Below are 115,343 nucleotides of genomic sequence, written 5' to 3'. Positions count from 1 at the left end.
TTCTAATTGTTCTGGTGTGATTTTGAAATCACTTTCGATAGAAGTAGGAACTTCTACAGGAATTCCTCCAGAAAGTTTTACGATTTCGAAATAAGAAACCCAGTATGGTGCAGGTAAAATTACTTCATCACCATCATTTAGCATTACTTGCGCAATGTTGTATAATGATTGTTTTGCTCCAGTTGAAACCACGATTTGCGATGGTTTGTAGTCTAGATTATTGTCTCTTTTAAATTTTCGGCAAATTGCATCTTTTAATTCACCATATCCTTCTACAGGAGAATAGGTGCTATAGTTTTCGTCAATCGCCTTTTTTGCTGCCTCTTTGATGAAGTCAGGTGTATTAAAGTCAGGTTCCCCTAAACTTAAACTGATGATGTCTTTTCCTTGTGCTTTTAATTCTCTAGCCAAAGCAGCCATTGCTAATGTTTGTGAAGTCGCTAGATTGTTAATTCTGTCTGAAAGTGGATTCATTAAAGTAGTGTTGATGCCCTAAATTTGAATAGTTAGGGTAGTTATTGATTAGTTTTTTTGCAGAGACGCACAGCAGTGCGTCTTTACAGTCAATGTGTTTTATGTTTATGTCAGTTCCGGTTTCATTCCCAATTCTTTCAAATGTTTGAAATGGGCGATAACAGCGCTTCGCATCGTTTTGTATTCATAATACGGCAAATTGCATTCTTGTGCTGTTTCTTTTACGATTTTCGCGATTTTTCCGTAATGTACATGACTGATGTTAGGGAAAATATGGTGTTCGATTTGGTGGTTTAATCCTCCTGTGTACCAGTTTACAATAGCATTTTTTGGAGCAAAATTAGTAGTTGTAAATAATTGGTGAATTGCCCAAGTATTATCCATTTCTCCTAATTCATTTGGTGATGGATTAGTTGTTTCTTCAACAACATGTGCTAATTGGAATACGATGCTCAAAATCAATCCGGCTGTATAGTGCATGATAAAGAACCCGATTAATACTTTCCACCAAGTGATACCAATAACAATTGGCAATACAATCCAGATTGCTACATAGATAATTTTTGTGATTATTAATGTTGTCCAAAGAATCTTAGGGCTTTTAGCTTCTCCATAAGACAGTTTTCGTTTTAGATAACTTTTCATTTGCTTAAAATCAGTTGTTAATGCCCAATTAAAAGTAAGTAATCCATATAAAAATACAGAGTAATATTGTTGAAAACGGTGAAAATTATGCCATTTTGCATCTTTTGTAAAGCGAATGATTCTTCCTGCATCAAGATCTTCGTCATGACCTGGTATATTAGTATAGGTATGGTGTAACACATTATGTTGTACTTGCCAGTTATGTACATTTCCTGCCAAAACGTAAATCGTTCCTCCCATGAATTTATTTACCCAGCTTTTGTTTGAGTATGAACCATGATTTCCGTCATGCATCACATTCATTCCTACTCCAGCCATTCCTATACCCATAACAATGGTCAATAAGATATGTGCCCAAAAAGGCATGTCAAGAGTTAAAATTAAAAAATAGGGAGCTAGAAAAACGGTTATAAGGATAATCGTTTTTAAATAAAGCCTCCAGTTTCCTGTTTTTTGAATGTTATTTTCTTTGAAGTAGTTGTTTACCCGTGAGTTAAGTGTTCTGAAAAACTTCAGTTTATCTTGCCTTGCAAATGTAGGTGCCGTATTATTCATATGTAATTGTAATAAGTTCCAAAGATAATTATTATAAATTTTAACTCTGCTAAATTGAGTTAAATATTTAAGAGTTAAAAATAGTACTTTTGTTAAAAAAATAGAACGATGGACGAGATTATTAAGCATTTTCCTTATTTAACCGATATTCAAAAAGAGCAGTTCGTAAAATTGGACGCTTTGTACCACGATTGGAATGAAAAAATTAATGTCATTTCTAGAAAAGATATTGACGCCTTATATACAAAGCATATTTTACATTCATTAGGAATTGCTAAAATAATAAAATTTGAACCTGGGACTTTTGTCTTGGATGTAGGTACTGGTGGTGGATTTCCTGGAATCCCATTGGCGATTCTTTTTCCCGAGACTCGTTTTTTTCTGATAGATATAATTGGTAAGAAAATAAAAGTAGTTCAGGCTGTCGCCGAAGCCTTAGAGCTGAAAAACGTCAAAGCAGAACAATTACGTGCCGAAAACGTAAAAGGGGATTTTGATTTCATCGTGAGTCGTGCGGTGACCAATATGCCTGATTTCGTTTCTTGGGTTAAAACAAAAATCAAGAAAAATAACAAGCACCAACTTAAAAACGGAATTCTGTATCTTAAAGGTGGAGATTTGACGGAAGAATTGAAGGATTTCCCAAAAGCAACAGAATACAATCTAGCTGATTTCTTCGAAGACGAATTCTTTGAAACTAAGAAAGTAGTGCATTTGCCGTTGAAGTTTATACAATAGTCAACTAGTTGAATTCAAAAGAAAAAGCCGAATCTAAATTTTAGATTCGGCTTTTTTATGGTTTCATAAGTACTAAAGCTTTGCATCTTTGTTACTCAGAGACTTTGTTACTTAGAAAATTACTCTCCCAAAAATGGGTATCTGTAATCTGTTGGAGTTACAAAAGTTTCTTTGATTGTTCTAGGAGAAGCCCAACGCAATAAGTTCAATGGAGAACCCGCTTTGTCATTCGTTCCTGAAGCTCTTGCTCCACCAAATGGTTGTTGTCCTACGACAGCACCTGTTGGTTTATCATTGATATAGAAGTTACCTGCAGCGTTTTGTAATTTTACTGTAGCTACTTCAATAGCATAACGATCTTGGCTAAATACAGCTCCTGTTAATGCATATTCAGATGTAGTATCTACTAACTCAAGAGTTTCTTCCCATTTAGCATCTTCGTAAACGAAAATAGTCATAACTGGTCCGAACAATTCAGTTGCCATAGTTGAGTAATGAGGGTTAGTCGTTACAATAACTGTAGGCTCAATAAAGTATCCTACTGATTTGTCGTAGTTTCCTCCAACGATGATTTCAGCGTCAGTGTCTTTTTTAGCTTGGTCAATAAAACTAGCTAATTTGTCAAATGAACCTTCATGAATAACGGCAGTAATAAAATTACCGAAATCTTCTGGTGAACCCATTTTCATTGATTTTACATCAGTAATAATTTGCTCTTTTACAGCTGGCCACATACTTTGTGGTACGTAAGCTCTTGAAGCTGCTGAACATTTTTGACCTTGAAATTCGAAAGCACCACGAACTATTCCTGTAGAAACTTGTTTTGGGTTAGCACTTGAATGCGCTATAATAAAATCTTTTCCACCTGTTTCCCCTACGATTCTTGGGTAGGTTTTGTAGTGGTGAATGTTAGTTCCAATTTTTGCCCAGATATCTTTAAATACATGAGTTGATCCTGTAAAGTGCAATCCAGCAAAATCACGACTTGCAAGAACAGTATCGGTAATCATTTGCGCATCTCCAAAAACTACATTGATAACTCCATCAGGAACTCCTGCTTCTTTGAACACTTCGATAATGATTTGTGCCGAGAATACTTGGCTGTCACTTGGTTTCCAAACAACAACGTTACCCATCATTGCAGCACTAGCAGGTAGATTAGCAGCGATAGCTGTAAAGTTAAACGGCGTGATCGCATATACAAATCCTTCAAGAGGTCTGTACTCTAAACGGTTCCACATATCTGAAGTAGATGTTGGTTGGTCTCCATATATTTGAGTCATGAATTCTACGTTGAAACGTAAAAAGTCAATTAGCTCACATGAAGCGTCAATTTCTGCTTGATGAACATTTTTAGATTGCGCAATCATTGTTGCGGCATTTATTCTTGCTCTGTATGGTCCTGCGATTAATTCAGCTGCTTTAAGAAAAATAGCTGCCCGTTGTTCCCAAGCCATGTTAGCCCATGCAGTTCTAGATTCTAATGCATTTGCAATAGCTTTCTCAACATGTGATTTCTCAGCAAGATGGTATGTTCCTACGACATGTTTATGGTCGTGAGGAGCCGACATTGTTTTTGTATTTCCAGTTCTAATTTCTTCGCTTCCGATATATAGAGGTACGTCAATTTTAGAATTCCACATTTTAGTATAAGCTGCTTGTACGGCTGCTTTTTCAGGTGAATTTGGTGCATACCCTTTTACTGGTTCGTTTACCGCTTTTGGTACGTGAAAAAATCCTTTTAGCATGATATTGTAATTTGTTAATCTGTGAACACAGATAAGATTAGACAATTAAAAATAAATAAATTACTGTAATTGTTGCGAATAATTTATTGCAGCACAAAAGTACAAAGGATAATTTAAAATTTTGATAAATTTAGTATAAGAAAAAGGAATATCTTCAGTAGTAAACGTTAATTCAACGCAAATGGGGCACATAATTTAAAAGTAGGTACGAAAACTTTGAAGTTTTTTGTACTCGTGAAATTAATCATGTTAAAATAGCCCTTCATGGCACCATAAGGAGATGATAATAAGCAGCCTGAACTATAAGTATGAAGTTCTCCTGGTTTTAAAACTGGTTTTTTTCCGATTATTCCTTCGCCATCAACAATCTCTATGTTGTTTAGAGAGTCGAAAATTTCCCAATGCCTAGAAGTCAATTGAACGGAATCCTTACTGTGGTTTTCTATGGTGATCTGGTAACTAAAGGCAAAGTGAATCTTATAGTTCTTGAAGTAAGTACCTTCAAAACTAGTCAACACCGAAATTTTTATGCCTCTTGTTATTTGAGAAACCATAATAAAGTATTAAATATGTGTGTAATAACAACAAAATTACAATTTTTTGATTTTGTTTTGCCGTTTTTCCGAATGTTTTTTTAATTAATGATATTTAAAGAGTTGGCAGTTCCTTTGCCTATAACCCTATAATAGCGATCTGTATTTTCACGATAGTAAACCAAAACGGAATAGTCATTTTCCGTTTGATAAAAATTTCCGTCAATCGCATTTTCATTATCGATGATTCCCTTACTGTCAGAAATGACATATTCGAAATTCGTAAATCCTTGTTTTATCAAAAGGGCCTTTTCATAAATCCCTTTTTTAGAATTGTAGTCCATTTTGAATTCAGGTTCTCGGCTATAATTATTAAACATTCCGTTAATATAGAGTTCTTTGTTCTCTCTATAAGTGGGTGCTGAAAGACTAAAGTATACCCAAGCATAATCGGCTTCGATCTCACTGTTGTCAGCGTTTAAATTGCGTACTACAAAGTTGCCGTTAACGTCTTCAAAAACGGAGTATGGGAAATTGGCGCGGGCATTGTTGGTGAACAAATAACAGTTGTATATTTCCGTACTAGCATCCACTTTTGACACATTATTGTTGGCAGCTCTAATGTCTTTGTTTTCAAAATATAAAAATTCATTTCCAGCCCAAAATTGGGTTTCGGTGTCGTATTTGTAAATTAAATCATTCCCTATTGTGTATTGTGGCAACACATTTTTGATGGCGTTATTGAACTTTCCGTTTTGAAAAAGTAACACTTTTAGGTTTTTATTTGGGTTTTGAAAAGTAATCGTACTTGATTGGACGGTAAATTCTAGGTTTTGCTTGGTTTCTAAATTACTTACCGTTCGGGCTCGCTTTACTTGTATTGGTACTGTTACCAAATCTTCGTACAAGATGAATTTTCTAGAGAAAACTACCTCTTTGCTGTCATTTAAAATTTTAAGCATGTAGTTTCCGCTAATCAGCAATTGTTGTGTGAACTGATTGGGAAAAGACAAGGTGTAATGAGAGTAGATTTGTAAGGTGTTGAAAGAGTTGTTGTAATTTTGAATTCTTTGGTTGTCAAAACCCAAAAGGTATTCACTTTTAGGAATTTCTGATGGAATCCAATTGTAATCACAATGTATGATTTCGTAATAGTAATCCGCTTCATTGCCAAATAAGTCGTCAAATTGCAATTGGAATCCGCTACCCAATTGGAATATTGGAATCACATTTTGATTGTTCTGAATAAAGGAAATGGTTTTGATGTTAAATGGTGGAGCCAATTCGTTTTCTACTTGGGAAAATAAAATATGGAAGGTAGACAGAAGTAGTATTGTAAGTAATTTTTTCATTTAAATGAAGTGCTTAAAAGCGTTAAATATAGTAATTAATAGTTAAAATTAATAGATCTATATTGAAATTGCAATCGTTATTTATTGTAAGGAAAATGTTAAATTATTCTTAGTTATAATCTGATTTTCTGTTTTTTATGACTAGTTTTATTTAAAAATAAACCAACGTATATGAAACAATTTTCTAAAGTAACCATTGGCTTACTATTTTGTTCTTCAGCAATCTTTGCTCAAGACATTGACCTTTCTAAAAAAATTCCTGTAGATCCCTCTGTAAAAACAGGTGTTCTTGAAAATGGATTAACCTATTACATCAAGAAAAATGCCAAACCTGAAAACAAAGTCGACTTACGATTAGTTGTTAATGCAGGATCTATTCTAGAAAATGACGATCAAAGAGGATTGGCGCATTTTATGGAGCACATGAATTTTAATGGTACGAAACGTTTCCCGAAAAATAAATTAGTCGATTATTTGCAAAGTATAGGTGTGAAGTTTGGACAACATCTTAATGCGTACACTAGTTTTGACGAAACCGTTTACTTCCTTCCTATACCTTCTGATAGTCCAGAGAAATTAGAGAACGGCTTTAATATTATTGAAGATTGGGCTTTTAATGCTGATTTAACTCCTGAAGAAATAGAAAAAGAAAGAGGAGTTGTTCTTGAAGAGTATCGATTGGGTCTTGGAGCAGACAAAAGGATGCTTAGTCGCTATTTGCCAAAAATGATGTACAACTCTCATTATGCAGATCGTTTGCCAATAGGAGAAAAAGAAATTTTAGAGAAATTTAAATACGATAAAATTGTAAGCTTCTATAAAGACTGGTACAGACCAGATTTGATTAGTGTTATTGTGGTAGGTGATATAGATGTTGCTGCAATGGAGAAAAAAGTGAAAGAACATTTCTATAAGTATAAAAATCCAGCAAATGAGAAGGAACGAAAAATATTTGAAGTGCCTAATCATAAAGAAACTTTTGTAGCCGTTGAAAGTGACAAAGAAGCACCTTATACAATGGTTCGATTACTATACAAGGATTATGGATCTCCAAAAAAAATGAAAACTATTGGGGATTATAAGAATAATATAACTGAAGGTTTATTTGCTACGATGATTAATAATAGATTAAGTGAGTTAGTCAATTCAGCAACGCCACCTTTTACTTATGGCTATTCTTATCACGGAGGGACTTATGCAAGAACTAAAGAGGCTTATCAATCCTTTGCAGTTGTTCAAGAGGACAAACAACTTTCAGCTCTTAAAGTTTTAACAGTTGAAAATGAACGTGCTAAAAAGTACGGATTTACTGAAGGGGAGTTAGCAAGAGCTAAATCTGAGGTTTTGGCGCAATATGAGAAACAATATAATGATCGTGATAAAACAGATTCTGATAAATTTGTAGCGCAATTTCAATCAGAGTTTTTAGAGCAAGAACCTGCTCCTGGTATTGAATGGGAATTTAAAACAACAAAAGAGTTATTGCCATCAATTTCACTGGCTGATGTTGCCACATATATGAAGGACCTAGTAAAAGAGGATAATAGAGTTGTTATTATTACTGGTCCTGAAAAGGAAGGATTAGTTAAGGTTACAGAGCAGCAAGTGTTAGAGGCTTTAAAAATAAATGCTAATGAAATTACAGCCTACGAAGACTCTAAAGCGGTAAATAGTTTACTTCGAAATGAAGTGAAGCCAGGGTCAATTTTAAAGAAGGAAACGGATGCTAAACTAGGATTAACTACATTGTTTCTTTCTAATGGAGCAAAAGTGAAGTACAAAAAAACGGACTTCAAAAATGACGAAATCCTTATGGACGCAGTAAGTTTTGGAGGAACCAATACCTACTCTAATGACGAAATAATCAAAACTCAATTTGCTAATGGAGCATTGGCTGAAGCCGGTTTCTCTGGTTTGTCACTAAATGACATTAATAAATTCATGTCGGGTAAGATCGCTTCGGTAAATCCTTATATCAGTAGTATTACTGAAGGATTAAGAGGTAGATCTACTCCTAAAGATTTAGAATATTTGTTCCAAAGCACCTATGCTTATTTTACAGATTTGAATTTAGATCCAGAAGCTTATGAAGGGTTCAAACAAAAGCAATCTGCATTTTATAAAAACATGGCTTCACAACCTTCGTTCTTTTTCCAACAAGAATTGTATGCTTATTTGATGAAGGAAGATCCAAGGTTTAACGGAATTGTTCCTACAGATAAAACCTGGGCACAAACGGATTATCCATTGGCTTATAAAAAATACAAAGAGCGTTTTGCTAATGCTGGAGACTTTGAATTCTTCTTTGTTGGGAACGTAGATGATAAAGTTATGGAGGCTTTTTCGGCTAAATATATTGCATCATTACCATCAACTAAGAAAAAGGATGTTGTAACTGATTTAGGGTACAGAATGCTAAAAGGAGATTTGAAAAAAGTAATCAATAAGGGGACTGATCCTAAAAGTACAGTTTCTATTATGTATTATGGAGACGCTGTTTACTCAGACAAAGATGCATTAACTATGCAAGCATTAGGCGAAGTATTAACCATTAAATTAATTGAAGAATTAAGAGAAAATGAAGCTGGTGTATATGGTGTAAGCGCTCGTGGAAGCATGACTAAGGTGCCAAACGGTTCTTTTAATTTTAGAATAGGTTTTCCTTGTGGCCCAGAAAATGCTGAAAAATTAACGGCCTCTGCTTTAAAAGAATTGCAAAAAATAATTGATAACGGTCCTGATGAAAAGGATGTGGCTAAATTTAAAGAAGCCGAGTTACTTGACTATAAAAAGGATATTAAGGAAAATAAATTCTGGTTGAGTAATTTTACTCAGTCTTATATTGACGGAAAAAGTCCTAATAGAGTTTTTCAAGTGGAAGAAGCAATCAATAACGTTACTGCTAAGGATATTCAAGCTATTGCTAAAAAATATCTAACTAAAGATAAAGTAGTTGCAATGCTATTGCCAGAAGTTCAGAAATAACAAATTGTTTTTAAAATGTAAATGCCCGCTAAAATTTGATTTTAGCGGGCATTTTTTTTATTTATTTAAAGCAAACAGGGATGATTTCTCCTTTTGCCAAACAATATTTTTCTACTAATTCAGGGGCGATTTTATTAGTGTAGTCTTCTTCGATTACTTTAAAACCAATGCCTCTTAATTTATCAAAATAGTCACGGCCATAAATACGGACATGATCGTATTGTCCAAAAATTTCAGCACGCTTTTTTTGGTCTGTTATGGTGTTATCGGCAAAAGTTACTGCTCGAGATAAATCTTGCGGAATTTGCAAAATGGCCATTCCGCCTGGTTTTAATACACGATACAATTCTTGCATGGCTTTAGTGTCATCCGGAATGTGCTCTAAAACGTGATTACACAAAATAACATCATACTGATTGTCTTCAAAAGGCAAGTCACAAATATCAGCTTTTACATCTGCCAAAGGCGAAAATAAATCCGTTGTTGTGTAATCAAGATTCTTCTGATTTCTAAACAATTTATAAAATGCTTGTTCAGGAGCAAAATGCAATACTTTTAGTGCTGAATTCATTTCAGCATCTCTTAATTTTATTCTTTTAGTATTGGAAACTGTTGAATCTGAAACGAGTTCAGATTGAAAAAAATCAGTTTTTTCGTTGAGGTACAACCATAATAAACGATGTCTTTCTAACGAAAGTGTACTTGGCGAAAGCACATTGTTACGTTGTGTTCCGTAACCATAAGGCAAGAATGATTTAAAGCTTTTTCCGTCTATAGGATCGGTAAATTTATCCCCTTTTAAAGCATAAGCCAAGACGGGTCTAGCCACATAACTTAAACGAATAAGTAATGGACGAGGGATTGTATTGAGTACGAGTTTAAAAAGTTTTTTCATTACAATACTAATGGTATTTTTCTGAACTCATCCTCTTCGTTACTTACAATTCCCAATGCTTTGTATACATACGCGAAAGTAGAAAGTATCTCTGGTCTACCATCAATTAAAGCGACATCGTGTTCAAAGTGAGCACTTGGTTTATTGTCAGCAGTAGTTATTGTCCAGCCATCTTTGTGCTGTTTGATGTTTCTAGTTCCTAGATTAATCATCGGCTCGATTGCAACAACCATTCCTTCAACGAAAAGTTTTCCGCGACCACGTTTTCCGTAGTTTGGCATTTCAGGGTCTTCGTGCATTTTTTGACCAAGACCATGTCCTACTAATTCGCGAACGACTCCGTAACCATGAGATTCTGTGTATTTTTGGATCGCATTACCAACATCTTCCACGCGGTTTCCGGCTTTAAATTCACGGATTCCAACATAAAGAGACTCTTTGGTTACCTGCAATAATTTTTTTGTTTCTGGTGCGACTTCTCCAATTTCAAAAGAATAGGCGTGATCTCCATGGTAGCCATTTTTAAATGCACCACAATCAACAGAGATTACGTCACCACTTTCAAGAGGAGTATTATTAGGGATTCCGTGTACAACTTGTGCATTAGGACTCATACATAATGAGTTTGGAAAACCGTATAAACCAAGGAAACTAGGAACAGCTCCATGGTCACGAATGAATTCTTCAGCTAATTTATCTAAATATAGAGTGGTGACACCTTCTTTTATTTCAGAGGCAATCATTCCTAATGTTTTCGATACGATTAAGGCACTTTCGCGCATTAATTCTATTTCTTCACGGGATTTTACTATAATCATATTTGTTATTTTCAGTTTGCAAAAGTACGATTTTAAAATTATTTAATCAGGATTGGCCATAATTTTAAAAAGTTCAGAATTGGAAATGAAATATCTGTTTTCTAAAGCAATTGATGCTAGTTGCGCACTGATCAAACTAGTCTCTCTGCTGTTTATCAAAAATAGGGAGCTTTCACCAAAAGAAAACAGTCGCTCCTCTGATTTTAGCATCATGGCATAGTCTTTTGCTAATGTTTTTATAATTTCATTTTGTTTTTCGAGGGAAATAATCTCCGTTTTTTGAGCACTTATTTTATTCGACAGTTGAACTTTTTCTAAATTTAAAAGGTATTCTGTTTCTTGGATTTTATATTGGGCTAATTTCAAACCTCCTCGTTCTTTTCTTAAAAACAGAGGGAAGTAAAAGTTTAAGCCTATTTTATAATCTTCAAATTGATAGTTATCAATATAACTCGGTTCAGCTAAATAGCTGTATCCAATATCGATTTTGGGTAAAAGCATGTTTGCTTTCAATTTTTTTTCAACAGTCAAAATTTCAATCTTATTTTCTAAACTATTAATTTTCGGATGACTTTCTAAAGTAAATTCGCTGTTTAATAAATCATTAGTTTTTAATGTTTCCTGAATCGTTCCCTCTAAATCTGACTCTGGACTGAGTGCGTCAGCAAGCTCAAGCGGAATGGAGTTGTCTAACCAGAGAAAATTAGACAATTCTAATTTAGCTTTGTTTAACTTTAGTTTAGAATCTTCAAGACTTAGCTGTCTGCTTTTTACACTTATTCCAGCTTCAATACTGTCAATTGCACGTTTGTCTCCCGCTTTTATTAAGGATTTGATGCCGTTAAACCTATTTTGTGCATTAGTATTATAGGTTTCATATAATTTCACTTCATTGAAGGTTTTCTTCCAATTAAAGTAAGCTATTGATGCATCATATAGAACGGCTATTGCTTGGAGCTTTCTCTCAGCCTGACTTAGTTTCATTTGGATTTTTGCCTTGCGCACATCAGCCATTCTTTGATTAATGAATAAACCTTGCCCTAAAGGAACTGTTATTCCTAATGAGGTTAAGCCTTTGTTAGGAACTGTGTTTTCGGGATTCAAATAGATTCCTTCATTGTTGTCGAATCCCGCTTTTATTTCGATTCCGTACCAAGTTGGGATTTTAAAACTACTGTTTAAAATCGAATAATATTCTTTGTCTTTGAATTGTTTTTCTTTAAAATCGACTTCAATTTTTGGGTCAAAACCACCACGAGCCATCATTAGATTAGCCTGTGCTTTGTTGATTTCCAGATTTGCATTCTTAACTAAGGGATGGTATTTTTTTACATATCCCAGAAACTCATTATAAGTAAACTCTTTAGATAGACTTTCGCTTGGCGCTTGACCAAAAGCAAGAGAGCCGAACAACAGTAAAATGATAAGAAGTGGTTTCATTATTTTTTCTCTTTAGCTGTTTTTGTGTCTGTTTTATAGTAATTTGGTGGAAACCCATTTAAAACTCGCCATACTTCAAACCAAATTGGTACGGTGTCAAGTAGGGCAATAGTTTCGGCACCCGAGCCAATACTGATTTTTTTCGGCCAAGCATCTTCCTCTTCATCTGGAGCAATCAATATTCTGTATTTTCCGTTGTCACTGATGAAATTTTCGATAGCAACAATTTTACCTCCAAAAGTCCCGTAAGAAGCATTTGGCCATCCCGAGAAAACAATAGTGGGCCATCCGTCAAACCAAACCCTTACTTTTTCGCCCCTGTTGATCAACGGCAAATCTATGGGGTCAACATAGGTTTCCACAGCAATATCATATTGTGCCGGCATGATGCTCACAATAGGAGTTCCTTCTTTTACAGTTTGGCCTATTCCGGCTTGTAAAATTCTGTTGACATAACCGCTTTGTGGTGCTTTGATATAGTACATTCCGTTTCTAATGCTATAATTAGCATATTGATTCTCTAGTTTGTTTACTTGTGCTTCGGTATCATATTGATTACTCAAAGCAGTGTATTGGTCACTTTGTGCTTTTGATGTTTTTTCGGAGTATTCAGCAGTAATTCGGTTTGTTTCTACTTTAGCATTGATATATTCATTTTTGCTACCTAAGAATTTATTTTCCTGAGTGATGATTTTAGCTTCAACTTCTTGTAATTTTAATCTTTTGTCTTCAACATCAGTCAAAGGTTTCAGTCCTTCATTATTCAATTGAACCGCACGATCATATTGAGTGTTCGCAATCTTAAGTTGTGTTTTTACGGCAACAAGATCTATGCTGTCGCTTTTTATTTTTAAAAGCGATTGTTTTATTTTGTTCTGTGCTTGTTCTAGTTTTAGCCTTTTTTCGCTTTCTATTGATTGAATTTGACTAGATAATGCAGTTACTTTTGAACCATACGATTCTAATGATGACTTTTTTGCACTGACTTGTCTCTTAGTGTTGGCTACTAAATTGGGATCCATATAGTCCTCTTTTATTTCTGAAATGAAAAGAATGGTGTCCCCTTTATTTACAAAATCACCTTCTTGAACATACCAGTTTTCTATTCGCCCAGAAATAACACTTTGTATCGATTGTGGTCTTTGATTGGGTTTTAAAGTAGTCACAGAGCCGGAACCAGAGATGTTTTGAGTCCAAGGAAGAAATAATATTAGTACGCCTAAAATACAAACAGATACGATAATTCTATTTAGGATCTTCGAATTTGAATTTACATTCAGATTTTTTATCGTTTCAAATTTCTCTAAACTTGGAGAATTCGTTTTATTGTTGTCAGATATGTTTAGCATAACCTAAAGGTTTTTTGAGTCTTGTTGAATACGTCCACTTTGCATGATAATTTCCCTATTGCATTTTGTTTTCCAATATGGATTTTTTGAAGAAACGATAATAGTCCATTTGTGTTCTTTGGCGGTAATGAAATCAATAATTTCGTTAGCCACTTTTTCATCCATCGTATCTGTTGGATCTTCGTAGAAAAGAATTTTTGGCTTATGAATTATGCTTCGTGCCAATAAAATTTTCTGCGCATTCGAAGAGGATAATTGTCTTCCTTCAGGGAATATGTGAGTGTCTAGACTTTTTGGTAAAGATTTAATAAAGTAAGTAAGTTGTACGCCGTCAAGCGCCCATTTCAAATCCTCTTGGCTAATGTTTTTATCGTTAAATGTTATGTTTTCCAAGTAAGTTCCCTCAAAAGGGGATTCTCCGTAAATGATGCTTCCTATTTGCGAACGGTACTGTTTTAAATCAATTTTTTTGAAAGTGTCGTCATTTATATAGAAACTTCCGGAGGTAGGTTTTAATAGTCCTGACAATACTCGAATCAGTGTTGTTTTACCAGAACCATTTTCGCCATTAATAAAAATTCGTTCGCCTTGATCAATTTTCAATGAGATGTCACTTAGAATGGTGTTTTTTGAATCCGGAAATTTGAATTGTATCTTTTCTGTTTCTAAGGTGATATCAGCGTAGCAATAGTTGGTACTTTCGTTATCGAATTCTTCTTCCAAACTTAAATCTGCTACTTGGCCAATTTTTTCTACAGATGTCAATACATCATAGAAAGTTTCCAAGCCAAGAATAATTTTCTCTACCGAATTGATTACTAATAAAATGATAATTTCAGCGGCGACAAACTGCCCAATATTCATTTGTTGTGAAACAACTAAAAAACCTCCAATTGAAAGTAAACTAGCTGTGATAATTACTTTAAAAATAATTAATTGGGTAAATTGTCTTTTTATAACGTTAAAATGTTTCTCTCGGTAATTTAGATATTCTGTAACTAAGTGGTCATTCTTTTGAAGACCAAAATCAAAATTGAGTTGATTTCTAAAACTGAAATTATTTCGAGCCATTTCTTGTAGCCATCCTGCTACTTTGTATTTGTTTTTTGACTCTTTTAAACTGGTTTCTAAACCCGTTTTATAAGATAGTTTAAAGATGAAGTAAAGTAAAATAATTAGCATTATACCAAATACAATAAAATAAGGATGGTATAGTGATAACAATATCACACCAAAAACAATCTGTAATAAGGCTGCAGAAAAGTCTATTAATAACTTAGAAGTTCCCTTTTGAATAGTGATTGTGTCAAAAAATCGATTGGCTAATTCTGGCGGGTACGTATTGTATAATTCTTCAAATTTAATTTTGGGTAGTCGTACTGCGAATTCAAATGAGGAGCGTACAAATATCTTTTGTTGTAAACTCTCTGTTATTCTTAGCTGCATTAAGGATAAAATTCCCACTAGTGCAACTCCCATTACCACTAGAAATATCAACACAATCCATGATACACTGACACGTCCTGATTGAATGAAATTGATAATGGCTTGAATACCTAAAGGGAGGGATAAACTTACTAATCCAGCAAATATGGCGTAAAAGAATAGCTGCGAGATGTCTTTTTTGTCGAGTTCTAATAAATTGTAAAATCTTTTTAATGGAGTCATTGTCTATTTATTTTTTAAAACTGTTGTAATGAGATTGATGTAAAAATCAGTTGGACTAATGTTTTCGTTGCAATTGGTAATCGTAGTTAAATGGTCTCTTAAAAAATGTTGATGCAGTGCACCCTCAATTATATTAGAAGCAAGGCTTTTTGCAAAAGGATAATCAGGATCTACTTCAATAATTAAATTGACAATTCTATTGATTACACTTTTATATATCAAAAAGAAACCTTCTTTGTTTTCTTCATCTACTTCTTTTGTTTGAAGTGTTTTTGTAAACTCGGATATTATTATTTTATTTAAAATTGATTCGTTGATATGTTTTGTTGCCTCATCATCTTCGATTTTTTCAGTAACAATTGTAATCGCTTTTTTTAGCTTTTCGAATGGATCTTCAATGTTGTTAGTAGCAAAAAATAGCTTATATTCCATCCAGCTCCAATACCACGAAGAAAGGTATAACATTAATTTATGCTTATTTTCAAAATAGCGATAAATTGAACTTTCGTTAGAACTAATTTTTTCTCCTAGTTTTTTGAATGTAAAATGATCAAACCCAATCGCGTCCATTAAAAGGATGCTTTCTTCAATTATTTTTTTTCCTAATATCGAAGTTTCAGGATCTTTTAAATAGATCTTTTCGTTGACTTGGATTTTAATATTTGTAAATAGGTCTCGCATATTTAATACTTATTTGTGCAAAGATAATAGTAATACTATCAATAAAAGCAGGTTTTTAGTATTTTTTTTTAAATTTATGCTTTCAGAAGAGTTCTAGTAGTGATAGATTAATAGGAACTAATCTGTAAATTAGCCTAAAATTTAAAAAGTAAACACCATGGCTGTGACTAATGAATCGGCTCTAGACAAAGTAGGTCAGTTAGCTAAAATGAAACGTATTGCATTGATAGTTTTGGGTCTTGCGGTACTTTGCTTTTTTGTAGGGCATTATTATAAAATAGCTTGGCTGAAGGCTTTTAGCGAGGCAGCTATGGTAGGTGGTATTGCTGATTGGTTTGCAGTAGTTGCGTTATTCAGGCATCCGTTAGGAATTCCTATACCACACACAGCATTAATACCGCAAAATAAAGATGCTATTGGTCAAAATTTAGGTGCTTTTGTTTCGGATGAGTTTTTGATTAAAGAAAAATTAGAAATAAAAATTGACGAGTTTAATTTTGCTGTCAAAGCAACTACCTGGCTTTCGGCTGAAGAGAATGCTACTAAAATAGCTGGTTTAGTGGTTGAAAATCTAATTCCAGGGATTCTTAAAACAGTAGATGATGAGGATGTACGACAATTTATTCAAACGCAATTTCAAGCTAAACTGCATGAAATGAATTTTGGAGAATGGGTTGCAATGGGGCTGGAATCTTTATCAAACAGCAAAAAGCAAGAAGAATTAATAAGTAATTTGCTTAGCATTTTGTCAGAGGAATTGCAAGTCAATAAGGAAGTTATTCGCGAAAAAGTAAAGTCATCTACACCATGGTATACCATGGGAATTGCGGATAAAAAGTTGGCTGATGGTATTTTTAATGGACTTTATGAATTCATCGACGAAGCTAGGGAACCGGATAGCTTAATACGAAAACGCATTGATTTATATGTAGTGAATTTTATTGATGAATTAAAGAACTCAGCTGAAATGCAACAAAAAGTAAATTCTTTAGTAATTGAATTTACGCAGAAGAAAGAAGTGCAAGATTACATAAGTTCTATTTGGGAGAACTTAAAAACTGCCGTTACAACTGATTTAGATAGGGGAGTTGACTCGAAAATAAAAGTAAGTTTGACTACTATGATTCGCAATTTTGGAAAAAATATTCAAGATGACCCTACTATGATTGCTAAAATTAATGATTTTGTAAAAATTGATTTATTAGGGGTTTTGATTCGGAATAAAAAAGCAATTGGTGATTTAATTGCCAATTCAGTTAAAAGTTGGGACAAAGAAGAAATCTCAAATAAACTCGAATTAGAAATAGGGAAGGACCTGCAGTACATTCGAATCAACGGAACAGTAGTAGGTGGTTTAGTAGGACTTTTGATATATGCTATAGAACAGTTTCTTTAAATAAAAAAAAGGCTACTCTTTTGAGGGAGTAGCCTTTGAATAAAATATATTTCGTTGTTCTTATAACAATGAATGTTGTGTCATAACTGCTGGTTTTTCAATGCCCATCAAATCTAGAATTGTAGGTGCAATATCACCCAGAACTCCATCGTGAACTTCTTTAAGATCTTTGTCAACCAGAATAAAAGGAACTGGGTTTGTAGTGTGTGCCGTGTTTGGGCTTCCGTCAGGATTCATCATCGTTTCACAGTTACCATGATCTGCAATTACAAGTACAGTATAGTCGTGTGCTAAGGCTGTCGTGATTACTTTCTCAACACATTTGTCTACCGCTTCACATGCTTTTATAGCTGCAGCCATAATTCCTGTATGTCCTACCATGTCACCATTGGCAAAATTAAGGCATACAAAATCAACATCTCCTTTTTCAAGCTCGGGAACCAAGGCGTCTGTTAGTTCAAACGCACTCATTTCAGGCTGCATGTCATAAGTAGCCACTTTAGGCGAATTTTTTAATATTCGTCTTTCTCCTCTAAAAGGGATTTCTCTACCTCCAGAAAAGAAAAAAGTAACGTGAGGGTACTTTTCTGTTTCTGCTATTCTGATTTGGGTTTTATTGTGTTTTTCTAAAACTTCACCCAGTGTTTCAGTGATATTGTCTTTGTTATACACCACTTTGACATTTTTGTATGTTTCATCATAATTAGTCAATGTAACGTAATACAAATTGAGTTTGTGCATGTTTTGTTCGTGAAAATCTTCTTGCGAAAGCGCTTCAGTCAATTCTCTTCCTCGATCCGTTCTGAAATTGAAGAATATAACAACATCTTCATCTTCGATTGTCGCAATTGGTTTTTCGTTATCATCTACTATTACGATAGGGTTGATGAATTCGTCAGTTATATTCTCGTTATAACTATTTTCGATTGTCGCAACCGCATTTTTAGAAGGTGTTCCTTTTCCGTTTACCAATAAATCATAGGCAAGTTTTACTCTTTCCCAACGTCTGTCACGGTCCATTGCATAATATCTCCCAATAACAGAAGCTATTTTTACAGTAGTATTTGAAATGTAGTTTTCTAAATTCTGAATGTAATTTTTTCCTGATTTCGGATCTACGTCTCTTCCATCTGTGAAAGCATGAACAAAAACATCTTTTAATCCATACTCTTGGGTTGCATCAATTAATCCGCGTAAGTGGGAAGTATGGGAGTGAACACCACCATCCGACACTAATCCTAAGAAGTGTACTTTTTTATTGTTGTCTTTAGCATATTGAAATGCGTCTTTCAGAACTTGTTCTTTAGCTAAAGTTTTATTGGCTACAGCCAAATTTATTTTAGCTAAATCTTGGTATACAATTCTACCAGCACCTAAATTCATGTGGCCCACTTCGCTATTTCCCATTTGTCCTTCTGGTAATCCTACATTAAGACCATCAGTTCTAAGTTGTGCGCTAGGGTAATTTTTATAAAGACTGTTTATAAACGGAATATGTGCATTGTCGATTGCGGATACTTTTGGGTCTGGAGATTTTCCCCATCCGTCTAATATCATTAGTATAACTTTCTTGTTCATTTTAAAATATTTTAAACAAAGATAAAGTATTTATAAAATCTTCTTAGTCAACAAAGTTACTATTATACATTCAGGAGAGAACCCATTAAAATAATATTAATTTTATGATGGATGAGGTCTTTTTTTAAAATTAATGCACCTTAGGATTTGCTTTTTAAGCTATTGTAGTCAATAAAATATTTTACACTTATAGAAAAAGCATGGCTTAAAGCGTCATTATTCAATAAATTGGTAACGTTCTTTTCAAAGTTTTTGTTAATAGTATTTTCGAAATTTGCGGCGTTATTTCGATATAGAATAGAAACTTGGCTACCTGGAGCAAACCACCAAGAGTACGATAAATCAAAATTCCAAGAATAAAAACTAGAGTTTTTGTTAGTGTTATAGTTTGTAAAATCAGTCAGTCTTCCGTTTTGTTCTAAAGATAAAAAGTTTTTGTTTTCTGCGTAAGACCAATATTGTCGCACAGCCAGATTGAAATTCATTTTGCTGCTGATCGAATATTTTCCTGAAATACTGTTGGAGTATGTAATTACGTTCCTATTAGCAAAAATAATGGATTCCGGTGTACTGCTGTTTAAATCATCATCGATGCTGTCTACAAAACCCTTATTGTTATTTCTTCTTTGGAATTCAAAATTATAGTGCAAGGAAAATTTATCGTTAAAACGGTATCTTGGTCCTAATGAGAATTCATAGGTACTTCTATCAGTTTCATTAAAAATAGAGTAGGAAGGGTTGAAATCAATTGCGAATTTATTATTGTAATTTGAGGAAATATATAACCATGCATTGTATTTTTCAGGAAGGATTACATATCTATTTTCTGCCCTTGCTTCGTAAAAATCGTACGACTCAAAAGGGTTTATGTTAACCCCAAATCCTACATAATGATTTTTTTTAGTGTCAAGGTTTAGATTTATGTTGATATTATTCGCTTGAATTTTCCCCGTTTCTTTATGAAACTGGGTATACATATTGTAATTTAATTTAAAGCTGTTGAAAAGGGTTGTTGGATTTAGGATTCTATAATTTGCATTTCCGTAAATCGAATAATAATTAGTTTCAAAATTAATACCTAAGTCATTGTTATCATACTCTTTAGAGACTAGGTCTGCGCCAAAACTATATCTATACTTTCCACTAGTTTCTGCAAAATTTAAAGTAGTGTAAATTCCTTTTTTGTCCTCCAGAGCATTGATGTAGCTGTATTTTAAATTTCCTGAAAGGTTATAGGTGTTCTTTTTAGTGTTCAAATCCCATACCAATGCAGAAACATTAGCATCGTTAAACGCTCCGTTTCTTGTAACATTAGTATTAATAAAGGAAATGGAAGAGTTTTTTCTGAAACGTTGATCTAATACCAGAACATTGTAATTTGATAAGGGTTCAACCTCTTGTCTTCGGGTTTCTTGTGTGTCTTTGTTTTGAATAGTAGCGTATGTTTTTTCAGTAACAGCATTTAGGATCCCAATTCCTAAACCTCCTTTTGTTCTTCCTGAAACTTTTAAAGCATTAATCAGGTTTACGCTTGACGGATTTTCAATAACTTCCTCATTGGCTGCTTTTGTAGGTTGTGAGGAAGGTCTTCCGCCTATTCTTCGAGAATATACTAAATCTCCTTTGCTAAAAAGGTCAGTTCCTTCGGTAAAAAAAGATCTATTCTCATTAAATTGCTGTTCAAAAGGACCTAAGTTTAAAATCTGGTCGTCGTATTTAGTTTGTCCAAAATCTGGTATTAAAATAGCGTCAAGAGTAAATGCATCGTTAATTCCGTATTTAATGTCTAAACCACCTTTAAGTGTTCCGTAGGTTTTTTGATTAGAATTAGCATTTACATAAAATGAAGAGTAGGGTAAAAGGAATAGTCTAGTAGGAGGTTTGATATTTTCAATTCCTTCAAGGACTCCAGATTGTTGTGTGAATGTCCCCACTTTTGAATCAATATAATTCCAAGTAAACTTTTGACGATCTCGTCTTATTTCCCTAAAAAAATTAAGACCCCAAGTTTGTTTCTTTTCTCCTGAGAAACGCAGTGCGGCGTATGGAATTCGCATTTCCACAACCCATCCAAAATCAGTTATTACTGCCTTACTTTTCCAAACAGCATCCCATGAATAGTCTTCGCCATTTGCATCTGTGGTGATACAATCTGCTTGTCCATCTGATGCGCAAACATAAAATTGAAAATCCTGCTGTCCATCATTAAATCCATTGATGAAAACGCCAAATAGATCAGAGGTTCCAAATTCGTCTCTTTTTGATATTTCTTTTAGGATTTTATTAGGCTCGTCATCATACATTGTTGCAGCTATATAAACAGCATCGTTGTCATAAATTACCTTAACGGTAGTTTTTTTATTCTCCGTAATGGGCTTTCCGTTGTCAGGGTGAAACATGATAAAGTTATCAGCTATAGGAGTTGTTTCCCAGATGCTCTCGTCAAGTTTTCCATCAATGGTAATGTTGCTTGCTGTAAACGTTGTTTTTAAGACTTTTTTTTGGCTATAGCCAAGGGCAGAAAAAAAGAGAATGACTATAAGAAATAATTTTCTCATGTAATTTTGATTGATGTGATGATTGATGAAATGTGATTCAATGTAGTAATAGACTATGCTTTTATGTATTTGTTACAGTTTTTTTTTGCAAAAAAATCCAATCGTAGTTTATTGGTAAAAAAAATGAGATTGATTACAAAACGTAATCAATCTCATTATAATAGCATGATGCAGTTATTAAAATTTGTTTTTTACTACGTTATAGTCAATAAAATAACGGAAACTAACGGATAAGATATTAGTCATATCTGCGTCAAAAACGTTTTTAAGATTAGCGTGGAAGTTCTTTTCTACATTATTAGACCCTATCTGTGTGTAATTACGATATAGTACTGAAAGTTCGCTTCCTGGAGCAAACCACCAAGAGTACGATAGGTCAAAGTTCCAAGAATTGAAATTTCTATTTTTATTCAAAGAATAATCATTGTTTGGATTAAGATATCCATTGTCCTGTAAAGTAAAAAAAGCATCGTTGTCAGAGTATGACCAATAATAGCGACCACTAAGATTTAAAGTCATCTTGGTGTTAATCGCATATTTACCGGTTATGTTATTTTGTAGAATTTCTCTATCTCTTTCGCCAAAAATAATGTCGGTATTATCAAATCCTACCCAGCCCCGGTCACTTATTTTCTTTGTGTACTGTACATCAAGAGCTAAAGAAAACTTATCGTTGAATCTATATTTGATGCCTCCATTTAGTAAATAAGTAACTCTTTGGTCTTCGTTAAATTTAGTTATTGCAGATTCAACCTCATAGGTGAAAGGCTTGTTTTGATTGGTCACAAAAGCAGCATAAACGGTAGCGCTTTTTGGGATGTATACAAATCGTCCATCTACACGAGGTTCGAAAAAATCAAAGCGGTCCAAAGGGTTTAATTGAAAAAGGAATTCAACGTAATTATTTTGTAAAGTAGTTGCCTTTATGGAAGTCTTGTACCAACCTTCTTGAGTTTTACCTGTTGTATTTTGTACTTCTAAATTTAATTCCTGCTCAATTTTAAATGTATTAAAGAATTTTGTTGGGTTTACAATTCTATAACTCCCATTTGCAAAAGCACTATGGTAATTAGTGTAAAAGATGATTCCAAGGTCATTTACATCGTAATTTTTAGAAATGTATTTTCCAGAAAGGAAGTACCTGTATTTTCCACTTGTTTTTGCGAAATTCAGCGATGTTTTGATACCGTCATAATCCTCGATGTCATTTACGGTGCTGTATTTTAGATCACCATATAAATTGTATGAATTTGCTTTGGTGCTCAAGTCAAACAAGGCTGCAGAAACATTTGCATCTCTAAAACCTCCATTACGAGTTGTGTTGGTATTCACAAAAGAGACCGATGAGTTTTGGTTGAACCGTTGGTCAAAAACCACGACATTATAGTTAGTCAATGGCTCTATCACTTCTCTACGTGTTTCTGTTATGACTTTATTTTCGTCATTGATTGTTGTTTTTTCAATTGTGGCGTATGTTTTTTCAGTGATGGCGTTCAGGAAGCCAATTCCCAATCCACCTTCTGTTCGTCCAGATATTTTTATCGCATTGATTAAATCAACGGTGCTTGGGTAGTTTGTGATTTCTTCATTAGCCGCAATTTCAGGTACAGAACTCGGTGAACCACCTATTCGCCTAGAATAAAATAGATTCCCAATATTAAATAAATTAGTTCCTTCGGTAAAGAAAGGCCTGTTCTCTTCCAGTTGTTGTTCAAAAGGGTCTAGGTATAAAATGGCGTTATCGAATTTTGTTTGGCCAAAATCAGGGACTAAAATGGCATCTAGGGTAAACGAATCATTAATTCCGTATTTAATATCAAGTCCAGCTTTGAAAGTTTTACCGGAGTCCAACTCGTTTTTTTGATAATAGAAAGAAGTGTAAGGGATAAAGAAAAGACGGGTTGGTGGTTTTATATTTTCTATTCCTTCAAGGATTCCTGCTTGGTTAGTTACGGAGCCAATTTTTGTATCAACATGATTCCAAGTGTATTTTTGAACATCTCGTTTGACTTCTCTCATAAAGTTTAGTCCCCAAGTTTGTTTTTGTAAGTTAGAGAATCGCAAAGCGGCATAAGGAATTCTCATTTCTACCACCCATCCGAAATCAGTTAGTGAAACGTTACTATCCCATATCGCATCCCAGGAATAATCTTCACCGTCCTTGGTCGCTACGCAGTCCATTTGACCTCCAGCGGCGCTTACATAAAACGTGTAATCTTGTTGGCCGTCATTGAATCCATTAATGGAAACGGAGAAATGATCAGAAATTCCAAAAACATCTCTATTGGTGATTTCTTTCTGTATTTTATCGGGTTCATTATCGTATAGTAGTGCCGAAATATAAATGGCATCGTTATCATATAAAACCTTTACTTCTGTTTTTTTATCTTCACTTATGGGTTTCCCGTTATCAGGTTCAAACATGACAAAACTAGTAGCTGTTTCTGGGTTAGCAACCCAGGCTCCTTCATTTATTTTACCGTCGATAGTAATGTTAGTTGTTGTAGATTTTGCAAAAAGGACTTTTTTCTGAGAATAGCTGGTTAAACTAAATAAAACGAAAAAAGGTAAAAGAAAATGGTTAAATTTCATTGGTTATTGTGATTTGGCGAATACAAAAATAGCATAATTAACATTAAATCAAAGTTTTGTTAGTTTTTAATATGGGTGAAATTAGAAGGGAAATGGTTAAAAATACCTTAAAACATCCAATTTTGTTCTTGGATTAAGTATTTTTTTGGTACTTTTGCAATTCATAATATAATAAAAATCAATGATATACAAAATTTGCCCTGCTGTATTGTTATTAATTCTTTCGTTCTCTCCAAGCAAATACATATTCTCTGAGACTAAAAATGTAAAAGAAATTGCAAAAGTTGTAAAGACGAATTCCGAAACGAATGAAGAAACCATTTATAATAGTTTAAATTCAAATCAATTTGCCCTACCTAAATTGGAAAGCTTCACAGAGGCTTTGAAAGGTTTTTATATTTTAAAAGAAAAAGGCTTAGTAACTAAAAATATTTTGACGCTGATTGATTTTAGCATGTCATCTAATTCTAAAAGACTTTGGGTAATCGACTTGACTACAAATACAATTTTGTACAATTCTTTAGTTGCTCATGGAAGAAACACAGGGAATGAATTTGCAACTAGTTTTTCAAATTCGGCCGAATCTTTCAAAAGTAGTCTTGGATTTTATGCTACAGGAGAAATCTATAGTGGGAAACATGGAAAGTCTCTAAAACTAGATGGCTTAGAAAAAGGCATAAATAGTAATGCTAGGGAAAGAGCAGTTGTTATTCATGGAGCTGATTATGTTTCAAATTCATTTATTCAAAACAATAAAAGACTAGGAAGAAGTTTAGGTTGCCCAGCCCTTCCTTTAGAGTTGACAGATAAGATAATTCAAACAATAAAAGATAAGTCTTGTTTGTTTATATATTTTCCTTCTGACACTTACAAGGTGGCTTCTAAATTTGTTTCTTGATTTTTAAAATAGGGTAAGCTTTTAAAGCTTCCTCATATTACAATAGTTATTACAGAAGAGTCTTTAGTTAAAATTGTTAATCAGCGATTTTAATTAAAGGCTTTTTTCATTAGACAAAATAGACTATTCGTTTAGTATGGTTCTGAATACTGTACTGTATGTGTTTTATCAAATGCTTTCTATTTCGAATGTGTAATCAGTGCTTTGCTAAATCTTTATTGTTTTCAAGAACTGTTATTGGTCATCTTTGATATTTTTTTTTAAAATAGGAGTGTTTTTGTATATATCGAAGACACAGCAGCTAATTTTTTGTTGATTTTTCGAATAAAACTAGCTGTAGTCGTCAAATTAAGAACGTCAAAGTGTCAATTGATGCTTAGTTCTCCTTGTTGAAGGAGTTCATTTTTGAATAAATAGGTGGTAGAAGCTGTTGTTTTTGTAATAATATAAAGATTGATGAAAAATAATTAGACTGTAACAATTTAATTTTAAAATGATTAGAATTAAAGGTAGTTTTTCTTTAAAAATTTAGGTTAAAAAACTTGTTTCAAAGCTAACTTATTCTCTATATTTGCACTCAGTAATGCGAAAGTAGCTCAGTTGGTAGAGCTCCAGCCTTCCAAGCTGGTTGTCGCGAGTTCGAGCCTCGTCTTTCGCTCTATAAAGAAATCCGAAACGATTGTGTTTCGGATTTCTTATTTAAGTTTTTGAAGCCTCACTTTTTAAAAACTTTAAAAAAAATTTGCATGAGATAGATTATTTTGTATCTTTGCAGCCTGTTAATGCGAAAGTAGCTCAGTTGGTAGAGCTCCAGCCTTCCAAGCTGGTTGTCGCGAGTTCGAGCCTCGTCTTTCGCTCTTTAAAGCCGAAACATTTATGTTTCGGCTTTTTTATTTGATATAACTCACATCAGTTTCGCTTTCAATTTCCTCTGCAACTTGATTTTGTCTAAAAAGACGAGCCGATAAATTTCCTTTTAAAAGTATTTTCGAACCTTTTACATCAAGCCAACTTCCTTCTCTTAATCCTAAAACAGGGATTGTGTTATAAGCATGGAATTCTTTGATTCTAGTTTCTCGAGTCTCTCCCATGTGTTTTGATTGAGTGTCAGGATCTAGGTAATGTGCGTTTATATTAAAAGGTATTACTCCTGTAGTTTGAAAACTTGGAGGGTATACAATAGGCATGTCATTCGTGTTTTGCATGCTTAGTCCACAAATTACACTTCCTGCACTTGTCCCTAAATAAGGAGTTCCTTTTTTAATGGTTTGACTAAGTACAGTCATGATGTTGTTTCTGTATAATTCATTGACTAGTACAAAAGTGCTACCGCCTCCTGTAAAAATGCCTTCAGCATTTTCAATTGCTGAGGTAGCATTTTCAAATTCATGAATTCCTTTTACGGCAATGTTTATTTTGGCGAAAGCCAAAGATGCTTTGGCAGTGTATTCCTCATGGGTTATTCCGCTAGGTCTTGCGTAAGGGATGAAGAGGATGGTTTTGCAGTTCTTGAAATGCTTGCTTAATTCAGGTAATAGGTATTCTAAATATTCGCCCCCATGTATAGTTGAGGTACTTGCTATAATTATGTTTTTCATTTTATATTGAATTTAATACGTTAAAGATATAAAATCAGGCTACTTATTTGGCTTATTTTTTATTAACATTTTTTTACCATGTCCTTAGTAATTAATTTGGAAAGGCTTAGGATACTTTTACAGCTAATGAATATTTGAATGTAATCACTATGCAAATCGGTAAATTTAGTTGTGTCTTTTTCGTTTTATTTGCCACTGCAGCTTTAGCACAAACAGCGATTCTGAGGAAATTAAGGGGAAAGGTCAGGACTGATTATGCAACTCCGGAAGGTTTCTACGTAATAAACTTAAAAACGGAACAAGCGGTGATTACTGATGACGGTGGTTATTTTTCAATACCGGCTATTGTTGGAGATACGCTGTTGTTCTCGGCAGCACAATTTAAGGGAATGCGAGTTGTCGTGAATTCTGATGATTTTGGAGAAGAATTATTTTTGGTAAAAATGGAACCTATAATGAACCAATTGAACGAGGTTGTAATCAAACGATATAACAATATCAATGCGGTTTCCTTGGGGATTATCCCTGCAAATCAAAAATCCTATACCGCGGCAGAGCGTAAATTAAAAACGGCAACTCGTCTTAATCCAACTGCTAGCGCTGGAAGTATGGCGGGAGGTTCGATCTCCGCAGACCCTTTGTTTAATTTAATTTCTGGGAGAACGGCTATGCTCAAAAAAGAGCTTATAGTTGAAAAGAAAGAAACCTATCTAGCAATGTTAGATGAGATGTTTGATATGGACCATTATATTAATAAATTTAAAATACCTTTAGATTACGTAAAAGGTTTTAAATATTATGCGGTTGATAATGATAAATTTACAAAGATTTTAAATCAAAAGAATATAACCACTACAGAGTTTTTGTTAGGAGAGCTAGCAACAAAATATAAAGAAATAATTGCCCGTGAGAACAAATAATACTTTCCTCTTTTTTCTTTGTTTACTTTCTCAGGTTATTTTTGGTCAAATTGTTGACGAAATAAAAATTCGTGGAATAATTGAAGTTGATTCAATTTCTGCAGAAGGAGTGAATATTGTTAATCTAAGAACAGATCAGTCTACTTCTTCTAATAAGGAAGGGGTGTTTTACCTTTTTGTAAAAGAAGGTGATCTTTTAGCGTTTTCTGCTGTAAATCTCGTAACTTTACGTAGAAGGCTAACCAAAGATGAAATCTTGAAAAATAGTATTATAGTAAAAATGGTAGCAAACAGTATTCCATTGAAAGAAGTAATCGTCAATGGTGATTCTAGAATCAGTGCTGAAAATTTAGGGATTATCCCTTACAATCAAAAAAAATATACCCCTGCCGAAAGAAAATTATATACTGCAAGGTCTGGATTGTTAGATCGACCTTTGAATTGGATGTCTGGAAGAACTGCGATGCTTAAAAAAGAAGTTGCAGCAGAAAAGAACGAGCGATTGATGTATAGACTCGAATATTTTTTTGGTGATAGATACTACATTGAGACGCTTAAAATCCCAGAAGATTATATAAGAGGGTTTCAATATTATTGCATTGAAGATATTGATTTTGTTGAAGCTTTAAATGCTAAGAACAAAACATTGTCCATGTTTCTGATTATTACTTTAGCTGAGAAATATAATAAAATCATAGCAAATGAAAACTAAAATACTATTAATACTCGTGAGCCTGTTCAGTCAATTTTGCTTTAGCCAAGTTAATTCTCGAATACCGCTAAAAGGTCAAGTAAGAAACGATTTAGTGGCTGTGGAAAATGTGATTGTATTTAATGTCAATTCTCAAACTGGTACAGTTGTCAATAATTATGGTTTCTTTTCTATTATGGCTAAGGTTAACGATACCTTAGTTTTTTCAAGTTTGGCGTTTAAATCTAAAAGAATTGTTCTTTCAGAAAAAGAATTTATTGTTCCTCAGCTTGTGGTAAAAATGGATATTTTTACTAATGAATTAGCCGAGGTGCTTATTTTGGCTAAAAAAGATGTGAACCCAATATCAGGAGGGACTCAAAAATATGTGGACATGAAGTATTTTGATGATGAACGATCGTCACCTAAAAACATGGTTATGCCTCGTGACGGAAGTATTGAAATGGGGATGGACTTCGTGCGTATTTATAAAGATGTTTTAAAAATATTAAGAAAAAACAACCCTGAAAAATCTGATTTCTATAAGGATACTAGTTTTTCAGAGCTTGCTTTGAATAGAGTGAATTATTCTTTCTTTGCCAATACCTTAAAATTAAAAGATGATGAAATCAAGCTCTTTCTAGTTTTTTGCGAGAATGACCCCAGATCGAGAACGTTGATGGCTCCGAGTGACGAATTTCAATTAATTGATTTCCTTGTTTCAAAAAACAAGGAATACAAAAGAATCACTACTTTTGAAAAATGAAAAAAACAATCTTCTATTTATTTTTCGCTGTCTTTTTTGTGACATTAACCTCATTTAGTGTCCATAAATTCTACATGGGTATTTACCAAGTTAATTATGCGCCTGAAAAAAAAATGCTTCAAATTACAACTAGGATTTTTGTGGATGACCTAGATAAAGCACTTGAAAAAAAATACAATAAAAAACTACATCTAGCAACGGATTCAGAATCGTCTGCAGAAGTGGTTTTGCTTAAAAAATACCTAGCGGAGAAATTTTCGATTAAGATAAATGGAAAACCCAGTCCTATGAAATTTTTGAGTAAGGAAATGGAGGGAGATGTTCTTGTTTGTTATTTAAGTATAAACGGGGTCTCTAAAATCAATTCTCTAGAAACCTATAATTCAGTGTTAATTGACTGGAATACAGAGCAACAGAACATTACGCATTTTACTATATTAGGTGAGAAGCAAAGTTTTCTTTTTACGGAATCTGTGACCAAACAGATGTTAAAATTCTGATAAAATAATGCTAATTTGGTAAAAAATAGTATTTTCACGGACTAATTAGTTAATCCTACCCATGAAAAAAATCATTTTATTTTTTATTCTTCCAGTAGCTTTATTTGCGCAAGAAAAAACATCAACCGTAACTCCTAAACAAACAGGTAAGTACGATACTAATAAATTTAGTCAGATGTATGATTTACTGGCTACACCCAATATGTTTCGTACAGCATCTGGTGCGCCAGGACCAGCTTACTACCAACAGCAAGCTGACTATAAAATTGATATCGAGTTAGACGATAAAAAAGCAAAACTAAGCGGTTCTGAAACCATTACTTACTACAATAACTCACCTGATAATCTAGAGTATCTGTGGATACAATTGGATCAAAACCAAGCGGCCAAAGATTCTGAATCTCCATTGTCAGAAAGTGAAAGAATGGATCAGACCTTTCCAGCTGCAAATTTTGCGAATAAGTTTTTGAAAAAAGATTCAGAGCGCGGTTTTAATATAGAGTATGTAAAAGATGCTAAGGGTAATGCAATGTCTTATACTATAAACCAAACTATGATGAGAATCAATTTGGCTACACCAATGAAGCCAAACTCGACTATCTCATTCTCTATAAAATGGTGGTATAACATCAATAATTATCAGCAAGAAGGAGGCCGTTCTGGTTACGAATTGTTTGAAAAAGAAGGAAATAGATTGTATGTGATTGCTCAATTCTATCCTAGAATGGCAGTGTACAATGATGTGGAAGGATGGCAAAATATGCAATTCTGGGGAAGTGGAGAATTTGCTTTGCCTTTTGGAGATTTTGACGTAAATATTACTGTTCCTGCTGATCATGTTATGGAAGCGACAGGAGAGTTAATGAATAGAAGTGAAGTTTTCACTCCAGCACAGGTTAAAAGATATGAATTGGCACAAAAATCTTTTGATAAGCCAGTAGTTATTGTAACTCAAGCGGAAGCAGAAGCAGCTGAAAAAGGTTTTTCTGACAAGAAAAAAACATGGAGATTTAGCGCTAAAAATGTTAGAGATTTTGGAATTGCTACCTCAAGAAAATTCATATATGATGCGATGGCAGTAAAACTAGATAGTAAAGTTGTAATGGCAGCTTCAGTTTATCCTAAAGAAGCGAATCCGCTTTGGGGTGAAACATCTACAATTACTGTTGCGCATACTTTAAAAAGCTACTCTTCACATACGTTTGATTATCCTTATCCAAAAGCGGTATCTGTATCAGCAGAGGATCAAGGAATGGAGTATCCTATGATTTGTTGGAATTTTGGTCGTCCAGATGCAAATGGAGTAACTAGCGATCAAATTAAAAACGGAATGATGGGAGTTGTAATACATGAAGTGGGACATAACTTTTTCCCAATGATTGTAAACTCTGATGAGCGTCAATGGACTTGGATGGATGAAGGTTTGAACTCATTTATGGAGTTTATGGCAGAACAGGAATTAGGGACAAATTTCCCTTCTAGACGAGGTCCTGCTAAAAACATTGTTCCTTATATGAGCGGAGATCAAAAATTCCTAGAACCTATAATGTCTAACTCAGAAAGTATTATTCAGTTTGGTAATAATGCATACGGTAAACCGGCAACTGGACTTAATATCCTAAGAGAAACTATCATGGGTAGAGAATTGTTTGATTATGCTTTTAAAGTGTACGCAAACCGTTGGAAATTTAAACACCCAACTCCAGAAGATTTTTTCAGAACTATGGAAGATGCGTCTGCCGTAGATTTAGACTGGTTCTTTAGAGGTTGGTTTTACTCAACTGATTTTGTAGATATTGGAATCAATGACGTAAAACAATATTATGTTACTGAAACTCCTACAGCAGCATTAAAAAATGCTAAAGTAAGAAAAGGACGTTTTGGTCTTGATCCTGGTCCATTTGTTTATTTAGTAGAAGAAAACAATTCAGAGTTGAAATCAAACCAAAAGAAAGCATTAAAAATCGAGGATGTACAATTACTTTCTGATTACGTAAGTACTCTTTCTGCTGAAGAAAAAGGAACTTTAAAATCACCAAAATACTTCTACGAGGTAGAGTTCAATAAACCAGGTGGTATGATAATGCCTATTCTTGTTGAGATCACTTACGAAGATGGAACGGTGGATAATTATAAATATCCAGCGCAAATTTGGAGAAAAAGCAATGACAGCGCGAAGAAAGTATATGCTACTGAAAAAGCAATCAAGAAAATTCAAATTGACCCAAAATTAGAAACAGCAGATATTGATGTGACTAATAACACTTGGCCAAAAAGTGAACAAAAAAGCAAATTTGATTAAATTACAGATATAAAAAAAGACTCTTTTAAGAGTCTTTTTTTATGAAAAATTTAAAAGGCAGGAATTCAAAATTTGGTATCTTTGCGCTAATAAAAAAAATAACAATATGTTTGGAATTGGAGGAGGAGAGTTAGTTTTTATCATGTTTATTGTATTGATGCTTTTTGGTTCTGATAAAGTGCCTGAAATGGCAAGGAGTATGGGTAAAGCGATGGCTCAACTTAAAAATGCAACTAACGATATAAAAAGCGAAATCCAAAAAGGAGTTGAGGCCAATGGTCTTGATGCAAAGTCCTTGTCAGATATGACTGGGAATATAAATTCCCAAATTAGCAAAGCTAAAGAAGACCTATTGGGAGACACGATAACGCAAGCTACAAAGGTTAAAGAAGATATTGAAGAAGCTACAGGACCTGTAAAACGTCAAAGGTAATGATAGAAAAAATACTATCGCTAGATACTGAATTGCTCATTTATTTAAACAATTTAGGGTCTGAACAATATGATTGGCTTTGGTTGATGATCACTAAACAACTAAATTGGCTGCCTTTATTTTTACTGCTGTTATATGTTATTTTTAAAAAACTAGGCACAAAGCAAACCCTGTATTTACTATTGTTTGTAGCACTTTTAATAGCATTCACGGATCAAGCTACAAACTTGGTTAAAAATGGATTTCAAAGACTGCGACCTTGCGCTGATCCTAATGTTAACACCTTTATTAGAGTCGTGCAATTCAGGGGATCTTTCAGTTTCTTTTCTGGTCACGCGGCAAATTCTATGGCGGTAACCTTGTTTCTGTATCTGAATTTAAAACACTATTCTAAATATTTTTATTTTCTCTTTTTATGGCCATTAATCTTTGCTTATAGTAGAATTTATTTAGGGCTACATTACCCTGTCGATATATTGTCTGGGTATTTGTTTGGCGTATTTTCAGGATTTATGTTTTATAAATTACACCAAGCCGCACAAAAAAAATATTTCCCAGTATAATTTTAAGGAGCTATTTCCAGCTGTCCATTTCAATCTTCTAGATTATAATGGTTTTTTCAATAACAAAAAAAAGAGCTTCCGCCGGTCGCTCTTTTTTTGTTTAGAAAAAATTCATTTTAATCCATAAGGATTTCCATTTCCATCTGGGCTATCTAATATTGATGTGCTAGAAAAATATTGAATCTAAAGAATTCTGGTCACTGTCAATCCATCACGAATGGGTAATAGAACGGTTTCAACTCTAGGATCATTTATTAATAACTTATTATAGTCTATGAGCACTTTTGTGCTTATGTCTTTTGGGTTTAATGGTTCCAGTACTTTTCCGCTCCAGAGCACATTGTCAGATAAGATGACGCCGCCTTTATTCATTTTTGGGACTATCATTTCAAAGTAGTTGATATAATTCTCCTTGTCAGCATCTATAAAAACCAAATCAAATTTCACATCCAAGTTTGGAATTATGTCAGTTGCTTCACCTAAATGCTGTACTATTTGTTTTCCCCAAGGTGATTTGTCAAAATGTTTTCGTTGGAAATCAACCAACTCTTCTTTGATGTCGATCGTGTGTAATTGACCGTTATCTTGCATTCCTTCGCACAAACATAAAGCCGAATAGCCAGTATAGGTGCCAATCTCGAGGATGTTTACCGGTCTGATTAATTTGGATAACATACTTAAAATACGTCCTTGAAAATGGCCGCTTAACATTCTAGGTAATAGTATTTTTTGGTAGGTTTCTTTGTTTAAAGCAGCCAATAGTTCGGGTTCCTTTCCGGAATGTTTCTCGATATAGTCTTCTAATTCTTGGGAAATGAAATGCATTTTTTGAGTTTTTTTCAATTTGGCTCAAAGTTATTAAATTATCAAAACAACAAATCAACAAATAGTCATTAAATTTGCAGCATGCAAATCGAGAAAAAAGACATACGAGCAGTATCAAAAGAACAATTACGCGAATTTTTTGTAACCAGTGGAGACAAAGCATTTCGTGGGAATCAAGTGTATGAATGGTTATGGAGTAAGGGGGCACACAGTTTTGAGGATATGACTAATATCTCTAAGGAAACACGTGCGATGTTAGAGAGTAATTTTGTTATCAATCATATTAAAGTGGATACCATTCAACGTTCTGAAGACGGAACCATAAAAAATGCAGTACGTTTGCATGATGGTTTAGTGGTAGAATCTGTTTTGATCCCTACTAATACCAGAACAACGGCCTGCGTTTCCAGTCAAGTAGGTTGTAGTTTGGACTGTAGTTTTTGCGCAACAGCGCGATTAAAAAGAATGAGAAATTTGGAACCTGGCGAAATTTACGATCAGGTAATTGCCATAGACAAAGAAAGTCGTTTGTACCACAATCATCCGTTATCTAATATTGTTTTTATGGGTATGGGCGAGCCATTGATGAATTACAACAATATGATGAAGGCCATCGAAATGATAATTTCACCTGAAGGCTTAGGGATGTCTCCTAAGCGAATTATGGTTTCGACTTCAGGAGTTCCAAAAATGATTAAAAAATTAGCGGATGACGATGTCAAAATAAAGCTTGCCGTGTCACTGCATTCTGCTATTGACGTGATCCGTTCTAAAATAATGCCTTTCAGTAAAAATTTTCCATTGGCAGATTTACGCGAATCCTTGGAATATTGGTACAGAAAGACCAAGAGTAAAATTTCTTATGAATACGTGGTATGGAAAGATATCAATGATAATCAGGAGTCGATAGATGCATTAGTAAAATTCTGTAAATATGTTCCCTGCAAAGTAAATTTGATAGAATATAACCCTATTGATGACGGTGAGTTTCAACAAGCCTCTGAAGAAGCAATAAATGCTTACATAAAAGCCTTAGAAGCAAGCGGAATTGTTGTGAAAGTGAGACGAAGTCGTGGTAAAGATATCGATGCTGCCTGCGGTCAATTGGCTAACAAGGAAGCTTAAAAAATAATAATTTAAAAAGTGGTTTAGCTAAATAAGAAAGCTAAACCATTTTTTTTATAACACGATAATATAATAGATTTTCAGTGTAGGCATCTAATACAATTAATGATAATTCAAATTTTTAAGTGGGATTAGATTAAATGAATATACTTGCACAAAATAGATTACGGTTTTTATATAAAATAGTATATTTGAATTCTAAATGAACGTCACTTCCCAAATAAAACAGCCCATCTTTAAAGAAATGGAACTTTTCGAAAAAAAGTTCTATGAATCGATGACTTCACAAGTGGCTTTATTGAATAGGATTACATATTACATCGTAAACCGAAAAGGGAAGCAAATGCGTCCCATGTTTGTTTTTCTTACAGCTAAGATGGTTTCTTCAGGAATTGTAAATGAAAGAACCTATCGCGGTGCTTGTGTTATTGAGTTAATTCATACAGCAACGTTAGTTCATGATGACGTGGTAGATGACAGCAATCGCCGTCGCGGTTTTTTCTCTATAAATGCACTTTGGAAAAATAAAATTGCAGTGCTTGTGGGAGATTATTTACTCTCAAAAGGACTGTTGCTTTCAATTGATAATGGCGATTTTGATTTGCTTAAAATCATCTCTGTTGCTGTTCGCGAAATGAGTGAAGGTGAATTGCTTCAAATTGAAAAAGCACGAAGACTTGATATCACAGAGGATATTTACTACGAAATAATTCGAAAAAAGACAGCAACTCTTATTGCTGCCTGCTGTGCACTTGGAGCCAAATCCGTTATTGAAGATGAGATTCAGGTTGAGAATATGCGAAAATTTGGTGAACTCATCGGAATGGCATTCCAAATCAAAGATGATTTATTTGATTATACTGACGAAGCTATTGGGAAACCAACAGGGATCGATATAAAGGAGCAAAAGATGACTTTGCCGCTGATACATGTTTTGAATACCTGTACCTCAAAAGAAAAAAGCTGGTTGATTAATTCCATAAAGAATCATAATAAAGACAAGAAGCGAGTAAAAGAAGTGATTGCCTTCGTTAAAGATAATAATGGATTGACTTATGCCGAGAGCAAAATGGTCGAATTCCAGCAAGAAGCGCTTCTGCTTTTGAATAATTATCCTAATTCTGAATTTAAAGATGCCCTAATCTTAATGGTGAATTACGTTATTGAAAGGAAAAAATAATTAAATTTTAATCACTGTAGTTCAGTAGTTTACGAATTTTAATTTAATTTTTTTTGTCTTTTTTAAACTGTCATGCAACCTTTTTGCATTGTCAATCGTCTATACTAATAGAAACCCTTTACAAAGACTTTGAAAGTAATCAATTTACATCAGGAGGAAAAAGAATTGATCCAGCTAGCTGTCGAAAATAATCGACAGGCACAGCAGCAAATCTATACTCGGTTTTCTCCAAAAATGTTAAGTATCTGTCGGCTATATGTAAAAGACTTACAACAGGCTGAGGATGTTATGATTAGCTCTTTTATGAAAGTATTTACTGGTCTGAAAAATTTTCAGCACAATGGGAGTTTTGAAGGTTGGATACGACGAATCATGGTTAATGAATGTATTTCATTTATTAGAGTGCATAAAAAAGTAAACTTTATTGAGGATGTCGTTTATGTAGAGGAAAGTACTGAAGCTGAAGAATGCGAATTGGCAATTGATGATATTCAGTTCATGATAGATAATTTACCTGATGGTTATAGAATGGTTTTCAATTTATATGCAATTGAAGGTTTTAAGCACAAGGAAATTGCTGTTATGCTAGGGATAAACGAAGGAACATCTAAATCGCAATTGTCACACTCCAGGAAAATTTTGCAGCAGCAAATTAATGCCACAAAAAGTTACGACTATGGAACCAAATAAATTAGATACAATAATAAAAGATAAGTTGGAGGCTAGAACCATTGAACCTTCTAATGAAGCATGGGGAAAGTTAGAAGCAATGATGGTAGTTGCTGAGAAACCAAAACGCTCCTATTCTTGGATGTACATTGCGGCCAGTTTTGTTGGGTTGGCAATTGTAGGTACAGTGTTTTTTGCTGAAAGCGAAAAGCTAATTATGAATCCAGATACTGAGGTCGTTGTCAAGGAGTTAGTGGTTCCTAGAACTATTTTAAAACAAGCTAACAGTACGCCCTTAGTTATTAATAATATAAATGGTGCTTCTGATAATAGAACGGCTGTATCTAAATCTACATCAGTCGTAAAAGAGCGCGGGACAATTAATACCGTAAGTCAAAACCAAATAAGCCAAGTTTCAATCATCAATCAAAAAACAGAATCAAATTCAATTACATTACAAAATCAATCTAGTGCGCTTGAATTGCTAGCTGCCGTAGAGAATACTACGCCAAAAGAAAAGCAATTAAATTCTAAGCAAGTTGTACATGTAGACGCTGCTAATTTACTCTATCAGGTAGATGGAGAACTAGAGCTTTCTTTTCGAGAAAAAGTAATCAATAAAGTCAGTAAGAATTACCAAACAGTAAAAGTGGCTTTCGCCAATAGAAATTTCGAGTAAAAGCAATCAATTAATCAATCAATTAATCAATCAATCAATCAATCAATCAATCAATCAAAAATTAATTATCATGAGAAACTTAGTTATTTACTTAACGTTATTATTGTGTCTTATAGCCAGTAAAATGGTAGCGCAAGATGCTTTTGAAAAACAAGCAAAGAATATTGCTTTAAAAATCGAGAATATTACTAATGAACAAAAAGCGGCATTAAAAGTAGAAGTGGAAGAAGTGAACTTTCAATTAGAGAAAGGAATTCTAACTTTAGAACAGGCAAATACAAAAAAGCAACAGTTGGCACAGGCGAGAGCGACCATAATTGAAAATAAAGTGGCCGTTGCTCAACAAGAATTAAAAGACTTGGTACAACAAAAAGTAGACGGTAAAATTAATGGTCAGGGAGTAGACGAATATAAGTCTGGAGGAACGATGATTGTTTTAGGAGGGAGTAATGACTCTATTGGAAAGAATAAGAAGGAAATCAATATCACTTCAATGAAGGTCTATAATGGACAAAATGATAAAGAAGATCGTCAATCAAAACGTACCACAAGTCAAGTCGTTTTTGCAACAGGTTTAAATAATTTGGTAACTGATAAAAGTGTTCAAAAATCAGATTTTAGGTATTTTGGATCTCATTTTTATGAATTGGGTTTGACTTATAATTCAAGAATACTTAAGGATGCTAATTTATTACATGCTAAATATGGATTGTCTGTTATGTATAATAACCTTCGTGCTACAGACAATAGAAGCTTTGTCGTGAATGGGAATCAAACTAGCTTAGAAGTAAACCCGATTCATCAAGAGGATTCGAGGTTTAGGACAGTTTCGCTAGTAGTTCCAGTACATTTAGAGTTCGATTTTTCTAAATCTAAAGAAAGAGACGGGAAAACTTATTTTAAAACCCATGATAATTTCCGTTTAGGTTTTGGTGGATACTTTGGTGCAAACCTGAAGTCCAAACAAATTATTAAATATGAGGATGGGGATTACAAATCAAAAGAAAGGGTGAAAGGGGATTTTAATACTGAAGAAATCATTTATGGATTGAGTTCTTACATTGGTTACAAATCAACCAGTTTGTATCTTAAATATGATTTAAATCCTTTGTTTTCAGATAATGAAGTGAAACAGAATAATGTTTCCCTTGGTGTTCGTTTTGATTTCAATTAAGCTTAGTTTTGAGTTAGTTTTTAATCCTTCTAGAGTTTCAAACTTTAGGAGGGTTTATTATGTTTAATACTTTGTATCTTTGCTTTTTTATAACTTTTAGCATTAAATAATTGATTTCAAAAGCGACTATAGATACTGTTTTCGAAACTGCTCGAGTAGAGGAGGTTATTGGTGATTTTGTTCAATTAAAGAGAGCGGGAAGTAACTTTAAGGGATTGAGTCCGTTCTCTGATGAGCGCTCGCCTTCATTTATGGTTTCCCCTGTAAAACAAATATGGAAAGATTTTAGTACTGGAAAAGGAGGGAATTCAATTGCTTTTTTAATGGAGCACGAACATTTTACCTATCCAGAAGCCATTCGTTATTTGGCTAAAAAATATAATATAGAGATTGAAGAAACGGAACAAACTGATCAGGAAAAAGCCAATACTGATGTTCGTGAAAGCATGTATTTGGTTTCTGAGTTTGCTAAAACGTACTTCCATAAAACACTTTTGAACTCTGAGGAAGGTAAAGCAATAGGTCTTTCTTATTTTAAAGAAAGAGGATTTACTGCTGAAACGATTGAAAAATTTAGTTTAGGATATTCACCTGAAACTTGGGATGCTTTTACTAAAGAAGCACTCGGGAAAGGATATAAGTTGGAGTTTCTAGAGAGTACCGGTTTAACGATAGCACGTGAAGACAGACCTTTTGACCGTTTCAAAAGTCGAGTAATGTTTCCTATACAAAGTATGTCTGGGAGAGTGCTTGGTTTTGGAGGTCGAATACTTACAAATGACAAAAAATCGGCAAAATACCTAAATTCACCTGAAAGTGATATTTACCATAAGAGTAAAGTGCTTTACGGGATTTATCAAGCCAAACAATCTATCGCTAAGCTTAATAATTGTTATTTAGTCGAAGGATATACGGATGTTATTCAATTTAATCAATCCGGAATTGAAAATGTGGTTGCTTCCTCTGGGACAGCTTTGACACCTGATCAAATTCGTCTAATTAACAGATTGACAAAAAATATTACCGTACTTTTTGATGGTGATGCTGCAGGTCTTAGGGCTTCCATTCGAGGAATCGATTTGATTCTGGAAGAAGGTATGAATGTAAAGGTGTGTACTTTTCCTGATGGAGAAGATCCGGACAGTTTTGCTAAGAAAACATCTCATGATGATTTAGTAGCCTATTTGGAGGATAATGCGAAAGATTTTATACAGTTCAAAGCGTCTCTTTTAATGAATGAGGCAAAGAACGATCCCATAAAAAAAGCCGATTTGATTCGGGACATGGTTTCGAGTATTTCCAAAATACCAGACAGAATTCAAAGGGAAATATACATTCAGGAATGTTCCCGAATTATGGACATTTCAGAACAAGTTTTAGTCAGCACTTTGGCACAACTGGTCCAAAAAGATGTTGCTGCGCCTGGTAAAAAGCCAAAACAAGAGTACGAGCAAAGGTCTTTTGAAGTAATAAAGAATGAAGACCCAGAGGTTCTTGAAAAAGTTGATGTCTTAGGTAATGTCGAGCGTGAACTAATCAGGATTCTTTTGTTGTATGGTAATAAGACTGAAAATTTCGAAGAAATTCTAATGAAGTCAAATGGAGAAGGGGAAATTATCGAAGTTACAGAATTCAAAGAGCAGAAAGTTTTTCAAAAAATATTTTTGAGTTTGCAGGAAGATGAAGTCGAATTTGCCAGTCCAATTTTTAAAGTTATTTATGACGATTTAATTAACTACTATCTTCAAAACGAAAATTCAGGAATAGAGAAATATATTAATCATTTACAGTCTGGTGTACCGGCAGAAGTCACTACTATAATGATGGAAGATGAAAAATATGTATTGCACGACTGGATAGGTCAAAATATTTTTCCAAAAACTATTGAAGATACTTTAAATCAAGGGGTGTCAGACACCTTATTTACTTTAAGATGGTTCTTGATTAGTGAGATTATTGAAAATTTAAAAAACTCTATCTCAAATGAACCAGGTTCTGATAATATGGAATCTTTATCGATGGTGATGAGCTATATTGATCTTAGAGGTAAGTTTTCTAGAAAATTAGGTAGGGTTGTGGTTCGTTATCATTAAAAAAAAACTCCCTATCTCTAAATCAAGTTCAGCTAATACGGAGTTCTTATTTATGGCGATTGACTATGAAATGAATCAACTCGTTTTCTAAATCATCAGGATGGTTAAAGACAAAAAATAACTAGACGATTTCCAGTTTTTTTGCTTTTTCAACTAAATCAACCAAATTGGTTACATTTAGTTTTGTTAACAATCGCAATTTGTAGGTACTAATCGTTTTTTCATTAAGATTTAGGATTTCAGCAATTTCATGATTCTTTTTCCCTGCACTTAAATAACGTAGTACTTCTACTTCTCTATTAGATAATTTTCGATACAGGCGCTCGCTCTTACTTTGTTTTGCAATTAAGGCAAGATTCTTTTTCACGGTTTCATTCATGATTATCTTTCCTTGATTGACTTTAACAATAGATTGACCTAAGGTTTCGAGTTTTTCTTTTTTATGGACAAATCCTGAGACACCCGCTTTAATTGCGTTTGGCGCATAAATTTGTTCTGAAAGACCACTGAAAATAATAATTTTAGTTTTTGGAAAAGTTTTCAAAATTGATTTCACTTCAAAAATACTGGCAAGTCCTTCCAGTTCCAAGTCTAATATTAATACGTCGATTTCTTTAGTAAGGAGTATATCGCGAATCATCAGGAAGTTACCAACATTGGCAACTATTGATATGTCGGCATGATCTTTAAAATAAGATTTCACTCCAAAATGCACGACTGGATAGTTATCGGCTAAACAAACTTTAATCATAATTCTTTATTTAAGAGTTATCTGTCAAAATGATATAATAAATTTAATAATAAAATAATATTATTACTAATTTTCTGGATAAAACGCAATTAATTCCGATTAACTAAGCAAACTGGTATCTCTCTCATTTTGTGTTGGTTAATTTTATTTAAGCGTTTGTAGATTTCAAAGACTGTTTTTTGTCTTCCTGAAAAATCATTAGCTGTTTTTCCTGCTTCATCTTCAAGCATAGCCCATTCTAACTCATCGTAGTTAGCACCTAATTGTTGTTCATCTGTTTTTTCATCACCAAATAGTCCGTCAGATGGAGCTGCTTTCAGAATGGATTCCGGAACTTCTAGATATGCGGCCAGAGAAAATACTTCAGATTTCATTAAATCAGCAATTGGACTTATGTCCACTCCGCCATCTCCGTATTTTGTGTAAAAGCCTACGCCAAAATCTTCTACTTTATTTCCAGTTCCTGCAACTAATAGTCCATGAACACCTGCAAAATAATATAGGGTAGTCATACGAAGTCGTGCTCTTGTGTTTGCAAGAGTCAGCGCTAGTTTATGTTCTTCAAAATCACTAGGAACTTCTTTTTTAAATGCTTCGAAAACTGAAGTTAAATCAGCTTGAGTATTTGTGACATTAGGGAATCTGCTTTTTAATTGTTTGATATGTTCACGGCCTCGACTTACATGGCTTTCGTGTTGGTGAATGGGCATTTCTACGCATAAAACTTCAAGACCGGTTTGTGCGCATAATGTTGAGGTGACAGCTGAGTCAACTCCGCCTGAAATACCAATAACAAATCCTTTTACTTTTGCATTTTCTGCATAGGCTTTTAACCAGTTCACAATTTGGGTATTCACTTGATCAACTTGTATGGTGCTTTTTTTAGTCATAATAGTTTAACTTTTAACAAAGAGGAATGTATATTTGCAAAAGCAATAAGTAGCCTGCTCTTTTGAGTGATTTTTCTGAGGCAAATTTAATTAAAAAAATGAAAACATACCTAATTTCTAGTGTTCTAAGTCTATTTCTTTTGTCGTGTGGACAAAAAAATAAAATAGAGAAGGCTGTTAATGACATACCTGTAGAAATAAAGGTAGAGCGATTTGATAAAGTATTTTTCGAAACACAGCCCGAAGATTTAAGTAAAGTGAAGAACGAATTTCCGTATTTTTTTCCTGCTGGAAATGAAGATTCAGTTTGGTTAGATAAAATGCAAGATCCTTTATGGCGCGAGTTGTATAGTGAAGTTCAAAAAAAATACGCGGATTTTACTCCAGTTCAAAGTGAGGCTGTCACGTTATTTAAGCATCTGAAATATTATTTTCCGGAAACAACGATACCTAGGCTGATTACAGTAATATCTGAAATGGATTATAATAATAAGGTAATATATGCTGATAGTCTGGTTATTATTTCTCTCGAAATGTATTTAGGTAAAGAGCATAATTTTTATCAGTTTCCAAACTATATTAAGCAGAATTTTGTGGAAAGACAGATTATGCCAGATGTTGTTTCTAGTTTTTATAATTATAAAGCAGCTCCTAATCAGGATAAGAGTCTGCTATCTAATATGATTTTTGCAGGTAAGGAGTTGTATCTGAAAGATATGCTATTGCCGGATTATAGCGATGCTGATAAGATGGGTTATACGCCCGAGCAGATAAGCTGGTGTGAGGAGAATGAGAGTTATATGTGGAGGTATTTTATCGAGAAAGAATTGCTTTATAGTGATGATCAAAAACTAATACCACGGTTTATAAGCATGGCTCCTTTTTCTAAATTTTATTTAGAAATTGACAATGAAAGCCCAGGTAGAGTAGGAGCTTGGGTAGGATGGCAAATTGTTCGTTCGTATATGGAAAACAATAAGGTATCTTTGCAACAATTATTAAATTCGAGTACTAAAGAAATATTTGAAAAATCAAAATACAAACCTAAAAAGTAATGTCAGATAAAAACAAATCAGAAATTAAGATTCAAGTTGAATTAGATGAAAACCAAGTTCCAGAAAAATTATTATGGTCTGCGAAAGATGGTGGTGTAGAGTTAGAAGAAGCTAAAGCAGTTATGCTTTCAGTTTGGGACAGCAAAGCAAAAGAAAGTTTGCGTATTGATTTATGGACAAAAGAAATGCCTGTTGATGAAATGAAGATATTCTTTCATCAGACTTTGGTTACCATGGCGGATACTTTTTATCGTGCCACTGGAGACGAGAAAATGACAGATACAATGAAGCAGTTTTGCGAATATTTTGCTGAAAAACTGGAATTGAAAAAGTAATTCATGTTGAATGCCTAAAAAAAATCCCAAGACTAAAAACTTTAGTTTTGGGATTTTTTTTGTTTTATTATAGAAGTAGCTACTTTCTAAAATTGATTTTTGTTTTTGAAAACCTCTTGATTTACTTCCTCTATATAATTAAGTAGTTCCTCTTTTCCAATAGATTCCGTTGCTGAAGTCACAAAATAATGTGGCATTTCTGCCCAGTTATTTGCGAACATATTCTTTTTATAGGCTGCAATATGTGAATCAATTTTTACTTTACTGATTTTGTCTGCTTTGGTAAAGATAATACAAAAAGGAATTTCGCTCTCTCCCATGTATCCCATAAACTCAATATCAATTGCTTGTGCCTCATGACGAATGTCTATTAAAACAAAGGCGCAAACTAGTTGTTCTCGAGTTTCGAAATAGTCTGTAATAAATTGCTGAAAAACAGACTTGGTTTTTTTGGATACCTTGGCATAGCCATATCCTGGTAAATCTACTAAAAACCAATTGTTGTTTATTAAGAAATGATTGATAAGCTGAGTCTTTCCAGGTCTTCCAGAAGTTTTGGCAAGCTTTTTATGGTTGGTCAACATATTGATTAATGAGGACTTCCCAACGTTTGATCGGCCTATAAAAGCATATTCCGGCAAAAAGTCCTTTGGACATTTTGAGACGTCTGAATTGCTAATTACGAATTCGGCAGTATTAATTTTCATTTTTTCTAAGTGTAAAATTCTCCTGTAAAGGATTAGTGTGCTTTTAAGTGGGTATGTGTTAACCAGTCTTCCAATAGTCTATTGAATTCCTCAGGTTGTTCCATCATTGCCGCATGTCCACATTTGTCGATCCAATATAAAGTAGAGTTTGGTAATAATTTATTGAATTCTTCAGCAACATCCGGAGGTGTAACTTTGTCATTCTTACCCCATATAATACAAGTTTGAACATGCATTTTAGGTAAATCTTTTGCCATGTTATGTCGAATGGCACTTTTTGCGATTGTCAGCGTTTTTATCAGTTTTATTCTGTCGTTTACTGAAGCGTAAACTTCATCAATAAGTTCTGGTGTAGCTACCTTTGGGTCATAAAATACATCTTCGGCTTTTTTCTTAATGTATTCATAGTCACCTCTTTTTGGGTAACTGTCGCCCATGGCACTTTCGTATAATCCTGAACTACCTGTTATTACAAGTCCCGCAACTTTTTCAGGATACATTTTAGTATGATATAATGCAATATGACCTCCTAACGAATTCCCCAAAAGTATTACTCTTTCAAAACCTTTGAAAGTGATAAAGTCTTTGACGTATTTGGCGAAATTTTTGACATTAGTTTTTAGAATATTTTGAGTATATATAGGTAGATCCGGGATTACTATTTTGTATCCTTTTTCAGAAAAATAACTGGCAACCGCGTCAAAATTACTAAGTCCTCCCATTAGGCCATGTAAGATAACAATTGGCGTTCCTTCTCCAGCTTCATAATAGCTGTATTTACCTTCTTTCTTATAATTTTTTTCCATGTTTTTGAATGCGGATTTTCAATTTTCACAAATATATGATTTAATAAATTAAAATGAATTTTTGGGTACAATTTTTAAGTTTATTATGGGCTTTTTTTAATCTTTTTATTTCCAACATATTTTAAAATGTAATAATCTCGATTTTTAGAGAAGGTTTTTATTGTAAATAATTGGTTTTAGCTGTTAAATGATTACGTATAATCAACTCTCTATTTCTTTAGTTTGAAGAATCGTTGCTCAAATTTATAAAGTAGCTAACAGTCTGACAGTCCAAAAATTAAGGGGTTCTGGTCAAAAGTGGTTAAACTTATCAACAAAGTGGTAAGTAGTGGTAGAAAGTGGTAATATTTTTCATATTTTTGCTTTAGTTCATTTCTAAAAGAAAACTCAGTTGATTACAATAGTCGGAACATATGAATGTAAGGTAGATGCTAAAGGAAGGGCGCTGTTGCCAGCTCCTTTAAAAAAGCAACTGGCTCTTTCGTTACAAGACGGTTTCGTATTGAAACGTTCTGTGTTTCAGCCTTGTTTGGAGTTGTATCCTATGGCTGAGTGGGATTTGATGATGTCAAAAATCAACAAGCTCAATCGATTTGTAAAGAAAAACAATGATTTTATACGCAGGTTTACAGCAGGCGTGAAGGTAGTAGAAATTGATTCGTTGGGGAGGTTATTAGTTCCTAAAGACCTTGTTTCTTTTGCGAATCTTTCGAAAGATGTTGTTTTTTCTTCGGCAGTAAATATTGTTGAGATATGGGATAAGGATTTATACGAGAAATCGATTAATGGAGAAGATGTAGATTTTGCTGATTTGGCAGAGGAAGTAATGGGAAATATAAATGACGACGACAATGGAATATCATAATCCGGTTTTGCTAAAGGAATCAGTAGATGGTTTAAATATTAAGCCTGATGGCATTTATGTGGATGTTACCTTCGGTGGAGGTGGGCATTCAAAAGAAATTTTAAGCAGGTTAGGGCCAAATGGGAAACTGTTTGCTTTTGATCAAGATGAGGATGCATTAGCTAATGCTTTAGACGATGAAAGATTTGTTCTTATTAATGAGAACTTTAGGTTCATCAAACGTTTTTTACGTTTTTATGGTGTAAAAAGTGTAGATGGGATTTTAGGTGACTTAGGAGTTTCTTCGCATCAATTTGATGTGGCTGAAAGAGGGTTTTCAACTCGTTTTGATGCTGAATTAGACATGAGAATGAGCCAGAAGAATGATCTGAATGCCAATAGAGTGGTTAATGAATATGATGAAGCAAACTTGAAAAGAGTGTTCTTGGATTATGGGGAATTGAAAAATGCTCCAGTTCTAGCGAGAACAATCGTTCAAGCAAGAGAAGAGCGACCAATCACTACGACTGATGATTTAAAAGAGGTTTTGGCTAAATTTTTACCAGAAAGAGTTAGGAATAAAATATTGGCTCAAATCTATCAGGCCATTCGAATTGAAGTGAATCAAGAAATGGATGTATTAAAGGAGTTTCTTGAGCAGTCCTTAGAGATTTTAAATAAAGGAGGGAGACTAAGTGTTATCTCTTATCATTCTTTAGAAGACCGATTGGTGAAAAGATTTATGAAAAACGGAATGTTTGAGGGAGAGCCTGAGCGTGATTTCTTCGGTAATTTTTCAGTTCCTTTTAAAACCGTCGGCAAACTGATTGTTCCAAACAACGAGGAAATTAAGTTGAATAATAGAGCGCGAAGTGCTAAACTACGAATAGCCGAAAAGATATAATTCTCACTCCAAATTGAAGGAGGTTACAGCAGAAGTATAGATACTAACTTTTAATATCGCGGCATTCTCTCTTTTTGAGAAGGTCAGAACTAAGGCAAATGAAGAACGGTTTTACTAACATATTGAAGGCGCGATTTCTTATAGATGATGATGCTATTAAAAATTGGCGTTTTATCGTTTTTCTTATTCTTTTGGCCATTATCATGATTGCTAATACGCAACAATACGAACAAAAGGTTTTTAAGATTGCGGCACTGACAAACGAAGTGAAAGAATTACGATCTGAATTTGTTGATAGACGCTCGCAACTGATGAAGTTGAAAATGGAATCCACAGTTTCTGAAAAAATGATTGAAAAAGAAATTTTCCCATCGACTGTTCCTCCAGTAAAAATTAAAGTAATAAAAATAGAAGAAAAAAGTTTTCTTAAAAAAATATGGCAGTAGAAGATAAACACATATCATACAGAATCTACCTAGTTGCTTTTGCTATCTTTTTGATTGCAATCGCGATTGCCGTGAAATTAACTAATATACAGTGGGTTGAAGGGGATTATTATAGAAAATTAGCTAAAGAAAGAACGGTTAAGAATTTTGTTATTCCGGCAAATAAAGGCAATATCTATTCATCAGATGGAAGTTTATTGGCTACTTCGATACCTAATTATACTATAAGGTTTGATGCTCTTGCTCCCAAAGTAGAGAATTTCGAAAAAAATGTACAAGCATTGTCTGATTCCCTGGCTACGATTTTAGGAAAGTCAAGTGGTTTTTATCAAAACGAACTTAGAAAAGCTAGAGCTAATAATAATAGGTATTACTTAATTGCTCGCGGTTTAAGTTATACAGACTATATAAAAATCAAGGGATTTCCTTTGTTTAAATTAGGAGCTTACAAGGGTGGTATTATTGTAGAGCAAAAAACAATTAGAGAACATCCGATCGGTAAAATCGCAGAGCGAACTATTGGTTACGAAAGAGAAGTTGCTGAAGGTAAGTTTGACGGTAAAGGAATTGAATGGGCATATAGAAAATACCTGAATGGAAAAGACGGTAAAATTCTAAAACAAAAAATTGCAAAAGGACAGTGGAAGCCTATTCGTGATGTCAATGAAGTTGATCCTCAAGATGGTTATGATGTTATTTCTACAATTGATGTTTATATACAGGATATTGCGCATCATGCTTTGTTAAAACAATTGCAAGAGTACGAAGCGGATCATGGTTGCGTGGTTGTCATGGAGACTGAAACAGGTCAGGTAAAGGCTATCGCGAATTTAGGGAGAGCTAGTGACGGAACTTATTATGAGACTACAAATTATGCTGTAGCTGAGTCTCATGAACCTGGATCTACATTTAAATTAGTTGACATGATGGCTATTTTAGAAGATAAAGTGGCAGATACAAGTACTGTTTACAACACTTTTGGTGGAGAAATTAGGTATTCAGGTAAGGCTGTTCGCGATTCGCATAAAGGTGGTTACGGAAAAATTTCTTTGGCTAGAGGTTTTGAGTTGTCATCTAATACGGTATTGGTTCAAGCTGTTTATGATAATTATAAAGAGAATCCATCTCGATTTGTTAAGCATGTTAACACTTGGGGATTTAACAAGAAATTAAAAATGGATTTTGAAGGTGAAGGTCGCCCTTTCATTCCGCAACCTACAGATAAAAATTGGAGTAATATATCTCTTCCTTGGATGGCTTTTGGTTATGGGGTTTCGATTACACCAATGCAGACCTTAACATTTTATAATGCTGTGGCAAATAATGGTGTGATGGTAAAACCTCAATTTGTATCTGAAATAAAAGAATGGAATAAAACGATAGTAAAGGTTGAAAAAGAAGTAATCAATCCGAGAGTTTGTTCGCCTGAAACAATCAAAAAGTTAAAAGCAGTTTTGGAGAACGTAGTTAAAAGAGGGACGGCGTCTAAATTGTATTCTAAAGATTTCTCTATGGCTGGTAAAACGGGAACAGCTCAAGTAAATTATGGTAAAAGGGACGGTACTAAAATGCACTATGCGTCTTCTTTCGTGGGTTATTTCCCAGCAGATCATCCTAAATATTCTTGTATAGTAGTGGTTCATAAACCAAGCACTGCTAAGGGTGATTTTTATGGAGCAGGTGTTGCGGGGCCAGTTTTTAAAAGAATAGCACAGAAGATATTCACTGATGTTCCTTCTACAAACGAAATTAAAAATTTGAATAGAAAAATTCCGAAACAGGAAAATAATTACAATGACTATTTTGCTCGTTTGCAAAAGCAAAAGCAATCTGTTCCAAATGTTAAAGGAATGCCAGGAATGGATGCTATTGCTTTATTAGAAAATTTAGGGATAAAAGTAAATGCAGTCGGTATGGGTAAAGTAAAAACACAATCGCTTCAGGCGGGTCAGGATATAATTAAAAACACAACTATAACACTTGAATTATTGTGATTATACTAAAAGACATATTATACAAAGTAGCTATTGAATCCATTAAGGGTTCGACAGATGTTGCTGTTGGGAAAATTGAATTTGATTCTAGAAAAGTCGAGAAAAACGATGTTTTTGTTGCCATTCGAGGATCTGTTTCTGATGGTCACGATTATATTCAAAAGGCGATTGAACTAGGAGCTATTGCAATTGTTTGCGATACATTTCCTGATACATTTGAAAAAGGAATTACTTATATACAAGTAAAAGATACTAATAAAGCGCTTGCATTCATGGCGGCTAATTTTTTCGGAGATCCTTCGAAAGATTTAAAGCTTGTTGGGATAACAGGAACTAACGGAAAAACAACGATAGCTTCGCTTTTGTATCAATTATTTAAAAAGGCAGGTTTCAAAGTAGGATTATTGTCTACTGTTAAAATTCTAGTTGACGATACGGAATATAAAGCGACACATACAACACCGGATTCAATCACGATCAATCATTATTTGAGAGAAATGATTGCAGCAGGAGTTGAATATTGTTTTATGGAAGTGAGCTCCCACGGGATTCACCAAAAAAGAACGGAAGGCTTGCATTTTGTTGGTGGGGTTTTTACCAATTTATCTCACGATCATTTGGATTACCATCCCACATTTGCAGAATACAGAGATGTGAAAAAATCATTTTTTGACAATCTTCCAAAGACCGCATTTGCTTTATCAAATATAGATGATAAAAATGGTGCAGTGATGATGCAAAATACTGTAGCTATAAAACGCACTTATGCTTTAAAATCTTATGCTGACTATAGAGCACAGATTCTTGAAAATCAATTGTCGGGTTTATTGTTGAAAATTGACGGAAATGAAGTTTGGGTAAAACTCATCGGAACATTTAATGCTTACAATGTTTTGGCTATATACGGTACAGCCATTGAATTGGGATTAGATGGTCTTGAAACGCTTCGTTTACTTTCTGAATTAGAAAGTGTTTCTGGAAGGTTTCAATACATTGTTTCTACTACAAACATTACGGCAATTGTAGATTATGCACATACGCCAGACGCGCTTGAGAACGTGTTGAAAACTATAAATGATATTCGTACAAAAAACGAACAACTAATCACGGTTGTAGGTTGTGGGGGTAATAGAGATAAGACAAAACGCCCAATTATGGCGAGCATCGCTACAGAATTGAGCGATAAAGTGGTGCTAACTTCTGATAATCCAAGAAATGAGGATCCAGATGTTATTATTGCTGAAATGGAAAAAGGAGTTGCGGCTCAGAATTATAAAAAAGTATTAACGATTACAGATAGAAAACAGGCTATTAAAACGGCTTGCCAATTGGCTCAGCCAAATGATATTGTCATAATCGCAGGTAAAGGACATGAGACTTATCAAGAAATCAAAGGTGTTAGAAGCGACTTTGATGACATGAAAATAGTTAAGGAGATATTAGAACAACTTCATAAATAGTAAAAAATATGCTGTATTATTTATTTGAATATTTAGACAAAATATTGAATGTTTCCGGAGCCGGAGTATTTCAATACATCACTTTTAGATCGGCTCTGGCTTTTCTGTTATCTCTTTTGTTATCTACTGTTTTCGGTAAAAGAATTATAAACTTTTTACGAAATCAACAAGTTGGTGAAACGGTTAGAGAGTTGGGATTAGCTGGTCAAAATGAGAAAGCGGGAACGCCTACAATGGGCGGACTTATTATCATATTTGCTACACTTGTGCCCGTTATGTTGTTTGCAAAATTGCATAATATTTACATCGTATTATTGATAGTTACGACCTTATGGATGGGAACTATTGGTTTTATTGATGATTATATTAAAATTTTCAAAAAAGACAAAGAAGGATTAAAAGGTATTTTTAAGGTTTTTGGCCAAGTAGGATTAGGCTTGATTGTAGGAACAGTCCTTTATTTTAGTCCAAATGTTACGGTGCGAACTGATACTGGTAAAAATGATATTTTTAGAGTTACTACTGAAAATGTAATTAGCCAAAGTCCAGTTGAAGAAAAATCTACAGCAACTACAATTCCTTTTTTCAAAAACAATGAATTTGATTATGCAGAGCTGTTGGCCTGGACTGGTGAAGGTTATGAAAAATGGGCTTGGTTAATTTTTATTCCAGTGGTGATTTTTATTATAACTGCAGTTTCAAATGGTGCTAATTTAACTGATGGAATTGATGGGCTCGCGGCAGGAACGTCAGCAATATCCGTTCTGGCATTAGGGATTTTTACTTTCCTTTCTGGAAATATTATTTTCTCGAATTATCTAAATATAATGTACATACCCAATTCGGGCGAAATGACTGTGTTTATTGCAGCATTTGTTGGGTCATTGATTGGGTTTCTTTGGTACAACTCTTATCCTGCATCTGTATTTATGGGGGATACAGGAAGTTTAACTATTGGAGGAATCATTGCAGTGCTGGCCATTGCGGTTCGTAAAGAATTATTGATTCCGTTATTGTGCGGTGTTTTTTTAGTTGAAAACTTTTCGGTGGTGTTGCAGGTCGCTTATTTTAAATACACTAAAAAACGCTTTGGCGAAGGCAAAAGAGTTTTCCTAATGGCTCCTTTACATCATCATTATCAAAAGAAAGGTTATCATGAAAGTAAAATTGTGACCCGATTTTGGATTGTAGCCATAATGTTAGCTATTCTTTCAATTGTTACTTTAAAATTAAGATAACATGAGACTAGTTGTATTAGGCGGAGGAGAAAGCGGAGTGGGTACAGCCATTCTTGGGAAAGAAAAAGGATATGATGTTTTTGTGTCTGATTTTGGAAAAATAAAAGAAAATTACAAAGAAGTTCTTATAAGTAATGGTATTGATTTCGAAGATGAACAACATACTGAGAATTTGATTTTGAATGCAGATGTGGTGATGAAAAGTCCTGGTATTCCTGAGAAAGCTCCAATAGTTAAAAAGCTAATCGAAAAAGGTATTCCTGTGATTTCTGAAATTGAATTTGCAGCTCCTTTTACAAAAGCCATCACGATAGGGATTACAGGAAGTAATGGAAAGACCACTACGACAATGTTAGTCTATCATTTGTTAAAATCGGCTGGATTAAATGTAGGGTTGGGAGGAAATATAGGAAAGAGCTTTGCTCAGCAGGTAGCTGAGGATAAATTTGATTCTTATGTATTAGAGTTAAGTAGTTTTCAGCTTGACGGGATTGTAGATTACAAGCCACATATTGCTATAATTACGAATATCAGTCCTGATCATTTAGATCGATACGATTATAAATACGAAAATTATATTGATTCAAAATTTAGAATAACGATGAATCAAACGGAGGATGATTACCTCATATACGATGCAGATGACGAAGCCATTACAGAATGGTTTAAAAATAACAAAACGAAAGCAAAACTAATCCCTTTTTCATTGACAAAAACATTCAACGAAGGAGCATTTATACAAAACAATAACATGGAAGTAATTATCAATCAAGATGAGTTTAAAATGGAGACTGAATCTATTGCCTTAGAAGGGAAACATAATATGAAAAATGCAATGGCAGCAACCTCTGTGGCGAAATTGATGCAAATAAGAAAAGCAACGATTCGTGAAAGTTTATCTAATTTTCAAGGTGTAGAACACCGTCTTGAGAAAGTATTGAAAATTCAAAATGTTCAGTATATCAATGACTCAAAAGCGACAAATGTTAATGCTACATTTTTTGCGCTTGACAGTATGAATTCACCAACAGTATGGATTGTGGGTGGAGTTGATAAAGGAAACGATTATAATGAATTGATGTCATTAGTGCGTGAAAAAGTAAAAGCTATTGTTTGTCTTGGAGTAGACAACAAAAAAATAATTGATGCTTTTGGAAACGTTGTTGATATGATGATTGAAGTGTCGAACATGACTGATGCCGTGAGAATGGCGCAAAGATTAACTGAAAAAGGAGATACGGTTTTATTATCACCAGCCTGCGCTAGTTTTGATTTGTTTGAAAACTATGAAGATAGAGGAAATCAATTCAAACAAGCAGTACAAAATCTGTAAGCACAACTAATAATAGTTTTATAATTCAAACAATAAAAATGAAACAACTAATAAGCAACTTAAAAGGAGATAAAGGAATATGGTCATTCGTGGCTCTATTGGCTCTGTTTTCGTTTATGCCTGTTTTTAGTGCTAGTAGTAATTTAGCTTATTTGGGTCATGGAACGGGAAATACGTTAGGCTATTTAGTAAAGCATTTGGCTCACATTTGTATTGGGTTTTTAATTATATATGGGGTTCACAGAGTTCCATACCATTATTTCAGGGCTATTTCGAAAGTGGCTTTGCCTGTTGTTTGGATATTACTGTTGTACACATTAGTTAAGGGAACAGTTATCGCGGGTGCTAATGCCAGCAGATGGATCCAGGTGCCTTTTATAGGGATATCGTTTCAAACATCGACATTAGCATCAGTAGTGTTATTTATTTTTGTGGCTCGTTATTTATCAAAATCTAGAGAAATTCCTATTACATTCAAAGCGTCATTATGGGAGCTTTGGGCGCCGGTGTTCTTTACGTTGATTCTTATTTTACCAGCTAACTTCTCTACGACAGCGTTGATTTTTGCGATGATATTGATGTTAGTTTTCATAGGGAAATATCCGCTAAAGTATATCGGAATTATTATAGGTTCAGGAATTCTATTTCTTGCTTTTTTTGTTTTGCTAAGTAAGGCATTTCCAGAATCGAGATTTTTTAGTAGAGTGCAAACTTGGGAAAGCAGAATTGAAAATTTCAGTACTGATAAGCCTGATGAAGATGATTATCAAATTGAGAAAGCGAAAATTGCTATTGCTTCAGGGAAAATTTATGGATTGGGTCCGGGTAAAAGTGTTCAAAAGAACTTTTTGCCACAGTCTTCTTCTGATTTTATATATGCTATTATAGTTGAGGAATATGGACTTATAGGTGGCTTTGGAGTGCTTGTTTTATATTTATTATTGTTATTTCGATTTGTTGTTGCATCACACAAAGCCAATACAATATTTGGAAAATTAGTGGTGATAGGATTAGGTTTTCCCATGATATTTCAGGCTATGATTAATATGGCCGTTGCGGTCGAATTACTACCTGTAACTGGGCAAACACTACCATTAATAAGTAGTGGTGGAAGTTCTATCTGGATGACCTGTTTTGCACTTGGAATTATCATAAGTGTTACTAAAAAAGACGAAGAAATAGAACAAGAACAAAAAGATGCAGCCAAAAGAGAAGAAGCACTCAATAAACTGATTGATGCTGAATTGGCTTCTGAAGATGTAGCGCTAGACGATTACTCTATTGAGGACACGGCAGTAAATCCTATGAATGCAGTTTTAAACAAATAATATTTTTAGATAATTAACTGTTTTTTTAATAACGTAATAACTTTTATTTCAGATGAAACAATATAAATTCATATTAAGTGGTGGTGGAACTGGTGGGCATATTTACCCAGCAATTGCTATTGCCAATGAATTAAAATTGCGTTTCCCAGATGCTGAATTTCTTTTTGTGGGTGCCAAGGACAAGATGGAAATGCAAAAAGTCCCTCAGGCTGGTTATCAAATAAAAGGATTATGGATTGCTGGATTGCAGCGAAAAGTTAGTTTACAGAATATGATGTTTCCTTTCAAGTTAGTTGATAGCTTGTGGAAGTCAAAAAAAATAATAAAGGAGTTTAATCCAGATGTAGTAATTGGAACTGGTGGTTTTGCCAGCGGTCCGTTATTAAAGATGGCAAGTGTAATGGGTATTCCTACGGTGATACAAGAACAAAATTCTTTTCCTGGAATTACCAATAAGCTACTAAGCAAAAAAGCAAATGTGATATGCGTTGCTTATGAGAATTTAGAACGATTTTTTCCAAAAGAGAAAATGGTTTTGACTGGAAATCCGGTTCGCCAGGATTTAATTGATATTGAAAGTAAAAGAGCAGGGGCAATCCAACATTTCAATTTAGATCCGAATAAGAAAACCTTGTTAGTACTTGGCGGAAGCCTTGGAGCGAGAAGAGTAAATCAATTAATTGAAGCGGAACTAGGAAAATTTGCTTCTCAAAATATCCAAATTATCTGGCAATGTGGGAAGTTATATTTCGAAGATTATAAAAAATGCAATGCTAATAATGTACAAGTTTTTGCTTTTATAGAGAGAATGGATTTAGTTTATGCAGCTTCGGATATAGTTATTTCTCGTGCAGGTGCGTCGTCGGTTTCGGAATTATGTATTGTGGGAAAACCGGTGATTTTTATTCCTTCTCCTAATGTAGCAGAGGATCATCAAACGAAAAATGCAAAATCCATAGTGGATAAAAAAGGAGCTCTTCTTGTGAAAGAATCAGAATTGGATGCTGAGTTCAGTTTGGTTTTTGAAGCTTTATTGAAAGATCAAGAGAAGCAAAATCAATTAAGCAAGAATATCAAACGATTAGCAATGCCAAAGGCGACAAAAGCAATCGCTGATGAAATCGTAAAATTAATTAAAAAGTAATAGTCATAAAGTCATTTGACTTTTTGAAATAAAAATAAACACACAGAAAAAATGAACTTAAACCAAATACATAACGTCTATTTCATCGGAATCGGTGGCATCGGTATGAGTGCTTTGGCTCGGTATTTTAAAAATATTGGGAAACAAGTTTCAGGTTATGATAAAACCCCTACGACTTTAACAAAGGAATTAATCGCTAGTGGGATTGAAATTCATTTTGAAGATAGTATTGATTTAATTCCTAAAGATTATTTTGTTGAAAATACTTTGGTGATTATTACACCAGCAGTTCCTACTTCGCATTCAGAATGGAATTATTTTGTAGAACGTGATTTTCATGTCAAAAAAAGGGCAGAAGTTTTAGGGATAATTACTAAAGATACGTTCTGCTTTGCAGTTGCAGGAACGCATGGAAAGACAACAACCTCAAGTATATTAGGTCATATTTTATATGAAAGTGGAGCTGATGTTACTGCTTTTATAGGAGGTATTGTAGAAAATTATAATTCAAATTTGATAGGTGACGGTAAAACAGTTACGGTTGTTGAAGCGGATGAATTTGACCGTTCTTTTTTGCATTTGCATCCTAATATTGCCTGTATTACCTCTATGGATGCCGATCATTTGGATATTTATGGAACTAGTGATGCAATCGAGGCATCATTTTTGGAGTTTGCGGACAAGTTAGAAGATAAGAGTAAATTATTTATAACGAAAGAGCTTCCAATTGCGGGGGTTACTGTGGCTGTAAATGAAGATGCTGTTTACAGTGCTTTTAATGTTCGAATTGAAGATGGAAGCTATTTATTCGATATAAATACACCAAAAGGAGTCTTATATGATTTTCGTTTTGGATTACCAGGAAAACATAATTTAATGAATGCTTTAATGGCTATTGCAATGGCTGAAATATTCGGCACCCCAACCGACGCCATTGCAGTAGCCTTAGCTTCATTTAAAGGTGTTAAAAGAAGGTTTTCATACCAAATAAAGAAAGAAGAATTAGTTTATATTGATGATTATGCACATCATCCAACAGAAATTGATGCTGTTTATCAGGCCGTAAGTGAATTGTATCCAGATAAAAAAGTATTAGCGGTTTTTCAGCCGCATTTGTTTAGCAGAACTAGAGATTTTGCCGATGATTTTGCAAAAAGTCTATCACAATTTGACGAGCTAATTTTAATGGATATTTATCCAGCTCGAGAATTGCAAATTGAGGGAATTACTTCAGAATGGCTATTCGATAAAATTGATAATCAGCATAAAGAAATTGTTTCAAAAGAGCGTTTGATAGAGGCTATTTTGAAAAGCAATGCTCAAGTGATCGTAACGATAGGAGCGGGTGATATTGGAGAGATGGTAGTATCAATCAAAGAAGCATTAAATGAAAAGATTTAATTGGACAAATATCAGATTAGTGCTCATGTTGGGGGTAGTAGTTTTCTTGTTTTCATTTACGTCAAAGCGAAATGAAAATAGAAAACTCACTAAATCGATGGTTGTTTTTGTAGGAGATAATGCACTTTTTATTAAGCGAGAAACGGTTAATAAATTGTTAATAGAAAATAAAGAGAATGCATCAAGCATTCAAAAAGATAAATTAGATTTGAATAAGCTAGAGAGATCACTGGATTCAAATGACCTGATTGAGAAATCAGATGTGTTTGTGAGTATTGATGGTGTCTTAAAAGCAGTGGTGAAACAAAAGACTCCTATAGCTAGAGTTTTTAATGGTAATGACTCTTTTTATATTGATTATGAGGGGGGTAGAATGCCTTTATCGGATAATTTTACAGCTAGAGTTCCGCTTGTTTCGGGGGTGATAAATAAAAAAAATAACGAGGAATTAGACCAATTATTTCGTGTGATTTATGACGATGATTTTTTGAAAAAAAACATCATTGCTATACAGATTATGCCGAATGGGAGCTTAAAAATGCTCAACAGAAATTTTGATTATCAAATTGATTTTGGTAAAATCATAAATGCGGAGCGAAAATTTAAAGATTATAAAGCCTTTTTTCAAAAGGCAGTTTTAGATAGCTCGTTATATAAATATAAAAAAATTGACCTCAGATTTACAAAACAAGTAGTTTGTACTAAATAAATAGATAATGGAAAAAGAGAATATTGCAGTGGGTCTAGATATTGGGACAACAAAGATTGTTGCCATGATCGGTAAGAAAAATGAATATGGTAAGCTAGAAATTTTGGGAGTTGGTAAATCCAAAAGTTTAGGTGTTGCCAGAGGTGTAGTAAATAATATTACTCAAACCATTCAATCGATCCAACAAGCAATTCAAGAAGCAGAGAATAATTCAGGTTACAAAATAAAAGATGTTGTTGTAGGTATAGCCGGTCAACACATTCGCAGTATTCAACATACAGATTACATCAGTAGAAGTAATCCAGAAGAAGTGATAGGTGGAGCTGATATCCAACTGTTAATTGATCAAGTAAATAAATTGGCTATGTTGCCTGGAGAAGAAATTATCCATGTATTGCCACAGGAATTTAAAATTGATGGTCAATCTGAAATCAAAGAGCCTATAGGAATGTATGGCGGAAGATTAGAGTCTAGTTTTCACGTTGTAGTAGGACAAGCATCATCTATACGAAATGTAGGTCGTTGTATACAAAGTTCAGGAATTGAATTGTCTGGCTTGACATTAGAGCCATTGGCATCGTCTGATGCAGTGTTGAGTCAAGAAGAGAAAGAAGCTGGAGTTGCCTTGATTGATATAGGAGGAGGGACAACAGATTTGGCTATTTTTAAAGATGGAATTATTCGCCATACAGCGGTAATCCCTTTTGGAGGAAATGTGATTTCTGATGATATAAAAGAAGGATGTTCAATCATCGAAAAACAAGCAGAATTATTAAAAGTAAAATTTGGTTCAGCTTGGCCAGGTGAAAATAGAGATAACGAAATTGTTTCTATTCCTGGATTAAGAGGAAGAGAGCCAAAAGAAATTTCTTTGAAAAACTTGTCGAAAATAATTCATGCCCGTGTGGTCGAAATTGTGGAGCAAGTTTTTACTGAAATAAAAGCATACGGACATGAAGATCCACGTAAAAAATTAATTGCAGGAATTGTACTTACTGGTGGTGGGGCACAATTAAAACACATTAAGCAGTTAGTTGAATATATTACTGGAATGGATACTAGAATTGGATATCCAAACGAGCATTTGGCAGGTGATTCAGACGAAGAATTTTCAAGCCCATTGTATGCTACAGCAGTAGGTTTAGTAATGAATAGCATAGAGAATAAAACACAAAGTGCTGTTAGAAAAGACGAAATAGCTCCGCAAAAAGTACAGCCAAACCGACCTCCGGTTGATGAATATCAGGAGAGAAGAGAAAGAGAAGAAGAAGTTGAAAAAGTGGAATCTAAAAGTAATGGTAAGAAGGAAGAGTCTACAGGAGATAAAATAAAGAGATCCTTTTTTGATCGCTATGTAGATAAGATCAAAGATTTTTTAGATAACGCAGAGTAGGGCAATGCCCAAAATTAAGAATACAACAATTAATAATTAATATCAAAAACCAAATAAAATGATGAGCAACTCAGAATTTGGAAGTATTTCATTTGATTTACCAAAAAACCAATCAAATGTAATCAAAGTAATTGGTGTAGGTGGAGGCGGAAGTAACGCTATAAACCACATGTTTAAACAAGGAATTAAAGGAGTGGACTTTATCGTTTGTAATACTGATTCTCAGGCATTGCAAAGTAGTTCTGTACCTAATAAAATTCAGTTAGGGGTAAACTTGACTGAAGGACTCGGTGCTGGGGCTAATCCTGATGTAGGACAGCAGTCAGCTATTGAGAGCATTGCTGAGATTGAAAAAATGTTGGACCGCAATACTAAGATGGTTTTCATCACCGCAGGAATGGGTGGTGGTACTGGAACAGGTGCTGCGCCAGTTATTGCTCAATTAGCAAAAGAAAGAGAAATTCTTACTGTAGGTATCGTAACGCTTCCGTTCTTATTTGAAGGTAAAGTTCGTCAAGAACAAGCTAAAATAGGTATTGAAAAATTACGCAAGCAGGTAGATTCTTTAATTGTTATTAACAACAATAAATTAAGAGAAGTATACGGGAATTTGGGTTTCAAAGCTGGATTTTCAAAAGCGGATGAAGTTTTAGCAACTGCCTCGAGAGGTATTGCTGAAGTAATTACGCATCACTATACTCAAAATATCGATTTACGTGATGCTAAGACAGTTTTGTCTAATAGCGGAACTGCAATAATGGGTTCAGCTAATGCTGAAGGTGAAAACAGAGCTAAAGAAGCAATTGTTTCTGCTTTAGATTCTCCATTATTGAATGATAACAAAATCACAGGTGCCAAAAACGTATTGTTGCTCATCGTTTCTGGTTCTAATGAGATCACTTTAGATGAAATAGGAGAAATCAATGACCATATTCAAAATGAAGCAGGTCACAATGCCAATATTATTATGGGTGTTGGTGAAGATGAAACTCTAGGTGATGCAATTGCAGTTACTATTATTGCAACGGGATTTGATATCGAACAACAAAATGGAATCGTAAATACGGAGCCTAAAAAAATAATTCATACGTTAGAGGATGAGCAAAGAAGTGTTCACAATCTAACGAAAGATGCAGTTCCTGCATTCGATTTGAACACTGAATCTCCAAAATCAAATTCTGAGGAAAGAATCGTTTTTGAATTAACGGAAGACAAAGTAGTACCGGAATCTATCGTTCCTGTTCCAGGAAATGAGGATTTATTGGCTATGTCTGAATTTATTAAAAACTTAGATGTTACTTTTGAAATCGTTTCTCCACTTAAGGATATCGATTTTACTTTTACAACTCCAAAAGCTGCTCAAGTAAAGGAAGTTCAACAACCAAAAGCTATAGAGAGAGAAGAGCAAACCGCTTTTTCTTTTGATTTGCCACTTTTCAAGCCAGAGCCAGTTGCTGAAGTTGAAGAGAACAAGGTGTTGTTTGAATTGACTAATGAAACACGTGAAATTAAGGTAAATCAACCAGTTCAATTTGTTCCCGTAACTGAATTATCAGAAAACGGAATCATTAAGTATTCTCTTGAAGAGTATATGGAAGCTGAGAATGACTTTGTAAGTTCAAAACCAGCTGCAAAAGTAGCAGAGGAAGTAATTCCTGCTGAGTTGAATATCACGATGAAACAAGTAGAAACGTCTACAAGTGATTCTTCGAAATTTGAAGAAATTTCACCTATGGAAATGACTATAGAAGAAACATTAAGACTTAGAGCTGATGAAAGAAGAAAAAAATTGAAGGAATTCAATTATAAATTTCATAACAATGTTTCTAAAATTGATGAGTACGAAAGAGAACCTGCTTATAAAAGATTAGGTATAGACATATCAAATACGCAGTCAAATAATACAAATTCAAGAATTTCTGTTGGAACAGACAGTAACAACGATTTACAATTGCGTTCTAACAATTCTTTTTTGCATGACAACGTAGATTAATTAAAGCAAACCTAATAGAGATAACCCGAAAATTGAATTTAATTTTCGGGTTATTTTTTTTATCTTCGCACATATAATGGGATGCTCAATTTGGGCGCAGTCCAATTATTGTTTCAAATTTTATCGAATATGCTTTTTTATAAGTACTTAAAACAGCTTCCATTGGTTGCTTTTAAAGTTCAATAAAGAATACTTTTTTTCTCAAAAAAGACTTTTCACTATTATCTGGGGCATTTAAAAAGATCATTTTACAGTATTCAGTTTTCAGATTGAATCATGAATCATAAATTAACAAGAAAGAATATGAGTTTAGCAGTAAAAATCATGGATGATTTAAAAACAGCCATGAGAGCCAAAGATACAGTAGCACTAGAGGCTTTAAGAGCAATCAAATCTGAAATCCTTTTAGCTCAAACAGCATCAGGATCAAAAGAAGAAATATCGGAAGACGACGAGGTTAAATTGCTACAGAGATTAGTGAAAACCCGTAAGGAAAGCGCTAGAATTTTCACCGAACAAAACCGTTTGGATTTAGCTGAACCAGAATTGGCGCAAATTGCAGTAATCGAAAAATTCTTGCCGGCACAATTGAGTGAAGCAGAGGTTGAGGTAGTAATTGCAAAGATAATTGCAGAAACTGGAGCAGCTGGTATTGCATCAATGGGTAAAGTTATGGGATTGGCATCTGCACAATTAGGTGGTACTGCCGAAGGAAAAACGATCTCTGCAATTGTAAAGAAACTTTTAGTTTAAAATGTAGTTGTAGATTAACGGTTTTAAATCTAAAATCGTTAATCTACAATCTTAAATCAAACAGGCTGCGTAGTTCAACTGGATAGAATATCAGATTTCGACTCTGAGGGTTGCAGGTTCGAACCCTGTCGCGGCCACTAATAATAACCATAAAAAAGGCATTTTTTGGCCGTTTTTATGGTTATTTTGTTTTTGTAATTTGAGTTTTGTAGCTTCGACATTACGAAACTTTGTTCAAAAAAATATGGATCCATTTCTAGCTCTTTTACTCGTTGTTTTTGGAGTGGTTGTTTTTGTGTTCTTGTCCATTATGTATGGAAAGTCTTTATACGTTTTACTCTTCAATAAGCTACTTTGTATCCATTGGTCGCCGTTCAGGAGAAAAATCAGTACCGCTCAAAGAAATATTCTTAGTAATGAATTTTCTTTTTACCAAAAATTATCTATTGAACAGCAACAAAAATTTGAGCATAGATTAGCCTGTTTTTTAGGAAAGTATCAGTTTATCGGGAACGCTGGTTTCGTACTTACAGATCAATGCCTAGTGTTGGTTTCGGCCACATTTGTCATGATGACTTTCGGGATGAGACATTATTTAATTGATGTGTTCGATAAAATTATTATTTATCCGCAATCCTATTTTTCTACTATTAATAAGGATTATCATAAAGGGGAGTTTAATCCAAAATTGAAAGTTTTGGTGTTTTCTTGGAAAGATTTTAAGGAAGGTTTTCGTATTGAGAATGATAATTTAAATCTTGGGTTACACGAGTTTTCGCATGCCCTATATTTTCATGGAGTAAAAAGTAAAGATCACAGTAGTGTTATTTTTGCAGATACCTATATTAAGTTACAAAGATATCTAACGGAACCTGGGGTGTTAAGTGGTATAGTCAATTCAGATTACTTTAGAATCTATGCTTATACAAATCAGATGGAATTTTTAGCAGTTATTTTTGAGCACTTTTTTGAAACCCCACAAATATTTAAAAGTCAGTTTCCGGAACTGTATAATTATATTAGGGAGATGATCAATTTTGACGAATCGATTTTGCGGTAAAAGTGCTGTTTAAACCTTTTTCAGTGGAGTTAAAGTTTCATTTTCTTTTCTATCTATAATGGATTATTGTTTAATTTGCTTTTTTAATTGTAAATTTAGTAGAATTTATAACTCCAACATCATGAAAAATAATGTACCGGTTTCCGATATTATGACCAAGAATGTAATTAAATTGAATCTTTCTGATGAATTGACAAAAGCGGAAGAATTATTTAAGAAGCATAAAATTAGGCACATTCCAGTTGTTAGCAATAACAAAATTGTAGGTATGTTAAGTTATACAGATCTTTTGAGGGTTTCTTACGCAGATGCCGCAGATGATGCTGCTGATAATGTAGAATCTATTGTATTTAATATGTTTACCGTACGACAGGTGATGGCAAAGGAAATAGTAATTATTTCTCCATCAAGCACGATAAGGGAGGCTGCTGAAATTTTATCGAAATTCGAATTTCATGCTTTGCCAGTTTGTGAAGGGGAACTATTGGTTGGGATTGTAACTACTACAGATTTGATTAAATATTTTTTAGAGCAGTATAAATAAGAAAAGCCCCTTTTTATAAAGATAAGAAGGGGCTTTTTTGTTTTTATATTGTTGTCAACTTTTTCAAATCGGCAATAGTTGCGATAGGGTCAGCAGCTTTGAAGACATAGCTTCCAGCCACAAGCACATCTGCTCCAGCTTCTACTAATTGTCTTGCATTTTTGTTAGTTACTCCACCATCAACTTCTATGATTGTAGACGCCCCTTTTCTAGTGATCAATTCTTTTAATTTTTTGACTTTAGCGTAAGTGTTTTCAATGAAAGACTGTCCTCCAAATCCTGGATTCACACTCATGATACAAACTAGGTCAATATCGTTGATGACGTCTTCTAACAAGTCAATATTAGTATGTGGGTTAATTGCTACTCCAGCCTTCATTCCTTCAGCCTTGATAGCCTGTAGGGTTCTATGAAGGTGTGTACATGCTTCATAGTGTACGCTTAGAATATTTGCGCCTAATTCAGCAAAAGTTTTGATATAGCGATCTGGATCTACGATCATCAAATGCACATCAATGGTTTTTTTAGCATGTTTGTTAATAGCTTCTAAAACAGGCATTCCGTAAGAGATGTTTGGCACAAAGACACCATCCATAATATCAATATGAAACCAGTCAGCTTCACTGTTGTTGATCATTTCGATGTCACGTTGTAGATTTCCAAAATCGGCCGCTAGAACTGAAGGTGCAATTAATGTATTCTTCATGGTAGTTAAAATAAGTGTTGTTTTTGCAAAGATAGTTTTTAAAATAAAAACAATTATCAGATTAAGGTAAAACTAATTTTCAGGGTAAATTAAATTAGTATTTATTTTATGAAAAAAGCTTATTCAAAACATTTTTAGTTGTTTTAAATAAGCTTTTGATTTTAATTATCCTGAAATGGAGTTATTCTAATTTAGACAATTGGAGTTTTTTCATGTATGATATTAATTCCTCTAATTGAATTTTGGTTCCCTCAAGGTTGACCTGGTACCTGTCTTTATATATGAAAGTTATTGAAGATGATTTGTTGGCTTCAGGATTTGTATCGTTTTCGGTTAGCATTCGTATGCCATTTATTTCTTCTGTTTTTTTAGTTGTTGTATTTTCTATTGATTCGGTATCTGTTGTTAGTGACATATGAGTCATCGCAATCAAAGCGCTTCCTGATTCGCCTGCTCCGTCAAAAATAGAGACTTTTATGGTTTTGCCAGAATCATCAGTATAAGTAGCATCAGAAGTGCTTAAACCTACAGTAGAAGCATTTCCTACGTTGAAGCTGCTTCTTTTTAAGTTGCCTAATTTCTCGGTTAATATTTGCTTGTAAACTTCGTTTGCAAGAGGTTTTAGTGTTTTTAAGTTTTCCGTTTGTTTTTCGTACTCTTTTAATGCCTCTGCTGCTTTGGTAATATTTTTTCTGTTTTTAACAGTTTCCATTAATCCTGGTTGACTGTTTATTTCTGCTTCTTTTTTGCAGGCAATTATGCTTAATAGACCAAGCGCTATAATAAGTTTTTTCATATTGTTTTTAATTTTAAAAAAAATAAAGATATAAATTAATGTGTTTTATATAATGGTTTGCATTAATTTATTTTACTGCAGGGACTGCGTAAGGGATTGAAATGAAAATCCTTTTACTTTTTTTCTTTCAAAAGTAAAAGATTGTAGTGGAAAGCCCGACCCGAAGTTTTTACGGAGGGAGACGCCGAGAAAGAGATAGGAAAAGAAAATAGAGGAAAGAGAAGCGAAATTTTGAACCGGATTCAATATAAAAAAATAAAACTCCGGACTCGAGACTGAAAGTCGAACTGAGCGAAGCTAAACCCGAGAGCTATGCTCGAGCAGACCGATAGTTTTAGTAAAAAAAATAAAACTCCGGTAATCAGCCGGAGTTTCAATCATCAATCAAAAAACGAACAGTCAATCAAACTGTTGTTCATTTTGAATTAAAAGATTTAAAATTTAAAAATTTTAATTGGGGAATATTGTAAATTAACCTAGGTAGGTTTTTAGTATTTTACTTCTTGAAGTGTGTTTCAATCTTCGGATTGCTTTTTCCTTGATTTGACGCACACGCTCGCGAGTTAGGTCAAAAGTTTCACCAATTTCTTCAAGTGTCATTGGGTGTTGGTCACCAAGACCAAAGTACAAACGAACAACATCAGCCTCTCTAGGAGTCAATGTCTCTAACGAACGCTCGATTTCAGTACGCAATGATTCGTGGATTAATTCTCTATCCGGATTTGGAGATTCACCTGAACGTAATACATCGTAAAGGTTTGAATCTTCTCCTTCTACAAGAGGTGCATCCATTGATAAGTGACGACCAGAGTTTTTCATAGACTCTTTAACATCATTTACTGTCATGTCAAGTTCTTTTGCAATTTCCTCAGCAGATGGTGGACGCTCATTAGATTGCTCTAATAAAGCATACATTTTGTTGATTTTATTGATAGAACCAATTTTATTTAATGGCAAACGAACGATACGAGATTGTTCAGCCAATGCTTGAAGGATTGATTGACGAATCCACCATACAGCGTAGGAGATGAATTTAAATCCACGAGTTTCATCAAAACGTTGAGCTGCTTTGATTAATCCTAAATTTCCTTCGTTAATTAAATCAGGAAGTGTAAGTCCTTGATTTTGGTATTGTTTTGCTACCGAAACAACAAAACGTAAGTTAGCTTTTGTCAATTTCTCTAGGGCTTTTTGATCCCCAGCCTTTATTTTTTGTGCTAATTCTACTTCTTCGTCAGCGGTAATAAGGTCAACTTTTCCAATTTCTTGTAAATATTTGTCTAATGAAGCAGTTTCCCTATTGGTAACCTGCTTGGTAATTTTAAGTTGTCTCATGTGTTTGTCTCCTCAAGTTTTAAGTGTACAAGTAGTTATACGTATGGAGTTGCGATAAAGTTACAATTATGTGGAAAATAAATTTTTTATTTTACGATTTTATTAAAAAAAAGTGGTTTTTCTTTCAAATCTAATTGCGTGAGTTCTTTTTTGTTTTCCGTAAACGTTTCATTTTGGTGATTCTACGGTTAGTTTTTAATTCTGTTTAAAGATGTTTCTTATAGTGTGGTTTAAAAAACAAAAACCCCAATTCTAATGAATTGGGGCTTTTTATAAATAAACCTTTAGTAAACTAAGATCTGATTACTCTTTTCTTTCCTCACGTGGAGGTCTTGGCAAAAGTGCTTTTCTTGACACTTTTTCTTTTCTTGTTTTTGGATCCATACCTAAGTATTTCACTTGAAAAACATCGCCCATGTTGACAACGTCAGAAACATTTTCTGTGCGTTCCCATGCTAGCTCAGATACGTGAAGTAAAACTTCATTTCCTGGAGCTTCTAGGTATTCTACTACTGCACCAAAATCAAGCATTTTGATTACTTTCACATCATATGATTCATTCATTTTTGGTTTGAAAGTGATTGACTTAATTTTAGCCAATACTGCTTCAATTCCAGCAGGATCTGTTCCTAGAATTTCAATAACTCCTTCTTCAGTAGTTGGATCTTCATTGATAACAATTGTTGTTCCAGTTGTTTTTTGTAATTCTTGAATCACTTTTCCACCAGGTCCAATTAATGCTCCAATAAAAGCATTAGGAATTCTTCTAGTAATAATTTTTGGAGCGTAAGCTTTAACATCTGCTTTTGGAGTTGCCAAAGTTTCGATTAGTTTTCCAAGGATATGCAAACGACCATCACGAGCTTGTGCTAGTGCAGCTTCCATAATCTCGTATTTCAAACCGTCAATTTTGATGTCCATTTGACAAGCAGTAATACCTACAGATGTACCAGTTACTTTAAAGTCCATGTCTCCTAAGTGATCTTCATCACCAAGAATATCAGACAATACAGCATAGCGATCTCCATCAGTAATCAATCCCATTGCAATTCCAGAAACTGGACGAATCATTTGGATACCTGCATCCATTAATGATAATGTTCCAGCACAAACTGTAGCCATAGAAGAAGAACCGTTAGATTCTAATACTTCAGATACTACACGAATTGTGTAAGGGCAATCAGCAGGGATCATGTTTTTTAAAGCTCTTTGAGCTAAGTTTCCGTGACCTACTTCTCTTCTTGAAGTTCCTCTTAAAGGACGAGCTTCACCAGTTGAGAAAGGAGGGAAGTTATAATGTAAGTAGAATTTTTCTTCACCTTGTTCTGATGGAGAATCGATTTGGTTTGCTTCTCTAGAAGTTCCTAAAGTTGCAGTTGCCAAAGCTTGAGTTTCTCCACGTGTAAACAATGCAGATCCATGTACAGATGGTAAGTAATCTACTTCACACCAGATAGGTCTGATTTCTGTAGTTTTTCTTCCGTCTAAACGTGTTCCTAAATCTAAAGTTACGTTACGAACTGCTTCTTTATTGGTTTTTTTGAAGTATTTAGAAACTAAATCTCCATCAGCTGCCAATTCTTCTTCAGTAAATAATGCTTTAACTTCTTCTTTAACTTCGTCAAATGAAGCTGTACGTTCTTGTTTAGAAGAACCTTTGCTTGCAATAGCGTATATTTTATCGTAAGATGCTGCTTTTACTTTAGCGTAAATAGCTTCGTCTTCTCTTTCTCCTTCGTACGTTCTAGTCTCTTTTTTCCCAAAAGCGGCTTGTAAACGTAGTTGAGCTGAAATTTGATTTTTAATATGTTCGTGAGCAAATTTAATTGCTTCTAACATTTCTGCTTCTGAAATTTCTTTCATTTCACCTTCTACCATTGCGATAGAATCCATTGAAGCTCCAATCATCATATCAATATCTGATAATTCTAATTGTGCACGACTTGGATTGATGATAAATTTCCCATCAACTCTTCCAACTCTAGCCTCAGAGATTAATGTTTCAAAAGGAATGTCAGATAGAGCTAATGCTGCTGATGCTGCTAAACCTGCTAGTGCATCTGGCATAATATCTTCGTCATAAGACATTAATTGAATCATTACCTGAACTTCAGCATGGTAATCATCTGGGAAAAGTGGACGTAAAACACGGTCTACTAAACGCATTGTTAATACTTCGCTATCACTTGGTCTTGCTTCTCTTTTGAAGAAACCACCAGGAAAACGTCCTGCTGCAGCAAATTTTTCACGATAATCTACCGTAAGTGGTAAAAAGTCGATACCTGGACTTGCTTTTCTTGAAGATACTACTGTTCCTAAAATAACAGTTTTACCTATTCTTACTACTACAGATCCGTCAGCTTGCTTAGCTAAACGACCTGTCTCGATTGTGATGTTTCTTCCATCACCTAAATCGATACTTTCTACAAATAATTGTGGAATCATAAATTTAATTTATTAGTTAAACATGGGTTCTAGTTGTGTTGTAGTTGTTGTTTTGCGTAGTTAATGCCTAAAACCCAATGAAAAACCAAAACTTTTTTATTATTGTATATAAAAACAAAAAGAGGCACTTGCGCGCCTCTTTATTGTATTGATTATTTTCTGATACCCAATACTTTGATAATCTCACGATATCTGTTGATTTCTTTCTTTTTCAAGTAATCCAACAAAGATCTTCTTTTTCCAACTAGCAATACTAATGAACGCTCTGTGTTATAATCATGACGATTTTTTTTCAAGTGTTCTGTTAAGTGTGCAATTCTGAAAGTGAACAAAGCAATTTGAGCTTCTGATTTTCCTGTGTTTGTTTTTTCTCCGTGTTTAGCGAAGATTTCTTCTTTAATCTCTTTAGTTAAATACATTCCAATATTTGTTTAATGATTTTTATGTATGTCTCACAGCTATTGTAAGACGGCTGCAAAAGTACTATTTATTTTGGAGAAATCTAAAATAAATTTAATAATTAATGTTATTTTGCTATTGTGATAGGAAGGGAGTAGAGAACTCTTACAGGGATGCCTCTCATTACTCCAGGGTTCCAATCTTTATAATTCTTTAATATTCTAATTGCTTCTTCATCTAATGCGTATCCAAGTCCTTTAATTATTTTGGTTTCAACGATACTACCATCCGTTTCAATGACAAATGTTAGGTATATTTTTCCAAAAACAGTGTTTTTAGCTGCATTCGGGATTTTCATTGCTTTTCCAATGTAACTGTAGAAATTATTCATTCCTTTTTTTGGTACAGGATATTGGTATACTTTTTTATAGCTATGTTCGATATTGGTGGAGTCAATGCTTGTGCCTGAGATTAATTTTCCGTTTTCATAATTTTCGACGAAAGTATATTTGGGTTTTTTGCTGTATCCTTTCCAAATTCCATCATGAAGTCCATTTTTTATTTTACCGCTTTCGAAAAAACCGTTATTCAAATCTTCATAATCTCCGTTACCATCAACTACTGTTTGAACGTTTTGGGCATTGTAAAATTGAATGATTTTAGGGTCAGTATCAATCTCTTTTTGATTTTCTAAATATTCAATCTCTGATTTAGGTTGTCCGTTCTCATACCAATTGTACTGTTTACCGATTGGTTTAGATTTGGTATATTTTGAAACTGTTTTTTTATTACCGTTTTCATAATAGTGCACAAACTGTCCTTCTTTTACTAAATAATCTTTATTAGTTGACTTTCCTGCCATTTCTAAAGTTCCTGATTTGTAATAATTAAAGACCTCATAAGTACTATTGTCCGAATAGTAATCTTTAATAATTCTGTAATATTTGTAATTGTCTTCTGTTGATTCTTTCCATATAGAATCAAAGTAAATGATTTTGCTAACAGGACTAGGAGTTTGTGAGAATGATAAAAGGGGAATTAATAATAATGCTAGATGTAAATATGATTTCATAAATGTTTGTAATAGAAAAATAAATGTAATACTATTAGTACAACTTTGTAATTTCTTTATTTACAAATTCCAAAAAGCGTTCGTCAGCGTCAGTGAAAGGATCAATCACATGGCTGTCGATATCTATTTGGCCAATGTTCTCTCCGTTTACAAACAGTGGAACTACAATTTCTGACTTTACAGTGAAACTGCAGGCGATATAATTATCTTGAGCTGCGACATCTGGAACGACAAAGTTGTCATTAGAAACTGCTACTTGTCCACAAATTCCTTTACCAAAAGGGATTACAGTATGGTCTGTTTCTGCTCCTACATACGGTCCTAAATGAAGTGTTTGGGTTTCTTGGTTTGCGAAATAAAACCCAACCCAGTTGTAATAGTCTATATTGTCCTGTAACAATTGGCAAACAGCTAAAAGCTTTTCATCTCTTGAAAGGGTTGTACTTATTGTAATTGCAGTTACTTGTGGTTGTAATTCCTGAAATGTCATGTTTTTTATGTTTTAATACAAAAGTATTTAAAGTCTCTTTTAAAAATTATATAAATTTGTTAAAAAAAATAGACTTTGAAAAAATATTTTATTCAGTACAAACCTTTTTTACTTTTTCTAGCCAAGTTTTTTTTGACATATATTATTCTGGCGTTTATTTATCAAGGATTTTTGGAGAGTTACGAAGAGGATAACATTGATTCAATAACTGAATTCGTAGCCGAAAACACAAAACAACTTTTGATATTATTTAATGCGGATGCTGATATTTTAAAATTTGATTCCGAGCCTTTTATTAGATTGATGTACAATCAGCAATATGTTGCCAAAATGATAGAGGGCTGTAATGCTATTAGTATAATTATTTTGTTTATTTCGTTTGTGGTTTCATTTTCGGGCAGAATAAAGTCTACTGTGTTTTTTATTTTGGGCGGAAGCCTGATTATTTATATATTAAATGTAGCTCGCATTGCCATTCTGTGTGTATTGATATATCTTTTTCCAAAGCAGCAAACATTGCTGCACGGAGTGTTTTTCCCGCTATTCATATATGGTGTTGTTTTTATTCTGTGGGTGATTTGGGTTAATAAATTTTCATTGTATGCTAAGAATACTACTGACTCATAAATTTAGATTTTTTATAGTACTGTTGTTTGTTCTTTCATTTGTCCTGATACGGGTTTATGAAGACAACTTGTTTTATGATCCATTTTTGAATTACTTCAAAAGTGATTTTAATGATTTGCCATTGCCGATTTATAATTCTTTCCGCTTATTCCTCAGCCTGCTGTTTCGTTACGGTTTAAATATGGTGCTGTCATTAGGATTGATCTTTATTCTTTTTAAAGATATTGGAATGGTTAAATTTGCCTCGTTTTTGTATGTTGTTTTCTTCGCTCTTCTGGTTTTTTCTTTCTATGCTACAATCTCTATATACGGCGAGCATAATAATATGATGCTTTTTTATGTTCGAAGGTTTCTTATTCAACCCATATTCATACTGCTGTTTATCCCTGCATTTTATTATCAAAAGCTAAGTAGATAGGTTTGTTGATTCTTATAAAAATTAAAAATCTGCAAATATTTTAAAGCATCTTAAGTTAGATTTTTTTAAATATTTGCAGATTCTCACACAATTGAAGTGTTTTAATTATCTATTTCTTTGCTTTCCAGTAATGCCTTAAATCTAATGTGTAAGGGTATTCAGGATTGATAAGTTCTATAGGAGTATCAGGTTTGAGTTCCGATTTAGATTCTACTAAAAATCTAGAAGTCGCAGCTTGATTTGATATTGCTTCTGTTCCTATTTCTGAAATAGTCGTAGAAGGTGTGTGACCAAAATCCCAAAAACGGCTCATTTTTCTTGATTCTGCTTCAAAGCTATTTATTGGGTAGGTGTCAAAACTTCTTCCTCCAGGATGATTGACAAAATAAGTACAACCACCAATAACTTTATTATTCCAAGTGTCAACTAAGTCAAAAACTAACGGTACATCAATACCAATATTTGGATGCAATGCGGATGGTGGATTCCAGGCTTTGTAGCGAATTCCAGCTACGTACTCTCCTTTTGTTCCTGTGCTCCTTAATGGAATTCTACATCCTTTGCATAATAATATATGACGGTCTGGTACAATTCCAGAAACTTTTACTTGCAAACGTTCTAATGAAGAATCTACAAATCGTGAAGTTCCCGTACTAGAAAGTTCTTCTCCAAGTACGTGCCAAGGCTCTATTCCTAATCGGATTTCTAATTGAACATTATCAATCGTAACATTACCATGATGTGGGAATCTAAATTCGAAAAATGGATCAAACCAAGAAATATCAAAGTTATATCCAGAATCTTTTAGATCGTTTACCACGTCAATCATATCTAAATAGGCAAAATGAGGTAGTAAAAATTTATCATGTAACTCAGTTCCCCAACGAATTAATTTTTTCTCGTAAGGTTCTTTCCAGAATTTAGCGACTAATGCACGAACTAATAAATTTTGAACTAAATTCATATGTTTGTGTGGTGGCATATCAAAAGCACGTAATTCTAAAATACCCAATCTTCCCGTTGATGAATCTGGCGAATATAATTTATCGATACAAAATTCAGTTCTATGTGTGTTTCCCGTGATGTCAGTCAATAAATTTCTAAAAATTCGATCGACCATCCAAAATGGCACTTCTTTGTCTTTTGGAATTTGTTCAAAGGCAATTTCCATTTCGTATAGCTTCTCATCTCTTCCTTCATCTATTCGAGGTGCTTGACTCGTAGGCCCAATAAAAGGGCCTGCGAATAAATAGCTTAAAACGGGATGGTGTTGCCAATAAGTTATTAAGCTTCGCAATAAGTCAGGTCTTCTTAATAGCGGACTGTCTTCGGGCTTTTCAGCTCCTAATGTTACGTGATTTCCTCCACCAGTTCCGGTATGACGGCCATCAACCATGAATTTATCTGTTCCTAAACGACATAAAAAAGCCTCTTCATATAAAGCAGAAGTGTTATCAACTATTTCTTGCCACGTTTTTGCGGGATGCACATTCACTTCAATTACACCAGGATCTGGAGTAACCATCATTTTCTCAACTCTATAATCGGTTTTAGGTTGGTAACCTTCAATTCGTACTGGCATTTGTAATTTTTCTGCCGTAATTTCTATTGAAGTAATTAAGTCGATATAATCTTCTAAATAATCGGTTGGCGGTAGAAAAACATATAGCATTCCATCACGTTCTTCTATACACATTGCTGTAATAAAAGTATCAACTTCAAATACTGTTTCGTCTTTTTCTTCGCTCTTTTTCTGCTTCTCTTCTTTTTTGGATAAAACTCTTTTTGCTGCTTCAAATAGTTTCGAAATAGTTCCGTAACGTTTTTTTACTTTCTCATCATAATCACCTAAAGCGGGTAAATCTTCAAATAAGCTTCTGTCTACAACAATTTCTCTCTTATTTTTAGAAGTCTTTGGAAGCGAGTCTAATGGTAAACGCAATCCAATTGGGGAGTTACCGGGAACTAAAAAACAATTTCCTCTTCTAAATTCCCAAGCGCAGCTTTCCCAATTATCAGCAACATGGTCCTTTCTTATTGGTAGAACAAATCCTGCTGGATTATTCAAGCCTTTTTCTAAAAGCATCGCTAGCTTATGTCTTTCTACAGAATCTTTTAAATTTACTTTTAATGGGTCTATGTTTACAGGAAGCTTTCCTTCTTCTAAAGCCCAATAAATCGGGTCTTCATAAGTTGGCGTTACGTTTTTAGGGTCAATTCCTAAATGTTTAGTAAGTTCCGTTGCAAATTTCTCAGCATCATGAAAGCTGAATTTTGTATCTCCTTCTTTTGCTACTAAAGCATCGTTTTTCCATAACGGCAATCCGTCTTTTCTCCAGTATAATGCATATTGCCAACGAGGGAATAATTCGCCAGGATACCATTTTCCTTGTCCAAAATGGATAAAGCCTCCGTGGGCAAATCGCTGTTTTAAACGAAGTGCTAAATCATAAGCTAACTTTCGTTTCAGTGGGCCGTCTGCAGCAGTGTTCCATTCAGCGCCTTCAAAATCATCAATTGAAACAAAAGTGGGTTCTCCACCCATGGTTAAGCGTACATCGCCCTCAATTAAATCCTTTTCAACATCATTTCCTACTTGCATAATATCTTCCCATTGCTTGTCAGAATAGGGCTTTGTTACGCGTGGATCTTCATGTATACGGGTTACTGTGTTTTCAAAATCAAAGCTAACTTCACATTTTTCTGTGGCGCCAGTTACAGGGGCTGCGCTTTCATAATGCGGGGTGCAACACAATGGGATATGTCCTTCGCTGGCAAAAAGGCCAGAAGTTGGATCAAGTCCAATCCATCCAGCACCGGGTAAATAAACTTCAACCCAAGCGTGTAAATCTGTAAAATCTTTTTCAGGCCCAGAAGGTCCGTCAAGAGATTTGATATCTGGAGCTAATTGTACAATATATCCAGAGACAAATCGTGCTGCTAATCCAAAGTGACGTAAAACATGGATTAATAACCACGCAAAATCTCTGCATGATCCACTCTTGATACGTAAAGTTTCTTCGGGCGTTTGTACCCCAACTTCCATTCGTAAATTATAACTAAGTTCTTTGTAAACGGCTTGATTGATAAAGACCAAAAAATCATTAGTTGGTAATGATTTGTTTACTTTTAAACCGTCCATAAATTTTTGAAAAATAGGGCTTTCTTCGCTTAATTTTAGATAAGCAGTTAATTCTTGCTGAAGCATTTGATCATATGTAAAGGGAAATTCCTCTGCATATTCTTCTACAAAATAATCAAATGGGTTAATAACTTGCAATTTTGCAATTACTTCGACTTCAACCTTTAACTCTTTTATTTTTTCAGGAAAGACGATACGGGCTTGATAATTACCAAAAGGATCTTGTTGCCAGTTTATAAAATGATTTTCAGGAGATATTTTAAAAGTATAGCCTTCTATAGCTGTTCTAGAATGTGCTGCAGGACGTAGCCTAAAAACATGTGGAAATAACTTAACACTATGGTCAAACGTATAAGTTGTTTTGTGGGAAAGCGCTATTTTAACAGCCATGATTTAAGTATTTTGTTTTTGACAATTTAATTAAAAAATATGTTATTAATATACGTTTTCATAAAATAAAAAAATATATAGGATAATGAGAATTTAGGGGATGAAAATTTATGGATAATTTAAATAAAGTTCTTTTCAATAAGAAATAAAAAAATCATCAGAAGAATAAACAGGATTTAAATCCCCATTCAAATTTTCACACTCAATATTCATATAGGTACAAGAAGCATTTCCGAAAAGACTTGCAACTGCAACTTCTGAACCGTCTTTTCCATGAGCAATTTTAACTAAACTACTTAAATTTGATAAGCGAGTGGGATCAAAAATAATCCATTGTCCGCCTATATAAACCTCAAAACAAGCATGAATATCTGGCGGATTAATATTTGTTGCGTAACATGTAAAATATCTTGCAGGAATGTTTAAAGCTCTACAAAGAGCAATGCCAAGATGAGCAAAATCTTTACAAACACCTTCCCGTTGGTTCAGTGTATCATAAGCGGATGTGCTTGCATCAGTTGTCCCTGGTACGTAATCAACATTGTTAAATATCCATTCATTTACAGCAACTGCTTTTTCAATATCCGATTGTAAATATCCAAAAAGTTTAAACGCTAATTTCATTAATTTGTCAGAAGGGCAAAGTCTGCTTGGGGACAAATAAGGTACTATTTTATTGTCTAATTCAAAAATAGAAGTGTTTTTAAAAAGCGATTTTTTGCTAATGGTTTTGAATTTAACCTCTATTTCTCCTTGGTAACATATCTGAAAGGGTACAAATTCATTGGCTTGAACTGTAATGAACCTGATTTTTGAATCTGGTAAAGAGAACTGTTTAAAAGGCAAGTTAGGTGCTACTTCAAGAGATTCTGAAATAATTTTTTGATTGTAAGAATTTCCTAATGCTTGAATGTTAAAAATGCATGTGCTTGAAGCATATACATCGTAGAAAAGGTCTGCTTTGATTCTAAAACTCATTAGACAAAAGTACTGTATATTAGAATATAACATGATGAATTTGTTAAAAAAAGCTGTAAATTCGCGCCTTACAAAAACTATGCATGAATACACCTATATCTTTTTTAGATTCCTATAAAAAAACAATAAGTTCATATGATGAGGTTATTAATAAAAGTGGCGAAGTAAAATCGTATTGGGCAACTATTTTTGCTACTTTAGAAGCTGTAGGGCTAGATGAATTAGGGATTAGAAATGAGGAAATTATCAATAAACTCAAGGAAAACGGTGTTACTTATAATGTTTATGACTCAGAGAACGAATTAGTTCGTCCATGGAAATTAGACCCTATACCTTTTGTAATTCATCAATCTGAATGGGCTACAATTGAAAAGGGACTTATTCAAAGAGCTAATTTATTGGATTTGATTTACAAGGATATTTATGGGGAGCAGCTATTAATTAAAAATAATATTATTCCCGCAGAATTAGTTTTTAATAATTCAGGTTTTTTAAGACCTTGTTTTGATATACAGCATAGCGAATTTCACCAGCTTTCACTTTTAGCGTGTGATATTGCGAGAGGTCCGGATGGCAAAATGTGGTTATTGGATAATCGCGTTCAATCACCTTCAGGATCAGGATATGCTCTTGAGAATAGAATTGTTATGGCAAATGTTTTTCCGCAACTTAATAAAAATATTCATCGTGGTAAGTTAGGTCCATATTTTATTGAATTGCAAAAAACAGTGGGGAAATTGGGTAATAATGCTGAAAATCCAAATGTGGTTTTCTTATCTCCAGGAGCAGGAAACGAAACCTATTTTGAACATGTTTATCTTTCTTCCTATTTAGGATTTAAGCTAGTTGAAGGAAGTGATTTACTGGTTCGTGAAGGGTACGTTTGGTTAAAGACAATTGACCAGTTAGAGCGAGTGGATGTAATCATTAAGCGTATTGATGATCAGTGGTGCGATCCGTTAGAACTTAATAAAAATTCACTACTTGGAATTCCGGGACTATTACAAGTAATGCGCTTAGGAAATGTGGCTGTTATTAATCCTCCGGGAATTTCAGTTTTAGAAAATCATGGGCTTATGGCATTTATTCAAAATGCTTGTAAGTTTTTATTGAAAGAGCCGCTAATCATGAATTCTACCGCTACTTGGTGGTGCGGTCAAACTAAAGAGTTAACTTATGTTCTGAATAATTTACCCAAATTAATTATAAAGAAAACCAATAGAGACTTAGGTTTTAAATCTGTTTACGGAAGAAAATTAAATAAAGAACAATTAAAGGAACTCAAAGCTACTATTTTGAGTAATCCAAAGGAGTACGTGGCGCAAGAAGAAGTAAGTTTGTCCACTACGCCTTCTTTAATCGATGGCAAAATTCTGCCACGACTAGCTGTAATTCGGGCTTTTTTAATTTCTGATGGGAGCAATTATAAAGTAATGAAAGGTGGTCTTACTCGTAGTTCAGTTGTAGAAGATAAATTTCAAATTTCGAATCAATTTGGAGGGATTTCAAAAGATACCTGGATTATTTCTGATAATCTGGAAGAATTAGAAGAGCCAAAAGAGCAGCAAGATGATATTATAGAAATTAAAAAAACGAATCAGATTTCTATGAGTACGGCTTTGACGAGTAGAAATGCTGAAAATTTATTTTGGGTTGGAAGGTTATCTGAAAGAACATTGGTGTTAACTAGTTTCTTGAAAATAATTTTTAATCGATTGAATGAAAATGTAAGTAGTCATGGAAAAAAGCAACCTGAGTTTTTAGTTGTATTACTTAAAGCAGTTACCCATCTTACACAAACTTATCCTGGCTTTGTAGGTGAAGAAGGAGAGGAAGATGAAGCAGCTTTTGAAAAACCCTTGGCAGAGTTGATTCCTTTGATTAAAGATGCAAAAAAGGAAGGGTCGCTAAGTTATAATGTTCAGTCGCTTTTATATACAATCAATCATATTAGTGAAAAATGGAATAATGATACTAAAGGAATTATCTATTTAATAGAAGAAAGTTTAGTAAGTTTGAAAGCGTCTGACGAACAAAAGATTAGCCAAACAACTCACGGTCTAGATAAATTATACATAAGACTAATGGCGTTTTACGGAAACACTTACGAAACATTACCGCGAGAAAATGGTTTTTATTTGTTTGAGGCCGGAAAAAATATTGAACGATTTTTATCGCTTGTTTCAGTCATTCAAACTTTATTTTGTTTTAAAAGAAGTGAAGAGGTAGAACAGCTATTATTAGAATCTGTTTTAGAAAATCATAACTTATTAGCACAATATCGAAGTAATTACAAATCGCAATTAAATTTAGTTACTGTTCTAAATATGCTATTTCTAGAAAAAAACTCGCCTTACACACTTGCTTATATTTTAGATACGCTTGCTTATAACATTTCTAATTTGCCAAAGAAATCAGAGCTCAACCAATTGAGTATCGCTGAAAAGAAAGTGCTAGAAGCAAGCACAATAATTAAATTAATTGACCCTGAGAAATTAGAACAAGCTGACGAAAATAATTTTAGAGAGACATTAGATAGTACTATCAACACCGTTTCTGAACTAATTTCATCGGTAACTAGTAGCTTATCAAGTTTATATTTTAATCATTCAGTGATGCAACTTTCATTTTTAGCCACAGACAAAAATAATTCTGATGAAATATAAATTAGTACACAAAACGACCTATACTTACATTGATTCAATTCATAATTATCAATGTATTGTTTGTTTACATCCAATAAGTTCAGAAAGGCAAAATTGTGAAGATTTTAAATTGACAATAGAACCCAATCCACAAAATTTATATGCTCGAAAAGATTATTTTGGTAACACCCAATATTATTTTTCGATTCTAAAACCGCATAAAGTTTTGCAGGTTATTGCAACTAGTGTTGTTGAAGTTTTTCCGCCAAAATTAATAGTAGCTAATGCTATCACCTGTTCTGAAGCGCTAAATTTGTTTAACACTAAATTGGCGTTAAAAAATGAATTACTACAATTTCAACTTCCAAGCCCTTTTATTTTTTGGGATGAAGAAGTTAAACTTTTTGCGCAAACTTGCTTGGATCCTAATGAATCGTTGTACGAATCAGTTGCCAAGTTATCTGAAAAAATATTCACGGAATTTGAATTTAACTCAGGAGCAACTACAATAAACACACCATTAAATGAAGTTTTAAAACTCCGTAAAGGAGTTTGTCAAGATTTCACTCACTTGATGATTGCTTGTGTAAGAAGTTTAGGGTTTGCTGCTCGTTATGTAAGTGGTTACCTAGAGACTCTTCCTCCAAAAGGGAAGTTAAAACTGCAGGGTTCTGATGCTTCTCATGCATGGGTTTCTGTTTATGTGCCTGAAATGGGCTGGTGCGAATTTGATCCTACAAATAATATAATATCAGGAGAACGCCATATTGTTACTGCCTATGGTCGAGATTACTCCGATATTTCTCCATTAAAAGGAATTATCTTTAGTTCAGGAGAACATAAAGTAAAGGTAGAGGTTGATGTAATTCCAGTTTTGTAATTAGTTTTTTTTTAATTATCTATTCTTGCTTTTTTAATATAAAGCTAAATATTCGATTTGTTTTACGTATCTTTCAGTAGGTTTAGTTGCGTAATAATCAGTATTTTGTATGTATGAGAATAATTAAGCATTCAGGGGATGTCGTTGATTTTGACCCTGAAAAACTCAAAAAGTCATTGATGAAATCTGGTGCTAGTCCAGCTGTAGTTGAGGATATTTTACGTAAAATTAGTAAAGAACTCTATGAAGGGATTTCAACAAAGAAAATCTATAAAAAGGCTTTTGGGTTGCTTAAAAAGGAAGCAAACTCTCATGCTGCTCGATACAATCTACGGGCGGGGCTTCAAGCATTAGGTCCAGCAGGTTTCTTCTTCGAAAAATATATTGCCCGACTTTTTACTGCCGACGGTTATCTAACAGTAACTAATTTGATTTTAAAGGGAAAATGCGTTTCTCATGAAATAGATGTTCTAGCTAAAAAAGACAATGCTATCATAATGATTGAATGTAAGTTTCATTCCCGAAGAGATGCCGTTTCTGATGTCAAGGTTCCTTTGTATGTTTTTTCTAGGTTTAATGATTTAAAAGAAAAACAACATGTTATTTTTTCAGTAAAAGATACCATTTCAAAATGTTGGATTGCTACTAATAATCGCTTTACATCAGATGCAATTGATTTTTCAAAATGTTCTGGAATAAACTTATTAAGTTGGGATTACCCCGAAAATAATAATTTGAAAACTAAAAATGATATTGATTGTCTTTACCCAGTTACTTGTTTAACGACACTAACTTTGGCCGAAAAAGATAAATTGCTAGTGCTGGATTTAATTTTAGCAAAGGAATTAGTGAATAATTCTGACCCTCTTGAAAAAATAGGGCTAAGCTCAAATAGGATAAAAAATGTTTTAAAAGAAGTTAGAGAATTATGTAGATGCGATTAAATTAACGGGTCGTTTAATATAAAAACATAGTCATGAAAATAAAATTTATAGGAGCAGCGGGAACTGTGACAGGTTCAAAAACATTGGTTGAAAGCAATGGTATTCGGATTTTGATAGATTGTGGCCTTTTTCAAGGAATTAAACCCTTGAGGGAACTCAATTGGGAACCTTTGCCTATTTTAGCCTCGACCATTGATTTTGTACTGCTGACTCATGGCCATTTGGATCATTGCGGTTGGTTACCTCGATTAGTTAATCAAGGCTTTAAGGGGAAAATTTATTGCACTGTGCCAACCAAAGCGATTGCAAAGTTGATTCTATTGGACAGCGCCAAAATACAGGAAGAAGAAGCTGAAAAAGCAAATAAAGAGAAGTATTCAAAGCATGAAATTGCAGAGCCGCTTTATAATGTTGAGCAGGCCGAAAAAGTTTTCCCTCTTTTTAGGGTTGTGAAGACAAATGAAGCCATTCCCTTAGATGCAGAAATTAGTGCTGTTTTTGTCAATGCAGGTCATATTATAGGAGCATGTAGTATTGAATTAAAATTGGAAAATAAAATATTGTTTTTTTCTGGTGATATTGGTCGTGATAATGATGTTTTGATGTATTCGCCTACAAAGCCTAAAAAGGCAGATTATATATTTCTTGAAAGTACTTATGGCAATAGAATACATCCAAATACAGACGCCAAGTTAGAATTGGAGATGTATATTAATAACACGATCAAAAAGGGAGGGACGGTCATTATTCCAAGTTTTGCGGTGGAGCGTGCTCAGATGGTGATGTATTTATTGTGGCAGCTTAGAGAGGAAGATAAAATACCTAATGTGCCTTACATTATTGACTCTCCTATGGGAGTGAGTGCTTTTGAAATATTTTTCGAAAATTTGAAATGGCATAAACTATCAATCGAAGATTGTGTTGCTGTAAGTAAAATGTTTACTATGATTACTGATTACAAGGAAACTATTGAAACGATTTATGATAAACAACCTAAAGTGGTAATAGCGGCGAGTGGTATGGTAACAGGAGGAAGGGTATTGAGCTATTTAGAGCGCTATATTGAATTGCCAGAAACCACTGTAATTCTTGTGGGATATCAAGCAGAAGGTACTCGTGGTAGAAAATTATTAGAAGGTGCTGAGGAGGTTAAAATGTACGGGAAATATTATAAAGTAAAAGCGAAAATTCTTGAAATAGAAGGGCTGTCTGCGCATGGAGATCAAAAAGATTTACTCAATTGGCTTTCAGAATTGGAAAACAAGCCTGAAAAAGTATTCCTGGTTCACGGTGAAAATCAACCAGCAGATGAGCTTCGAATTAAAATAAGGGAGCGCTATGGTTTCGAATGTTCCGTTCCGCTGATGGGACAGGAATTTGAGATTTAAATTAGTGGTTTTGACGTAAAATAGTAATCAAAAAAGGCTGTGTTAGGGTTAGTTTTTTAGGAATAATTGTATTTATGGTATTGGTGTTGAATAGGGCTAATGTTGTTGGCACAAATAATATAGTTTCATCAACCGTTAATTAAAATGTAAAACTATTCAATATATTGTGGTTGATGTAAATTATCATTACTTTCACGCACAAATTATTTTAGCATAAATACCCCACTGAATGAATAGCTTTGATTGGAAAAATTTAATTGACCCGCTTTTTTATATTCACTTTGATGTGAATGGAATAAAATTAGGGATTTATATCGTATTATTTATTGTTTTTGCGGAAACAGGATTGTTTGCAGGCTTCTTTTTACCTGGAGACAGTTTACTTTTTCTAGCAGGAATTTATAATCGTGAATTGATAGAAAACATATTGTTTATTGACAGTGATTTTATAAATGTTGTGCTGTTATCAACAATGGTTGCATTTGCAGGAATTTTAGGTAATATCGTGGGATATTGGTTTGGTTCGAAGAGTGGTTATTACTTATATAATAAGAAAGATACTTTTTGGTTTAAGAAGAAATACCTTGTACAATCTAAAGACTTCTTTGAAAGACATGGAGGGAGAGCTATTATCTTCGCTAGATTCTTGCCAATATTTAGGACGTTTGCTCCTATTATTGCCGGTATTGTAACTATGGATAAAAAGAAATTCATGTTTTATAATATAGTAAGTTCATTTCTTTGGTCCTTTACATTGATTTTTGCAGGGCATTATTTATATGGTTTTTTACTGGATAGTTACCAAATAGATTTAAAGGAACACATAGAGGTAATTGTAATCGTATTAGTGATTATTACACTTTCTCCTGTGATTCTCAAATTTGCTAATAAACGCCCAAAAATTGATTAATAATAAAAACATTCGCTTTTAAAGCATAGTTTTTTATTCGCAATAAGTTATAAATAAAAAATCCGTTCACTTTTGGTGAACGGATTTTTTTATGATATGTGGTTTGGAATTACATCATTCCTGGCATACCGCCACCCATTGGGTTTCCGCCACCATTTTCTTCTTTAATATCAATTAAAGCACATTCAGTAGTTAAGATCATTCCTGCTACTGATGCTGCATTTTCTAATGCTACACGAGTTACTTTTTTAGGATCAATAATACCAGCTTTTAGCATATCGACATATTCATCAGTTTTAGCATTGTAACCAAAATCACCTTTTCCTTCAGCTACTTTTGCAACAACAACAGAACCTTCAAGACCTGCATTTTCAACAATAGTTCTTAATGGAGATTCTACTGCACGAGATATAATTTGAATTCCAGTAGCTTCGTCAGCATTATCAGCTGTTATTTCGCTTAGGACTTTTTTAGCTCTTAGTAAAGCAACTCCACCACCAGCAACAATTCCTTCTTCAACAGCTGCACGAGTTGCATGAAGCGCATCGTCAACTCTGTCTTTTTTCTCTTTCATTTCCACTTCAGATGCAGCACCTACATAAAGTACAGCAACACCTCCAGCTAATTTTGCCAAACGTTCTTGTAATTTTTCCTTATCATAGTCAGAAGTGGTAGCTTCCATTTGACCTTTGATTTGGTTTACACGATTTTTGATCATGTCAGCTTCACCAGCGCCACTTACAATAGTGGTGTTGTCTTTATCGATAGTTACTTTTTTAGCAGTACCTAACATTTCGATAGTTGTATTTTCAAGAGTATATCCTCTTTCTTCAGAGATAACAGTTCCACCAGTTAAAATGGCAATATCTTCAAGCATTGCTTTTCTTCTGTCTCCAAAACCAGGTGCTTTAACAGCAGCGATTTTTAAGGCTCCACGAAGTTTGTTTACTACCAATGTCGATAATGCTTCACCATCTACATCTTCAGCAATAATCAATAATGGTTTTCCTGATTGTGCTACTGGCTCAAGAACCGGTAGTAACTCTTTTAAAGATGAAACTTTTTTGTCATATAATAAGATATATGGACTTTCTAGTTCCACTTCCATTTTTTCAGAATTGGTAACGAAATATGGAGAAAGGTATCCTCTGTCAAATTGCATTCCTTCAACAACATCCACGTAAGTGTCAGTTCCTTTTGCTTCTTCAACAGTGATTACTCCTTCTTTTCCTACTTTTGCGAATGCATCAGCGATTAACTCACCAATTACTTCGTCATTATTAGCAGAAATAGAAGCGATTTGTTTGATTTTATCAGAATCAGTACCTACAACTTGTGATTGTTTTGCTAAATCAGCAACAATTGCTTCAACAGCTTTGTCAATACCGCGTTTCAAATCCATAGGATTAGCTCCGGCAGCAACATTTTTTAAACCTTCTTTTACGATAGCCTGAGCTAAAACGGTTGCAGTAGTTGTTCCGTCTCCTGCTAAATCATTGGTTTTAGAAGCAACTTCTTTTACCATTTGAGCTCCCATGTTCTCTAATGGGTCTTTTAATTCTATTTCTTTTGCAACAGTAACACCATCTTTTGTTACCGTAGGTCCACCAAATGATTTTCCAATGATTACATTACGACCTTTTGGTCCAAGGGTTACCTTTACTGCATTTGCTAAAGCATCAACACCACGTTTAAGTCCGTCACGTGCTTCTATATCAAATTTTATATCTTTTGCCATTTCTTTAATTTGTTTAAAGTTTATTTTGTTTAAAGTTTCAAGTTTTCTTGATTCTTAATTTTTAGATAATTGCAAGAATATCGTCTTCACGCATAATCAAATAGTCTTTTCCTTCCAGTTTTAATTCTGTACCAGCATATTTACCATAAAGAACGCTATCACCAATTTTCACGGTCATAGTATGCTCTTTTGTGCCGTTTCCAACTGCTACAACAGTTCCTTTTTGTGGTTTTTCTTTGGCGGTATCTGGAATAAAAATCCCTGACGCAGTTTTTGTTTCAGCAGCAACTGGTTCTATAAGAACGCGGTCAGAAAGTGGTTTAATGTTTAAAGCCATGATTTTATGTTTTTTAATTTTATGTATTCATTTTAAGAATTCAGAAATGATGCCATTCTCCAAAAGATGACATAATTTCTTATAAAAAATGCCAGCTTTGACAGGCTGGCACTTAGTATATTTTGCGGTATGAATTATTCTGCAGCTGGTGCGTCTTGTACCGGTGTAACTGGAGCTACAGGAGCAGCAGTTTGTGTATTGTCGATGATTTTTGAATCCGTATCGCTTAAAGTTCCTGTGAAGCTTAAACTTGACAATAAAATAAGTGCGATTAAGATTGTGGCTAATGTCCAAGTACTCTTGTCTAAAAAGTCAGTTGTTTTTTGAACGCCACCCATTTGAGTCGATCCACCTAAAGTAGAAGAAAGTCCACCGCCTTTAGGGTTTTGAACCATTATTACTACAATCAATAGGAAACAAACGATTGTTATTAAAACTAAAAAAATTGAAAATGTGCTCATTGTTTAATTATTATTTTGTTGTAAAATCTTAATATCCGTGATACGGTCAGCAAAGAAACTACTTTTTTCTGGATATTTCAAAATTAATATTTCATAAGCTTGAATTGCTTTTTGATATTTCTTTTGTTCCAAATAAACTCGGGCTAATGTTTCGGTCATTAAATACGTATTGTCCTCTTTATTAATGTCAATACGTACCGTAGAAATTACGCCGTGCTTGACTGGAGATATCTTCGGACTAGTTTCAATAAACTTATCTATTAGGGCCAATTTTTTCTTCTTGTTCTTTTCTTGTTGAACCGCTTTTGTATTGTCTATAATCTCATTTGTCCGGTCTATAGGTTCAGTTCTTGACAGCTGAAGCCATTCCTGGAAAGAGTGTTTTTCGTTTTTGGAGAAATCCAAAGGCTTACCTATATCGAGCTTCTCTTCAGCTTCTTTTGGTATTTCTTTCTCTTCGGTTACTGAGGCTCCTTTAATAGAAGTTAAAATTGATTGCTCTAAAGAGTTCACTTTAGGCTCTAACTTGCTTTCCGGAACGATTAATTCACCATCAATTACATTAATATTTAAAAGATCAAGGTTTTTCTTGTCGAATAAATCTTTTTGAATTGCGATAAAACTATCTGAAGTAATGAAGTCAAACAAAACAGTTCTGTCAGTGGTATTGGCAGCAGTAGTTTTTAAAGCAGCATTATACTTAAAACTATTCTGACTGTAAAGTCCTTTTAATCTCAGAGCTCTTGCACTTTGAAAATAAGGAAACTCATCCAATACCTTTTCCAAAGCCAGCGTATGCTGCTCGGTAATGGAGCTGGGTTGGTTTATTAGATAAGTATAATCAGTTACGTTCATTTTTTTTGGTGTTCAGTGTTATGTTTAAGTTTTTAGTACCCCAAAGCTTGTGGGTGACAGCCTTTTTTCTGTGTGTTTATGAATTGAACACTAAAAACTGCCAACTAAAGACCCTTTTATTACCACTTAGCAAGCGATTCATTAAATATATCCTGTGTTATTCTTTCGAATATTTCATCTAATGCGGTTGTCAAAGTTGCTCCGCTTAGCTGCGTTGTTGCTGGATAATCGTAGTAAAATTCAAATGTCTTTTCGAAATTATCGACTTCTTTGTTTTTATTGGTAAATCTAACATTTACTCTAATCTTTAAACGATTTTGTGATGCCTGTTGATCAGCAGTTGCAGTCATAGGACTAATTCTGTAGTCAACGATTTCACCTTCATAAGTTAAATCACCACCGTTTTTCACCAAATTTAAATTGGTTTGGTTCTGGATAATGTCTTGTAAGGCTAGGGTGAATGTTCTGTCGATGCCAGGTTCAATCAATTCTGAATTGTTCTGAAAGAAATTAACTTGAAAAGTTTTTGCGTCGATTTTTCCAGTTCCCGTAAAGTTATAAACGGAACATCCGTTTAAAGTAATAAGGAGTATAAGAGCAATTATAAAGTGTAAGTGTTTCATTTTATATTTAAAATTCAAAGGTATTCAAATTTAATTGACAATCTGCAACCAGCATTTGTCACTATTTTAAAGGTCGAATTGTTTTATTTTACGGTACAGCGTTCTTTCGGAAATCCCTAATTCGTCAGCAGCTGCTTTTCTTTTTCCTTTGTTTTTTTCTAATGACTTTTTGATCATTTCGATCTCTTTCTGTTCTAATCTCAGGACTTCTTCTTCCTCTTCAACAGTTTCTGCAAAAAGGTAATTGTCGTCATTCTCTTGGTATATTTCCTCTTTGTGTTGTGTAGAAAGTAATGCAGTTCTAGGTTCTTCTTCAAAATCTATTTCGCTATCATTTTCTTTAGAACCGTATATTTTAGTGATCAGGTTTTTATTAGTTTCCTGTACTTTAGAGCTGCCACTTTCCATTAGTTCTAAAGTGAGTTTTTTTAAATCGTGCAAGTCGCTTTTCATGTCAAAAAGTACTTTGTACAAGATTTCTCTTTCATTACTAAAATCACCCTCACCTTTTTTATCTTTTATCACAGAAGGTAAATTAGCGCCTTCAGCTGGTAAGTAAGATTGTAAGGTCGCAGCAGTAATATCGCGATTGGTTTCTAAAACAGAAATTTGTTCAGCAACATTTCGTAATTGACGAATGTTTCCGCTCCAGCGAAATTTTTGTAATATAAGAACGGCATCATCGTCCAGTTTCAATGGAGGCATTTTATATTTGTGCGCGAAATCAGCGGCAAATTTTCTGAATAGCAAATGGATGTCGTCTTTTCGATCACGTAAAGGCGGTAAAGGAATATCAACTGTGCTTAATCGGTAATATAAATCTTCACGAAACTTTCCTTTTTCGATAGCGTCAAACAAATTTACATTGGTGGCAGCAACAATTCTTACATCTGTTTTTTGAACTTGTGAAGATCCCACTTTAATAAACTCTCCGTTTTCTAGTACGCGAAGCAGTCTAACCTGTGTCGTTAGGGGTAATTCACCCACTTCATCAAGAAAAATAGTTCCTCCGTTCGCCACTTCAAAATAACCTTCACGGGTACTTGTAGCTCCTGTAAAAGCTCCTTTTTCATGGCCAAAAAGTTCGCTATCAATGGTTCCTTCGGGAATTGCACCACAGTTAACTGCGATATATTTGCCGTGCTTTCTATGAGAAAGGGAATGTATGATTTTTGGAATACTTTCCTTTCCTACTCCGCTTTCACCCACAACTAATACTGATATATCAGTAGGGGCAACCTGAATCGCTTTTTCTATGGCACGATTCAATTTCGGGTCATTCCCGATAATCTCAAATCGTTGTTTTGTAGCTTGAACTGTATCCATGTTCTATATTTTCTTTAAAGTTTGTGTTGTTTAAAGATTAATTTCTTCCTTGGGAATATTTTAATTTTTAAATCATAACCTTCTTAATTCATTTCGCTCAAACCAGTTGCTTCCCCTTTTAAGGTTCCGCTTGTACAGCTTGTTATTTTTACATTGACAAAGTCACCAATTTTATAATTCTCTTTTGGGAAAACTACAGTGATACTTTGCGAGTTTCTTCCAGAGAATTCCTCAGTTGATTTTTTAGAGACTTTTTCTACTAATACTTCAACAGTTTGACCAATGAATTCTTCTGAGCGTGACCAAGCATGTTTTTGTTGCAAGTCAACAATTTCTTGTAATCTTCGTGCTTTGGTTTCATCCGTTACATCATCTTCCATTTTTCTTCCCGCCAATGTTCCCGGTCGTTCCGAATACGAATACATATAACCAAAATTATACTTCACATACTCCATTAGACTCAAAGTATCTTTATGGTCTTCTTCAGTTTCAGTAGGAAAACCAGCAATCATATCTTGTGAAATAGATCCGTTTGGAATAATAGCTCTAATTTTATCAATCAAAGTCATGTATTCTTCACGGGTATGCAAACGATTCATTTCCTTCAGAATTCTGTTGCTTCCTGATTGTACGGGTAAGTGAATGTGTTTACAGATGTTATTATGTTTAGCGATTACATGTAACACACTTTCATGCATATCTTGCGGGTTAGATGTCGAAAAGCGAATGCGCATTTTCGGAAATCCAACAGCCACCATTTCTAATAATTGGTCAAAATCTACAGCAGTAGCTTTTTGCATTTCTGTTGCAGCGACGAAATCTTTTTTCAAACCACCACCATACCAAAGGTAACTGTCAACATTTTGACCTAAAAGCGTAATTTCCTTAAATCCCTTATCCCATAAATCCTGGATTTCTTTCATGATGCTTTGCGGTTCGCGGCTGCGCTCTCTTCCGCGGGTAAAAGGCACCACGCAAAAAGTACACATATTATCGCAACCACGTGTGATCGATACCAAGGCAGTAATTCCATTGCTCATCAAACGAACTGGAGAGATGTCTCCATAGGTTTCGTCTTTCGATAATATCACATTAATTGCATTTCGACCTTCCTCAACTTCTTGTAAAAGGTTTGGCAAATCTTTATAAGCATCAGGACCTACCACAAGGTCAACGATTTTCTCTTCCTCCAGAAACTGAGTTTTTAAACGTTCAGCCATACAGCCTAAAACGCCAACTTTCATTTTTGGATTTATACGCTTTACCGCATTGTATTTCTCTAAACGCTTGCGAACGGTTTGTTCAGCTTTGTCTCGTATCGAACAGGTATTTACCAAAACTAAATCGGCTTCCTCAAGCACTTGGGTTGTATTGTATCCGTTTCCAGACAAAATGGAAGCTACAATCTCACTGTCCGAAAAGTTCATCGCACAGCCATAGCTTTCTATAAATAGTTTTTTTGTATTCTCGGGTTTATTTTCTAAAACAAGACTTTCCCCTTGTTTGCTTTCTTCAATAATCTTTTCCATAAGTCACTTTCAAAAGTGTGTTTTAATAAGTTTGCAAAGGTACAATTATTTGTATGAATATGACAAGATGTCAGATGAAGAATTAACATTGTTTTTGGTTTTTATTTCAGGAGCTATTTCAGGCTTTTCGCTTCAAGTTCTCACAAAAAAAGCAAGGTTTCATATGTATTATAAAGAGCTTCTTTTAGTCGCTTTTATAATTCAGGAAACCTACGCTTTTTTTGTTGCGAGCTTTTCACTACAATCCAGGCTAAGTAGCGCCTGTAATTTTAGAGTTAAAAAAACCCTCTCTTGAAAATAAGAGAGGGTTTTGGGAAACGCATTACAATTAAATATCTAAAATAAGCTTACGTCCACTTGAAGTCTTGCAATTTTATTAGAAGGATTCCACATTGCTGTTGCGGAGACAGGCAATTTGTAATGAAAAATTTCAATGTTTTTTGTTACTTTTATTCCTGTGTTTACGATGTCAAAATCACTTCCAATTTTGTTGGTAAATAAATGTTTTCTTCCATTAATAGGAAAAGCAGCGCCCAAAAAGACATTCAAATTTACTTTTTGGTTCCTAATAATTGGGTAACTCAATTCAACATAGGTTGAGTTTCTGCTGCGATACTCATTGCTGTCGCTTAATTCACGATCATTTAAACCACTATACAGTAATACATCGGCTTCAATTCGAATAGGGAATGCTTCCGGAAAACGATAGGAAGTTCTTAAATCGATAATATGCGTGGTAGTGAGTTTGTCATAATTAAATACTCTTGGTGTTTCAATTCCAGTGGTATTGAATAAATCCCACAATCCAATAGATAAATTGTTTTTTTGGTACTGTACGTAGTAGTTTATTTCACGGTAGTTTCCGTCAAATCCAGCTCCACCCCAAATCCCTACTTTGAATGTTTGGCTTTCGTTTAAGGCGTAATGGATGTTTCCAGTAGCGGTCATACCATCATTGATAACAAGTCCTCTCCATAAATGGCTAGTTTCTATACCTACGTTAAAGTCTAATCGAGTTGTTTTAGTCTCTTTTTTTGGTGTTACTATTGTATCTGAAATCGTTGTTTTTTGGGCGTGTCCAGCTAACCCTGTAAGTGAAATTACAGCGGCAATTATTATTATCTTCATTTTGATTATTTGGTTAAGAAGGAGGTTAGCTAAGTAGTAAAAAACACAATGCGGCTAAGCTTGATCCTATGATTGGACCTACAATAGGAACCCAAGCATAGCTCCAGTCGCTGTTCCCTTTTAGAAGTAGGGAATGTACGATTCTTGGACCTAAATCTCTAGCTGGATTGATAGCGTAGCCAGTTGTGCCACCTAAGCTCAGTCCAATTGCCCATACTAGTATTGCAACTGGTAGAGCACCTATTGAACCTAATCCAATTTTGGCATCAGTAGCGGCTGCAATACTTAAATCTGGACCTGACAGATAAAAAATCACAAAAATTAGTGTGAAAGTTCCTATGATTTCGCTGATTAGATTAGAAGAGTAATTTCTGATTGCTGGACCTGTACTAAAGCAAGCTAATTTTCCAGCTTCATCTTCAGTGGCGGTAAAATGATCTTTGTGGGATAACCAAACTAAGAAAGCGCCTAACATCGCTCCAATTATTTGCGCGACAACATAAGTTGCTACTTGGTTCCAAGCAAATTTACCTACAAGTGCTAGTCCTAGTGTAACTATGGGGTTTAAATGCGCGCCACTTACGGGGCCTGCTACAACTACACCTACAAACACGGCAAATGCCCAAGCTGTAGTAATTACAATCCATCCTGAATTGTTTCCTTTAGTACCTTTAAGTACTACGTTTGCAACTACTCCGTTGCCTAATAAAATCATTAGCATTGTACCAACAATTTCTGCTATAAATGGGGTCATCTTCTAGTGTTTTTTATAATTTACAATTAATCTTCGATCCAGTTTGTTGCGCGTCCAACGGCTCTGTCCCAGTTGTGAACTAATTGATCGACTTCATTTCTTGGCATCTCTGGAGTAAATTCACGGTCTATTGACCATTGTTTTTGTATATCATCAACACTTTCCCAATACCCAATTGCTAGTCCAGCTAAGTATGCTGCTCCCAAAGCAGTTGTTTCTAATGTTTTAGGTCTTATTACTTTAAAATCAAATAAATCCGATTGGAATTGCATCATTAAATTATTGGTAGCAGCTCCGCCATCAACCCTTAACTCAACTCCTTTTTTACCAAAATCAGCTTCCATCGCCTTTACTAAATCGTATACTTGGTATGCTATTCCTTCTAGAGTGGCACGTGCAATATGTGCGTTAGTAGTTCCTCTTGTGATTCCTACTATTGCACCCCTTGCGTATTGATCCCAGTGTGGTGCACCAAGGCCAGTTAATGCAGGTACAAAATAAACACCACCATTATCTGGAACTTTTGCTGCTAATGTTTCGATTTCTTCTGCTGAATCAATCATTTTTACCCCATCGCGCAACCATTGTACTGCTGCTCCACCTACAAAGACACTTCCTTCTAATGCGTAAGTTGTTTTTCCGTTGATTTTCCAAGCTACAGTAGTTAGCAAATTATTTTTTGAATAAACAGGTTTATCTCCTGTATTCATTAGCATAAAGCAACCTGTTCCGTATGTGTTTTTTACCATACCAGGCTTAGTACATAATTGACCAAAAAGTGCTGCTTGTTGATCTCCGGCAACTCCAGCGATTGGAATTTTTGTTGCGAACAAAGTCGTGCAAGTTTCTCCGTATATTTCGCTACTTTGTTTTACCTCAGGTAACATTGCTCTTGGGATATCAAATAACTCAAGTAATTCCGTGTCCCATTCTAGTGTATGTATGTTTAATAGTAGCGTTCTGCTGGCATTAGAAACATCTGTCATGAACATGGCTCCGCGAGTAAGTTTCCAGATTAACCATGTATCTACAGTTCCAAAACATAGTTTTCCTTGTTCTGCTTTTTCACGCGCTCCAAGGACATTGTCTAGTATCCATTTTACTTTTGTTCCAGAGAAATAGGCGTCTAATACTAAACCAGTCTTTTGCTGGATCATCTCAGCATGTCCTTTAGCTTTTAACTCATCACAGTATTTTGCTGTTCTGCGATCTTGCCATACAATTGCATTGTAGATAGGTTCGCTGGTTTCTCTGTCCCAAACGATAGTGGTTTCTCTCTGGTTTGTGATACCAATTGCGGCAATTTGCTTACCATTGATTCCTGTTTTTGCAATTACTTCGGCAGCAACACTAATTTGTGAAGACCAGATTTCATTAGGATCATGTTCTACCCATCCTGGTTTTGGGAAGATCTGCTCAAATGGTTTTTGTGATATGTTTACTATTTCTCCGTCATGGTTAAAGACAATCGCTCTTGACGATGTTGTTCCTTGGTCAAGTGCTAAGATTAATTTATTTTTCATGGTTAGTGTATATTGGTTTTAATTAATTTGATCTAAATTCTGTTAATAGAAATCCGTCGGCAAGTTTTTTAAATTGGGCTGTTTGATTTTCTGCCCAGGCTTCATCGTGTCCAAGTTCTTTAGCAAGTAATTTTGCTACTTTATCTGAAACTGCAATGGCGGCACGAGCATCTAAGAACAAGAGGCGCACTCTTCTAGATAGAATATCGTCAATTGTTCTTGCCATTTCATGTCGTATAGCCCAGGCAACTTCGGCCATCGTATAGTCGTAATCTGGATGTAACTTTTCTTTTAATTCAGGTTCTTGAATTTGTAGTTCTAGTATTTTTGGAATGTCAGTTCCGTATATATATAGGTGGTTTTCACGATCAGTAGTACTTGTTTTGATGTTTCCGTGAATGGATATGTGTTCCGTTTTGCATTCTTTTTTAGGAAGATGGCGAACTTCAATTGCTTTGTCAATAATATCCTCTGCAATTTTTCTATAAGTAGTCCATTTACCTCCAGTTATTGTAATTAATCCAGTTTCGGAAACAATTATTTTGTGACTTCTGGATACTTCTTTAGTGCTTTTGCCTTCTTTTTCCGGTGCGGCAAGTGGTCTTAATCCTGCAAAAACAGAAAGTACATCATTTCGGGTAGGTTTTTTAGCTAAGAACCTTTGAGCAGTTTCTAAAACGAATTCGATTTCTTTTTCTAATGCGATTGGTTCTAAACTGTGACTTTTAATTAAAGTGTCTGTAGTTCCTACAACAATTTTATCATGCCATGGCACAGCAAATAAAACTCTTCCATCGCTTGTTTTAGGAATCATTAATGCATGGTCACTTGGTAAAAAAGATTTATCAAAAACTAGATGAATTCCTTGACTCGGAACAATGTATTTTTTGTACACGGTATCGTTTAGTTTCATTATCGAATTGGTGAAAACACCAGTTGCATTTATGATAGCTTTTCCTTTTAAGTCATGTAACTCTCCAGTTTCTTGATTTTTTACCTGAACACCAGTTACCTGATTGTTAGAGTCTTTTAAGAGGTTTAATACCTTAGTGTAGTTTAAGAGGCAAGCGCCATTTTCTACTGCGGTCTGAGCTAAATTAATCGCTAAACGCGAATCGTCAAATTGACCGTCTTGATAAATAACACCGCTAACTAATCCTTTTTGCTCAACAGTAGGGAGTAGCTCAATTGTTTTTTTCTTTGAAATATATTTAGATTTACCCAAGCTTAATTTACCTGCTAACATATCATAAATTGTTAGTCCAATAGTGTAAAAGTAGCCTCCCCACCAATTGTAGTTAGGTATTACGAAAGATTGATTTTTTACAAGATGCCCCGCGTTTTGTGCCATTAAACCTCTTTCTTTAAGTGCTTCTCTAACAAGGGATATGTCACCTTGTTCTAGATAGCGTACGCCTCCATGAACTAATTTAGTGCTTCTGCTTGAGGTTCCTTTTGCGAAATCTACTGCTTCAACTAAAATAGTTTTATACCCTCTGCTGGCGGAGTCAAGTGCAGTACCAAGACCGCTAGCTCCTCCACCAATGATGATTACGTCCCATTCTGGAGTTTGTTTTAGTTTTTTTAATTGTTCAGGTAGTTTCATTATGTGTAGTATTTGATGTTTTAAAGCTTTATTTGCTTTCGAATAGCAAACATAATGAAATTAAACGAAACTAAATTAAATAAAATGATATTTATTTGTGTATTTTATTTTTGTATCTTTAAAAAAACCAATATTAAATAATAGGAGATATAATGACCATAATCAATAGAAGACAAGAGGATATACTTAAAGAATTAGATCAAAAAGGATATGTGACTGTGGTTGATTTGTGCGAAACACATAATGTTTCAACCGTAACCATACGAAAGGACTTGAACTTTTTAGAGAATAAAAAGCTTTTGCATCGTACGCATGGCGGAGCTAGTAAGCAACCTATTTATGCGTTTGAAAGGGATATAAGTGATAAGGAAGCATTGCAGGTAGCGCAGAAAAAGCAAATCGCCGAAGAAGCATTGAAATATATAAGTGATAACGATTATATTATATTAGGTTCGGGTTCTAATATTCATTATTTGTCCCGAATTATTAAGGGTTTTCAGAAGTTAACAGTACTTACGCCATCGTTAAAAGTTTCGTTAGAGCTTTGTAAAGAACCAAGTATTGATACGATTCAATTAGGTGGAGATATTCGAAACAGTTCAACTTCGGCTGTTGGTCCTATCGCAGAGTCGATTCTAGGTCAATTTTCTTGTAATAAGTTGTTTTTGGGTACAGATGGAATTCATTTAGAATTTGGCTTAAGCACATCGAATGCGCTGGAAGCACATCTAAATAAGGCAATGATCGATGTTGCAGAGAAGGTAATTGTATTGGCTGATTCGACAAAAATGAACATTAGAGGATTTGGTAAAATATGTAATCTAAACAAAATTGATGTTTTGATTACTGATAGCGGAATCGATAACGAAACGAAAGCGAAATTAGAAGAGCTGGGTATTGATGTAGTTGTTGCAGGAAAAGGGTGATTCTTATACCTTAATATATAGGTACAAGTTGAGAATAGAAGATTTTTAATAAGTTTTAAGGAATGCTGTTGGTTAAGGTTTTATGGGTTGTTTTTCGGATGAAAAATATTTTTAAAATTTTCGAAAGCCCAATATTTAAAAAAAACTTCTACTTTTGTCTCAGAAAAATAGAGCAATGGCAAAGAATTTAGTTATAGTTGAGTCCCCTGCAAAGGCAAAAACAATCGAGAAATTTTTAGGAAGTGATTTTCAAGTAGAGTCAAGTTATGGGCATATTGCCGACTTGCCTTCCAAAGAGATAGGTGTAGATGTAGAGAATGGTTTTAAACCTAAATACGAAGTTTCATCCGATAAGAAAGCTTTAGTAACTAAATTGAAAGGTTTGGCTAAAAAAGCAGACATGGTTTGGTTAGCAAGTGATGAGGATCGCGAGGGTGAGGCTATTTCTTGGCATTTATCAGAGGAACTAAAACTTGATAAGGAGAAAACAAAACGAATTGTTTTTCACGAAATTACAAAAAGTGCTATTTTAAAAGCAATAGATAATCCACGTGAAATTGACTATAATTTAGTAAACGCACAACAAGCAAGACGAGTACTTGATAGATTAGTGGGTTATGAGTTGTCTCCTGTATTATGGAGGAAAATTAAAGGAGGATTGTCGGCTGGACGTGTACAGTCGGTTTCTGTTCGTTTGATTGTAGAGCGAGAACGCGAAATCCAGAATTTTAATGCTATTGCAAGTTATTCTGTTGTAGCTGAATTCACTAATGAAGCTGGGAAATCTTTCAAAGCAAAAATTCCAAAAAATTTCAGCACTAAAAAAGAAGCTGAAGATTTCTTAAATAAAAATGTTGGTTCTAACTATAAGGTTTCGGATTTAGAAACGAAACCAACCAAAAAATCACCAACTGGTCCGTTTACAACTTCCACTTTACAACAAGAGGCGGCACGTAAACTGTATTTACCTGTTGGAATTACCATGCAACTGGCGCAACGGTTATACGAGGCTGGATTGATAACCTATATGAGAACGGATAGTGTTAATCTTTCTAAAGACGCGATGGATGCTGCTCAGGCTGAAATCATCAAGTCTTATGGAAAGGAATTTTCGAAACCTCGAACTTTTGTAAATAAAAGTAAAGGAGCACAGGAAGCGCATGAGGCCATCCGTCCAACTGATATGTCTCGACATACTGTGAATATCGATAGAGATCAAGCGCGTTTGTACGACTTGATTTGGAAAAGAACCTTGGCTTCGCAAATGAGTGATGCGCAATTAGAAAGAACAAATGTCAAAATTGAGGCTAATAATCACAGCGAGTTATTTACTGCTTCCGGTGAAGTGTTGCTTTTTGAAGGTTTCTTGAAAGTGTATCTTGAAGGGCATGATGACGATGAAGAGGAGCAGGAAGGAATGTTGCCTGCTATGAAAGTCAACGAAAAATTACAAAACAATTATATTACTGCCACCGAAAGATATTCTAGACCGCCAGCACGCTATACTGAAGCTTCTTTAGTTAAGAAATTGGAAGAGTTAGGAATTGGTCGTCCATCAACTTATGCGCCAACAATTTCTACCATTATCAATAGAAATTACGTGGAGAAAGGAAATCTTGACGGACAAGAAAGAAAATATACGCAATTAACTTTACAAGCTGGGAAACTGGATGAAAAGGAATTGAAAGAAAATACTGGTTCAGATAAAGGAAAATTAGTGCCAACGGATATCGGGACGATCGTAACTGATTTTTTGGTGAAGAATTTTGGGAATATATTGGATTATAATTTCACCGCAAAAGTGGAGCAGGATTTTGATGAAATAGCCGAAGGTAATGTCGACTGGGCAGTGATGATGAAAGAGTTTTACGATAAATTTCACCCTATAGTGAAAGATGTTGAAGCGAATGCCGAAAGAGAAAGTGGGGAAAGGATTTTAGGGAAAGATCCTAAAACTGAAAAGCAAGTTTCTGTACGTTTAGGGAAATTTGGTCCAATGGCTCAAATTGGTGAAGCAGATGATGAAGAGAAGAAATTTGCTAGTTTAATGGCAGACCAAAATATTGGAACTATTACCTTAGAAGAGGCATTAAATCTTTTCTTGCTTCCTAAAGATTTGGGTGAATATAAAGGAGAAGAAGTTCAGGTTAGTAATGGCCGTTATGGTCCTTATATTCGTCATGGAGCGGCTTTTGTTTCATTGCCAAAAGGAGAAAATCCTTTAGATGTAGATTTTAAAAGAGCACAGGAATTAATTGATGAGAAAGCACTCGCTGATGCGCCAATTGCTGTATATAAAGGGGAAGGCGTGCAGAAAGGTACGGGGCGTTTTGGTCCATTTATCAAATGGGACGGATTGTTTATCAATGTAAATAAGAAATATGATTTTGATAATTTATCGCAATCAGATATCGAAACATTGATTGAAGATAAATTGCAAAAGAACATTGATAAGGTTTTACATAACTGGACTGAAGAGGGGATTTTAGTTGAAAAAGCGCGTTGGGGTCGTTCTGTTATTACCAAAGGAAAAATTAAAATTGAACTGGGTAAAGAGGTTGATGCAACAAAGTTGACCTTGGAAGAAGTTCAGGAAATGATTGCTAAAAAGACGCCAGCTAAAAAAACTGCCGCTAAAAAAGCACCAGCTAAAAAGGCAGTAGCTAAGAAAACAGCAGTAAAAAAGGCCGTAACTAAAAAGAAATAATAACTAATTCCCGTTTCGTCTCCCTCTCTTATGGAGAGGGATGGGGAGAGGAAAAAAAGAAATAAAATGGAATTTGATTTTTTAAAACCTATTGGCTCTGATATTTTAGAAGAGATAAAAAAGTTGTCTTCTCAACAATTGGGAAGTAAAATCGTTTTTCATACGGATGAGCAGTTTCCTGATTTAAACAAAATTAATATTGCAATTATTGGTGTTTTGGAAAATCGAGGAAGTGAAAAAGCAACAGAAAATGTTGATTTGTTAGCTATTCGGAAAGAGTTATACAGCATGTTTCCAGGAAATTGGGATGCGTCAATTGCAGATTTAGGGAATATTCTTGCAGGAAATTCTGCGGATGATTCTTATTTTGCTTTGCGTAAAGTTGTTTCCGATTTAATAAAGAAAAAAATAATTCCAATCGTGATTGGTGGTTCTCAGGACTTAACTTTTGCACTATATAGGGCTTTCGACGAGTTAGAGCAGATGGTGAACTTGGTTACTATTGACAGTAAATTTGATTTTGGAAAAGAGAATGAGGGTGTTTCGGCCTCTTCTTATCTAACTAAAATTATCATAGATGAGCCGAATAATCTTTTTAATTATTGTAATATTGGGTATCAGACCTATTATAATTCTCAAGAAGAGATTGATTTAATTGAAAAACTGTTTTTTGATGCCTATAGATTAGGAGAAATTTCAAATAACATAGCCTTGGCAGAACCGGTTTTTAGAGATGCAGATATAGTGAGTCTTGATCTGAATTCTGTAAAATCTGCAGATTCAGGTAATTTTACTTCATTTGCGCCTAATGGCTTTAATGGTAAGGAAATTTGTTCATTGTCCAGATATGCAGGAATTAGTGATAAAGTATCTATTTTTGGAATATTTAATCATAATGATTCCGTTCAAGAGTCTGCTTTGGTAGCTCAAATAATCTGGTACTTTATAGAAGGCTTTCATTATCGGTCTAATGAGTATCCTTTTGGAAGCAGGGAAAATTATATAAAATATATTGTTCCTTTGGAAGAGGAGGTTTTGGTTTTTTATAAAAGTGACAAAACGGATCGATGGTGGATAGAGATACCATTTATTTCAAATGGGAGTAATAAATTAAAAAGAAATACGTTATTACCTTGTTCCTATGATGAATATTTAGGGGCGTGTAATCAAGAATTACCTGAAAGGTGGTGGAAAGCACAGCGAAAAAACAGTATTTAGTGGTTGATTTACTTCTACTAAATTTTTTATTTCAAAAAGAATCTTTAGTGTAAAATAATTGTTTTATTAAAAAATAATAAATAGGTTTACACACTTAAAAAATAATGAAAATATAACCCGAATTTATATGAAGAAGTTCATTGCATTTATGGCGATTTTGGCGCTATTAACCAGTTGTGGTAAATCTGGCGACAAAGGCGAATTGGTCGGTGTTCAAGGTGGGAAATGGCATCCTGAAAAACCTTATGGAATGACTTTAGTTCCTGGAGGTGCATATATTATGGGTAAATCAGACAATGATGTTGCCAATATTCAAGATGCTCCTACAAAAACAGTTACCGTTCGTTCATTTTATATGGATGAAACGGAAATAACCAATAGTGAGTACCGTCAATTTGTGGAATGGGTTAAGGATTCAACAATGAGAGTAAGATTAGCAATCCTGGCTGATCAAGAAGGTTTGAAACCAGGCGATGGTAAAGGGAAAAACACCGGAAGTATAGGTGATTTTGCTTTTAATGATTCAGATCCTGAAAAAATGACTGCCTATGATAAGTACATGTATGATAACTATTATAGTATTGGTACAGATGACGATCCTTATTCGGGAAGGAAATTAAATAGAAAAGTTAAGTTAATTAAAGATCCTAAATTATATCCTGATGCATATTACGTTGAGGTTATGGACTCTATGTATTTGCCATTAGAAGCGTCTTATAATGGTTTACGAACTATTGATGTAGATAAACTTAAATTTCGTTATTCTTGGATGGATATTCAAGCTGCAGCTAAAGCTAAAGTAGGAAAAAGAAAGGATTTCATAAAAACAGAAGAAGTTAAGGTATATCCAGATACAACAGTGTGGATTAAAGATTTTGCATATTCCTACAACGAACCTATGCACAATGATTATTTCTGGCATAAGGCGTATGGAGATTATCCCGTTGTTGGTGTGAAATGGACACAGGCAAAAGCTTTTTGTGCTTGGAGAACATTGAGTAAAAACACATATATTAAATCAAAAAAGAAGGGGCGTGATCTAATAAATTCATTTAGATTGCCTACTGAGGCTGAATGGGAATATTCAGCAAGGGGTGGCTTAGAGTCTGGAACCTATCCTTGGGGAGGGCCTTATACTAAAAATGACAGAGGATGTTTTCTTGCTAACTTTAAACCAAACAGAGGAGATTACGCTGCTGATCAGGCTTTATATACTGTAGAGGCAAAATCGTATGAGCCTAATGGCTATAACTTATATAACATGGCTGGGAATGTTGCTGAATGGACTGATTCATCGTATGACCCAAATGCGTATGAATATGTTTCTTCAATGAATCCAAATGTGTTGGACGCTTCCAATAAACGTAAAGTTGTTCGTGGAGGATCTTGGAAAGACGTGTCTTACTTCTTACAAGTAAGTACTAGAGATTTTGAATATGCTGATTCAGCCAGAAGCTTTATCGGATTCAGAACAGTTCAGGATTATATGGGATTAGAAACAACCGGAAACGGAAAAAAAGTTAAAAGCAGATAAAAAAAACCAAAACCTACTAAAATTTAAAACCTAAAAATTATGGCATTATTAAGTAAAAAAACAATGAATTTCGCATATGGAATGGGTGCTGCGGTTGTAATCGTTGGTGCTTTGTTCAAAATTATTCACTTTGAAATTGGACCGTTAACAGGAACAAGAATGCTAGCAGTGGGATTATTGACAGAAGCTTTTATTTTTGCCCTTTCAGCATTTGAGCCCGTTGATGATGAGTTAGATTGGACATTGGTTTATCCGGAGTTGGCGAATGGTATTAAAACAGAGCCGAAGAAAAGAGTGGAAACGCCTTCTGATTCACAAGGAATGTTATCGCAAAAATTAGACGCTATGTTGAAAGATGCTAAAATTGATGGAGAATTAATGTCAAGTTTAGGAAACAGCATCAAGAATTTTGAATCAGCAGCAAAAAGTATCGCTCCAACTGCTGAATCTATGGCTTCTACACAAAAATATAGTGAAGAGTTAAGTATGGCGGCAGCGCAAATGGAATCTTTGAACAGTTTATATAAAGTACAGTTGCAAAGTGCTTCTAGAAATGCACAAATCAATGAAGAAGTTCTTGAAAATAATTTAAAATTAAAAGAACAAATGCAATCATTGACAACTAACTTGTCATCGTTGAATAATGTTTATGGTGGAATGCTTTCTGCAATGGGTAAAAAAGGATAATTAGTTTCGAACTAGATAAACAAACAACTAACTAATTATTAGAAAATATGGCAGGAGGAAAATTAACCCCTAGGCAGAAGATGATAAACCTTATGTATTTGGTTTTTATCGCTATGTTGGCAATGAATGTATCAAAAGAAGTTATTTCAGGTTTTGGATTGATGAATGAAAAATTTGAAACTTCAAATGAAGCTTCAAAATTGTCTAATGATCAACTTTTAGGAGCATTAGATGCCAAAGCTGGAGAAGCAAAAGGTGAATTTATAGTTGCAGCAGAAACAGCACATAAAGTAAAGACAATAACAGATAATTTTTTTAGTTATATAGAATCTTTAAAAACACAAGCTGGTACTGGATTTGAAATTAATCCTGAGACTGGAAAATTGCCTTATGAAGATATGGATAAAGGTGATAATATTGATGACTGGTTTGAAGGTGAAGCTTACTCAAAAAAGGGCGACGAAATTATCGCTACTATAAATAAATATAAGTCAGATATGAAGTCTGTACTTGGAGCTGATACAAAATATGCTTCAATTATTAAAGAAGTTGAAAGTAAATTTGACATTTCAGATGTTAAGAATAAAGAAGGATTAAAAGATAAGTTTTTATCCTATCATTTCAAAGGTTTTCCAGCTATTGCAACTATAGCAAAGCTTTCAACTTGGCAAAATGATATTGACAAAGCGCAGTCAGATGTTTATAGTTCTGCTTTAGGTAAAGCGGCTGTTGCTGCGGCATCTTATAGTAATTATGAAGCGATTGTTGTACTAGATAAAAATGCTTATTTCCAAGGTGAAACTGTTACTGGTAAAGTAGTTCTTGGTAGATATGATGGGAATACAAAACCAACTTCTTTTTCTGGTCCAGGAAAAATTGTTAATGGTCAGGCTGTGATTTCAATGACAGCAGGTGGTGTAGGAGAGCAAACAATAGCAGGACAATTTTCTTTTCTTGAAGATGGGAAAACAGTTCCGCTTGCATTTAAAGGAAAATATGTAGTTGTTCCAAGACCTAATTCTGCTACAATTTCAGCAGATAAAATGAATGTAGTATACAGAGGTGTTGTTAATCCAATGTCTATTTCATTTGCTGGTATTTCTGATAGCGATGTTTCTGTTTCAGCTCCTGGTTTGTCTAAAGCAGGTAATGGGAAATACAACATGAGTCCAGGTGGAGGAAATGAAGTTGTAATTAGTGTTTCAGGTAAAATGTCTGATGGAAAAGTTGCTACTGACAAAAAAGTATTTAGAATCAAAGGAATTCCAGGACCTACAGGTACAATTAGAGGAGAAACAGGTGTTGTTAAAGGACCTAAGTCGAATCTTGAAATTGCTACAATCGGAGCTAAATTGGAAGATTTTGATTTTGAAGTTGGTTTGAATGTTGTTGGATTTAATTTAAAAGTTACAGGACAACCTACAGTGGTCGTGCAAGGTGATAAATTAAATGCACAATGTAAATCAGTTCTTTCTAAAGCGGGAAGAGGAGATCAGGTAACTATCTCTGATATTAAAACTAAATTAGTTGGCGCAGGTAGTTATTTATTACCAAGAACTGCTCCGGTTATTTTTGAAATACAATAATAAACAAGTTACCTTAAGGGTTGCTACATTATCTTATAATCATACCATGATGAAAGTTAAAAATTTTTTAATAGTTATTATTTCCATTACTTGGAGCGTTACGTCTTTGGCGCAATCTAATTTGCTGAATGCAAAAACGCCTTCTGAAATAGGACTTAAAACTGCTGCACAACTTATTTCTGATAATGATAAGCCTTTAGCTTATGGTTATGTTCATGATAGAGATATTTTGATGGGAAAAACAGTTTGGGAGATTATAGATTTAAGTGAAAAAATTAATTTCGCTTTGTATTTTCCAATTGATGAAAATCTTGGTGCTGATAGAAGGTCATTGTACAATGTATTGACAAAAGCAATCAATAGTGGAGAAATAAGTGAAGTGTATTCAGATAGTTATTTTAAAACTAAAAAAACTTTAGCTGATATTCAAGGTTCATTGTCACGTATTGATACTACTGATGCTGGACGTGAACAAGTAAATGCAGGTATGCAAGTTTCACCTGAATATATTTTGCGATCTGATTTGACTTCCCAAGATGTTACTCAATACAAGATCAAAGGATATTGGTATTTTGACAAACGTCAAAGTGAATTGAAATATCGTTTGTTAGGTATTTGTCCTGTTACTCCGGATGTTTATACAATGAATAATGATGAAAAAGATTATATCGAATTGTTTTGGGTATTTTTCCCATCAGCTAGAGAGGTATTGCATGAGGCGAAAGCATTCAACAATCAAAATTCAGCAATGCCAATTTCTTTTGACCAAATTTTAAACTCACGTCATTTTAATAGTGTAATCTATAAAGAAGAGAACGTTTATGGTGATAGAGATATTAAGGATTACATGAGAGATAATGCGCAAAATCAATTACTGGAATCTGAAAGGGTAAAAGAAAAAATTCGTGATTTTGAATCTGATATGTGGAATTACTAATTTCAATTAGAATATAAATAATATTAACTCTTGTCGTTTACGATGAGAGTTTTTTATTTTATAAATATTTAGGTTTGTTTGAGATGGGGGATTAATTTTGACTGTGGATTAATAGTTACTTTTGTATTATGATTGATTATTTAATAATAGGTTCTGGTTTGGCTGGGATAGCATTTTCTGAAATGGCTTTGCAAAATGATAAAACCATTTTTGTGATGGATAATAGTTCTCAGAATTCTTCTAAGATTGCTGGCGGACTTTATAATCCAGTTATTTTAAAACGCTTTAGTGAAGTATGGAAAGCGCAGGAACAATTAGTTTTAATGGAAACTTTCTATGCTGCCTTAGAAGAAAAACTTAAGACTAAGGTGGATTTTAAAAAGCCCATTTTAAGAAAATTCTTTTCTATTGAAGAACAAAACAATTGGTTTGCTGCCTCCGATAAGATTGCGTTGGCGCCATTTTTATCTACAGAGTTAATCACAAAAAAATATTCTGGAATTGAATCGCCTTATAGTTATGGGGAAGTGCTGCAAACGGGATACGTTGATACTGCGATCTTACTAAAAGAGTACAGAGAGTACTTATTTAAAAGTGGTCTTTTCTCAGGTTCCTCTTTCGAATATGAGATTTTAGAAGTTTTTCCAGATCATATTCGATATAAAGATATTGAAGCAAAACATATTGTATTTGCTGAAGGTTTTGGGATGCATGCCAACCCATACTTTAAACATTTGCCGTTGGATGGAACAAAAGGAGAGCTATTCATTATAAAAGCGCCAGAATTAGTATTGGACGTTATTGTGAATACCAGCGTTTTTATCCTTCCTTTAGGCAATGATTTGTTTAAAGTGGGTGCAACCTACAATTGGAAAGACAAAACAGATTTGCCGTCTGAGGAAGGTAGGTTGGAACTAATAGATAGAATCAAAGAGATTATTACCTGTGATTTTGAAATAGTCGAGCATTTTGCTGGTGTGCGACCTACTGTTAAGGATAGAAGGCCTTTGGTTGGGACCCATGCAGTGCATCGCTCAATTCATATTCTAAATGGATTAGGTACCCGTGGCGTGATGCTTGGACCAGCTATGGCCGAAGCACTATTTAATAATATTGAAGATCAAATTCCTTTGGATAAAGAAATTGATATCAAGAGGTTTTTACCTAAAGACCAAAGGTAAAATACTATTGCTTGAAATTCGGGTCGTAAGATACGAACATGTTTATGTATATATTTCTTGACCAACGCAGAATGAATGGAAATAAGACTACGATTGAAGCGATTATCGAAATAAAAGCAACTTTTAGGGAAGAATTAAAGATCAAATAAGATACAATAAATGCGGCAATTCCCACCGCCACATTTAAGCCGTAACTTACATACATGGCTCCATAAAAAAACGAAGGTTCAATTTGATATTTTAATCCGCAATGACTACATTTTTCATTCATTTTCAAGACATTTCCAATATTTAGCGGATTTGGGTCTAAATACATGCTCTCTTTCTGACATTTAGGACAAGTTCCTGTTAAAATACTATATAATTTGGATCCTTTTTTTAACATTTGCAAAAAATTTAATTTTTCCTTTTTTGGAGTTGTAAATTTACAACTTCGGAAAGGAATAAAATCATAATACATGCTTAATATACACAATTTATCTGTTTCGTTTGGTGGCTCTTATTTATTTGAAGAAGTGACCTTTCGATTGGGTGCTGGAGACCGTGTGGGTCTTGTTGGTAAAAATGGTGCAGGTAAATCTACAATGCTCAAAATGTTGGCTGGGGACTTTCTTCCAGATACAGGCGTGATTTCTCAAGAAAAGGAAGTTCGTATGGGTTTTTTGCGTCAAGATATTGATTTTGAGCAAGGCCGGACAGTTTTAGAAGAGGCTTATGAAGCTTTTGTCGATATAAAAATAGTAGAAAAAAAATTAGAGGAAATCAATCATCAATTAGTGACTCGTACTGATTATGAAAGTGAGGAATATTCCAAAATAATTGAAGATTTATCTGATTATACACATCGTTTTGAATTATTGGGTGGTTATAACTATGTTGGTGATACTGAGAAAATTTTGCTGGGATTAGGTTTTAAGAGAGAAGTGTTCAACAATCAAACGGAGACTTTTTCAGGTGGTTGGAGAATGCGAATCGAATTAGCTAAACTTTTATTGCAAGCTAACGATGTTTTGCTACTGGATGAGCCAACAAATCACCTTGATATCGAAAGTATCATTTGGTTAGAGAGTTTCTTGCGTAATTATATAGGTGTTGTAGTAATTGTTTCTCACGATAAGATGTTCTTGGACAATGTGACTAATAGAACAATTGAAATTTCCCTTGGAAAAGCATACGATTTCAACAAACCGTATTCTCAATATTTAGAATTGCGTCATGAAATACGTGAAAAGCAATTGGCAACTCAAAAGAATCAAGCAAAAAAAATTGAGGAAACTGAAAAGCTGATCGAAAAATTCCGTGCAAAAGCTTCTAAAGCATCCATGGCACAATCGATGATAAAAAAGCTGGATAAAATAGAACGTATTGAAGTAGACGAGGATGATAATTCTGTAATGAATATCTCTTTTCCGCTTTCTAAAGTTCCTGGTCGTGTTGTAATTGAAGCTGAAAAAGTGACCAAAAGCTACGGTGATAAAACCATCTTAAAAGATATTTCACTTTTGGTGGAACGTGGAAGTAAGATTGCATTTGTAGGACAAAATGGTCAAGGAAAATCAACTTTTATCAAAGCCATTGTTAATGAATTTGAATATGAAGGAGAAATAAAATTAGGACACAATGTTCAGGTTGGTTATTTTGCTCAAAACCAAGCTGAATATCTTGACGGTGAAATCACATTGCTTCAAACAATGGAAGATGCGGCATCAGATACTAATCGTTCTAAGGTGCGCGATATGTTAGGTTCATTCCTCTTTCGAGGCGACGATGTCGAGAAAAAGGTAAAAGTCCTTTCAGGAGGGGAAAGAAACCGTCTAGCGCTCTGTAAATTGCTTTTGCAGCCCATAAATGTGTTGGTGATGGATGAGCCTACGAATCACTTGGATATTAAGTCTAAAAATGTTTTGAAAGCGGCTTTACAAAAATACGAAGGGACACTACTGTTAGTTTCTCACGATAGGGATTTCCTTCAAGGAATGTCGAATATTGTTTATGAATTTAGAGACCAAAAAATAAAAGAATATCTAGGTGATGTTAATTATTTCTTGGAGCAGCGCAATTTAGAAAATATGCGTGAAGTCGAGAAAAAAGATGCTTTAAAAGCAGCAGCCCCAAAAGAGAGCAACAAAATTTCTTATGAAGAACAAAAGAAAGGAAAGGCGTTGCAGAATCGTTTGAGCAAAATTGAAAGTCAAATCAAGCAATTAGAGCGAGACATTCAACAAGATGATAAAATGTTAGCCTCAAACTACGATAAACATATCGAAGATGCGAAGTTCTTTACCGCCTACAATAAAAAGAAAGCGGAATTAGATAAATATCTTTCAGATTGGGAACTAGTGCAAGAGGAAATTGATAATGCCTAAGAAGAATTAGAACAGTCAGGAGCTATTTCCGGCTGTTCATTACAAGCTTTCCAGCCTCATTGTATTTTTCTAAATTATAAAAGGAGCTTCTAAAGTCGCTCTTTTACAATAAGAAAAATGTAGTGAGGCTAAGAAAGCCTTTTCATTTCCATCCGGGCTAATGCGCTTTGCAGTTCCAAATCAATTTTTACTATGCAATCAAGCCCATCTTCTTAGAATGCGCTATAGCTTCTGCGCTATTTTTAAAATAACAAACGGTAACATCCATAGTTTCTAGGTTTTTCATGACCTTGATGACTTTTTCTTTTTTATGATGGCCAGTTTGTCTTATGTAAATCGCTTTTACCGTTAAAGGAAATATCTTGCTGATGGCTTCATATAAATAAGGATCATGTTGCGAATCGTCGCCAATTAGCACATATTTTAAGTTAGGGTAGAACTCTAATATGTGTTTTATTTTATCAAATTTATGGTTGTGCCCACCTCTTCCTGTCCAAAAGAAATTAGTTAGGCTGGTTTTGATGTCTTTTAATAATAAAACTGCTTTGGGTAACTGGTGAATTTCAGTAAACTTCACTAAAAACCGATATAGATTCCATTCACTGCTTGAAACATAGAAAAAGGCATTCAATTCTCCATTCTCACTTCTTCCTGCAGCGCTCAAAGCTTGGAAATGAGGAACAACGTCTTCAAAAACTTTTCTTCCCTCGACATTTTTAAATAATAAATAATATAGTTTTTTTAATGGATTAAGAGTGTAAGACACTAAAAATGTATCGTCAATATCAGATATAATTCCTAAATCACCTTTGTGAGGGCGTATGTAGCTTTCTTTAGTTGAGATAGTGTTATTATTGTAGATGATGCTAACCTCATAATCAATCCAGCCATAATTATTGTGGTGGTCTAGTGGAATGCAAAATTTAAAATAACCGTCGACCAATGTTTTTGTATGGATTTTTGTTCCGTTGTGTGTGAGATAAACATCAGCATTTGCTTGCGTTTTAATCCGAAACAGGCTGATGATTGAGGTCGCATTTTTAAAATTTTTTTCCAGAAAATCATAATCTTTTGTTTTGGTTGGTTTAAAGACATGCCCCATCACAATCAATTCCTGTTCATTCGCATATCCGCGGTATAATTTTAAAATTGGTTTCATTTTGTTTACTACTTTTGAAGTCTGTTGAAAATTAATTATTTTTAATCAATAAACGAAATATAAGCTTGAAAAAGAATGTTATAATGATCACGAACCCTGTTTCGGGTGGAGTTGATAAATCAGAATTTATCGATGCAGCGTCTAATTACGCAGCAAAGGAAAATTTAAATTTTGTTCTGTATGAAACTTCGGCTGATAATAATACTGCTGAAATCAAGGCTTTATATAAAAAATTCATGCCTGAACGGATTATTGTTGCTGGTGGTGATGGAACCATAAAGTTGGTGGCTGAGGCATTGGCAAACGAAGATTTTATATTGGGAATTTTACCAGCAGGGTCAGCTAATGGATTGGCTACTGATTTAGGGCTGCCTAAAAGTATCGAAGACAGTTTACCAATTGCTTTTAAGAATGATTATAAAGAAATAGACGTGATTGTGGTAAATGGTAAGATGAGTCTGCACTTAAGCGATTTGGGACTTAACGCCACACTTATTAAAAACTACGAAGAAGGTTCCATGCACGGAAGATGGCATTATGCATTACAAGCTTTCAAGACATTGATTAATACAGATGTCGATTTTTCTGCAACAGTTACTGCTAATAATGAGATGACGGAATATCAAGCGCGAATGATTGTTATCGCAAATTCTAAAAAATATGGAACGGGCGTAACTATAAATCCTAATGGAGTTATGGATGATGGAAAGTTTGAAATTATAATACTGAAAAATCTGGATTTTATGGTTTTTGGTAAAATAATTACTGGAAATATGCCATTAGAATCAGAGGATATTTCCATTATTTCTACAGATAAAGCGACGATTAAAACAACTTTCCCTGTTAGTTTCCAAATGGATGGAGAGTATTACGGTGCTGAATCTGAATTTAATATTGAAGTAGCTCCTCAAAAGCTCAAGGTAGCGATTCCTTAATTTTTGAATGGATTACGTTGCTGCCATTCAATTTTAGGTTCGAAATAGCTGAAAGTCTTGGAAACAAACAGATTGATAAAAGGATTACTGTGCTTCATTAGTCCATACATGGAAATTGGATTGGCGCCTACAGAGCTTTTTATCTCCAATGCAGTCCTTGCAAAAATAATCCGTTTGTAGCCTTTATTAATAGAGTAGCCAATCATGTCATAAAGCATATTTAAATATAACATTTTTTCACGTTGGTGTTTTTCGTCGTAACCCAGGAAATAAGTATCGATGTCTGCTCCGTTTTTAATCAATGTGTTGAATCCTATTAATTCGTCTCCTAAAAAATAACCGTAAAATAGGAAGTTGTCTTTTAATGATTTTTTAAAAGATACAAAATGATTTTCAGGAAGGTAAAAAGTGTTGAATGGGGCGTTCTTAGCTACATTCATATATAATTCATAAATTCTTGCGTTGTAAGCTGTAATTTCTTCGAGAGATAGTTTTTTTTTCGTAATTCCGTCCGCTTTTTTCCGGGCTCTTTTGTACTGATCTCGATACTTTTTGCTCTTGTCTAGAATATAATCGTCAAATGTTTTCCAAGATTCCCTAATCTGAAAAATCATATTAGGCTGAGTCGTAAACTTATAGAATGATTTGAATTCCGGAAGCTCAAATGGTTTGATATCTGATTGAGAAAAATCTTTGAAAATCGTCAAATGTATATTGATTCCTTTTTTACGGAAAGTAATTTTTAACTCCTCTGCAACTTTTTCTAAAAGAATCATTCCTTCGGATATTGATAATTTTTTGCTAAAACTACATCCGTTTTGTCCTGTTAACATATTGTTTCCCATCACCAAAACATTAGAGCTTAGTCTTTTAAAAGTAAATTCTCGAAACATAGTTTTTAAACAATGATCGCGTTCTCCAAAAGAATGAACATCACTTAAATCAATGTATTGTGATAAGGCAATACCAATCAATTCATCGTTAAGAAATAAACCTATAAAATGGCAAACCATGTTTCTAGGGGCAGATTTTTCCAGTACGGTCAAGTAATCTTTAGAAAGAAAAATGTTATTGATAGCCAAAGAATCCCAGTTAGTAGATAAATCTTTAGTAGAAGAATAGATTTTGAAGGAAAAATTTGATTTCAATAGATAGGAAAATTAATGGTTGTCAAAATTAACATATAAAGTTAAAAGAGAGACGCATTAGGCAGATTTTAACTAATTTTATTAAAAAGAAAAATTATGGATACGTACAATGAGCAAAAGGCACAGCCTATTTTGAAAGAATTGAAGGATTGGACATTTAATAATAATGGAATTGAGAAAAAGTTTGTTTTTAAAAACTTCAGCCAGGGACTTGGATTTATAGTACAAGTAGGACTTTTAGCTGAGAAACAAAATCATCATCCTGAATTATTTAATGTATACAATAAAGTGGATATTCGGTTGTCAACACACGATGCTAATGGCCTTACTGATAAAGATATTGATTTAGCAAAAGCAATAGATCAAATTTCATAAGATAATAATCTCCTCTCCTTTGATAAAAAAGGAAAGGAGACCACTTTCTTAGATTAAATCCAAGCGCAAATAATTCCTCCCATTAGCATAAAACAAACGATCCAAAAACCTCCGTTTACTAATGTGTATTTCCAGCTTTTTCTTTCAAAGAGTGCATTAGTGCCTATTACGGGCAGTGCCATAAATAGACCTGCAATAAATCCATGAAGCATCCCGTGTTTGAATGTTCTGAAGGCGGTCCCATAATCTGCCATAAATGCGGCATATGAAGGTTTGGCAATAGAAATGTCTCCACCAACCATTCCAATTGCACCCCACTGATGAATAGTTAGAAACTGAAGTGTCATAGCAATAAGAAACGCATAAAATACCGCCATTCCAAAGATCATGATCATGTTTGTGCCTTTCATTTTTTCTTCGGTCATGCCAGCCTCTTTCATCCATATTGTTCCAAAAACTTTTGGGTGATACCAAACAAATCCTACTAATAATGTTGAAAAAGCTGCAGCAATAAGAGCTAAAAAGTTAATTTCCATAGAGTTATGTTTATAGTTTAAAAAACAAATATAATATTTATTCATTAAATTTAATTGTAAGAAAATTATAGGTATATTTTAATAATTAATGTAGTTCGTCGATTATATTTGCTGATAAACTACATTGTATGTACATTTAATCATCAGAAATAATAAAATTAACAGCTTATGAAAAATTTATTCACTCTTTTATTGACCGTTTTAGCATCATTTACAATGATGGCTGATGTTTCATTTTCAGATAAAGCAGTATTATTGAAGTTATATAATTCGACTAATGGAGCTAACTGGACAACAAAATGGGATTTAGCTTCACCAGTATCGACTTGGTACGGTGTTAGATTGGAAGGTGATGAAGTTGTATCTATTAATTTAGCTGATAATAATTTGGTTGGAGAGATTCCTAGTGAAATTGTAAATCTAGTTAATCTACAAGAGTTAAATTTACATAAAAACGGTATATCTGGTACTATACCAAATTCGTTGCAGAATTTAAAAGAATTAAAGATTTTGGATCTTTCTTTTAATAGATTGTCAGGAGCTATACCAGTTTCAATTTGTGAAATGAATAAGCTTCAAGATTTAGAACTTTATATGAATAGGCTAACAGGTGAGTTACCAGAGCAAATTGGTAAATTACAAAGCCTTGAAACATTGGCAGTTTTTAATAACGAAATTGAAGGACAAATTCCAAGCTCTCTTTATGAAGTAAAAACATTGAAAATATTACTTTTAAATAGTAATAAATTAGTTGGCAAATTAAGTGCTAATGTATCTAATTTGAAAATGTTAGAAAACCTTAGTTTGTTTGAAAACAATATGGACGGTCAAGTCCCTTTTAGTTTAGAGAATTTAAGCAATCTAAAAGAAATGAATATTTCTTATAATATGTTTAGCGGTTTAACCTCAAGAAGGTTGGCGGTTTTAGACACTTTAAATTTGACAATGTTAAATGAGAAAGGGGCTGTTGCTCTAATGAATGTAGCGATGGAAATAGAAAGACCTCTAGTTTCAGAAGACTAATATTGTAGTCTAATTTGTAGAAAATATATCGATTGATTATCTAAAATAAGTTGATGTTTTTAATAAGTTTAGTTAGTTTAAACCTGTGTTGCTTGGGCATCATGGGTTTTTTTATGGGAATATATCCATAAGGGGCGATGGTAGGTAAGGGATAAGCGAAAAAGCCTGCTGTTTATATGAAGCTTTCTTAGTAGTCCGCCACGGCTGAAACTCCAACCTTTGTTAGTCATTACGGATATGAGTATTCTCTACAAAATTTATTAGCGGGAAATATTGAAATATCTAAACGGTTTTTTGAGGATTATTAGAGTGTTTTATCATACGCAGCTTAAATTTTAAAATAGAACAATAATTTTAAAATCATTATTCTATGTATACTTACTCAAATTTAGATTAAGAATAGTACCTACTCTGCTAAACTCTTCATTAATCTTAGCATTCAAGATTAGTTGGTCATTATTTATTGGATGATTAAAAATTAACTGATGTGCATGAAGCATCATTCCTTTTAGGTCATAATTCTCCAGCCATAATTTATTTTGTTTGTTGCAACCATGAGGACGGCTTCCTAAAATGGGATGGAAAATATGTTTGAAATGTTTTCGTAATTGATGCATACGCCCAGTTTCAGGAATCGCTTCTACCAAAGAATATCGTGACGTTGGTTTATTATTAAACTCTAACTCAACTTCGGCATTTTGCAAACGATGAAAGTATGTTATTGCATTTTGTTTAATGTCATCATCATTGGTTAAATCATAATCAATCGTTAGTTCTTCAGGTGACCAACCACGTAAAATTGCTAAATATTTTTTTTCGACTTCGCGTGCGGCGAAACGTTCATTCATGATTTTTAAAACCTCTTTATTCAACGCAAACAATAAGACACCAGATGTTTTGCGGTCTAACCGGTGAATAGGGTAAACGTGTTGTCCTCCTATTTGATTTCTCAATTCTTGAATAGCATAGACTTTTGCATCACGCGCATAAAATGATTTATGAACTAATAATCCACTCGGTTTATTAATTGCTATAATATATTCGTCTTGATAAAGAATTTCTAACATTCAACAAAAATAAGAGAGATTTCGATTATAATCAGTTTTATGATTAGTTTATTTCTCCTTTTCTTTTTTTAGATCGAGAAACAAAAGATGATAATCGCAGAAACTGTTGTTAAAAGACTCTCCGAAGAATTTTCATAAAAAAGAAAACGTCTCTTTTGTATAATTTTTTTGATCTTAAAACCTTAAATTGTATAAATGTCTCTGACATTTTACGAATTATTCTAAAAGTAAAAAAAGCCTCCTGTTTCTATGAGGCTTTCTTAGTAGCGGGAAATTGGATTTCGAAGCCGTGTCCGCCGCGGCGGATAAGAGCCCTCCGAATTATTTGTTGGCAATCAGTTTTTGAATAAATTCACGTCCTGTGCCAGTCTTCAGCTTTAGAATTTAAAAATTCTACATGAATTACTTCCCATGGTCTGAATTTTAAAGTGTATCCTTTTGTTTCTAGAAGATTGTGTGAGTTAAAACGCGCAATTAGATTAGAAGTAAAGCCAGTATAATTCTTGCTGTATTTTTCGGAATATAAAATGTAAACAACAAATTCATCCATAAGAATTACTTTAAATAGAAAAAAGCCTCCTGTTTCTATGAGGCTTTCTTAGTAGCGGGAAATTGGATTTCGAAGTCGTGTCCGCCGCGGCGGATAAGAGCCCTCCGAATTATTGGTTGGGAATCAGTTTTTGAATGAAGTCACGTCCTATTCCAGTTTTCAGGTGTTTTTCTCTTTTCATAGCTTCAGCTTTAGAATCGAAAAATTCTACATGAATGACTTTCCATGGTCTGAATTTTAAAGTGTATCCTTTTGTTTCTAGAAGATTATGTGAGTTAAAACGCGCAATTAGATTAGAAGTAAAGCCAGTATAATTCTTGCTGTATTTTTCGGAATATAAAATGTAAACAACAAATTCAGGATCAGGAACAAAACCTGGGGAGGATTTAATAAAAATATAGATATTTGCAGAGCAAAACAATAATAAATGGATTCATTCGAGCTTTTAAAATTT

General features: G+C 34.1%; 102 protein-coding genes and 3 tRNA genes (1 of these 105 running past the window's edge). 58 read left to right on the top strand and 47 right to left on the bottom strand.

Annotated features, from left to right (window positions below; translation table 11 throughout):
• Together BLV91_RS10520 and BLV91_RS10515 are read right to left on the bottom strand one after the other, a co-directional pair.
• A protein-coding gene (locus tag BLV91_RS10520) for a pyridoxal phosphate-dependent aminotransferase (RefSeq protein WP_091432841.1) crosses the window boundary here: on the bottom strand, positions 1 to 474 show its beginning. The gene continues 714 nt to the left of window position 1, outside the view; only the first 474 of its 1,188 coding nucleotides appear in the window; it begins with the start codon at positions 472 to 474; its stop codon lies beyond the left edge, outside the window.
• A 105-nt stretch (positions 475 to 579) separates the two neighbouring features.
• Positions 580 to 1,674 (bottom strand): fatty acid desaturase family protein, encoded by a 1,095-nt coding sequence (locus tag BLV91_RS10515; protein ID WP_091433076.1) that lies wholly within the window; start codon positions 1,672 to 1,674, stop codon positions 580 to 582.
• A gap of 108 nt (positions 1,675 to 1,782) precedes the next feature.
• Between BLV91_RS10515 and rsmG the strand changes: the two genes are divergently transcribed.
• On the top strand, positions 1,783 to 2,412 hold the full coding sequence (rsmG, locus tag BLV91_RS10510; protein WP_091432838.1) for a 16S rRNA (guanine(527)-N(7))-methyltransferase RsmG: 630 nt from the start codon (positions 1,783 to 1,785) through the stop codon (positions 2,410 to 2,412).
• A gap of 119 nt (positions 2,413 to 2,531) precedes the next feature.
• On the opposite strand, the gene pruA is transcribed toward rsmG, so the two are convergent.
• The 3 genes from pruA to BLV91_RS10495 all read right to left on the bottom strand — a co-directional run bounded on the left by pruA (position 2,532) and on the right by BLV91_RS10495 (position 6,045).
• The gene (pruA, locus tag BLV91_RS10505) at positions 2,532 to 4,160 is read right to left on the bottom strand and encodes an L-glutamate gamma-semialdehyde dehydrogenase (protein ID WP_091432833.1); all 1,629 of its coding nucleotides are present in this window, start codon (positions 4,158 to 4,160) and stop codon (positions 2,532 to 2,534) included.
• Positions 4,161 to 4,327: 167 nt separating this feature from the next.
• On the bottom strand, positions 4,328 to 4,714 hold the full coding sequence (apaG, locus tag BLV91_RS10500; RefSeq protein WP_091432830.1) for a Co2+/Mg2+ efflux protein ApaG: 387 nt from the start codon (positions 4,712 to 4,714) through the stop codon (positions 4,328 to 4,330).
• 80 nt (positions 4,715 to 4,794) lie between these two features.
• Positions 4,795 to 6,045 carry a type IX secretion system plug protein gene (locus BLV91_RS10495; RefSeq protein WP_091432826.1) on the bottom strand — a complete coding sequence of 417 codons (1,251 nt, stop codon included), beginning with the start codon at positions 6,043 to 6,045 and terminating at the stop codon, positions 4,795 to 4,797.
• Positions 6,046 to 6,216: 171 nt separating this feature from the next.
• Between BLV91_RS10495 and BLV91_RS10490 the strand changes: the two genes are divergently transcribed.
• Positions 6,217 to 9,030, top strand: coding sequence for a M16 family metallopeptidase (locus BLV91_RS10490; protein ID WP_091432824.1), 2,814 nt, complete (start codon positions 6,217 to 6,219; stop codon positions 9,028 to 9,030).
• 61 nt (positions 9,031 to 9,091) lie between these two features.
• Here the strand turns inward: BLV91_RS10490 and BLV91_RS10485 are convergent, their stop codons facing one another.
• The 6 genes from BLV91_RS10485 to BLV91_RS10460 are packed head-to-tail and all read right to left on the bottom strand — an operon-like array spanning position 9,092 to position 15,881.
• Positions 9,092 to 9,925, bottom strand: coding sequence for a class I SAM-dependent methyltransferase (locus tag BLV91_RS10485; protein WP_091432821.1), 834 nt, complete (start codon positions 9,923 to 9,925; stop codon positions 9,092 to 9,094).
• Positions 9,925 to 10,743, bottom strand: coding sequence for a type I methionyl aminopeptidase (gene map, locus BLV91_RS10480; RefSeq protein WP_091432818.1), 819 nt, complete (start codon positions 10,741 to 10,743; stop codon positions 9,925 to 9,927). Before map ends, BLV91_RS10485 begins: the two co-directional genes overlap by 1 nt.
• Before the next feature lie 42 nt (positions 10,744 to 10,785).
• Complete coding sequence (locus tag BLV91_RS10475) at positions 10,786 to 12,183, bottom strand: TolC family protein (protein WP_091432815.1); 1,398 nt, start codon at positions 12,181 to 12,183, stop codon at positions 10,786 to 10,788.
• A complete protein-coding gene (locus tag BLV91_RS10470) occupies positions 12,183 to 13,532 on the bottom strand; it encodes an HlyD family secretion protein (RefSeq protein WP_091432812.1) in 1,350 nt (449 codons plus the stop codon). The genes BLV91_RS10475 and BLV91_RS10470 overlap by 1 nt, the downstream gene beginning before the upstream one ends.
• Positions 13,533 to 13,535: 3 nt before the next feature.
• On the bottom strand, positions 13,536 to 15,200 hold the full coding sequence (locus BLV91_RS10465; protein WP_091432810.1) for a peptidase domain-containing ABC transporter: 1,665 nt from the start codon (positions 15,198 to 15,200) through the stop codon (positions 13,536 to 13,538).
• Positions 15,201 to 15,203: 3 nt separating this feature from the next.
• Positions 15,204 to 15,881, bottom strand: coding sequence for a TetR/AcrR family transcriptional regulator (locus tag BLV91_RS10460; protein ID WP_091432807.1), 678 nt, complete (start codon positions 15,879 to 15,881; stop codon positions 15,204 to 15,206).
• 157 nt (positions 15,882 to 16,038) lie between these two features.
• Between BLV91_RS10460 and BLV91_RS10455 the strand changes: the two genes are divergently transcribed.
• Positions 16,039 to 17,277, top strand: coding sequence for a DUF445 domain-containing protein (locus BLV91_RS10455; protein ID WP_091432803.1), 1,239 nt, complete (start codon positions 16,039 to 16,041; stop codon positions 17,275 to 17,277).
• A 60-nt stretch (positions 17,278 to 17,337) separates the two neighbouring features.
• On the opposite strand, the gene gpmI is transcribed toward BLV91_RS10455, so the two are convergent.
• From gpmI to BLV91_RS10440, 3 genes are all read right to left on the bottom strand, one after another.
• Entirely contained in the window at positions 17,338 to 18,855 is a 1,518-nt protein-coding gene (gpmI, locus tag BLV91_RS10450; RefSeq protein ID WP_091432800.1) for a 2,3-bisphosphoglycerate-independent phosphoglycerate mutase, read from the bottom strand.
• A gap of 140 nt (positions 18,856 to 18,995) precedes the next feature.
• The gene (locus BLV91_RS10445; protein ID WP_091432798.1) at positions 18,996 to 21,413 is read right to left on the bottom strand and encodes a DUF5916 domain-containing protein; all 2,418 of its coding nucleotides are present in this window, start codon (positions 21,411 to 21,413) and stop codon (positions 18,996 to 18,998) included.
• 177 nt (positions 21,414 to 21,590) lie between these two features.
• On the bottom strand, positions 21,591 to 24,005 hold the full coding sequence (locus BLV91_RS10440; protein ID WP_091432796.1) for a DUF5916 domain-containing protein: 2,415 nt from the start codon (positions 24,003 to 24,005) through the stop codon (positions 21,591 to 21,593).
• A gap of 181 nt (positions 24,006 to 24,186) precedes the next feature.
• Here BLV91_RS10440 and BLV91_RS10435 point away from each other — a divergent pair, with 181 nt between their 5' ends.
• The 3 genes from BLV91_RS10435 to BLV91_RS10425 all read left to right on the top strand — a co-directional run bounded on the left by BLV91_RS10435 (position 24,187) and on the right by BLV91_RS10425 (position 25,760).
• Positions 24,187 to 24,903: a murein L,D-transpeptidase catalytic domain family protein gene (locus BLV91_RS10435; protein ID WP_091432793.1), complete on the top strand. Its 717-nt coding sequence runs from the start codon at positions 24,187 to 24,189 to the stop codon at positions 24,901 to 24,903.
• Positions 24,904 to 25,488: 585 nt separating this feature from the next.
• Positions 25,489 to 25,561, top strand: a tRNA-Gly gene (locus BLV91_RS10430).
• Positions 25,562 to 25,687: 126 nt separating this feature from the next.
• A tRNA-Gly gene (locus BLV91_RS10425) sits at positions 25,688 to 25,760 on the top strand.
• 33 nt (positions 25,761 to 25,793) lie between these two features.
• Here the strand turns inward: BLV91_RS10425 and pepE are convergent.
• On the bottom strand, positions 25,794 to 26,501 hold the full coding sequence (gene pepE, locus BLV91_RS10420) for a dipeptidase PepE (protein WP_091432791.1): 708 nt from the start codon (positions 26,499 to 26,501) through the stop codon (positions 25,794 to 25,796).
• A gap of 149 nt (positions 26,502 to 26,650) precedes the next feature.
• Here pepE and BLV91_RS10415 point away from each other — a divergent pair, with 149 nt between their 5' ends.
• The 7 genes from BLV91_RS10415 to BLV91_RS10385 all read left to right on the top strand — a co-directional run bounded on the left by BLV91_RS10415 (position 26,651) and on the right by BLV91_RS10385 (position 32,676).
• The gene (locus BLV91_RS10415) at positions 26,651 to 27,421 is read left to right on the top strand and encodes a hypothetical protein (RefSeq protein ID WP_091432788.1); all 771 of its coding nucleotides are present in this window, start codon (positions 26,651 to 26,653) and stop codon (positions 27,419 to 27,421) included.
• Positions 27,408 to 28,133 (top strand): hypothetical protein, encoded by a 726-nt coding sequence (locus tag BLV91_RS10410; RefSeq protein ID WP_091432785.1) that lies wholly within the window; start codon positions 27,408 to 27,410, stop codon positions 28,131 to 28,133. Before BLV91_RS10415 ends, BLV91_RS10410 begins: the two co-directional genes overlap by 14 nt.
• On the top strand, positions 28,123 to 28,878 hold the full coding sequence (locus BLV91_RS10405; RefSeq protein ID WP_245709669.1) for a BamP family beta-barrel-assembly machinery protein: 756 nt from the start codon (positions 28,123 to 28,125) through the stop codon (positions 28,876 to 28,878). The genes BLV91_RS10410 and BLV91_RS10405 overlap by 11 nt, the downstream gene beginning before the upstream one ends.
• Positions 28,875 to 29,378 (top strand): DUF6702 family protein, encoded by a 504-nt coding sequence (locus BLV91_RS10400; protein ID WP_175513991.1) that lies wholly within the window; start codon positions 28,875 to 28,877, stop codon positions 29,376 to 29,378. Before BLV91_RS10405 ends, BLV91_RS10400 begins: the two co-directional genes overlap by 4 nt.
• A 61-nt stretch (positions 29,379 to 29,439) precedes the next feature.
• Entirely contained in the window at positions 29,440 to 31,680 is a 2,241-nt protein-coding gene (locus BLV91_RS10395; protein WP_091432782.1) for a M1 family metallopeptidase, read from the top strand.
• 106 nt (positions 31,681 to 31,786) lie between these two features.
• On the top strand, positions 31,787 to 32,113 hold the full coding sequence (locus tag BLV91_RS10390; RefSeq protein WP_091432779.1) for a Sec-independent protein translocase subunit TatA/TatB: 327 nt from the start codon (positions 31,787 to 31,789) through the stop codon (positions 32,111 to 32,113).
• Positions 32,113 to 32,676 carry a phosphatase PAP2 family protein gene (locus BLV91_RS10385; protein WP_091432775.1) on the top strand — a complete coding sequence of 188 codons (564 nt, stop codon included), beginning with the start codon at positions 32,113 to 32,115 and terminating at the stop codon, positions 32,674 to 32,676. Before BLV91_RS10390 ends, BLV91_RS10385 begins: the two co-directional genes overlap by 1 nt.
• A 183-nt stretch (positions 32,677 to 32,859) precedes the next feature.
• On the opposite strand, the gene BLV91_RS10380 is transcribed toward BLV91_RS10385, so the two are convergent.
• Positions 32,860 to 33,501: an O-methyltransferase gene (locus BLV91_RS10380; protein WP_091432772.1), complete on the bottom strand. Its 642-nt coding sequence runs from the start codon at positions 33,499 to 33,501 to the stop codon at positions 32,860 to 32,862.
• Between the two features lie 81 nt (positions 33,502 to 33,582).
• Between BLV91_RS10380 and rlmN the strand changes: the two genes are divergently transcribed.
• The 6 genes from rlmN (at position 33,583) to dnaG (ending at position 40,421) form a co-directional block, all read left to right on the top strand.
• A complete protein-coding gene (gene rlmN / locus BLV91_RS10375) occupies positions 33,583 to 34,626 on the top strand; it encodes a dual-specificity RNA methyltransferase RlmN (protein ID WP_091432769.1) in 1,044 nt (347 codons plus the stop codon).
• A gap of 202 nt (positions 34,627 to 34,828) precedes the next feature.
• On the top strand, positions 34,829 to 35,806 hold the full coding sequence (locus BLV91_RS10370; RefSeq protein WP_091432764.1) for a polyprenyl synthetase family protein: 978 nt from the start codon (positions 34,829 to 34,831) through the stop codon (positions 35,804 to 35,806).
• A gap of 129 nt (positions 35,807 to 35,935) precedes the next feature.
• Positions 35,936 to 36,496, top strand: coding sequence for an RNA polymerase sigma factor (locus BLV91_RS10365; RefSeq protein ID WP_091432760.1), 561 nt, complete (start codon positions 35,936 to 35,938; stop codon positions 36,494 to 36,496).
• Positions 36,483 to 37,154, top strand: a complete 672-nt coding sequence (locus tag BLV91_RS10360; protein WP_091432757.1) for a hypothetical protein — start codon at positions 36,483 to 36,485, stop codon at positions 37,152 to 37,154. Before BLV91_RS10365 ends, BLV91_RS10360 begins: the two co-directional genes overlap by 14 nt.
• 70 nt (positions 37,155 to 37,224) lie before the next feature.
• On the top strand, positions 37,225 to 38,328 hold the full coding sequence (locus BLV91_RS10355; protein ID WP_091432752.1) for a hypothetical protein: 1,104 nt from the start codon (positions 37,225 to 37,227) through the stop codon (positions 38,326 to 38,328).
• Positions 38,329 to 38,438: 110 nt separating this feature from the next.
• Entirely contained in the window at positions 38,439 to 40,421 is a 1,983-nt protein-coding gene (dnaG, locus tag BLV91_RS10350; RefSeq protein WP_091432749.1) for a DNA primase, read from the top strand.
• A gap of 121 nt (positions 40,422 to 40,542) precedes the next feature.
• Here the strand turns inward: dnaG and BLV91_RS10345 are convergent, their stop codons facing one another.
• On the bottom strand, positions 40,543 to 41,172 hold the full coding sequence (locus BLV91_RS10345) for a response regulator transcription factor (RefSeq protein WP_091432747.1): 630 nt from the start codon (positions 41,170 to 41,172) through the stop codon (positions 40,543 to 40,545).
• Between the two features lie 89 nt (positions 41,173 to 41,261).
• Complete coding sequence (gene nadE, locus BLV91_RS10340; protein WP_091432742.1) at positions 41,262 to 42,062, bottom strand: NAD(+) synthase; 801 nt, start codon at positions 42,060 to 42,062, stop codon at positions 41,262 to 41,264.
• 98 nt (positions 42,063 to 42,160) lie between these two features.
• On the opposite strand from nadE, the gene gldB reads away from it, so the two are divergent.
• Together gldB and gldC are read left to right on the top strand one after the other, a co-directional pair.
• Positions 42,161 to 43,117 (top strand): gliding motility lipoprotein GldB, encoded by a 957-nt coding sequence (gene gldB, locus BLV91_RS10335; protein WP_091433068.1) that lies wholly within the window; start codon positions 42,161 to 42,163, stop codon positions 43,115 to 43,117.
• The gene (gene gldC, locus BLV91_RS10330) at positions 43,117 to 43,452 is read left to right on the top strand and encodes a gliding motility protein GldC (RefSeq protein ID WP_091432738.1); all 336 of its coding nucleotides are present in this window, start codon (positions 43,117 to 43,119) and stop codon (positions 43,450 to 43,452) included. Before gldB ends, gldC begins: the two co-directional genes overlap by 1 nt.
• Before the next feature lie 86 nt (positions 43,453 to 43,538).
• On the opposite strand, the gene yihA is transcribed toward gldC, so the two are convergent.
• Positions 43,539 to 44,159 (bottom strand): ribosome biogenesis GTP-binding protein YihA/YsxC, encoded by a 621-nt coding sequence (gene yihA / locus BLV91_RS10325; RefSeq protein ID WP_091432736.1) that lies wholly within the window; start codon positions 44,157 to 44,159, stop codon positions 43,539 to 43,541.
• 32 nt (positions 44,160 to 44,191) lie between these two features.
• Positions 44,192 to 44,965: an alpha/beta fold hydrolase gene (locus BLV91_RS10320; protein ID WP_091432734.1), complete on the bottom strand. Its 774-nt coding sequence runs from the start codon at positions 44,963 to 44,965 to the stop codon at positions 44,192 to 44,194.
• Positions 44,966 to 45,356: 391 nt separating this feature from the next.
• Between BLV91_RS10320 and BLV91_RS10315 the strand changes: the two genes are divergently transcribed.
• The 17 genes from BLV91_RS10315 (at position 45,357) to BLV91_RS10235 (ending at position 63,509) form a co-directional block, all read left to right on the top strand.
• Positions 45,357 to 45,830: a division/cell wall cluster transcriptional repressor MraZ gene (locus tag BLV91_RS10315; protein ID WP_091432731.1), complete on the top strand. Its 474-nt coding sequence runs from the start codon at positions 45,357 to 45,359 to the stop codon at positions 45,828 to 45,830.
• A complete protein-coding gene (gene rsmH, locus BLV91_RS10310; protein ID WP_175513990.1) occupies positions 45,805 to 46,713 on the top strand; it encodes a 16S rRNA (cytosine(1402)-N(4))-methyltransferase RsmH in 909 nt (302 codons plus the stop codon). The genes BLV91_RS10315 and rsmH overlap by 26 nt, the downstream gene beginning before the upstream one ends.
• Before the next feature lie 98 nt (positions 46,714 to 46,811).
• Complete coding sequence (locus BLV91_RS10305) at positions 46,812 to 47,159, top strand: FtsL-like putative cell division protein (RefSeq protein WP_091432729.1); 348 nt, start codon at positions 46,812 to 46,814, stop codon at positions 47,157 to 47,159.
• Complete coding sequence (locus BLV91_RS10300) at positions 47,150 to 49,153, top strand: penicillin-binding protein (RefSeq protein ID WP_091432727.1); 2,004 nt, start codon at positions 47,150 to 47,152, stop codon at positions 49,151 to 49,153. Before BLV91_RS10305 ends, BLV91_RS10300 begins: the two co-directional genes overlap by 10 nt.
• On the top strand, positions 49,150 to 50,613 hold the full coding sequence (locus tag BLV91_RS10295) for a UDP-N-acetylmuramoyl-L-alanyl-D-glutamate--2,6-diaminopimelate ligase (RefSeq protein WP_175513989.1): 1,464 nt from the start codon (positions 49,150 to 49,152) through the stop codon (positions 50,611 to 50,613). Before BLV91_RS10300 ends, BLV91_RS10295 begins: the two co-directional genes overlap by 4 nt.
• Positions 50,614 to 50,621: 8 nt before the next feature.
• Positions 50,622 to 51,851, top strand: a complete 1,230-nt coding sequence (mraY, locus tag BLV91_RS10290; protein ID WP_091432725.1) for a phospho-N-acetylmuramoyl-pentapeptide-transferase — start codon at positions 50,622 to 50,624, stop codon at positions 51,849 to 51,851.
• Between the two features lies 1 nt (position 51,852).
• Positions 51,853 to 53,184: a UDP-N-acetylmuramoyl-L-alanine--D-glutamate ligase gene (gene murD, locus BLV91_RS10285; RefSeq protein ID WP_091432722.1), complete on the top strand. Its 1,332-nt coding sequence runs from the start codon at positions 51,853 to 51,855 to the stop codon at positions 53,182 to 53,184.
• A 38-nt stretch (positions 53,185 to 53,222) separates the two neighbouring features.
• Positions 53,223 to 54,512 carry an FtsW/RodA/SpoVE family cell cycle protein gene (locus BLV91_RS10280; protein ID WP_091432719.1) on the top strand — a complete coding sequence of 430 codons (1,290 nt, stop codon included), beginning with the start codon at positions 53,223 to 53,225 and terminating at the stop codon, positions 54,510 to 54,512.
• Positions 54,513 to 54,564: 52 nt separating this feature from the next.
• Positions 54,565 to 55,656 (top strand): undecaprenyldiphospho-muramoylpentapeptide beta-N-acetylglucosaminyltransferase, encoded by a 1,092-nt coding sequence (gene murG, locus BLV91_RS10275; protein ID WP_091432716.1) that lies wholly within the window; start codon positions 54,565 to 54,567, stop codon positions 55,654 to 55,656.
• 51 nt (positions 55,657 to 55,707) lie between these two features.
• The gene (murC, locus tag BLV91_RS10270) at positions 55,708 to 57,057 is read left to right on the top strand and encodes a UDP-N-acetylmuramate--L-alanine ligase (RefSeq protein ID WP_091432711.1); all 1,350 of its coding nucleotides are present in this window, start codon (positions 55,708 to 55,710) and stop codon (positions 57,055 to 57,057) included.
• Positions 57,044 to 57,766: a cell division protein FtsQ/DivIB gene (locus BLV91_RS10265; protein ID WP_091432707.1), complete on the top strand. Its 723-nt coding sequence runs from the start codon at positions 57,044 to 57,046 to the stop codon at positions 57,764 to 57,766. The genes murC and BLV91_RS10265 overlap by 14 nt, the downstream gene beginning before the upstream one ends.
• 7 nt (positions 57,767 to 57,773) lie before the next feature.
• The gene (gene ftsA / locus BLV91_RS10260; protein WP_091432705.1) at positions 57,774 to 59,159 is read left to right on the top strand and encodes a cell division protein FtsA; all 1,386 of its coding nucleotides are present in this window, start codon (positions 57,774 to 57,776) and stop codon (positions 59,157 to 59,159) included.
• Between the two features lie 58 nt (positions 59,160 to 59,217).
• Positions 59,218 to 61,152 (top strand): cell division protein FtsZ, encoded by a 1,935-nt coding sequence (gene ftsZ, locus BLV91_RS10255; RefSeq protein ID WP_091432701.1) that lies wholly within the window; start codon positions 59,218 to 59,220, stop codon positions 61,150 to 61,152.
• Between the two features lie 303 nt (positions 61,153 to 61,455).
• Positions 61,456 to 61,905 (top strand): GatB/YqeY domain-containing protein, encoded by a 450-nt coding sequence (locus BLV91_RS10250; RefSeq protein WP_091433059.1) that lies wholly within the window; start codon positions 61,456 to 61,458, stop codon positions 61,903 to 61,905.
• Between the two features lie 63 nt (positions 61,906 to 61,968).
• Positions 61,969 to 62,042 (top strand) — tRNA-Arg (locus tag BLV91_RS10245).
• Between the two features lie 107 nt (positions 62,043 to 62,149).
• Complete coding sequence (locus BLV91_RS10240; RefSeq protein ID WP_091432697.1) at positions 62,150 to 62,965, top strand: zinc-dependent peptidase; 816 nt, start codon at positions 62,150 to 62,152, stop codon at positions 62,963 to 62,965.
• A 121-nt stretch (positions 62,966 to 63,086) separates the two neighbouring features.
• Positions 63,087 to 63,509, top strand: coding sequence for a CBS domain-containing protein (locus tag BLV91_RS10235; protein ID WP_091432694.1), 423 nt, complete (start codon positions 63,087 to 63,089; stop codon positions 63,507 to 63,509).
• 43 nt (positions 63,510 to 63,552) lie between these two features.
• Here BLV91_RS10235 and rpe read toward each other — a convergent pair whose 3' ends face one another.
• The 7 genes from rpe to BLV91_RS10200 all read right to left on the bottom strand — a co-directional run bounded on the left by rpe (position 63,553) and on the right by BLV91_RS10200 (position 70,752).
• Positions 63,553 to 64,215: a ribulose-phosphate 3-epimerase gene (rpe, locus tag BLV91_RS10230; RefSeq protein WP_091432691.1), complete on the bottom strand. Its 663-nt coding sequence runs from the start codon at positions 64,213 to 64,215 to the stop codon at positions 63,553 to 63,555.
• A gap of 181 nt (positions 64,216 to 64,396) precedes the next feature.
• Positions 64,397 to 65,011 (bottom strand): hypothetical protein, encoded by a 615-nt coding sequence (locus BLV91_RS10225; protein WP_091432688.1) that lies wholly within the window; start codon positions 65,009 to 65,011, stop codon positions 64,397 to 64,399.
• Positions 65,012 to 65,482: 471 nt separating this feature from the next.
• On the bottom strand, positions 65,483 to 66,346 hold the full coding sequence (locus BLV91_RS10220) for a sigma-70 family RNA polymerase sigma factor (RefSeq protein WP_007137700.1): 864 nt from the start codon (positions 66,344 to 66,346) through the stop codon (positions 65,483 to 65,485).
• 303 nt (positions 66,347 to 66,649) lie between these two features.
• Positions 66,650 to 68,791, bottom strand: coding sequence for a polyribonucleotide nucleotidyltransferase (locus BLV91_RS10215; protein WP_091432685.1), 2,142 nt, complete (start codon positions 68,789 to 68,791; stop codon positions 66,650 to 66,652).
• A 152-nt stretch (positions 68,792 to 68,943) separates the two neighbouring features.
• Complete coding sequence (gene rpsO / locus BLV91_RS10210; protein ID WP_091432682.1) at positions 68,944 to 69,210, bottom strand: 30S ribosomal protein S15; 267 nt, start codon at positions 69,208 to 69,210, stop codon at positions 68,944 to 68,946.
• Between the two features lie 107 nt (positions 69,211 to 69,317).
• A complete protein-coding gene (locus BLV91_RS10205; protein ID WP_091432678.1) occupies positions 69,318 to 70,262 on the bottom strand; it encodes an energy transducer TonB in 945 nt (314 codons plus the stop codon).
• Between the two features lie 34 nt (positions 70,263 to 70,296).
• Positions 70,297 to 70,752, bottom strand: a complete 456-nt coding sequence (locus BLV91_RS10200; protein WP_091432675.1) for a GAF domain-containing protein — start codon at positions 70,750 to 70,752, stop codon at positions 70,297 to 70,299.
• Positions 70,753 to 70,827: 75 nt separating this feature from the next.
• Between BLV91_RS10200 and xrtF the strand changes: the two genes are divergently transcribed.
• Entirely contained in the window at positions 70,828 to 71,379 is a 552-nt protein-coding gene (xrtF, locus tag BLV91_RS10195) for an exosortase family protein XrtF (RefSeq protein ID WP_091432672.1), read from the top strand.
• The gene (locus tag BLV91_RS10190) at positions 71,354 to 71,797 is read left to right on the top strand and encodes an exosortase F system-associated membrane protein (protein WP_091432668.1); all 444 of its coding nucleotides are present in this window, start codon (positions 71,354 to 71,356) and stop codon (positions 71,795 to 71,797) included. Before xrtF ends, BLV91_RS10190 begins: the two co-directional genes overlap by 26 nt.
• Positions 71,798 to 71,906: 109 nt before the next feature.
• On the opposite strand, the gene BLV91_RS10185 is transcribed toward BLV91_RS10190, so the two are convergent.
• A complete protein-coding gene (locus BLV91_RS10185; protein ID WP_091432665.1) occupies positions 71,907 to 75,329 on the bottom strand; it encodes a transglutaminase family protein in 3,423 nt (1,140 codons plus the stop codon).
• 135 nt (positions 75,330 to 75,464) lie between these two features.
• Positions 75,465 to 76,307, bottom strand: coding sequence for a transglutaminase-like domain-containing protein (locus BLV91_RS10180; RefSeq protein WP_091432662.1), 843 nt, complete (start codon positions 76,305 to 76,307; stop codon positions 75,465 to 75,467).
• Positions 76,308 to 76,390: 83 nt separating this feature from the next.
• Here BLV91_RS10180 and BLV91_RS10175 point away from each other — a divergent pair, with 83 nt between their 5' ends.
• The 5 genes from BLV91_RS10175 (at position 76,391) to BLV91_RS10155 (ending at position 83,074) form a co-directional block, all read left to right on the top strand.
• Positions 76,391 to 78,973 carry a circularly permuted type 2 ATP-grasp protein gene (locus tag BLV91_RS10175; RefSeq protein ID WP_091432660.1) on the top strand — a complete coding sequence of 861 codons (2,583 nt, stop codon included), beginning with the start codon at positions 76,391 to 76,393 and terminating at the stop codon, positions 78,971 to 78,973.
• Complete coding sequence (locus BLV91_RS10170) at positions 78,963 to 79,832, top strand: transglutaminase family protein (protein ID WP_091432657.1); 870 nt, start codon at positions 78,963 to 78,965, stop codon at positions 79,830 to 79,832. The genes BLV91_RS10175 and BLV91_RS10170 overlap by 11 nt, the downstream gene beginning before the upstream one ends.
• A gap of 113 nt (positions 79,833 to 79,945) precedes the next feature.
• Positions 79,946 to 80,776 carry a restriction endonuclease gene (locus BLV91_RS10165; protein WP_091432655.1) on the top strand — a complete coding sequence of 277 codons (831 nt, stop codon included), beginning with the start codon at positions 79,946 to 79,948 and terminating at the stop codon, positions 80,774 to 80,776.
• Between the two features lie 32 nt (positions 80,777 to 80,808).
• Positions 80,809 to 82,164 carry an MBL fold metallo-hydrolase RNA specificity domain-containing protein gene (locus BLV91_RS10160; protein ID WP_091432652.1) on the top strand — a complete coding sequence of 452 codons (1,356 nt, stop codon included), beginning with the start codon at positions 80,809 to 80,811 and terminating at the stop codon, positions 82,162 to 82,164.
• Between the two features lie 229 nt (positions 82,165 to 82,393).
• Positions 82,394 to 83,074, top strand: coding sequence for a DedA family protein (locus BLV91_RS10155; protein ID WP_091432650.1), 681 nt, complete (start codon positions 82,394 to 82,396; stop codon positions 83,072 to 83,074).
• 109 nt (positions 83,075 to 83,183) lie between these two features.
• Here BLV91_RS10155 and groL read toward each other — a convergent pair whose 3' ends face one another.
• The 7 genes from groL to miaB all read right to left on the bottom strand — a co-directional run bounded on the left by groL (position 83,184) and on the right by miaB (position 89,943).
• Positions 83,184 to 84,812, bottom strand: a complete 1,629-nt coding sequence (groL, locus tag BLV91_RS10150) for a chaperonin GroEL (protein ID WP_007137724.1) — start codon at positions 84,810 to 84,812, stop codon at positions 83,184 to 83,186.
• 61 nt (positions 84,813 to 84,873) lie between these two features.
• Positions 84,874 to 85,149: a co-chaperone GroES gene (locus tag BLV91_RS10145; protein WP_007137725.1), complete on the bottom strand. Its 276-nt coding sequence runs from the start codon at positions 85,147 to 85,149 to the stop codon at positions 84,874 to 84,876.
• A 134-nt stretch (positions 85,150 to 85,283) separates the two neighbouring features.
• On the bottom strand, positions 85,284 to 85,610 hold the full coding sequence (gene secG / locus BLV91_RS10140; RefSeq protein ID WP_091432647.1) for a preprotein translocase subunit SecG: 327 nt from the start codon (positions 85,608 to 85,610) through the stop codon (positions 85,284 to 85,286).
• Between the two features lie 3 nt (positions 85,611 to 85,613).
• Positions 85,614 to 86,465 carry a tetratricopeptide repeat protein gene (locus BLV91_RS10135; protein ID WP_091432644.1) on the bottom strand — a complete coding sequence of 284 codons (852 nt, stop codon included), beginning with the start codon at positions 86,463 to 86,465 and terminating at the stop codon, positions 85,614 to 85,616.
• A 119-nt stretch (positions 86,466 to 86,584) separates the two neighbouring features.
• Positions 86,585 to 87,088 (bottom strand): LptE family protein, encoded by a 504-nt coding sequence (locus BLV91_RS10130; protein WP_091432640.1) that lies wholly within the window; start codon positions 87,086 to 87,088, stop codon positions 86,585 to 86,587.
• Between the two features lie 66 nt (positions 87,089 to 87,154).
• Positions 87,155 to 88,414 carry a sigma-54 interaction domain-containing protein gene (locus BLV91_RS10125; protein ID WP_091432636.1) on the bottom strand — a complete coding sequence of 420 codons (1,260 nt, stop codon included), beginning with the start codon at positions 88,412 to 88,414 and terminating at the stop codon, positions 87,155 to 87,157.
• Between the two features lie 83 nt (positions 88,415 to 88,497).
• The gene (gene miaB / locus BLV91_RS10120; RefSeq protein ID WP_091432633.1) at positions 88,498 to 89,943 is read right to left on the bottom strand and encodes a tRNA (N6-isopentenyl adenosine(37)-C2)-methylthiotransferase MiaB; all 1,446 of its coding nucleotides are present in this window, start codon (positions 89,941 to 89,943) and stop codon (positions 88,498 to 88,500) included.
• Between the two features lie 67 nt (positions 89,944 to 90,010).
• Between miaB and BLV91_RS10115 the strand changes: the two genes are divergently transcribed.
• Entirely contained in the window at positions 90,011 to 90,238 is a 228-nt protein-coding gene (locus tag BLV91_RS10115; RefSeq protein WP_091432629.1) for a hypothetical protein, read from the top strand.
• A 41-nt stretch (positions 90,239 to 90,279) separates the two neighbouring features.
• Here the strand turns inward: BLV91_RS10115 and BLV91_RS10110 are convergent, their stop codons facing one another.
• From BLV91_RS10110 to BLV91_RS10095, 4 genes are read right to left on the bottom strand one after another with little or no spacing between them, the layout of a single operon-like run.
• Positions 90,280 to 91,071, bottom strand: coding sequence for a hypothetical protein (locus BLV91_RS10110; RefSeq protein ID WP_091432626.1), 792 nt, complete (start codon positions 91,069 to 91,071; stop codon positions 90,280 to 90,282).
• Positions 91,072 to 91,096: 25 nt separating this feature from the next.
• Positions 91,097 to 91,825: an MIP/aquaporin family protein gene (locus BLV91_RS10105; RefSeq protein WP_091432623.1), complete on the bottom strand. Its 729-nt coding sequence runs from the start codon at positions 91,823 to 91,825 to the stop codon at positions 91,097 to 91,099.
• Positions 91,826 to 91,851: 26 nt separating this feature from the next.
• Positions 91,852 to 93,348, bottom strand: a complete 1,497-nt coding sequence (glpK, locus tag BLV91_RS10100) for a glycerol kinase GlpK (RefSeq protein ID WP_091432620.1) — start codon at positions 93,346 to 93,348, stop codon at positions 91,852 to 91,854.
• A gap of 22 nt (positions 93,349 to 93,370) precedes the next feature.
• Positions 93,371 to 94,954: a glycerol-3-phosphate dehydrogenase/oxidase gene (locus BLV91_RS10095; RefSeq protein WP_091432617.1), complete on the bottom strand. Its 1,584-nt coding sequence runs from the start codon at positions 94,952 to 94,954 to the stop codon at positions 93,371 to 93,373.
• 152 nt (positions 94,955 to 95,106) lie between these two features.
• Here BLV91_RS10095 and BLV91_RS10090 point away from each other — a divergent pair, with 152 nt between their 5' ends.
• The 8 genes from BLV91_RS10090 to BLV91_RS10055 all read left to right on the top strand — a co-directional run bounded on the left by BLV91_RS10090 (position 95,107) and on the right by BLV91_RS10055 (position 105,730).
• Positions 95,107 to 95,880: a DeoR/GlpR family DNA-binding transcription regulator gene (locus tag BLV91_RS10090; RefSeq protein WP_091432612.1), complete on the top strand. Its 774-nt coding sequence runs from the start codon at positions 95,107 to 95,109 to the stop codon at positions 95,878 to 95,880.
• Between the two features lie 175 nt (positions 95,881 to 96,055).
• Positions 96,056 to 98,587 (top strand): type I DNA topoisomerase, encoded by a 2,532-nt coding sequence (gene topA, locus BLV91_RS10085; RefSeq protein WP_091432611.1) that lies wholly within the window; start codon positions 96,056 to 96,058, stop codon positions 98,585 to 98,587.
• Positions 98,588 to 98,653: 66 nt separating this feature from the next.
• Positions 98,654 to 99,805 (top strand): formimidoylglutamase, encoded by a 1,152-nt coding sequence (locus BLV91_RS10080; RefSeq protein WP_091433056.1) that lies wholly within the window; start codon positions 98,654 to 98,656, stop codon positions 99,803 to 99,805.
• A gap of 127 nt (positions 99,806 to 99,932) precedes the next feature.
• Complete coding sequence (gene porK / locus BLV91_RS10075; protein WP_091432610.1) at positions 99,933 to 101,339, top strand: T9SS ring complex lipoprotein PorK/GldK; 1,407 nt, start codon at positions 99,933 to 99,935, stop codon at positions 101,337 to 101,339.
• Between the two features lie 39 nt (positions 101,340 to 101,378).
• A complete protein-coding gene (gene porL / locus BLV91_RS10070; protein WP_091432608.1) occupies positions 101,379 to 102,026 on the top strand; it encodes a type IX secretion system motor protein PorL/GldL in 648 nt (215 codons plus the stop codon).
• 47 nt (positions 102,027 to 102,073) lie between these two features.
• Positions 102,074 to 103,612: a type IX secretion system motor protein PorM/GldM gene (gene porM / locus BLV91_RS10065; RefSeq protein ID WP_091432606.1), complete on the top strand. Its 1,539-nt coding sequence runs from the start codon at positions 102,074 to 102,076 to the stop codon at positions 103,610 to 103,612.
• A gap of 49 nt (positions 103,613 to 103,661) precedes the next feature.
• Positions 103,662 to 104,549, top strand: a complete 888-nt coding sequence (gene porN / locus BLV91_RS10060; protein ID WP_091433052.1) for a type IX secretion system ring subunit PorN/GldN — start codon at positions 103,662 to 103,664, stop codon at positions 104,547 to 104,549.
• A gap of 128 nt (positions 104,550 to 104,677) precedes the next feature.
• The gene (locus tag BLV91_RS10055; protein ID WP_091432600.1) at positions 104,678 to 105,730 is read left to right on the top strand and encodes an NAD(P)/FAD-dependent oxidoreductase; all 1,053 of its coding nucleotides are present in this window, start codon (positions 104,678 to 104,680) and stop codon (positions 105,728 to 105,730) included.
• A gap of 4 nt (positions 105,731 to 105,734) precedes the next feature.
• Here the strand turns inward: BLV91_RS10055 and BLV91_RS10050 are convergent, their stop codons facing one another.
• Positions 105,735 to 106,115, bottom strand: a complete 381-nt coding sequence (locus tag BLV91_RS10050) for a DUF983 domain-containing protein (RefSeq protein WP_091433051.1) — start codon at positions 106,113 to 106,115, stop codon at positions 105,735 to 105,737.
• 73 nt (positions 106,116 to 106,188) lie between these two features.
• Between BLV91_RS10050 and BLV91_RS10045 the strand changes: the two genes are divergently transcribed.
• Positions 106,189 to 108,096, top strand: a complete 1,908-nt coding sequence (locus BLV91_RS10045; RefSeq protein ID WP_091432596.1) for an ABC-F family ATP-binding cassette domain-containing protein — start codon at positions 106,189 to 106,191, stop codon at positions 108,094 to 108,096.
• Positions 108,097 to 108,286: 190 nt separating this feature from the next.
• On the opposite strand, the gene BLV91_RS10040 is transcribed toward BLV91_RS10045, so the two are convergent.
• A complete protein-coding gene (locus tag BLV91_RS10040; RefSeq protein ID WP_091432593.1) occupies positions 108,287 to 109,255 on the bottom strand; it encodes an App1 family protein in 969 nt (322 codons plus the stop codon).
• A gap of 65 nt (positions 109,256 to 109,320) precedes the next feature.
• Here BLV91_RS10040 and BLV91_RS10035 point away from each other — a divergent pair, with 65 nt between their 5' ends.
• Positions 109,321 to 110,190 carry a diacylglycerol/lipid kinase family protein gene (locus BLV91_RS10035; RefSeq protein ID WP_245709666.1) on the top strand — a complete coding sequence of 290 codons (870 nt, stop codon included), beginning with the start codon at positions 109,321 to 109,323 and terminating at the stop codon, positions 110,188 to 110,190.
• Here the strand turns inward: BLV91_RS10035 and BLV91_RS10030 are convergent.
• Positions 110,187 to 111,338, bottom strand: coding sequence for a GNAT family N-acetyltransferase (locus BLV91_RS10030; protein ID WP_091432586.1), 1,152 nt, complete (start codon positions 111,336 to 111,338; stop codon positions 110,187 to 110,189). The two genes, BLV91_RS10035 and BLV91_RS10030, sit on opposite strands and share 4 nt — an antisense overlap.
• A 96-nt stretch (positions 111,339 to 111,434) precedes the next feature.
• Between BLV91_RS10030 and BLV91_RS10025 the strand changes: the two genes are divergently transcribed.
• Positions 111,435 to 111,713 carry a 4a-hydroxytetrahydrobiopterin dehydratase gene (locus tag BLV91_RS10025; RefSeq protein WP_091432583.1) on the top strand — a complete coding sequence of 93 codons (279 nt, stop codon included), beginning with the start codon at positions 111,435 to 111,437 and terminating at the stop codon, positions 111,711 to 111,713.
• Between the two features lie 53 nt (positions 111,714 to 111,766).
• Here BLV91_RS10025 and BLV91_RS10020 read toward each other — a convergent pair whose 3' ends face one another.
• Positions 111,767 to 112,249 (bottom strand): DUF1761 domain-containing protein, encoded by a 483-nt coding sequence (locus BLV91_RS10020; protein WP_091432581.1) that lies wholly within the window; start codon positions 112,247 to 112,249, stop codon positions 111,767 to 111,769.
• Between the two features lie 168 nt (positions 112,250 to 112,417).
• On the opposite strand from BLV91_RS10020, the gene BLV91_RS10015 reads away from it, so the two are divergent.
• Complete coding sequence (locus tag BLV91_RS10015; protein WP_091432578.1) at positions 112,418 to 113,272, top strand: leucine-rich repeat domain-containing protein; 855 nt, start codon at positions 112,418 to 112,420, stop codon at positions 113,270 to 113,272.
• Between the two features lie 368 nt (positions 113,273 to 113,640).
• Here the strand turns inward: BLV91_RS10015 and BLV91_RS10010 are convergent, their stop codons facing one another.
• The 3 genes from BLV91_RS10010 to BLV91_RS10000 all read right to left on the bottom strand — a co-directional run bounded on the left by BLV91_RS10010 (position 113,641) and on the right by BLV91_RS10000 (position 115,310).
• Entirely contained in the window at positions 113,641 to 114,339 is a 699-nt protein-coding gene (locus tag BLV91_RS10010) for a pseudouridine synthase (RefSeq protein ID WP_091432575.1), read from the bottom strand.
• A gap of 352 nt (positions 114,340 to 114,691) precedes the next feature.
• Positions 114,692 to 114,889 (bottom strand): GIY-YIG nuclease family protein, encoded by a 198-nt coding sequence (locus BLV91_RS10005; RefSeq protein WP_245709664.1) that lies wholly within the window; start codon positions 114,887 to 114,889, stop codon positions 114,692 to 114,694.
• Positions 114,890 to 114,998: 109 nt separating this feature from the next.
• Complete coding sequence (locus tag BLV91_RS10000; RefSeq protein WP_245709662.1) at positions 114,999 to 115,310, bottom strand: GIY-YIG nuclease family protein; 312 nt, start codon at positions 115,308 to 115,310, stop codon at positions 114,999 to 115,001.
• Positions 115,311 to 115,343 lie beyond the last annotated feature (33 nt).

Origin of the sequence: Flavobacterium degerlachei (assembly GCF_900106645.1) — a bacterium.
GTDB lineage: Bacteria > Bacteroidota > Bacteroidia > Flavobacteriales > Flavobacteriaceae > Flavobacterium > Flavobacterium degerlachei.
This window is presented reverse-complemented; position numbering and strand designations above follow the sequence as displayed.

What these genes read in the sequence shown, in the direction of transcription:
- BLV91_RS10515 (WP_091433076.1), bottom strand. Translation starts at nt 1,674, where the DNA reads ATGAATAATACGGCACCTACATTTGCAAGGCAAGATAAACTGAAGTTT.
- rsmG (WP_091432838.1), top strand. Translation starts at nt 1,783, where the DNA reads ATGGACGAGATTATTAAGCATTTTCCTTATTTAACCGATATTCAAAAA.
- pruA (WP_091432833.1), bottom strand. Translation starts at nt 4,160, where the DNA reads ATGCTAAAAGGATTTTTTCACGTACCAAAAGCGGTAAACGAACCAGTA.
- apaG (WP_091432830.1), bottom strand. Translation starts at nt 4,714, where the DNA reads ATGGTTTCTCAAATAACAAGAGGCATAAAAATTTCGGTGTTGACTAGT.
- BLV91_RS10495 (WP_091432826.1), bottom strand. Translation starts at nt 6,045, where the DNA reads ATGAAAAAATTACTTACAATACTACTTCTGTCTACCTTCCATATTTTA.
- BLV91_RS10490 (WP_091432824.1), top strand. Translation starts at nt 6,217, where the DNA reads ATGAAACAATTTTCTAAAGTAACCATTGGCTTACTATTTTGTTCTTCA.
- BLV91_RS10485 (WP_091432821.1), bottom strand. Translation starts at nt 9,925, where the DNA reads ATGAAAAAACTTTTTAAACTCGTACTCAATACAATCCCTCGTCCATTA.
- map (WP_091432818.1), bottom strand. Translation starts at nt 10,743, where the DNA reads ATGATTATAGTAAAATCCCGTGAAGAAATAGAATTAATGCGCGAAAGT.
- BLV91_RS10475 (WP_091432815.1), bottom strand. Translation starts at nt 12,183, where the DNA reads ATGAAACCACTTCTTATCATTTTACTGTTGTTCGGCTCTCTTGCTTTT.
- BLV91_RS10470 (WP_091432812.1), bottom strand. Translation starts at nt 13,532, where the DNA reads ATGCTAAACATATCTGACAACAATAAAACGAATTCTCCAAGTTTAGAG.
- BLV91_RS10465 (WP_091432810.1), bottom strand. Translation starts at nt 15,200, where the DNA reads ATGACTCCATTAAAAAGATTTTACAATTTATTAGAACTCGACAAAAAA.
- BLV91_RS10460 (WP_091432807.1), bottom strand. Translation starts at nt 15,881, where the DNA reads ATGCGAGACCTATTTACAAATATTAAAATCCAAGTCAACGAAAAGATC.
- BLV91_RS10455 (WP_091432803.1), top strand. Translation starts at nt 16,039, where the DNA reads ATGGCTGTGACTAATGAATCGGCTCTAGACAAAGTAGGTCAGTTAGCT.
- gpmI (WP_091432800.1), bottom strand. Translation starts at nt 18,855, where the DNA reads ATGAACAAGAAAGTTATACTAATGATATTAGACGGATGGGGAAAATCT.
- BLV91_RS10445 (WP_091432798.1), bottom strand. Translation starts at nt 21,413, where the DNA reads ATGAGAAAATTATTTCTTATAGTCATTCTCTTTTTTTCTGCCCTTGGC.
- BLV91_RS10440 (WP_091432796.1), bottom strand. Translation starts at nt 24,005, where the DNA reads ATGAAATTTAACCATTTTCTTTTACCTTTTTTCGTTTTATTTAGTTTA.
- BLV91_RS10435 (WP_091432793.1), top strand. Translation starts at nt 24,187, where the DNA reads ATGATATACAAAATTTGCCCTGCTGTATTGTTATTAATTCTTTCGTTC.
- pepE (WP_091432791.1), bottom strand. Translation starts at nt 26,501, where the DNA reads ATGAAAAACATAATTATAGCAAGTACCTCAACTATACATGGGGGCGAA.
- BLV91_RS10415 (WP_091432788.1), top strand. Translation starts at nt 26,651, where the DNA reads ATGCAAATCGGTAAATTTAGTTGTGTCTTTTTCGTTTTATTTGCCACT.
- BLV91_RS10405 (WP_245709669.1), top strand. Translation starts at nt 28,123, where the DNA reads ATGAAAACTAAAATACTATTAATACTCGTGAGCCTGTTCAGTCAATTT.
- BLV91_RS10400 (WP_175513991.1), top strand. Translation starts at nt 28,875, where the DNA reads ATGAAAAAAACAATCTTCTATTTATTTTTCGCTGTCTTTTTTGTGACA.
- BLV91_RS10395 (WP_091432782.1), top strand. Translation starts at nt 29,440, where the DNA reads ATGAAAAAAATCATTTTATTTTTTATTCTTCCAGTAGCTTTATTTGCG.
- BLV91_RS10390 (WP_091432779.1), top strand. Translation starts at nt 31,787, where the DNA reads ATGTTTGGAATTGGAGGAGGAGAGTTAGTTTTTATCATGTTTATTGTA.
- BLV91_RS10385 (WP_091432775.1), top strand. Translation starts at nt 32,113, where the DNA reads ATGATAGAAAAAATACTATCGCTAGATACTGAATTGCTCATTTATTTA.
- BLV91_RS10380 (WP_091432772.1), bottom strand. Translation starts at nt 33,501, where the DNA reads ATGCATTTCATTTCCCAAGAATTAGAAGACTATATCGAGAAACATTCC.
- rlmN (WP_091432769.1), top strand. Translation starts at nt 33,583, where the DNA reads ATGCAAATCGAGAAAAAAGACATACGAGCAGTATCAAAAGAACAATTA.
- BLV91_RS10370 (WP_091432764.1), top strand. Translation starts at nt 34,829, where the DNA reads ATGAACGTCACTTCCCAAATAAAACAGCCCATCTTTAAAGAAATGGAA.
- BLV91_RS10360 (WP_091432757.1), top strand. Translation starts at nt 36,483, where the DNA reads ATGGAACCAAATAAATTAGATACAATAATAAAAGATAAGTTGGAGGCT.
- BLV91_RS10355 (WP_091432752.1), top strand. Translation starts at nt 37,225, where the DNA reads ATGAGAAACTTAGTTATTTACTTAACGTTATTATTGTGTCTTATAGCC.
- BLV91_RS10345 (WP_091432747.1), bottom strand. Translation starts at nt 41,172, where the DNA reads ATGATTAAAGTTTGTTTAGCCGATAACTATCCAGTCGTGCATTTTGGA.
- nadE (WP_091432742.1), bottom strand. Translation starts at nt 42,062, where the DNA reads ATGACTAAAAAAAGCACCATACAAGTTGATCAAGTGAATACCCAAATT.
- gldB (WP_091433068.1), top strand. Translation starts at nt 42,161, where the DNA reads ATGAAAACATACCTAATTTCTAGTGTTCTAAGTCTATTTCTTTTGTCG.
- gldC (WP_091432738.1), top strand. Translation starts at nt 43,117, where the DNA reads ATGTCAGATAAAAACAAATCAGAAATTAAGATTCAAGTTGAATTAGAT.
- yihA (WP_091432736.1), bottom strand. Translation starts at nt 44,159, where the DNA reads ATGAAAATTAATACTGCCGAATTCGTAATTAGCAATTCAGACGTCTCA.
- BLV91_RS10320 (WP_091432734.1), bottom strand. Translation starts at nt 44,965, where the DNA reads ATGGAAAAAAATTATAAGAAAGAAGGTAAATACAGCTATTATGAAGCT.
- rsmH (WP_175513990.1), top strand. Translation starts at nt 45,805, where the DNA reads ATGACGACGACAATGGAATATCATAATCCGGTTTTGCTAAAGGAATCA.
- BLV91_RS10305 (WP_091432729.1), top strand. Translation starts at nt 46,812, where the DNA reads ATGAAGAACGGTTTTACTAACATATTGAAGGCGCGATTTCTTATAGAT.
- BLV91_RS10300 (WP_091432727.1), top strand. Translation starts at nt 47,150, where the DNA reads ATGGCAGTAGAAGATAAACACATATCATACAGAATCTACCTAGTTGCT.
- mraY (WP_091432725.1), top strand. Translation starts at nt 50,622, where the DNA reads ATGCTGTATTATTTATTTGAATATTTAGACAAAATATTGAATGTTTCC.
- murD (WP_091432722.1), top strand. Translation starts at nt 51,853, where the DNA reads ATGAGACTAGTTGTATTAGGCGGAGGAGAAAGCGGAGTGGGTACAGCC.
- BLV91_RS10280 (WP_091432719.1), top strand. Translation starts at nt 53,223, where the DNA reads ATGAAACAACTAATAAGCAACTTAAAAGGAGATAAAGGAATATGGTCA.
- murG (WP_091432716.1), top strand. Translation starts at nt 54,565, where the DNA reads ATGAAACAATATAAATTCATATTAAGTGGTGGTGGAACTGGTGGGCAT.
- murC (WP_091432711.1), top strand. Translation starts at nt 55,708, where the DNA reads ATGAACTTAAACCAAATACATAACGTCTATTTCATCGGAATCGGTGGC.
- BLV91_RS10265 (WP_091432707.1), top strand. Translation starts at nt 57,044, where the DNA reads ATGAAAAGATTTAATTGGACAAATATCAGATTAGTGCTCATGTTGGGG.
- ftsA (WP_091432705.1), top strand. Translation starts at nt 57,774, where the DNA reads ATGGAAAAAGAGAATATTGCAGTGGGTCTAGATATTGGGACAACAAAG.
- ftsZ (WP_091432701.1), top strand. Translation starts at nt 59,218, where the DNA reads ATGATGAGCAACTCAGAATTTGGAAGTATTTCATTTGATTTACCAAAA.
- BLV91_RS10250 (WP_091433059.1), top strand. Translation starts at nt 61,456, where the DNA reads ATGAGTTTAGCAGTAAAAATCATGGATGATTTAAAAACAGCCATGAGA.
- BLV91_RS10240 (WP_091432697.1), top strand. Translation starts at nt 62,150, where the DNA reads ATGGATCCATTTCTAGCTCTTTTACTCGTTGTTTTTGGAGTGGTTGTT.
- BLV91_RS10235 (WP_091432694.1), top strand. Translation starts at nt 63,087, where the DNA reads ATGAAAAATAATGTACCGGTTTCCGATATTATGACCAAGAATGTAATT.
- rpe (WP_091432691.1), bottom strand. Translation starts at nt 64,215, where the DNA reads ATGAAGAATACATTAATTGCACCTTCAGTTCTAGCGGCCGATTTTGGA.
- BLV91_RS10225 (WP_091432688.1), bottom strand. Translation starts at nt 65,011, where the DNA reads ATGAAAAAACTTATTATAGCGCTTGGTCTATTAAGCATAATTGCCTGC.
- BLV91_RS10220 (WP_007137700.1), bottom strand. Translation starts at nt 66,346, where the DNA reads ATGAGACAACTTAAAATTACCAAGCAGGTTACCAATAGGGAAACTGCT.
- BLV91_RS10215 (WP_091432685.1), bottom strand. Translation starts at nt 68,791, where the DNA reads ATGATTCCACAATTATTTGTAGAAAGTATCGATTTAGGTGATGGAAGA.
- rpsO (WP_091432682.1), bottom strand. Translation starts at nt 69,210, where the DNA reads ATGTATTTAACTAAAGAGATTAAAGAAGAAATCTTCGCTAAACACGGA.
- BLV91_RS10205 (WP_091432678.1), bottom strand. Translation starts at nt 70,262, where the DNA reads ATGAAATCATATTTACATCTAGCATTATTATTAATTCCCCTTTTATCA.
- BLV91_RS10200 (WP_091432675.1), bottom strand. Translation starts at nt 70,752, where the DNA reads ATGACATTTCAGGAATTACAACCACAAGTAACTGCAATTACAATAAGT.
- BLV91_RS10190 (WP_091432668.1), top strand. Translation starts at nt 71,354, where the DNA reads ATGCTAAGAATACTACTGACTCATAAATTTAGATTTTTTATAGTACTG.
- BLV91_RS10185 (WP_091432665.1), bottom strand. Translation starts at nt 75,329, where the DNA reads ATGGCTGTTAAAATAGCGCTTTCCCACAAAACAACTTATACGTTTGAC.
- BLV91_RS10180 (WP_091432662.1), bottom strand. Translation starts at nt 76,307, where the DNA reads ATGAGTTTTAGAATCAAAGCAGACCTTTTCTACGATGTATATGCTTCA.
- BLV91_RS10175 (WP_091432660.1), top strand. Translation starts at nt 76,391, where the DNA reads ATGAATACACCTATATCTTTTTTAGATTCCTATAAAAAAACAATAAGT.
- BLV91_RS10170 (WP_091432657.1), top strand. Translation starts at nt 78,963, where the DNA reads ATGAAATATAAATTAGTACACAAAACGACCTATACTTACATTGATTCA.
- BLV91_RS10165 (WP_091432655.1), top strand. Translation starts at nt 79,946, where the DNA reads ATGAGAATAATTAAGCATTCAGGGGATGTCGTTGATTTTGACCCTGAA.
- BLV91_RS10160 (WP_091432652.1), top strand. Translation starts at nt 80,809, where the DNA reads ATGAAAATAAAATTTATAGGAGCAGCGGGAACTGTGACAGGTTCAAAA.
- BLV91_RS10155 (WP_091432650.1), top strand. Translation starts at nt 82,394, where the DNA reads ATGAATAGCTTTGATTGGAAAAATTTAATTGACCCGCTTTTTTATATT.
- groL (WP_007137724.1), bottom strand. Translation starts at nt 84,812, where the DNA reads ATGGCAAAAGATATAAAATTTGATATAGAAGCACGTGACGGACTTAAA.
- BLV91_RS10145 (WP_007137725.1), bottom strand. Translation starts at nt 85,149, where the DNA reads ATGGCTTTAAACATTAAACCACTTTCTGACCGCGTTCTTATAGAACCA.
- secG (WP_091432647.1), bottom strand. Translation starts at nt 85,610, where the DNA reads ATGAGCACATTTTCAATTTTTTTAGTTTTAATAACAATCGTTTGTTTC.
- BLV91_RS10135 (WP_091432644.1), bottom strand. Translation starts at nt 86,465, where the DNA reads ATGAACGTAACTGATTATACTTATCTAATAAACCAACCCAGCTCCATT.
- BLV91_RS10130 (WP_091432640.1), bottom strand. Translation starts at nt 87,088, where the DNA reads ATGAAACACTTACACTTTATAATTGCTCTTATACTCCTTATTACTTTA.
- BLV91_RS10125 (WP_091432636.1), bottom strand. Translation starts at nt 88,414, where the DNA reads ATGGATACAGTTCAAGCTACAAAACAACGATTTGAGATTATCGGGAAT.
- miaB (WP_091432633.1), bottom strand. Translation starts at nt 89,943, where the DNA reads ATGGAAAAGATTATTGAAGAAAGCAAACAAGGGGAAAGTCTTGTTTTA.
- BLV91_RS10115 (WP_091432629.1), top strand. Translation starts at nt 90,011, where the DNA reads ATGTCAGATGAAGAATTAACATTGTTTTTGGTTTTTATTTCAGGAGCT.
- BLV91_RS10110 (WP_091432626.1), bottom strand. Translation starts at nt 91,071, where the DNA reads ATGAAGATAATAATAATTGCCGCTGTAATTTCACTTACAGGGTTAGCT.
- BLV91_RS10105 (WP_091432623.1), bottom strand. Translation starts at nt 91,825, where the DNA reads ATGACCCCATTTATAGCAGAAATTGTTGGTACAATGCTAATGATTTTA.
- glpK (WP_091432620.1), bottom strand. Translation starts at nt 93,348, where the DNA reads ATGAAAAATAAATTAATCTTAGCACTTGACCAAGGAACAACATCGTCA.
- BLV91_RS10095 (WP_091432617.1), bottom strand. Translation starts at nt 94,954, where the DNA reads ATGAAACTACCTGAACAATTAAAAAAACTAAAACAAACTCCAGAATGG.
- BLV91_RS10090 (WP_091432612.1), top strand. Translation starts at nt 95,107, where the DNA reads ATGACCATAATCAATAGAAGACAAGAGGATATACTTAAAGAATTAGAT.
- topA (WP_091432611.1), top strand. Translation starts at nt 96,056, where the DNA reads ATGGCAAAGAATTTAGTTATAGTTGAGTCCCCTGCAAAGGCAAAAACA.
- BLV91_RS10080 (WP_091433056.1), top strand. Translation starts at nt 98,654, where the DNA reads ATGGAATTTGATTTTTTAAAACCTATTGGCTCTGATATTTTAGAAGAG.
- porK (WP_091432610.1), top strand. Translation starts at nt 99,933, where the DNA reads ATGAAGAAGTTCATTGCATTTATGGCGATTTTGGCGCTATTAACCAGT.
- porL (WP_091432608.1), top strand. Translation starts at nt 101,379, where the DNA reads ATGGCATTATTAAGTAAAAAAACAATGAATTTCGCATATGGAATGGGT.
- porM (WP_091432606.1), top strand. Translation starts at nt 102,074, where the DNA reads ATGGCAGGAGGAAAATTAACCCCTAGGCAGAAGATGATAAACCTTATG.
- porN (WP_091433052.1), top strand. Translation starts at nt 103,662, where the DNA reads ATGAAAGTTAAAAATTTTTTAATAGTTATTATTTCCATTACTTGGAGC.
- BLV91_RS10055 (WP_091432600.1), top strand. Translation starts at nt 104,678, where the DNA reads ATGATTGATTATTTAATAATAGGTTCTGGTTTGGCTGGGATAGCATTT.
- BLV91_RS10050 (WP_091433051.1), bottom strand. Translation starts at nt 106,115, where the DNA reads ATGTTAAAAAAAGGATCCAAATTATATAGTATTTTAACAGGAACTTGT.
- BLV91_RS10045 (WP_091432596.1), top strand. Translation starts at nt 106,189, where the DNA reads ATGCTTAATATACACAATTTATCTGTTTCGTTTGGTGGCTCTTATTTA.
- BLV91_RS10040 (WP_091432593.1), bottom strand. Translation starts at nt 109,255, where the DNA reads ATGAAACCAATTTTAAAATTATACCGCGGATATGCGAATGAACAGGAA.
- BLV91_RS10025 (WP_091432583.1), top strand. Translation starts at nt 111,435, where the DNA reads ATGGATACGTACAATGAGCAAAAGGCACAGCCTATTTTGAAAGAATTG.
- BLV91_RS10020 (WP_091432581.1), bottom strand. Translation starts at nt 112,249, where the DNA reads ATGGAAATTAACTTTTTAGCTCTTATTGCTGCAGCTTTTTCAACATTA.
- BLV91_RS10015 (WP_091432578.1), top strand. Translation starts at nt 112,418, where the DNA reads ATGAAAAATTTATTCACTCTTTTATTGACCGTTTTAGCATCATTTACA.
- BLV91_RS10010 (WP_091432575.1), bottom strand. Translation starts at nt 114,339, where the DNA reads ATGTTAGAAATTCTTTATCAAGACGAATATATTATAGCAATTAATAAA.
- BLV91_RS10005 (WP_245709664.1), bottom strand. Translation starts at nt 114,889, where the DNA reads ATGGATGAATTTGTTGTTTACATTTTATATTCCGAAAAATACAGCAAG.